At 58.6% G+C, this 115,343-nt stretch carries 92 protein-coding genes; 40 read left to right on the top strand and 52 right to left on the bottom strand.

Translation table 11 applies throughout. The annotated features are described in order from the left end of the window. The first annotated feature begins 228 nt into the window (after positions 1-228). The 4 genes from G5367_RS04105 (at position 229) to G5367_RS04120 (ending at position 4,917) form a co-directional block, all read left to right on the top strand. Positions 229-1,341, top strand: a complete 1,113-nt coding sequence (locus G5367_RS04105; RefSeq protein WP_421243900.1) for a sugar ABC transporter substrate-binding protein — start codon at positions 229-231, stop codon at positions 1,339-1,341. Continuing rightward, a complete protein-coding gene (locus G5367_RS04110; protein ID WP_421243901.1) occupies positions 1,338-3,476 on the top strand; it encodes a diguanylate cyclase domain-containing protein in 2,139 nt (712 codons plus the stop codon). The genes G5367_RS04105 and G5367_RS04110 overlap by 4 nt, the downstream gene beginning before the upstream one ends. Positions 3,477-3,614: 138 nt before the next feature. Next, entirely contained in the window at positions 3,615-4,274 is a 660-nt protein-coding gene (locus tag G5367_RS04115) for a YceH family protein (protein ID WP_421243902.1), read from the top strand. Positions 4,275-4,359: 85 nt separating this feature from the next. Then, positions 4,360-4,917 (top strand): HutD family protein, encoded by a 558-nt coding sequence (locus tag G5367_RS04120; protein WP_421243903.1) that lies wholly within the window; start codon positions 4,360-4,362, stop codon positions 4,915-4,917. Positions 4,918-5,031: 114 nt separating this feature from the next. Here the strand turns inward: G5367_RS04120 and azu are convergent, their stop codons facing one another. After that, positions 5,032-5,472 (bottom strand): azurin, encoded by a 441-nt coding sequence (gene azu, locus G5367_RS04125; RefSeq protein WP_005347250.1) that lies wholly within the window; start codon positions 5,470-5,472, stop codon positions 5,032-5,034. A gap of 329 nt (positions 5,473-5,801) precedes the next feature. Between azu and G5367_RS04130 the strand changes: the two genes are divergently transcribed. Beyond that, entirely contained in the window at positions 5,802-6,857 is a 1,056-nt protein-coding gene (locus tag G5367_RS04130) for an FAD:protein FMN transferase (RefSeq protein WP_421243904.1), read from the top strand. Positions 6,858-6,918: 61 nt separating this feature from the next. Here the strand turns inward: G5367_RS04130 and G5367_RS04135 are convergent, their stop codons facing one another. After that, entirely contained in the window at positions 6,919-7,344 is a 426-nt protein-coding gene (locus G5367_RS04135) for an Hsp20/alpha crystallin family protein (protein ID WP_103250619.1), read from the bottom strand. 295 nt (positions 7,345-7,639) lie between these two features. Here G5367_RS04135 and G5367_RS04140 point away from each other — a divergent pair, with 295 nt between their 5' ends. The 9 genes from G5367_RS04140 to G5367_RS04180 all read left to right on the top strand — a co-directional run bounded on the left by G5367_RS04140 (position 7,640) and on the right by G5367_RS04180 (position 21,896). Then, positions 7,640-9,286 (top strand): tetratricopeptide repeat protein, encoded by a 1,647-nt coding sequence (locus G5367_RS04140; protein ID WP_421243905.1) that lies wholly within the window; start codon positions 7,640-7,642, stop codon positions 9,284-9,286. A gap of 66 nt (positions 9,287-9,352) precedes the next feature. After that, positions 9,353-10,315 carry an ion channel gene (locus G5367_RS04145; protein WP_201937181.1) on the top strand — a complete coding sequence of 321 codons (963 nt, stop codon included), beginning with the start codon at positions 9,353-9,355 and terminating at the stop codon, positions 10,313-10,315. Between the two features lie 115 nt (positions 10,316-10,430). Further along, positions 10,431-11,237, top strand: a complete 807-nt coding sequence (gene xthA / locus G5367_RS04150) for an exodeoxyribonuclease III (protein WP_216978402.1) — start codon at positions 10,431-10,433, stop codon at positions 11,235-11,237. A 336-nt stretch (positions 11,238-11,573) separates the two neighbouring features. Further along, positions 11,574-12,773 carry an efflux RND transporter periplasmic adaptor subunit gene (locus tag G5367_RS04155; protein ID WP_005347258.1) on the top strand — a complete coding sequence of 400 codons (1,200 nt, stop codon included), beginning with the start codon at positions 11,574-11,576 and terminating at the stop codon, positions 12,771-12,773. 9 nt (positions 12,774-12,782) lie between these two features. After that, complete coding sequence (locus G5367_RS04160) at positions 12,783-15,893, top strand: efflux RND transporter permease subunit (RefSeq protein ID WP_421243906.1); 3,111 nt, start codon at positions 12,783-12,785, stop codon at positions 15,891-15,893. 207 nt (positions 15,894-16,100) lie between these two features. Next, positions 16,101-16,544: a hypothetical protein gene (locus G5367_RS04165; protein ID WP_421243927.1), complete on the top strand. Its 444-nt coding sequence runs from the start codon at positions 16,101-16,103 to the stop codon at positions 16,542-16,544. Positions 16,545-16,840: 296 nt separating this feature from the next. Beyond that, complete coding sequence (locus G5367_RS04170; RefSeq protein WP_180993678.1) at positions 16,841-18,373, top strand: efflux RND transporter periplasmic adaptor subunit; 1,533 nt, start codon at positions 16,841-16,843, stop codon at positions 18,371-18,373. Beyond that, complete coding sequence (locus tag G5367_RS04175) at positions 18,370-21,498, top strand: efflux RND transporter permease subunit (protein WP_421243907.1); 3,129 nt, start codon at positions 18,370-18,372, stop codon at positions 21,496-21,498. The genes G5367_RS04170 and G5367_RS04175 overlap by 4 nt, the downstream gene beginning before the upstream one ends. Before the next feature lie 44 nt (positions 21,499-21,542). Further along, positions 21,543-21,896 carry a copper-binding protein gene (locus G5367_RS04180; RefSeq protein WP_421243908.1) on the top strand — a complete coding sequence of 118 codons (354 nt, stop codon included), beginning with the start codon at positions 21,543-21,545 and terminating at the stop codon, positions 21,894-21,896. A 91-nt stretch (positions 21,897-21,987) separates the two neighbouring features. Here G5367_RS04180 and G5367_RS04185 read toward each other — a convergent pair whose 3' ends face one another. The 7 genes from G5367_RS04185 to G5367_RS04215 all read right to left on the bottom strand — a co-directional run bounded on the left by G5367_RS04185 (position 21,988) and on the right by G5367_RS04215 (position 30,101). Next, entirely contained in the window at positions 21,988-22,776 is a 789-nt protein-coding gene (locus G5367_RS04185) for a hypothetical protein (protein ID WP_421243909.1), read from the bottom strand. Positions 22,777-23,060: 284 nt separating this feature from the next. Further along, positions 23,061-23,978 carry an ABC transporter substrate-binding protein gene (locus G5367_RS04190; protein ID WP_421243928.1) on the bottom strand — a complete coding sequence of 306 codons (918 nt, stop codon included), beginning with the start codon at positions 23,976-23,978 and terminating at the stop codon, positions 23,061-23,063. An 83-nt stretch (positions 23,979-24,061) separates the two neighbouring features. Further along, complete coding sequence (locus tag G5367_RS04195; RefSeq protein WP_421243910.1) at positions 24,062-24,865, bottom strand: ABC transporter ATP-binding protein; 804 nt, start codon at positions 24,863-24,865, stop codon at positions 24,062-24,064. Then, positions 24,865-25,902, bottom strand: a complete 1,038-nt coding sequence (locus G5367_RS04200; protein ID WP_421243911.1) for a FecCD family ABC transporter permease — start codon at positions 25,900-25,902, stop codon at positions 24,865-24,867. Before G5367_RS04200 ends, G5367_RS04195 begins: the two co-directional genes overlap by 1 nt. 7 nt (positions 25,903-25,909) lie before the next feature. Continuing rightward, the gene (locus G5367_RS04205; RefSeq protein WP_019446608.1) at positions 25,910-26,926 is read right to left on the bottom strand and encodes a FecCD family ABC transporter permease; all 1,017 of its coding nucleotides are present in this window, start codon (positions 26,924-26,926) and stop codon (positions 25,910-25,912) included. 125 nt (positions 26,927-27,051) lie between these two features. Beyond that, on the bottom strand, positions 27,052-29,019 hold the full coding sequence (locus tag G5367_RS04210) for a TonB-dependent receptor domain-containing protein (protein ID WP_421293910.1): 1,968 nt from the start codon (positions 29,017-29,019) through the stop codon (positions 27,052-27,054). A gap of 278 nt (positions 29,020-29,297) precedes the next feature. Further along, positions 29,298-30,101, bottom strand: coding sequence for a siderophore-interacting protein (locus G5367_RS04215; RefSeq protein WP_069526731.1), 804 nt, complete (start codon positions 30,099-30,101; stop codon positions 29,298-29,300). A gap of 312 nt (positions 30,102-30,413) precedes the next feature. Between G5367_RS04215 and G5367_RS04220 the strand changes: the two genes are divergently transcribed. Beyond that, positions 30,414-31,931, top strand: a complete 1,518-nt coding sequence (locus tag G5367_RS04220) for an HD domain-containing phosphohydrolase (RefSeq protein WP_421243930.1) — start codon at positions 30,414-30,416, stop codon at positions 31,929-31,931. Between the two features lie 101 nt (positions 31,932-32,032). Here G5367_RS04220 and G5367_RS04225 read toward each other — a convergent pair whose 3' ends face one another. Continuing rightward, complete coding sequence (locus tag G5367_RS04225; RefSeq protein WP_337072861.1) at positions 32,033-33,295, bottom strand: TIGR03503 family protein; 1,263 nt, start codon at positions 33,293-33,295, stop codon at positions 32,033-32,035. Beyond that, complete coding sequence (gene dnaQ, locus G5367_RS04230; protein WP_005347274.1) at positions 33,292-34,026, bottom strand: DNA polymerase III subunit epsilon; 735 nt, start codon at positions 34,024-34,026, stop codon at positions 33,292-33,294. Before dnaQ ends, G5367_RS04225 begins: the two co-directional genes overlap by 4 nt. Positions 34,027-34,101: 75 nt before the next feature. On the opposite strand from dnaQ, the gene rnhA reads away from it, so the two are divergent. Next, complete coding sequence (gene rnhA, locus G5367_RS04235) at positions 34,102-34,566, top strand: ribonuclease HI (protein WP_288728516.1); 465 nt, start codon at positions 34,102-34,104, stop codon at positions 34,564-34,566. On the opposite strand, the gene G5367_RS04240 is transcribed toward rnhA, so the two are convergent. Next, complete coding sequence (locus G5367_RS04240) at positions 34,554-35,276, bottom strand: methyltransferase domain-containing protein (protein ID WP_337072813.1); 723 nt, start codon at positions 35,274-35,276, stop codon at positions 34,554-34,556. The genes rnhA and G5367_RS04240 overlap by 13 nt on opposite strands. A gap of 72 nt (positions 35,277-35,348) precedes the next feature. Between G5367_RS04240 and gloB the strand changes: the two genes are divergently transcribed. Together gloB and G5367_RS04250 are read left to right on the top strand one after the other, a co-directional pair. Beyond that, positions 35,349-36,113 carry a hydroxyacylglutathione hydrolase gene (gene gloB / locus G5367_RS04245; protein WP_421211855.1) on the top strand — a complete coding sequence of 255 codons (765 nt, stop codon included), beginning with the start codon at positions 35,349-35,351 and terminating at the stop codon, positions 36,111-36,113. Between the two features lie 70 nt (positions 36,114-36,183). After that, entirely contained in the window at positions 36,184-37,737 is a 1,554-nt protein-coding gene (locus tag G5367_RS04250) for a lytic transglycosylase (RefSeq protein ID WP_216978394.1), read from the top strand. 160 nt (positions 37,738-37,897) lie between these two features. Here G5367_RS04250 and astE read toward each other — a convergent pair whose 3' ends face one another. Further along, positions 37,898-38,923, bottom strand: a complete 1,026-nt coding sequence (gene astE / locus G5367_RS04255) for a succinylglutamate desuccinylase (RefSeq protein WP_421243912.1) — start codon at positions 38,921-38,923, stop codon at positions 37,898-37,900. Positions 38,924-39,218: 295 nt separating this feature from the next. Continuing rightward, positions 39,219-39,428 carry a DUF1127 domain-containing protein gene (locus G5367_RS04260; RefSeq protein ID WP_167573177.1) on the bottom strand — a complete coding sequence of 70 codons (210 nt, stop codon included), beginning with the start codon at positions 39,426-39,428 and terminating at the stop codon, positions 39,219-39,221. A 527-nt stretch (positions 39,429-39,955) separates the two neighbouring features. Here G5367_RS04260 and G5367_RS04265 point away from each other — a divergent pair. After that, on the top strand, positions 39,956-40,849 hold the full coding sequence (locus G5367_RS04265; protein ID WP_421243913.1) for a DNA replication terminus site-binding protein: 894 nt from the start codon (positions 39,956-39,958) through the stop codon (positions 40,847-40,849). A gap of 110 nt (positions 40,850-40,959) precedes the next feature. Here the strand turns inward: G5367_RS04265 and G5367_RS04270 are convergent, their stop codons facing one another. Further along, positions 40,960-44,796 carry an SNF2-related protein gene (locus tag G5367_RS04270; protein WP_421243914.1) on the bottom strand — a complete coding sequence of 1,279 codons (3,837 nt, stop codon included), beginning with the start codon at positions 44,794-44,796 and terminating at the stop codon, positions 40,960-40,962. Positions 44,797-45,413: 617 nt separating this feature from the next. Between G5367_RS04270 and G5367_RS04275 the strand changes: the two genes are divergently transcribed. The 3 genes from G5367_RS04275 to G5367_RS04285 all read left to right on the top strand — a co-directional run bounded on the left by G5367_RS04275 (position 45,414) and on the right by G5367_RS04285 (position 48,551). After that, positions 45,414-45,794: a hypothetical protein gene (locus G5367_RS04275; RefSeq protein ID WP_421243915.1), complete on the top strand. Its 381-nt coding sequence runs from the start codon at positions 45,414-45,416 to the stop codon at positions 45,792-45,794. A 50-nt stretch (positions 45,795-45,844) separates the two neighbouring features. Continuing rightward, on the top strand, positions 45,845-47,887 hold the full coding sequence (locus tag G5367_RS04280; RefSeq protein ID WP_421243916.1) for a protein-disulfide reductase DsbD family protein: 2,043 nt from the start codon (positions 45,845-45,847) through the stop codon (positions 47,885-47,887). Positions 47,888-48,029: 142 nt separating this feature from the next. Next, positions 48,030-48,551, top strand: coding sequence for a protein disulfide oxidoreductase (locus tag G5367_RS04285; RefSeq protein WP_421243917.1), 522 nt, complete (start codon positions 48,030-48,032; stop codon positions 48,549-48,551). Positions 48,552-48,662: 111 nt separating this feature from the next. Here G5367_RS04285 and G5367_RS04290 read toward each other — a convergent pair whose 3' ends face one another. The 23 genes from G5367_RS04290 to G5367_RS04400 all read right to left on the bottom strand — a co-directional run bounded on the left by G5367_RS04290 (position 48,663) and on the right by G5367_RS04400 (position 79,990). Then, positions 48,663-50,030, bottom strand: a complete 1,368-nt coding sequence (locus tag G5367_RS04290; protein WP_421243918.1) for a tetratricopeptide repeat protein — start codon at positions 50,028-50,030, stop codon at positions 48,663-48,665. A 118-nt stretch (positions 50,031-50,148) separates the two neighbouring features. After that, entirely contained in the window at positions 50,149-50,880 is a 732-nt protein-coding gene (locus tag G5367_RS04295) for a hypothetical protein (RefSeq protein WP_421243919.1), read from the bottom strand. Positions 50,881-50,947: 67 nt separating this feature from the next. Beyond that, complete coding sequence (locus G5367_RS04300; protein WP_421243920.1) at positions 50,948-51,676, bottom strand: hypothetical protein; 729 nt, start codon at positions 51,674-51,676, stop codon at positions 50,948-50,950. A gap of 1 nt (position 51,677) precedes the next feature. After that, positions 51,678-54,677, bottom strand: coding sequence for a toxin VasX (locus G5367_RS04305; protein ID WP_421243921.1), 3,000 nt, complete (start codon positions 54,675-54,677; stop codon positions 51,678-51,680). Then, positions 54,674-55,513: a DUF4123 domain-containing protein gene (locus G5367_RS04310; RefSeq protein WP_421243922.1), complete on the bottom strand. Its 840-nt coding sequence runs from the start codon at positions 55,511-55,513 to the stop codon at positions 54,674-54,676. The genes G5367_RS04305 and G5367_RS04310 overlap by 4 nt, the downstream gene beginning before the upstream one ends. Beyond that, positions 55,513-57,555, bottom strand: coding sequence for a type VI secretion system tip protein VgrG (locus tag G5367_RS04315; RefSeq protein WP_421293822.1), 2,043 nt, complete (start codon positions 57,553-57,555; stop codon positions 55,513-55,515). The genes G5367_RS04310 and G5367_RS04315 overlap by 1 nt, the downstream gene beginning before the upstream one ends. A 119-nt stretch (positions 57,556-57,674) precedes the next feature. Beyond that, complete coding sequence (locus tag G5367_RS04320; protein ID WP_005347295.1) at positions 57,675-57,962, bottom strand: type VI secretion system PAAR protein; 288 nt, start codon at positions 57,960-57,962, stop codon at positions 57,675-57,677. 308 nt (positions 57,963-58,270) lie between these two features. Continuing rightward, entirely contained in the window at positions 58,271-59,701 is a 1,431-nt protein-coding gene (locus G5367_RS04325) for a VasL domain-containing protein (protein WP_421244373.1), read from the bottom strand. Between the two features lie 44 nt (positions 59,702-59,745). Next, a complete protein-coding gene (gene tssM / locus G5367_RS04330; RefSeq protein WP_421244372.1) occupies positions 59,746-63,237 on the bottom strand; it encodes a type VI secretion system membrane subunit TssM in 3,492 nt (1,163 codons plus the stop codon). Between the two features lie 41 nt (positions 63,238-63,278). Then, complete coding sequence (gene tssA / locus G5367_RS04335) at positions 63,279-64,706, bottom strand: type VI secretion system protein TssA (protein WP_421244371.1); 1,428 nt, start codon at positions 64,704-64,706, stop codon at positions 63,279-63,281. Positions 64,707-64,714: 8 nt separating this feature from the next. Next, positions 64,715-65,320, bottom strand: a complete 606-nt coding sequence (vasI, locus tag G5367_RS04340) for a type VI secretion system-associated protein VasI (protein WP_421244370.1) — start codon at positions 65,318-65,320, stop codon at positions 64,715-64,717. After that, complete coding sequence (locus G5367_RS04345) at positions 65,320-66,858, bottom strand: sigma-54 interaction domain-containing protein (RefSeq protein ID WP_005347300.1); 1,539 nt, start codon at positions 66,856-66,858, stop codon at positions 65,320-65,322. Before G5367_RS04345 ends, vasI begins: the two co-directional genes overlap by 1 nt. Before the next feature lie 2 nt (positions 66,859-66,860). Further along, positions 66,861-69,503, bottom strand: a complete 2,643-nt coding sequence (tssH, locus tag G5367_RS04350; protein WP_421244369.1) for a type VI secretion system ATPase TssH — start codon at positions 69,501-69,503, stop codon at positions 66,861-66,863. 20 nt (positions 69,504-69,523) lie between these two features. Next, positions 69,524-70,303 carry a type IVB secretion system protein IcmH/DotU gene (gene icmH / locus G5367_RS04355; RefSeq protein ID WP_005347302.1) on the bottom strand — a complete coding sequence of 260 codons (780 nt, stop codon included), beginning with the start codon at positions 70,301-70,303 and terminating at the stop codon, positions 69,524-69,526. 23 nt (positions 70,304-70,326) lie between these two features. Beyond that, positions 70,327-71,661, bottom strand: a complete 1,335-nt coding sequence (gene tssK / locus G5367_RS04360; protein ID WP_421293823.1) for a type VI secretion system baseplate subunit TssK — start codon at positions 71,659-71,661, stop codon at positions 70,327-70,329. 2 nt (positions 71,662-71,663) lie between these two features. Beyond that, positions 71,664-72,179: a type VI secretion system lipoprotein TssJ gene (gene tssJ / locus G5367_RS04365; RefSeq protein WP_216978373.1), complete on the bottom strand. Its 516-nt coding sequence runs from the start codon at positions 72,177-72,179 to the stop codon at positions 71,664-71,666. Further along, a complete protein-coding gene (gene tagH / locus G5367_RS04370; protein WP_421293824.1) occupies positions 72,179-73,414 on the bottom strand; it encodes a type VI secretion system-associated FHA domain protein TagH in 1,236 nt (411 codons plus the stop codon). The genes tssJ and tagH overlap by 1 nt, the downstream gene beginning before the upstream one ends. A gap of 39 nt (positions 73,415-73,453) precedes the next feature. Next, entirely contained in the window at positions 73,454-74,452 is a 999-nt protein-coding gene (gene tssG, locus G5367_RS04375; protein ID WP_005347306.1) for a type VI secretion system baseplate subunit TssG, read from the bottom strand. Then, positions 74,416-76,182: a type VI secretion system baseplate subunit TssF gene (tssF, locus tag G5367_RS04380; protein ID WP_216978371.1), complete on the bottom strand. Its 1,767-nt coding sequence runs from the start codon at positions 76,180-76,182 to the stop codon at positions 74,416-74,418. The genes tssG and tssF overlap by 37 nt, the downstream gene beginning before the upstream one ends. A 3-nt stretch (positions 76,183-76,185) precedes the next feature. Beyond that, positions 76,186-76,617, bottom strand: coding sequence for a type VI secretion system baseplate subunit TssE (tssE, locus tag G5367_RS04385; protein WP_005347308.1), 432 nt, complete (start codon positions 76,615-76,617; stop codon positions 76,186-76,188). A gap of 6 nt (positions 76,618-76,623) precedes the next feature. Next, positions 76,624-78,105 carry a type VI secretion system contractile sheath large subunit gene (tssC, locus tag G5367_RS04390; protein WP_216978370.1) on the bottom strand — a complete coding sequence of 494 codons (1,482 nt, stop codon included), beginning with the start codon at positions 78,103-78,105 and terminating at the stop codon, positions 76,624-76,626. A 37-nt stretch (positions 78,106-78,142) separates the two neighbouring features. Continuing rightward, positions 78,143-78,646: a type VI secretion system contractile sheath small subunit gene (gene tssB / locus G5367_RS04395; RefSeq protein WP_005347310.1), complete on the bottom strand. Its 504-nt coding sequence runs from the start codon at positions 78,644-78,646 to the stop codon at positions 78,143-78,145. A 966-nt stretch (positions 78,647-79,612) separates the two neighbouring features. Then, positions 79,613-79,990 carry a hypothetical protein gene (locus G5367_RS04400; RefSeq protein WP_421293826.1) on the bottom strand — a complete coding sequence of 126 codons (378 nt, stop codon included), beginning with the start codon at positions 79,988-79,990 and terminating at the stop codon, positions 79,613-79,615. A 607-nt stretch (positions 79,991-80,597) separates the two neighbouring features. Here G5367_RS04400 and G5367_RS04405 point away from each other — a divergent pair. The 3 genes from G5367_RS04405 (at position 80,598) to G5367_RS04415 (ending at position 82,962) form a co-directional block, all read left to right on the top strand. Then, positions 80,598-81,113: an REP-associated tyrosine transposase gene (locus G5367_RS04405; protein ID WP_421293828.1), complete on the top strand. Its 516-nt coding sequence runs from the start codon at positions 80,598-80,600 to the stop codon at positions 81,111-81,113. Between the two features lie 231 nt (positions 81,114-81,344). Continuing rightward, positions 81,345-82,475 carry a DUF262 domain-containing protein gene (locus G5367_RS04410; RefSeq protein ID WP_421293830.1) on the top strand — a complete coding sequence of 377 codons (1,131 nt, stop codon included), beginning with the start codon at positions 81,345-81,347 and terminating at the stop codon, positions 82,473-82,475. Next, positions 82,456-82,962 (top strand): HEPN domain-containing protein, encoded by a 507-nt coding sequence (locus G5367_RS04415; RefSeq protein ID WP_421293831.1) that lies wholly within the window; start codon positions 82,456-82,458, stop codon positions 82,960-82,962. The genes G5367_RS04410 and G5367_RS04415 overlap by 20 nt, the downstream gene beginning before the upstream one ends. 122 nt (positions 82,963-83,084) lie before the next feature. Here G5367_RS04415 and thrC read toward each other — a convergent pair whose 3' ends face one another. From thrC to G5367_RS04435, 4 genes are all read right to left on the bottom strand, one after another. Next, entirely contained in the window at positions 83,085-84,359 is a 1,275-nt protein-coding gene (thrC, locus tag G5367_RS04420; protein ID WP_236316609.1) for a threonine synthase, read from the bottom strand. After that, the gene (gene thrB / locus G5367_RS04425; protein WP_421293834.1) at positions 84,356-85,366 is read right to left on the bottom strand and encodes a homoserine kinase; all 1,011 of its coding nucleotides are present in this window, start codon (positions 85,364-85,366) and stop codon (positions 84,356-84,358) included. The genes thrC and thrB overlap by 4 nt, the downstream gene beginning before the upstream one ends. A 2-nt stretch (positions 85,367-85,368) precedes the next feature. Further along, on the bottom strand, positions 85,369-87,828 hold the full coding sequence (gene thrA, locus G5367_RS04430; protein ID WP_139443918.1) for a bifunctional aspartate kinase/homoserine dehydrogenase I: 2,460 nt from the start codon (positions 87,826-87,828) through the stop codon (positions 85,369-85,371). A 250-nt stretch (positions 87,829-88,078) separates the two neighbouring features. After that, the gene (locus G5367_RS04435; protein ID WP_421293836.1) at positions 88,079-88,786 is read right to left on the bottom strand and encodes a tRNA/rRNA methyltransferase; all 708 of its coding nucleotides are present in this window, start codon (positions 88,784-88,786) and stop codon (positions 88,079-88,081) included. A gap of 206 nt (positions 88,787-88,992) precedes the next feature. Here G5367_RS04435 and aceK point away from each other — a divergent pair, with 206 nt between their 5' ends. Then, positions 88,993-90,720, top strand: coding sequence for a bifunctional isocitrate dehydrogenase kinase/phosphatase (gene aceK, locus G5367_RS04440; protein WP_421244362.1), 1,728 nt, complete (start codon positions 88,993-88,995; stop codon positions 90,718-90,720). Between the two features lie 78 nt (positions 90,721-90,798). Here the strand turns inward: aceK and tesB are convergent, their stop codons facing one another. The 4 genes from tesB to G5367_RS04460 all read right to left on the bottom strand — a co-directional run bounded on the left by tesB (position 90,799) and on the right by G5367_RS04460 (position 95,199). Further along, positions 90,799-91,665: an acyl-CoA thioesterase II gene (tesB, locus tag G5367_RS04445; protein WP_421244361.1), complete on the bottom strand. Its 867-nt coding sequence runs from the start codon at positions 91,663-91,665 to the stop codon at positions 90,799-90,801. A gap of 142 nt (positions 91,666-91,807) precedes the next feature. Then, the gene (gene uxuA / locus G5367_RS04450; protein ID WP_005347331.1) at positions 91,808-92,995 is read right to left on the bottom strand and encodes a mannonate dehydratase; all 1,188 of its coding nucleotides are present in this window, start codon (positions 92,993-92,995) and stop codon (positions 91,808-91,810) included. A 27-nt stretch (positions 92,996-93,022) separates the two neighbouring features. After that, positions 93,023-93,766 (bottom strand): FCD domain-containing protein, encoded by a 744-nt coding sequence (locus tag G5367_RS04455; RefSeq protein WP_005347333.1) that lies wholly within the window; start codon positions 93,764-93,766, stop codon positions 93,023-93,025. A 116-nt stretch (positions 93,767-93,882) separates the two neighbouring features. Continuing rightward, entirely contained in the window at positions 93,883-95,199 is a 1,317-nt protein-coding gene (locus G5367_RS04460) for an MFS transporter (protein ID WP_005347334.1), read from the bottom strand. Positions 95,200-95,515: 316 nt separating this feature from the next. Here G5367_RS04460 and G5367_RS04465 point away from each other — a divergent pair, with 316 nt between their 5' ends. The 4 genes from G5367_RS04465 to G5367_RS04480 are packed head-to-tail and all read left to right on the top strand — an operon-like array spanning position 95,516 to position 100,030. Next, positions 95,516-96,964 (top strand): fructuronate reductase, encoded by a 1,449-nt coding sequence (locus G5367_RS04465; protein ID WP_421293840.1) that lies wholly within the window; start codon positions 95,516-95,518, stop codon positions 96,962-96,964. A gap of 41 nt (positions 96,965-97,005) precedes the next feature. Beyond that, positions 97,006-98,430, top strand: coding sequence for a glucuronate isomerase (uxaC, locus tag G5367_RS04470; RefSeq protein ID WP_335812828.1), 1,425 nt, complete (start codon positions 97,006-97,008; stop codon positions 98,428-98,430). Then, a complete protein-coding gene (locus G5367_RS04475) occupies positions 98,427-99,389 on the top strand; it encodes a sugar kinase (protein ID WP_421250439.1) in 963 nt (320 codons plus the stop codon). The genes uxaC and G5367_RS04475 overlap by 4 nt, the downstream gene beginning before the upstream one ends. A 14-nt stretch (positions 99,390-99,403) precedes the next feature. Then, on the top strand, positions 99,404-100,030 hold the full coding sequence (locus tag G5367_RS04480) for a bifunctional 4-hydroxy-2-oxoglutarate aldolase/2-dehydro-3-deoxy-phosphogluconate aldolase (protein WP_421244357.1): 627 nt from the start codon (positions 99,404-99,406) through the stop codon (positions 100,028-100,030). 112 nt (positions 100,031-100,142) lie between these two features. On the opposite strand, the gene rluB is transcribed toward G5367_RS04480, so the two are convergent. The 5 genes from rluB to rnm form a co-directional block, all read right to left on the bottom strand. Continuing rightward, positions 100,143-101,066: a 23S rRNA pseudouridine(2605) synthase RluB gene (gene rluB, locus G5367_RS04485; protein WP_005347347.1), complete on the bottom strand. Its 924-nt coding sequence runs from the start codon at positions 101,064-101,066 to the stop codon at positions 100,143-100,145. A 134-nt stretch (positions 101,067-101,200) separates the two neighbouring features. Beyond that, positions 101,201-101,773, bottom strand: coding sequence for an SMC-Scp complex subunit ScpB (scpB, locus tag G5367_RS04490; RefSeq protein WP_042060246.1), 573 nt, complete (start codon positions 101,771-101,773; stop codon positions 101,201-101,203). After that, on the bottom strand, positions 101,757-102,626 hold the full coding sequence (locus G5367_RS04495) for a segregation and condensation protein A (protein WP_421293844.1): 870 nt from the start codon (positions 102,624-102,626) through the stop codon (positions 101,757-101,759). The genes scpB and G5367_RS04495 overlap by 17 nt, the downstream gene beginning before the upstream one ends. Next, positions 102,619-103,239, bottom strand: a complete 621-nt coding sequence (locus tag G5367_RS04500) for an L-threonylcarbamoyladenylate synthase (protein WP_421293846.1) — start codon at positions 103,237-103,239, stop codon at positions 102,619-102,621. Before G5367_RS04500 ends, G5367_RS04495 begins: the two co-directional genes overlap by 8 nt. 106 nt (positions 103,240-103,345) lie before the next feature. Beyond that, on the bottom strand, positions 103,346-104,227 hold the full coding sequence (gene rnm, locus G5367_RS04505) for an RNase RNM (protein WP_421293848.1): 882 nt from the start codon (positions 104,225-104,227) through the stop codon (positions 103,346-103,348). Positions 104,228-104,663: 436 nt separating this feature from the next. Here rnm and G5367_RS04510 point away from each other — a divergent pair, with 436 nt between their 5' ends. From G5367_RS04510 to G5367_RS04555, 10 genes are all read left to right on the top strand, one after another. Continuing rightward, a complete protein-coding gene (locus tag G5367_RS04510; RefSeq protein WP_421293850.1) occupies positions 104,664-106,295 on the top strand; it encodes an anthranilate synthase component 1 in 1,632 nt (543 codons plus the stop codon). After that, positions 106,292-106,909 (top strand): aminodeoxychorismate/anthranilate synthase component II, encoded by a 618-nt coding sequence (locus G5367_RS04515; protein ID WP_013723977.1) that lies wholly within the window; start codon positions 106,292-106,294, stop codon positions 106,907-106,909. The genes G5367_RS04510 and G5367_RS04515 overlap by 4 nt, the downstream gene beginning before the upstream one ends. Before the next feature lie 15 nt (positions 106,910-106,924). Further along, positions 106,925-107,953, top strand: coding sequence for an anthranilate phosphoribosyltransferase (gene trpD / locus G5367_RS04520; protein WP_421244354.1), 1,029 nt, complete (start codon positions 106,925-106,927; stop codon positions 107,951-107,953). Continuing rightward, on the top strand, positions 107,953-109,449 hold the full coding sequence (trpCF, locus tag G5367_RS04525) for a bifunctional indole-3-glycerol-phosphate synthase TrpC/phosphoribosylanthranilate isomerase TrpF (RefSeq protein ID WP_421244353.1): 1,497 nt from the start codon (positions 107,953-107,955) through the stop codon (positions 109,447-109,449). Before trpD ends, trpCF begins: the two co-directional genes overlap by 1 nt. A 47-nt stretch (positions 109,450-109,496) precedes the next feature. Next, entirely contained in the window at positions 109,497-110,705 is a 1,209-nt protein-coding gene (gene trpB / locus G5367_RS04530; protein ID WP_421235505.1) for a tryptophan synthase subunit beta, read from the top strand. Further along, entirely contained in the window at positions 110,702-111,508 is an 807-nt protein-coding gene (trpA, locus tag G5367_RS04535) for a tryptophan synthase subunit alpha (RefSeq protein WP_042032437.1), read from the top strand. The genes trpB and trpA overlap by 4 nt, the downstream gene beginning before the upstream one ends. 597 nt (positions 111,509-112,105) lie before the next feature. Continuing rightward, entirely contained in the window at positions 112,106-112,693 is a 588-nt protein-coding gene (locus G5367_RS04540) for a hypothetical protein (protein ID WP_236764185.1), read from the top strand. Positions 112,694-112,755: 62 nt separating this feature from the next. Next, positions 112,756-113,394: a hypothetical protein gene (locus G5367_RS04545; RefSeq protein WP_236361467.1), complete on the top strand. Its 639-nt coding sequence runs from the start codon at positions 112,756-112,758 to the stop codon at positions 113,392-113,394. Between the two features lie 90 nt (positions 113,395-113,484). Then, positions 113,485-113,775 (top strand): 4-fold beta flower protein, encoded by a 291-nt coding sequence (locus tag G5367_RS04550; RefSeq protein WP_421244352.1) that lies wholly within the window; start codon positions 113,485-113,487, stop codon positions 113,773-113,775. Between the two features lie 47 nt (positions 113,776-113,822). Further along, positions 113,823-114,353, top strand: coding sequence for a hypothetical protein (locus G5367_RS04555; protein WP_216951422.1), 531 nt, complete (start codon positions 113,823-113,825; stop codon positions 114,351-114,353). 348 nt (positions 114,354-114,701) lie between these two features. On the opposite strand, the gene G5367_RS04560 is transcribed toward G5367_RS04555, so the two are convergent. After that, the gene (locus G5367_RS04560) at positions 114,702-115,229 is read right to left on the bottom strand and encodes a metal-dependent hydrolase (RefSeq protein WP_421244351.1); all 528 of its coding nucleotides are present in this window, start codon (positions 115,227-115,229) and stop codon (positions 114,702-114,704) included. Between the last annotated feature and the right edge of the window lie 114 nt (positions 115,230-115,343).

Genomic DNA, 115,343 nt, shown 5'->3' on the forward strand with positions numbered 1-115,343 from the left:
TCCGGATAAGCAATTTATCCCTCAGCCCGGCCCAAGCGCCGGGCTTTTTATTGTTTTAGTCAATTAGTTGATCCGCCACACTACCGACAGTAGCGGTTGTTTGTTACATTTTTCATTTTGGATTCAAGGCACAGATGTGATGGTAACATGACCATAAATCGCGTTTTTTATCATCTTTTACTGCTTTGCATCTTATCTGGCCTCCAGCCACTGCGAGCCCAGGAGCCAGTGCTGGAATTGTGGCACTCCCAGCAGGCCGGATATGTGATCGACGACGTGATCACGCGATTCAATCAGGAAGGCAATCACAAGGTTCACGTCACCCAGATCGAACCCGGCAAGATCAAGGCAGACATCCTGCTGGCTGCGCAAGCCAGGGGGCTGCCCGACTTGATGCTGATCCCGTCCGACTTTATCGGCCTCTACCGACAGATGTCCCTCTCCCCCCTGCCAACCGGATGGTTCTCATCTGCACTGATGAGCAGTGCTCTGCAATATGTCACCCTGGATCAGCAACGCTGGGGCATGCCCATGATGCAGGGCAACCATCTGATGCTGTTTTACAATAAGGCGCTGGTCTCAACACCGGTGACCCAATGGCAGCAACTGGCAGCCATCACTCCGGCCCTCAAGGCCAAGGGGATCCAGCCCGTCAGCTGGCCCTACCACGACATGTACTACTTTGCAGCATTTCTGCTCACTTTTGGTGGCTCGCCAGTGACCGAAGGGCGCATCACACTCGACACGCCGGCCATGATTCAGGCACTGGAAGCGTACCGTACGGTCGCCAGAGAGAAGTGGGGCGATCCCGAGTGCGATTATGATACCGCTCTCGCCAATTTCAACGACGGCAAGAGTGCCTATCTTGTCAACGGGGACTGGGCCTTCAATGACCTGGTGAAAAACATGGGAGAACAGCTTGGGGTTGCCATGCTGCCTCACTGGGAAGATCGCCCGATGCACTCCATGAGCGGCGCCTACGTCCTGAGTGTATCTCGTTGGGCAATGGCAGATGAAGAACGTCAGACCGTCATCAAAGCCCTGATGGCCTTTATCCAGCGGGACGATATTCAGCAATTGATCTATCGACAGGGTTCGCTGTTACCAATCAACCAGCGGACTTTTTCCGCCATCAACCAATACCCCGCCCTGCACGAAAAGGTGCTGCTGGAACAGTTCACCCTCAGTACACCCATGCCTTCAGAGAGCGCCATGTCCATTGCCTGGCAGGCGATGGACAAGGGGTTCGAGCGTTTCAAGGAGGGAAGCAGTGCCGCTGAAGCAGCTCGCTATATGCAGCAACTGGCCGATCAGCAATACCAGCAGGTCAAGTCAAAATGAGCCACCGCACCTTTCGTCTCGGTCCTACGCTCATCGTCATACTGTTCACCGCAGCCCTGCTGCCAGCGCTGCTGGTAAGCAGCATATTGCTGGCTCGTCAACACCAGATCATTGCCCAGAGCGAACAATCCCAACTGGAGCGAGCCCTCACCAGCATGACCCGTGAGGCACGCTTTCGCAGCGAATTGATCGGAACCCAGCTTCAACAACTCAGCAACGATCGGGTGCTTAATCAGGCACTCGAGAATTTTCTCTTCTCCAGTCATGCCCGCCTGGCGCTGGCGGCCTTTATCAAGTCCAACAGTCTGCTGACCTCAGCCTACCTGATCGATGATCAGGGTCGGGTAGTAGAGTACATCAACGGCCGAGCCTCTTACCTTGAATCGAGTAACCTGATGCCACAGCTGATGGCATGGAGCGAGACTCGGGAAGCCAAACAGGGCAAGCATTTGCTGATGCCTGTGGATGATCCCTTGCTGATCGGCGATATGGAACAGGATCGCAGTGGCGGGTTGGCGCTGGTGGCCCCCATCTATCGCAATCATCAGCGGGCCGGGGTGATGCAGACCCCTGCGGGCTTTGTGATGGCCATCCTCCCCTGGAGGCAGATGGCCCAACTGCTGGAACCCTATCTGAAGGGGAGCGAGTATCTGGTGATTTCACAAGGAGATACCCGTCTCTACGAAGGCTCACACAACAACACCAAAGATATGAACGACCGGGTACCCAGCCAGATGGCACAGCTCTTGACCATCGGCTGGCCACAACTGGAAGAGACCATCACCCCAACCATCACCCTCTTCAGCTACAGCGATGACAGGGTGAGCGAGCTAAACAAATCTCAGCAGTTGTTGACCGTCAGCATCGCCGTCATGTTGCTGCTGGTGGCCATCGGCTGTATCTGGCTTACCCGCTGGCTCACCCGACCGCTGCGCTCGCTGGCAGCCCTGGTGCGCAGTTACGGCAAGGGCAACTACCAGCAACAGCAAGCACCGCTGCGCTTTGTGGAATACGATGAGGTGCGTCGGCTGCTGCAGGAGATGGCCTATACCATCTCTGCCCAGGTAAGAGCGCTCTATCAACAGAATGAACAGCTGCAGCAGGCCAACAGCGAGAAAGAGGCCTTCAATCAGCGGCTGCTCGGCTTCAACGATGAACTGGAGCAAGAGGTCGCCTCGCAAACGACCGCCCTGCGCTCGGCCCTGAGCCGGGAGGAGCGCAGCCGCCATATCCTGCAATCATGGTTGCAGTTCGGTCTGCACCAGCAGCTGGATATCGATATTGCCGAGCTGGCCAGCTCCGCCCTGTTGCAGCTCTCCCAGCTCTATCCCGGCCACCGCTGGGGGCTGGTGATCCGCCGCGATGGCGAGCCCCACTACTCCCTGACCCAGGGGGTCGATGCCCCCTTGCGTGATCCCCTGCAGGAGAAACTGACCCAACTGATGGATGAGGAGGTTAAACACTCCGAATGCCAGTGGGATAATGCCTCCTGGAAGATCATGACCCTACCCGGCAGCCAGAGTGGTGTGCTGTTTGGTTATCTCATGGTGAGCGCCGAGGGGCTGGAGTCCGAAGACAGGGCCATCTTGCGGTTGTTTGCCAAACAGCTGGCGGTAGGCATCGAGGGGCGCCTCTTCACCGACGAGCTGGCGCGGGTCGCTCGCACTGATAACCTCACCGGCCTCCCCAACCGACAGGCGTTCGAAGAGGCGTTTCATCACTATCAGACGGTGCTGGCGCGCCATCCGGAACGTCACCTCGCGCTCTTCATGCTCGACCTTAACGGCCTCAAACGCACCAACGACCAGTATGGGCACGAGGCGGGCGACGCCCTGCTGATCCAGATGGCACGACTACTGCGCACGCTGTGCCGACAGAATGAGAGCATATTCAGAATGGGAGGAGACGAATTCGTGCTACTGGCGGAGGCGGATCACCTTGCCTGCCAACAGCTGGCAGGCAGACTGGAGGCAAGCCAGCAGCACGCCATCGTGCAACATGGGGAGCACAGATTCCCGCTGCGTTTCGCCATCGGCTGGAGCAGTAGCGACCAGACCCCGTTGGCAGAGCTGAGCCGGGTGGCGGACGACGCCATGTATGCCGACAAAGCCCGCTTCTATCAGGGGCAACGCTAAAAGCGGTGACCTCCGGCGTTGGCGAGCCTTTCGCCAACCCCCTGATTAGCTCGCAAAAATGGTGCGCAACGCTAGACGCGGCGCAGACCATGACTAAGATAGGGGCTCTTGATATCGCGACTTGATAGGGAGTAGGAAATGGAGTTAGTACTTGGCCCGCTGGAGGCCCGTGTCATCGGGTGTCTGATTGAAAAAGAGATCTGCACCCCGGATCAATATCCCCTCTCCCTTAATGCACTGGTCAATGCTTGCAACCAGAAGAGTAACCGTGAGCCGGCACTGGATCTGGCCGAACTCGATATCCGCGCCGTGGTGGACGAGCTGATCCGCCGACGCCTGGTAGTCAACACGGCAGGTTTCAATGCCCGGGTACCCCGCTACCAGCACAGATTCTGCAACACCGAGTTTGGTGAACTGAAATTCGATGCGCAGGAACTCGGCATCATCTGCGAGTTGCTGCTGCGCGGCCCGCAAACCCCGGGGGAGCTGCGTTCGCGCACCAATCGCCTCTGCAGTTTTGATGACGTGACCGAGGTAGATGCCGTACTCAATCGCCTCATCGAACGTGGCCCTTACGTGGTCAAACTGCCACGTGAGCCGGGCAAGCGCGAATCCCGCTACGCCCACCTGTTCAGCGGTGAGGTGGATATCCAGGCGATGATGGATGCCACCCCTGCGGCTGCCTATGCCTCCCCGGCCGCCGACCGCCTGAGCGAGCTGGAGCAGGAAGTAAGCGAGCTCAAGAGCCGTCTCGCCGCCATAGAAGCACGACTGGCTGCACTGGATGGTCAGGGCTGATCGCCCTTACCATCGCCCATCTCTATCAGGGAGCCGGGGCTGATGTCCCCGGCTCCCTGCGTTTTTTTATCGTGAGGAAGTGCCCGTGATCACCCTGATTAAAGAGTCTGACCACCAGAAGATGCCCTGGAAGAACCAGCGGGGCACCACCAGCCAGATCCTCATCTCCCCCAAAGGGACGAGCCTCGCCAAACTCAACTTTGACTATCGACTGAGCTCGGCCCCCATCAAAAGCGCAGGTCCCTTCTCCCCCTTTCCCGGCTACCAGCGCATTTTGCTGCCGGTGAGCGGGGCAGGCTTTGTACTCAACGGCCACCCCTACGCTACCTTCGAGGCGGCGCACTTTAGCGGCGATGAGGAGATCCACTGCGAGTTGCTGAAAAAAGAGGTGACCGATCTCGGGCTTATCTACCATCCGGATCGCATCAGCGCCAACGTGCGGGTGCTGAACCTCCCCTTCCCGCTGACCCTTACCCTCGAGCCGGAGAAGACTTACCTCTGTCACCTGCTGAGCGGCCAGCTGACCGTGCAGGACAAAGAGGTGGCCATCAACGAGACGCTGGTGGTCACCGGTGAAGAGAGCATTCACTTCGAATGCCAGAAGAAGAGCGCCATCGCCTTCTTTACCCTGCAGGCCAAATAGCACGAAAGTCAGCAATGTATAGTCATGCCACACCACAACAAGCGACAGATATGAAAAAGCCGGGAAATCCCGGCTTTTTCTATTGAGGCAACCGGCTCAATGCCGGTCAGCACCTTAGTTAACCTTGAAGGCGCCCTTCATCATGGCGAAGTGGCCGGGGAAGGAGCAGAAGAAGGTGAGATCCTTGCCCGCCAGACCGTCGGTCTTGAAGGTGACGCTGCTGCTCTCGCCACCGCCGATCAGCTTGGTATGCGCCAGCACGCGGGGATCATCCTTGGGCAGATAGCCGTTCTCGGCCCCGGCGCTCATCCCCGCCGTCGCCACAGTCTGATAGTCTGCGGTGCTGGCCAGCACCCAGTTATGGCCCATGGCGGTCACAGGCAGCTTGCCGGTATGGTTCAGAGTGACCGTCACCTCCTTGCAGGTGGCCGGAACGCTCATCTCTTTGAGGTTGTACTGCATGGCATCATTGCCTTCGATGACCAGTGCGCACTCATCGGCCAGAACCGGGGCAGCCAGAGTACTCAGAAACAGCAGGGTAATCGCCTTTTTCATCATCTTCTCCTTTGATTGGCAATGGATGGCAACAGCGTGGCGTATATGCTTCGCAAAGATGCCGTCTAAATCGACCTTCATTTTACTCAATTGTTTTCAATCGGCGATGGGTTTTGGCCAAAGCTGCGGGCCAGGTCACCAGACGGTGCTGTACTCGCCACTATCTCCCATCACGGATGGACGATACGACCCGCTACAGCAACAGGTTCAAAACTGTTTAATTTTTTCTGCTCTTTTCCCCCCGATTGCCCCTATCAGGGCTCGCCCGGCGAGCGCCCCTTGGCTAAGCTAGCGCCCCGATATGAACCTTCTCCAGATGAGAGCGCCGGATGATTGCGATGACCCCCGTGGCGGCCCTGCGCGGCCTGCTGCTAACCCTGCTGCTGGCGCTGACCGGCTGCCAGCCCACCCCGCCAGCCCTGACCCGTATTCAGGGCAAGACCATGGGCACCTACTATGTGGTAACCCTGAGCGATAGCTACCCGGGTGGGGAGCCCTCCCTCAAAAGCGATGTAGAGAGTCTGCTGGCCCGGATGAACAAGGAGATCTCCACCTACGATCCCGACTCGCTCATCTCCCGTTTCAATCAGGGGCCCGCCAATATCCCGTTCGCCATCCCGCCCGCCATGGCCATCATAGTCCAACAGGGGATGGATGCCGGTAAACTGACCAACGGCAAGCTGGATGTGACCGTGGGGCCTCTGGTCAATCTATGGGGCTTTGGCCCGGACAAACGGCCGGTCAAGCGACCCGATGAGGCGGCCATCGCCGCCGCCCGCCACAAGGTGGGCATCGACAAGCTGACCCTGACCCCGCAAGGGGATCACTTCCTGCTCGAAAAAACGATCCCGGCTCTCTATCTCGACCTCTCCACTCTGGGCGAAGGGGCGGCATCGGATGAAATCGCTGCCCTGCTCGAGAGCAAGGGGGTACACAACTACCTGATCGAAGTGGCCGGTGCAGTGCGCAGCAAGGGCCACAACAGCAAGGGTTCACCGTGGAGAGTGGCCATCGTCGAACCTTCCGATCAGCCGGGAGCGTTTTCCGATATCGTCATCCCCAACGGTATGGCGCTCAGCACCGCAGGCAGCTATCGCAACTACTACGAGCTGGATGGCCAGCGTTACTCCCATATCATCGATCCTGCCACCGGCCAGCCGGTCACCCACAAGCTGGTCTCCGCCAGCGTGATCACCCCGACCGCGCTTGAGGCTGACGCCCTCGATACCGCGCTGATGGTGATGGGGCCCGAAGCGGGTATGGCATTTGCCAAACAGCACAAGCTGGCGGTCTATCTCATCATCAAGACCGAACAGGGGTTCAAGGCCAAGTACACGCCCCAATTCGCCCACTATCTGGCGAAGCAACCGACAGAAAAGCACTGATAAACAGAAGGCCCCGATAACGGGGCCTTCTCATTACGGTTGATGATGAACTTGTCACGGGCTATTCGATGGTCACCCGGTGAGGGGCTGGCGTTTCCACCTGCTTGGGCAGTTGCAACGTGAGGATACCGTTCTCGAACCTGGCGCTGACCTTGTCCAGCGCCACCTCGACCGGCAACTCCAGAGTGCGTGAAACACTGCCAAAATAGCGTTCACTGCGCAGTGTTCGCTCATCCTTGTTCTGGCTGTCAAACTGGCGGATCTCCGCTTTCAGCGTCACCTGTTTACCATGGATATCCACATGGATGTCCTCTTTGGCAACCCCCGGCAACTCGGCTTGCAGCACATAGTTGCCATCACTCTCCTTCAAATCCAGCCTGATCTGGCTCGGCAAGGGGTCCCCGTGCAAGGGGCGAATATAGAAGCCGGACGCCATATCGCGAAACAGGTCATCGAACAGACTGGTACGGCTTGGTAGCAAACTCATCTCTGATCCCTCCGTGATTCATGGACTAACAGAGGCAGGCCCTGATACCTGCCTGATGGGGCCTATATGTGACCGGGGCTTGTCGTTGCCCCCTCTATCAGTCTAAAAAGTGTGCCGCGTGCTGCCACCCCATCTGAGCTTTATTTGATATGGATCAACCACATCGCCCTGGCCACCAGGCGCAGAGCGTGACATGGAAACTGAAAGTTGCGTGACAAAAGCACATTGATTGCCACTTGACACGCTTTGGTGGCACACTTTCTCCCATCAACCCGTAGCGCCTCGACCCAGAACAATGCAGACACCGGAAAACGCGTCAGAAAAGAAGAGCCCTGCCAAGCCACAACGCATTCTGATGGTCAATGAGCAGCGCTCGTTTCAGGTGATGATGAAGGCGATGCTGATCAATCTGGGTATCAGCAACATCACCTACTCCAATACCGCCGAGGATGCACGGCGTCGCTGCCAGAAGGGCAGCTTCGACATCTATCTCATCGATTACGATCTGGGGGTCGGCGAAAATGGCCGCCAGTTGCTGGAGAGTCTGCGTGACCAGAGCCTGATCCCGCCCCAGAGCGTGGTGATAATGGTGAGCAGCGACAGCTCCCGCGCCATGGTGCTGAGTGCGCTGGAGGCCGAGCCCGACGAGTACCTGATGAAGCCCTTCTCCCAGGAGCAGTTCTCGTTTCGCCTCAGACGCGCCCTCGCCCGGCGTCATGCCCTGGCACCGGTATTCACCGCCCTGGCCGACAACAACTTCCAGGCTCTCATTACCGCCTGTGCCGAGCGAGCCGATGCGGTGCCCCGTTTTGCCAACTACTGCCGCTGCTTGCAGGCCGATACCCACCTCAAGTTGGGTGAAGCACAGGAGGCTCGCGCCTTGATGCGCCAGCTGCTGGCCGGCCAGGAGAACAGCTGGGCCCGCCTGACGCTGGGCAAGGCGTGCAACACTCTGGGGCTCCATGAAGAGGCGGTCAGCCATCTGCAGGCGACCCTCAAAAATACCCCGCTGATGGTGGAGGCTCACCTCTGGCTGGCGGAATCCCAACTCGCCCTCGGCAATGACGAGCAGGCGCAGCAAGAGCTCAGGCGGGCGGTGGACATCTCCCCCCAGTCGGTGCAACTCTCCCGCCGACTGGCGGAGGTGTGCCTGCTGCGCCACGACTATGCCCAGGCCAAGGATGTGTTGCTGTCGCTGATCGACCTGTCCCGCAACTCCATTCACCGCACCCCCCACTATCTGGGGGCCTATATCCAGACCCTGACCCTCTACGCCCTCAACAGCAACGACAGCTACCACATCGCCAACCTGCAAAAGCAGGTCAATTCGGCCCTGTCGCGCATCCGCGATTCGTTGATGATGTCGGAGTTCAACTACCCGGTGTTCGAGCAGATCTGTCAGGCTCGGGTACAGATCGCGCTGGGCGAGCTGCTCAAGGGCAAGAAGATGCTCTATCGCGCCAACCAGAACTGGCTCGACGAACCGGCCACCATGCCCCCCGCCCTGCTTGGCGAAACCATCCTCGCTCTCTATCAGCTCGGCGAGTTTGAGTACGCCGAGAGCCTGCAGAGCCTGCTGGCGGAGGACGAAGACCGGCTGCTCACCACCTGTATTCAGGCAACCCGGGATGACAAGACGGTACTGGAGCGGCGTCAGCGCTACCAGCAGCTCAACGATCTGGGGATCAAGGCCTATCAGAGCGGCGAGCTGGAACAGGCGCTCGGTCACTTTCGCGAGGCCCTGCGCCGCGCGCCCGCCAATACCGGTGCCGCCCTCAACAAGATCCAGGTGTTGCTGCAACTGATGCAGAAAAACCGCAAGAGCCCGGAGTTTGGTGCCGAATGCAAGGAGACCCTGGAGGTACTCGACGGCATCCCCCTCAACCCGGCCCAGCAGGAGCGTTTTCGCAAGCTGCGCCAGGAGTTCAACCAGTTCAGCTAAGACGCCGCCGTGCCCCCTTTTCCCCGCCTATGCTGAAACCAGTTCGGCAATGCGAGGGAAACGAAGATGGCGATGTGTCGTTATCTGGTGGCCGATGGCCGCCACTGCAGTGAAGAGGCTGGCGAGCACGATCTCTGCCACTGGCATGATCCCCACCATACCCATCAGGAAGCCCACACCGCCGAGGCGCTTGAACAGTACGTTCGCGCTGGCGGACTCTGCCACGGCCTGCAGCTGTCACGGGCCAATCTGGCGGGCCTCAATCTGGTCAACAAGGAGTCCGATCAGGGATTTTTGCTGGAGCAGTGCAACCTCTATCGCGCCAACCTGCGCGGTGGTCACCTCTACGGCCTGCGCATGAAGGGCGGCAGCCTGATGAAAGCCGATCTCAGTGATGCCAACCTCCAGTGCGCCACCCTCGATGACGTCAACCTGCTCGGCATCCGCTGGCACAACACCCGGCTCGACAACATGCAGACCGGCAAACGGGTGATGCAGGATCGCAAGGGGCGCCGCGAACGGGATCCCAAACAGGCGCGCATCTGGTTCAAGGAGGCGGAAGAGACCTACCGGGATCTGCGCAAAGCCTCCGAGGCGCAGGGGATCTTCACCATGTCCGGCAACTATATCCAGCAGGAGCTCACCATGCGCCGCCTGCAACTGCCGTTCTGGTCGACCCAGCGTTTTACCTCCTGGGTGGTCGATCTCTTCTGCGGCTATGGCGAGGCCCCGATGAGGGTGGTGCTCTTCTCTCTGCTGCTCATCTTTATCTGCAGCATTTTTTACTTCTTCTGCGGCCTCAACTTCGCGGGTAACTACCTTATCTATCGACCAGAGGCGCCCCTTGAAGAGAACGCCATCTTCCTGCTGGAGTGCCTCTACTACAGCGTGGTCACCTTCACCACCCTGGGTTATGGCGACTTCACTCCGGTCGGGCTTTCCAGGATCTTTGCCGCCTTTGAAGCCTTCACCGGCAGCTTCACACTGGCGCTGTTTGTGGTGGTATTCGTCAAAAAGATGACCCGCTGACACCTCTGCCCACACCGCGGTGCCTGCCACTGATGCAGGCCCGCGGCCAAACTTGCATCCACCGCCGATTCCTAGTCCAATAGCGACTTATAAAAATGACATGAGCATCCCGGACATGAAGATCATCTCTTTCAATATCAACGGCCTGCGCGCCCGTCTGCACCAGTTGCAAGCCATCATCGACAAGCACCAGCCCGATGTGATCGGCCTGCAGGAAATCAAGGTCCATGACGAGGCCTTCCCGCTGGCCGATGTGGAGGCCATGGGCTATCACGTAGCGTTTCACGGCCAGAAGGCTCACTACGGGGTCGCCATCATGAGCAAGCAGAAACCGGTCAAGGTGGAGAAAGGCTTCCCCACCGATGACGAAGAGGCCCAGCGCCGGATGATCATGGCCACCTTCGAGCGCGAAGACGGCTCCCTCATCAAGGTAATGAACGGCTACTTCCCGCAGGGTGAAAGCCAGGATCACGAGACCAAGTTCCCGGCCAAGCAGAAGTTCTACGAGGATCTGCAGCACTATCTCGAGACCAACCACACCCCGGACGACCAGCTGGTGCTGATCGGGGATATGAATATCTCCCCCACCGATCTCGACATCGGTATCGGCGAAGCGAACCGCAAGCGCTGGCTGCGGGATGGCAAGTGCTCCTTCCTGCCCATCGAGCGGGAGTGGATGGAGCGGCTGAAAGGGTTCGGTCTCACCGACACCTTCCGCGCCGCCAACCCCACCGAGTGCGAGCGATTCTCCTGGTTTGACTACCGCTCCAAGGGCTTTGACGAGAACCGTGGCCTGCGCATCGACCTCATCATGGCCTCCGATGCTCTCAAGGACAGCGTGACCGAGACCGGCATCGATTATGAGCTGCGCGGCATCGAGAAACCCTCAGATCACGCCCCCATCTGGGCCTGCTTTGCCTGACAGACCTGATAGTGGGGGCATTTGACGCCCCCACTGTGACCCAGCCCCCACTTCCCTCGCTTTTTCCTTCTTATAATTCCTTTGGGCCCCGCATCCAGCCATGACAACGCCGAAAGATACCTGCTGGCCTGTTATCGCCTGTCGCTGCCCCGTCTACAACCTGCCGTCATGTTCTGACAACTTTCACTGTCGAGCAGCTTGGGTTCAATATTCGTGCTCTATCATTAAAAACTATCAGTAATCCAATAAGTTAAATTTGTAACCATGCAGTTAACCATGTTCATGAAGAGAAAGGGTGGGCGCGGCAATCGTGCACCATCCCACAGGAGTATGATGATGAAGGTGCAATCCGTCAGGGAAGAGATGTTAAAACGCGGCTGGATCGCTCTGGCTCTAGCCAGTGCCCTGACCGCCTGTGGTGATAAACCAACTGCCGGAGCTCAGGCGCTGCCGCCGGTCCCCGTAGTGGTGGCAGAGGTCAAGCTGACCGATGTGCCGCTCACCACCGAGATGGTGGGTGAAACCGCCGGTTTTCGCGAGATCGATGTGCGATCACGAGTCAGTGGCATCCTGCTCAAGCGCACCTACATCGAAGGTCAGCCGGTTACCGCCGGCCAGGAGCTGTTTCTGATCGATCCCGAGCCCTACAAGGTGGCGCTGGAGCAGGCCAAAGGGACCCTGGCTCAGGAGCAGGCTCGCCTCAACAAGGCCCGCGCCGATCGGGATCGCATCATCCCGCTGTTCAAACGCCAAGTAGTGAGTCGCAAGGACTATGACGATACTATTGCCAACTACGAGGCTGCCATCGCCAGTCACCAGGCCGCCCAGGCCAAGGTGAAGGAGGCCGAGCTCAACCTCAGCTATACCAAGGTCACCGCCCCCATAAACGGCATGGCGAGCAAGAGCTCCCAGTCCGAGGGGAGCCTTATCTCCACCAGCGGCGACAACGGCCTGCTCACTACCATCACCCAGTTTGATCCGCTCTATGTCAACTTCTCCTACTCGGAGCAGGATCGCCTCAACTTCGAAAACTCGGTAAAGAAAGGGGTGATTGAGGCGAAGGATGCCACCACCTGGCGCACCCATATTCGTCTGGCCGATGGCTCTGTCTACCCTGAAGCGGGCAAGCTCAACTTCTCCGACAACCGGGTCGATCCCCAGACCGGCACCATCCGGGCCCGTGCCATCTTCGACAACAAGGATGGCGTGCTGCTGCCCGGCCAGTTTGTCCGCATGACCATCGATCTTGGCCTGCGCAAGAACGCCATCGTGGTACCGCCCCGCGCCATCATCCAGTCTCAGGCTGACCGCATGGTGATGGTGGTGGATGCAGAGAACAAGGTGATGCCCCGCCCGGTCAAGCTGGGCCCGGTGGTCGCCGAGGGGGTACTGATCGACAGTGGCCTCAATGCCGGTGATCGTTACATCGTCGAAGGGTTGATGAAGGCCCGCCCCGGTGCCGTGGTGAAACCTGTCTCTGCCGACGAGATGAAAGCCATCACCGCCAAGATGGTCAGCCACTCAGCGGCCAAGTAAGGAGCTCGTATGTTTTCCAGGTTTTTTATCGAGCGTCCCATCTTCGCCAGCGTGATTTCCATCATTATCGTGCTGGGTGGATTGGCGGCAATGCGATCGCTCCCCATCGAGCAGTACCCCCAGATCACCCCGCCGGTGGTCTCGGTGACAGCCTTCTATCCGGGCGCCACCCCCGAGGTGATCTCCCAGACTGTCGCCGCACCGCTGGAGCAGCAGATCAACGGCGTCGAGCGGATGATCTATATGCAGTCGGGATCGGCCTCCAACGGCCAGATGAACCTCAACGTCTACTTCGAGATCGGCACCGATCCGGATCAGGCCACTATCAACGTCAACAACCGGGTCTCGGCCGCCATGGCCCAGTTGCCGGAAGAGGTGAAAAAGCAGGGGGTCACAGTCAAGAAGAAATCGACCTCCATCCTGCAGGTGGTCACCCTCCAGTCGCCGAACGGCTCGTTTGATACCACCTATCTGTCGAACTATGCCCTGCTCAACATCATCGACGAGCTCAAGCGGATTCCCGGCATCGGTGATACCACCTTGTTTGGCGGTACCGACTATGCCATGCGTATCTGGCTGCGGCCGGATCGGCTGGCACAGCTCGAACTCACCCCGAGCGATGTGATTAGCGCCATCCGCGAGCAGAACACCCAGTTTGCGGCAGGCAAGATCGGCGCTCAGCCCACCTCGACCCCCATCGACTTCACCTACACGGTGCAGACCAAGGGTCGCCTTGAAGATGTGAAAGAGTTCCAGAACATCATCGTCCGCTCCATGCCCGATGGCTCCAAGATCCGGGTCCGCGATGTCGCCCGGGTCGAGCTGGGGGGCAAGGATTATGATCTGGTGGCCCGCGCCAACGGCAAACCGGCCATCGGTATCGCTACCTATCTGCAGCCCGGTGCCAACGCCGTAGCAGTCGCCGATGCGGTGCACACCACCATGGAGCGGCTCAAGGAGCGCTTTCCGCAGGATATCGAGTACCAGATCCCTTACGACACCACAGAGTTTGTGAAGATCTCCATCGAAGAGGTGGTACACACCCTGTTCGAGGCGATCGTGCTGGTGTTCGTGGTAGTCTACCTGTTCCTGCAGAACTTCCGCGCCACCCTGATCCCCTGTATCGCGGTGCCAGTGTCGCTCATCGGGACCTTCGCCGGCATGCTGGTGCTCGGTTTCTCCATCAACCTGCTGACCCTGTTCGGCATGGTGCTCGCCATCGGTATCGTGGTGGATGACGCCATCGTGGTGCTCGAGAACGTCGAGCGGATCATGAGCGAGAAGAAATGTTCGCCCAAAGAGGCTGCCATCCTCGCCATGCAGGAGGTCTCAGGTCCGGTGGTCGCCATCGTGCTGGTGCTCTGCGCCGTGTTTCTGCCGGTCGCCTTTATGGGTGGTATGACGGGTGTGATGTACAAGCAGTTCGCCATCACGGTTGCGGTCTCGGTCGCCATCTCGGGTCTGGTGGCACTGACCCTGTCGCCGGCCCTGTGCGCCGTGTTGCTGAAAGAGGGACACCACAAACCGGCCCGTTTCTTCGTCTGGTTCAACGAAAAATTTGACCAGCTGACTCGCGGCTATGTACGGGGTGTTGCCTTCCTGAACCGCCGGGTGGGGGTCGCCTTTGCCATCATCGCCGTGCTGATCCTCTCCATCTACGGTCTCTTCCTGAAAGTGCCGGGCGAGCTGGTACCAAACGAAGATCAGGGCTACCTCATCTCAGCTGTCATGCTGCCGGATGCCGCCGCCATGAGCCGGACTCAGGCGGTGGCGGATCAGTTCGACAAGATCGCCATGGCCAATCCCAATGTGAAGGATGTCATCACCTTCTCGGGCTTCGACATCCTCTCCAATGCCATCATCAGCAACAGTGGCCTCACCTTCATTACCCTGAAGGACTGGAGCGAGCGCAAGGGGTCTGGTCAGGACTCTTTCGAACTGGCCAAAACCTTGCAGGGGATGAGCCTGATGGGGCTGGCTGACGGCTTCGTTGCCTCCTTCAACCCGCCCCCCATCCAGGGGATGTCCACCACCGGCGGACTGGAAGGCTACCTGCAAAACCGTGGGTCCGGCAGTGCCCAGGAGTTTTCGGGCGAAGTACAGCGCTTCCTCGCCGTAGCCAAGGAGCGCCCCGAGTTTGCCAGTGTCACATCCACATTCCGTGCCAATGTGCCGCAGGTCTATCTCGACCTGGATCGCGAGAAAGCCAAGGCGCTGGGGCTGCCGATCAATGCTGTGTTCGACACCATGCAGGCCACCTTCGGTCAGGTCTATGTCAACGACTTCAACCAGTTTGGGCGAACCTACCGGGTACAGTTGCAGTCCGAAGCAGACTACCGCGCCAAGAAGAGCGATATCCGCAACGTCTACGTGCGTTCCAACACAGGCGAGATGATCCCGCTCAGCAGCCTGGTGACGGTCCGTGATGCCACTGGCCCCGAGCTGGTAGAGCGTTTCAACATCTTCCAGGCGGCCAAGATCATGGCGCAGCCGGCACCGGGCTACAGCTCGGGTCAGGCGATCGCAGCACTGGAAGAGGTGGCCAACAGCACCCTTGGCAACGATGCCAAGCTGGAGTGGACCGGTTCCGCTTATCAGGAGAAGGCCTCTGCCGGTAGCGCAGGCATGGCGTTCGGTTTCGGTATTGTGATGATCTTCCTCATTCTGGCCGCCCAGTATGAGCGCTGGAGCCTGCCGTTTGCGGTGATAACCGCCGTGCCGTTCGCCCTGTTCGGCGCTCTGCTGGCCACCTGGCTGGTGGGTCTGACCAACAACGTCTACTTCCAGATCGGGCTGGTGACGCTCGTCGGGCTGGCGGCCAAGAACGCCATCCTGATCGTGGAATTCGCGGTGATGAAGCACGAAGAGGGGATGAGCCTCATCGAGTCGGCACTGGAGGCAGCGCGTCTACGTTTCCGTCCCATAGTCATGACCTCGCTGGCCTTTATCCTCGGCTGTGTGCCACTGGTCACCTCCAGCGGGGCCGGGGCGGCGAGCCGTCATGCCCTTGGCTGGCCGGTCATCGGCGGCATGCTGGCCGCGACCTTTATCGCCATCTTCTTTATCCCGCTCTTCTTCCGCCTCATCATGCGAGGCTCGGAAAAAGGAGCTAAGCAGTAAGGCTGAGCCTGTTCGCTGATAACCCCTACCCCCGCATCTGCGGGGGTATTTTTTATCTCTTCCCCCCTCATGATGCCTGTGAGCGAACCTTGACCTTATCCCTGTGGCAAGGTTTACAGTCCAACCATCTGATCCAGAAGGATATCCAGTTTGTCACTCATCCAGCTTGCTGCAAGATTGCCCTGCGTTGCTCTGGCCCGGCTGTTGCTGGCGCTGCTGCTCGTGTGCAATCTGACCCTCTGCATCAGCTGGCATGGTTCTCCCCTCTCCTCCGAAACGAGCCCAAACAGGGCCCTGCCAATGATGATGTTCGATTCATCGATGGTGATGGCGGATGACGAGATCTCTCATGCGATGCCCGCCATGGATCACCTAGGCGATGGCATGACCTTCTCCTGCCATCAGGGAAAAGATGGGTCAGTCATGGGTGATGAGTGCCAGATGCAGACCGGCGTCAATGCCCTCTCCTTCGGTGCGATGGCTCTGCTGGGGGTACTGGTCGTCCTGCTGATCTTCCCCCTGCTGCTTGGCAGCAACTTCGCAACTGCACTGCTTGATAACTGGTTGCGGGATCCCTTCCTGCGCTCCCGTGGTTCCCATCCCCCCTCCTGGCCACGCCGACACCTGATGCTGTCGGTGCTACGCCACTAGAAAGATCTTCTCTTGCGGCAGCGGCAAGCCTCGGCTTGCCCGTCTCCTGCCGCCTTGCCTGACCCTGTGCCCCGGCCAAACCGGCCCGCTCACTGGGAGCCGTGCGCGCTGATACAGCTGCGCCCCGTTTGCCGCCAATCCCTTGGGTGATGCCTTGCACCTCACCCGACCGGCGGCCTGCAAAAGAGAAGACGTATTATGTCACCAGCCCACTTTTCACCGTCCAAGGTTGCTGCCTTTGCGGGCGCATTACCCTCCTGCACTTTCTGCATGCAGATCCGCGTAGGAGGCCAGTCATGAACAAGACCGTCCTGATGTCGGCCCTGCTACTTGCCCTTGGAGCCGGTGGCGGCTACTGGGCCGCCAAACAGACCACCGCTGGCACCCTAGCCAAGGAGAAGACGCCGCTCTACTGGGTCAACCCCATGGATCCGCGCGACAAGCGCGATGCCCCCGCCAAGGACAACATGGGGATGGACTTTATCCCCGTCTATGAGGAAAAACAGGGCGGCTCGCCGGGCACCGTCACCATCAGCCCCGAGATCCAGCAGAACCTGGGGGTGCGGCTCGCCCAGGTGGAGAAGCTGCCCATCCACCAGCAGATCGAGACGGTGGGTTACGTCGGCTATGACGAGGACAGGCTGGAGGCGGTCAACGCCCGCATGGCTGGCTGGATCCGCACCCTCGCCATCAAGAGCGAGGGGCAGCAGGTGAGCAAGGGAAGCCTGATTTACGAGCTCTACGCCCCGGATCTGGTCAACGCCCAGCACGAATACCTGCTAGCGCTCAACACCGCCAATCCGCTGCTGCTGCGCGCCGCCGAGGGGAAGCTCAAATCTCTGCAGGTGCCGGCAGATCAGATAGCGGCCCTCAAGCGCACCCGTCAGGTGCAGGAGACGGTGCGTATCTATGCCCCCAGCAGCGGTTATGTCTCCGAGCTGAAGGTGCGCGAAGGCCAGTATGTGGAGCCCGCCGCGGCCCTCTTTAACATCAGTACCCTCAAGCAGGTGTGGGTGAGTGCAGAGGTGTTCGAGCGCCAGGCCGCCCAGCTGAAGGTGGGGGATCCGGTCACCATGACCCTGGACTATGCCCCCGGCCGCAGTTGGCAAGGTAAGGTGGATTACCTCTACCCGACTCTGGATGCTGCCACCCGTACCTTCAAGGTGCGGCTGCGCTTCGCCAACCCGGACGAGTTTTTGAAACCCAATATGTTCGCCAAGGTGACGATTCAGGCGGGCAAGGGAGAGCCGCAACTGGTGGTGCCGAGCGAAGCGGTGATCCGCACCGGCACTCAGGACCGGCTGGTGCTGGCACTGGGGGATGGCAGCTTCAAGTCGGTGGCCGTCACTCTGGGCCCCCAGTTTGGCGACAAGGTCGCCATCAAGGAAGGGGTAGAGGCTGGGGATAACATCGTCAGCTCGGCCCAGTTCCTGCTCGACTCCGAGTCTGCCATCGATTCAGACTTCCAGCGTATGACGGCAGTGCGCCCTGCCCAGGTGTGGACCCAGGGTGAGGTTGAAAGCATCGATCTGGCCAACCGCACCCTGATGGTCTCCCACCAGCCCATCCCCGAGTGGCAGTGGCCCGCCATGGAGATGGAATTCACCGTCGCCAACGGGGTCGATATGAGCAAGCTGGCCGAGGGACAGACCCTCCATCTGCAAGTAATGCAGGAGGGGGATGAGTACCGCATCACCACCATCCATCAGGAGAAAGCACCCGCTACTGACGGCGACGCCAAACCTGCAACGGATGAGATGGAGCAAATGGAAGGCATGGACCATAGCCAGCATCAGATGGCGATGCCCGAGATGGAGAAGAAGTCATGATCCCCTCGATTATTCGCTGGTCAGTGGGCAACCGCTTTTTGGTGCTGCTATTAACCCTCATGCTCACCGCCTGGGGGCTCTGGTCGGTCAAACAGACCCCGGTGGACGCTCTGCCGGATCTTTCCGACGTGCAGGTGATCATCAAGACGGCCTATCCGGGCCAGGCGCCCCAGGTGGTGGAGGATCAGGTGACCTACCCGCTCACCACCGCCATGCTGGCGGTGCCGGGGGCCACCACGGTACGCGGCTACTCCTTCTTCGGCGACTCCTTCGTCTATGTGCTGTTTGACGACAACACCGACCTCTACTGGGCTCGCGCCCGGGTGCTGGAGTATTTGAGCCAGGTTGCGCCCAACCTGCCCGCCTCCGCCCGCCCCCAGCTCGGCCCCGATGCCACCGGGGTGGGCTGGGTCTACCAGTACGCGCTGGTGGACAGAACCGGCAAGCATGACCTCAGCCAGCTCACCTCCCTGCAGAACTGGTTCCTCAAGTACGAGTTGCAGACGGTGGAGGGGGTCTCCGAGGTCGCCACCGTGGGCGGCATGGTGCGCCAGTATCAGGTGCGGGTCGACCCGGACAAGCTGCGCGCCTACGGCATTCCGCTCTCCCTTATCGAGACCGCCATCAAGCAGGGTAATCAGGAGACAGGCGCCTCCGTCATCGAGATGGCGGAAGCGGAGTACATGGTGCGCTCCAACGGCTATCTGAAAAGCGTGGAGGATCTGAAGCAGATCCCGCTCGGTACCACTGTGCGCGGCGCCCCGCTGCTGCTGGGCGATGTAGCAGATGTGGTCACCGGGCCCCAGAGCCGGCGCGGCCTGGCCGAGCTCAACGGTGAAGGGGAAGTGGTAGGCGGCATCATCGTGATGCGCTATGGCGAGAATGCCCAGCACACCATCGACGGGGTCAAGGCGCGGCTGGCTCAGCTGAAAAGCAGCCTGCCAGAGGGGGTGGAGATCGTCACCGTCTACGATCGCTCCGACCTTATCCAGCGCGCCATCGACAACCTCTCCGGCAAGCTGGTAGAGGAGTTCGCCGTGGTGGTACTGGTCTGCCTCGCCTTCCTGTTCCACCTGCGCTCATCGCTGGTGGTGGTCATCTCCCTCCCTATTGCTATTTTGACCGCCTTTATCGTGATGCACCTGCAGGGGATCAACGCCAACATTATGTCGCTCGGCGGCATCGCCATCGCCATCGGCGCCATGGTGGACGGCGCCATCGTGATGATCGAGAACGTCCACAAGCACATGGAGCGGGAGGCGCTCACCGACAAGAACCGCTGGCGGATCATCACCGAGGCGAGCATAGAAGTGGGCCCCGCCATCTTCTTCTCCCTGCTCATCATCACCATCAGCTTCCTGCCGGTGTTTGCGCTGGAGGCGCAGGAGGGGCGGATGTTCCACCCCCTCGCCTATACCAAGACCTATGCCATGGCCGCCGCCGCCGGGCTCGCCATCACGCTGGTGCCGGTGATCATGGGTTACTTTATCCGTGGCAAGGTGCTGGCGGAGCAAGCCAATCCGCTCAACCGCTGGCTAAGCCAGGGCTATGTGCCACTGCTCAAGGCCGTACTGGCCCGCCCCAAGACCACCCTCGCCGCCGCCTTGGTGGTCACGATCGCGGGCTTCTGGCCGCTCAAGTACCTGGGCTCCGAGTTCATACCGCCGCTCGATGAGGGGGACATCATGTACATGCCCACCACAGCAGCCAATATCTCGGTGGGCAAGGCACGGGAGATTTTGCAGCAGACCGACAAGCTGATTCGTACCGTGCCCGAGGTGCAGAACGTGTTCGGCAAGGCGGGGCGCGCCGAATCGGCCACTGACCCCGCCGATCTGGTGATGATGGAGACCAGCATCCAGCTCAAGCCACGCGATCAGTGGCGCCCCGGCATGACCCCGGAGAAGCTCAAAGAAGAGCTCGACTCCCTCATCCGCTTCCCCGGCCTCACCAACGCCTGGGTTCCCCCCATCAAGACCCGCATCGACATGCTGGCCACCGGCATCAAGACCCCGGTCGGCATCAAGATTGCGGGGCCGGATCTCAAGGTGATCCAGCAGCTCGGCCAGCAGCTGGAACAAATCGTCGGCAAGGTGGAGGGCGCCTCATCGGTCTATGCCGAGCGGGTGGCCGGTGGCCGCTATGTCAAGGTGGACATCGACCGACTCAAGGCGGCCCGCTACGGCCTCAATATCGCCGACGTGCAGGCGGTGCTCGCCACCGCAGTGGGCGGCATGGAGGTGGGCCAGACCATCGAGGGGCGCGAGCGCTACCCCATCAACCTGCGCTACCCCCAGAGCTATCGCGACTCGGTAGCCAGCCTCGAGCTGCTGCCGCTGGTGACCCCGAGCGGCGCGCGCATCGCGCTGGCAGACGTGGCACGGGTCTACATCAGCGACGAAGCCCCCATGCTGCGCAGTGAAAACGCGCGCCTCAACGGCTGGGTCTACGTCGATATTCGCGGCCGCGACATTGGCTCGTTCGTCGATGAGGCCAAAGCCGAGGTGGGCAAGCAGCTGGTGCTGCCGGCGGGCTACGCCCTCACCTGGTCTGGCCAATACGAGTACATGGAGCGGGCCAAGGCGCGCCTCGCCTACGTGGTGCCATTAACCGTCGCCATTATCGTGCTGCTGCTCTATCTGGCTTTTCGCCGCGTTCAGGAGGTACTGCTCATTCTCACCACCTTGCCGCTGGCGGTGGTGGGCGGGATCTGGACCCTCTGGCTGCTCGACTTCAACCTCTCGGTGGCAGTCGGGGTGGGCTTTATCGCTCTGGCGGGGGTGGCGGTGGAGACCGGCGTCTTGATGCTGGTCTACCTCAACCATGCCTGGGATGACCTCGTGACCAGCGGCAAGCCGGACAAGGCGGGGCTGCACCGGGCGGTGATCCACGGCGCCGCCCTGCGCCTGCGCCCCAAGATGATGACGGTGGTGACCATTATCGCCGGCCTCTTGCCCATCATGTGGAGCCATGGCACCGGCTCCGAGGTGATGCAGCGCATCGCCGCCCCCATGATCGGCGGCATGGTGAGCGCGCTGGTGCTGACCCTACTGGTGCTGCCTGCGGCCTACTACCTGTGGCGCAGTCACAGCCTTGGCAAGGGCGCGAACCCGCAATCCGAATAACCCGATTTCACGATCCATATTGACTGAACGATAAGGAAACCATCATGAACTACAAAACGCTGACCCTGACCCTGCTGCTCGGCCTTGCCACCCACACCAACCTGCAAGCCGAAGAGATGATGCACCATGAAGGGCACGATATGAGTCAGACGGGTGAGATGAGCGAACAGGCCGCAATGGTGATGACCAAGGGGGTCATTACCCGCCTCGATGAGGGGAGCGGCAAAGTCGGCATCAAGCACGAGGCGATCGAGAACCTCAAGATGCCCCCCATGACCATGGTCTTTCGAGTGGCAGATCCGGCCCTGCTCCAGGATCTGAAGGTGGGGGATGCGGTGCGCTTTCACGCCGAGAACCCGGCCGGCAAGCTCACCGTGACCGCCATCCAGAAAGAGTAAGCGGAGTCATTTCAATAAAAGACGGCGGGATCATCCCGCCGTTTTCTTTTACTGCACCATCGGCTACTGCACCATCCGCCGAGCGGCGTCCTCAGTCGTACGGATAAGCCTGAGCGATATTCGCCTGAGCTATCCCTAGCAACTGAACAGACATGTCCTGCAACACATAGAGGTCGCGGCGACGGGTCCAGGGTTGATCAGATTGCTCGTCATACCAGACGGGCAGTTCGATACCCTCCGGGGCATGGCTCGCCACTTTGCGGGCACGGCAGGTGATGATACAGCGTTTGACGTGGTCGCGATGACCGATGACGGCCGCCGTGCCGAGGGCGGCTGCCTCTCCACCGGCATAATCCCTGACGATGGCCTCCACCACCCCGTCCGTGCTGAGGTAGACCAGCTTGCCCTCATCATCCCAGTAAGGCTCGATGGATATGACATCACGGGCCGGGATATCGGGATAGCGGGCCGAGTCGAGGAAGCGGGCGATCTCCCACTGCACGTACATGGGCACCGGCTTTTGCCGATAGAGGGCCGCGCAGCAGGCGGCCAGCGCCTCGTTCATGGGGCCGGGCTCGGCCAGTTCATCCGGGTTGCCCGAGGCGTTGGGGCGGTTGCCGAAGGCAAAGGCGATGACGCAGTGGGCCTGGTCGATGGCGACCCGGGACGGGGTCATGTTGAAGCAGGCCTCCTCGATGAAGGGGGCCAGCTGGCGGGCCGTCTGCTCGTCGTGCAGCTCGGCGCTCAGCCGGTCGGTCAGGGTGGTGCGAAAATCCGCCGCACTCCCCTGGCTGTCATTGCTGCTGTTGCAGCCGGTGAGGGTGGCGACCAGGGGGGTACTCAACAGCCCCAGGGTGACTCTACGTCGACTCTCGTTCATTTAGATTCCTCTTTGGTAGCAAGCACTTAACGGGAACAAGCAGCAATTAACCCTTGACCCAATAAACGCTCATACCATACGGAAAAATGGGGGCGACAAAAGCCATACCGCGAGGCTCGTACCCAGAACGTGCAGCAATTCACACATTAATCAATAAACGAAAGCACTCTTTTGCGAATGAGCCAATAAAAGAAATTAACATCCACATTAATGAACCACTGATAGATAGATACTCTATCTGTGGTTCATTCGCACAGATTTCATCCCTCAGATAACGCGCTCGTTCAGCTGCGGGTTGCCAGCAACCGCTCCACATCCTCGATCACCTTGAGGGCCGCCTGCGGGCCGCCGCTGGAGGTCCAGAGTGACCCGTCCACAGCGCCAAAGCGCTTGGCTTTGATCACCGGCAGCTGCTGGAACGCCGGGGTCTGCTCCGCCTGACGCATGGCATCCACCGCATCACCGGTGGCGCTCAGGGTACCGACCACCAGCCAGTCAGCATCCAGCAGGTTGAGGGACTCCAGACTCAGCGCCGGTGAGTGGGGTGCGCCAGTACCCTGCTGCTTGCTTGGGCGTACCAGCCCCATCGACTCCACTACGCTGCTGGCAAAGGTGCCCTGATACATAAAGCTCGGCCCCTTGGGGTTCCAGCGCACTATGCTGATGCTCTCCCCCTGATGCTTGGCCAGCTTGCTGCGGGCCTGAGTCAACCGCTCGGCATACTGCAGCAAGAAAGTATCCCCTTGCTGGTCGCGGTTGAGGGTGTGAGCGGTGCGGCGGAAGCTATCCTGCCAAGGCTCACCCCACTTGCTGGTCACCACGGTCGGCGCGATCTCCCCCAGCAAGGTCAGCAGCTCGGGACGGGTCTGGCCGGTCAGGATAAGGTCGGGCTCCAGCGCAATCAGCGACTCCAGATTGGGGCTGTCGAGATCGCCGATCACCTGGATACCCATGCCCGCCTTGTTCAGCAAATAGCGGGGCAAGGTGGGTTGACCACGGCCATTGACGGCGCCGATGGGGGTCAGCCCCAGGGTCAGGGTGCTGTCGAGTTCGAGCTCGCTCAGCACCACCACCCGCATTGGCTGAGCTGGCACCTGCACCTTCTGGCCAAACGCATCGGTCACTTCACGCATCTCCTGCGCCTGAACCTGCGGCGCGGCCAGCATCAGGATGGCTGCTGCCAGGGCGGCAAAACGCTTCATCATTTCACTCCTTCTCGTTGCACGGCCCGGATAATCGGCCGCGTGAATACACTCGGTGGGCCCACAGAGCAGGCCCATATGACTCAACTCGCCGAACGCAGGGCACGGCCATGTTCGTGGCGACGGGGCACGATAATGGGCGCCCCGTCGCCGGGGGCATGCAGAATGTCGACACTGGTCTGGTAGAGCCGGTCGATCAAGGACTTGGTCACCACCTCCCGGGCCGGGCCCATGGCGGCAACGGTCCCCTCGCCGATGGCGATCAGCTCGTCACAGTAGCGGGCCGCCATCGCCAGATCGTGGATCACCAGCAGCACGGTTTTGCCCTCGGCGGTGATGCGATGGATCGCCTCCATCACCTCGGTCTGGTGACCGATATCGAGGGCACTGGTGGGCTCGTCGAGCAGCACCATGTCGCTGTCCTGCGCCAGGATCATCGCCAGCCACGCCCGCTGTGCCTGCCCGCCGGAGAGGGACACGGCGCTCTGCTGCCAGATGCTTTCAAGCTGCATCCGCTCGCAGGCAATACGCACCATGCGGGCATCCTCCTCACCCCACTGATTGAACCAGCCCTGATGGGGGTGACGGCCATACTGCACCAGCTGCTCCACCAGAATGCCGGCAGGCAGTGTGGGCCGCTGGGGCAGATAGGCGAGCTCCCGCGCCAGCCCCTTCATGGGGTAGCTGGCGAGCGGCTTGCCCTTAAGCAGGATCTCGCCGCGTTGGGCTTTCATCTGGCCGGATAACAGCTTGAGCAGGGTCGATTTGCCGCAACCGTTGGGGCCGACGATCCCTACCAGCTTGCCCCTCGGCACGCTGAAAGAGATGTCCCGCAAAATGGGGGTCTGCTGATAGGCGAAATGGAGGCGATTTACGGTGAGCGTCATCAGTCAGCCCTCTGGCGATCGTTAACAAGAAGAAACAGCAGCAACAGGCCGCCGAGAATACGGGTCATGATGCCGGTCGCCACCTCGTGGGGGCTGGCCAGCACCCGGACCAGGGTATCGCTGGCAAGCAGCAGCAGGGCGCCGCTAAGCGCCGCCAGCCAGAGCGGCACCACCCGGTCTTTCACCAGCCAAGAGGCAAGAATGGGGGCAGCCATGGCGATAAAGACCACGGGGCCGCCGATGGCGGTGCCGAGCGCCGCCACCAGAATGGCCTGCGCCAGAATGCCCAGTTGCACCCGATCGCCGTTGACGCCAAGCCCTCTGGCCATCTCGGGGCCAAAGCGTAGCACCGCCAGCGAGCGGGAGAGATAGACGATCCACGGGCAGAGCAGCAGCAACAGGATGGCGATGGGGGTGATGGTGCTGTAACCCACGGCGATAAAGCTGCCCATGTTCCACAGATAGAGGGAGCTCAAGTGCAGCAGGGCCTGGGTGGACATCACAAACTGGCCGAGCGCCTCGAACAGCTCGGAGAGGCCGATACCTATCACCACGAACAGATAGCCCTGCTCACCCGGTTTGCGGCATAGGGCATAAAGCACCAGCGCCGCGAAGATGGCGCCGATAGGGGCCGCCCACCAGGGCCAGCTGCCTATCGCCAGGTAGAGGGAGAAGACGATGATGGCCAGAGAGGCCCCGTTGTTGACCCCCACCATATCGGGGGTAGCCAGCCGATTGCGCACCAGCGTCTGCACCAGACAGCCGGAGAGCCCCATGGCCGCCCCCGCCACCACCACCCCAAGGATGCGCGGCAGCCGGATCTTGAACAGGGTGAGCTGCTCAAGCCGCGTCCCCTCCCCCATCAGGGTGTTGACCACCCCGGCAAAACCGAGCTTGCCGCCGCCAACGCTCAGGGCCAGCAGAGCCAACGCCAGCAGCGCCATGGCCAGCAGCGCCAGCCAGCGCCAGCTCGGCAGATGGATCAGCAAAGAGCGGTTACCGGCCCGCAGGCAGAGCATATCGGTAGGTGTGCGCATCAGCCCCTCACTTGACGGTCAGCAGGGTACGAAAGCCCCCGCGATGGACGATGGCGATCAGCACTGGTGCGCCGATCAGGGCCAGAATGACGCCGTTGGGCAACTCGAACGGCTGGATCAGCCAGCGCGCCAGAATGTCGGCCAACAGCAGAAACAGCATGCCGAACAGGGCGGAGAAACAGACCTGCACCGACAGCTTCACCGGCTCCACCAGTCGGCCACAGTAGGCGGCCAGAAAGCCGACAAAGCCGATGGGACCGGCAATGGCGATGGCACTGGCGGTAAACAGGGTGGCGGCCAGCAGTACGCCAATTCGCACCCGGTTGGGGCGGATCCCCAGCGCCTGGGCCTGACTGTCCCCCATCTGCATCAGGGTCAGCTGGCGACAGAGCAGCAGGGTGATGACAAACGCCGCCAGCACGAAGGGCAGCACGGCGATGATGGCATCGAGATTGGCCGCCGACAGGGAGCCGAGGTTCCAGAAGCGGTACTGCTCCAGCACCATCTTGTTGGAGAGCAGCAGAAAGCTGGAGAGACCGCCGAAGGTGGCGGAGAGCGCCACCCCGACCAGAATGAGCTTGAGGGGGTTGGAGCGGCCAATCATCATGCCGAGCCCCAACACAATCACGTTGCCGAGCAGTGCGCCGAGTCCGGCCCAGAGCAAATAGCCATAGGCAGACTCCACACCAAACCAGGTGAGCCCCACCACCAGCGCAAAGACGGCCCCGGCGTTGACTCCCAGCAGACCTGGCTCTGCCAGCGGGTTGCGGGTCGCACTCTGCAACAAGGAGGCAGCCAGAGATAAAGAGGCGCCGACCACCATGGCACAGAGGGTGCGCGGCAGTCGCAAGGTATTGAGCACCATGGCGAGCTTCTCGTCGCCAGCCCAGCGGGCATCCCCCATCAGGTAGCCGAGCACCTCGCGAGCACCATAGACACCCGCACCGGTGGCGAGCGAAAGAGAAAGCAGTACAAACAGGAGGAACAATCCCAGCCAGAACAGCGAGGTCTGGTCTCTAAACACCCTTTAACTCCTTATGGTGGCAATGCGCATGTTGTTGAAATACATGTGGTTGAAATAAAAGCCGTCACCCGAGGTGATCCCCTGACAACAGCGGAAGCCCGCCAATGCGGGCTCCCGTTCAGCCATTACAGCTTGTAGGCCACACCGGCATAGACAGTGCGCCCGTCGAGGATCTGATCGGCCTCGGTGGCAACCCAGTCACGCTTGGTATTGGTCAGGTTGTTGAGTCCGAACTTCAGATCCAGTGCCCAGGTGGCGTTCCAGACTGCCCCGACATCCAGGGTGTGGAATCCTGCAGTCGTCTCATAGGTGGTGCCGCTCATGCGCGGAACCGGGAGGATCTGGCTGCCAGTGTAGTTCCAGCCCAGCTGGGTACTCAGGCTCTCGATGACCTGCCACTCCAGCTTGGCGTTGGCGGTATGCTCCGGCGTCCGATAGAGATCCTTGCCGCTGGTCTTGTCTTCCCCGTCGATCAGGGTGACGTTGCTGGAAAGGGTCAGGGTATCGGTGATATCAAACCAGCCGCTCAGCTCCACCCCCTTGATGCGGGCCTTGCTGACGTTCTGATAGGTCATCACCGCCGGACGCCAGGTGGAGGTCCATGCCTCGCTCTGGATCTTGTCCTTGATATCGTTGTGGAAGGCGGTAACCCCGGCGCCCCAGAACGAACCATCGTAGGCGGTGCCCAGCTCGTAGCTGACGGCGGTTTCCGGCTTCAGATCCGGGTTGCCCACCACGGCGCAGCGACCGCGACAGGCAGCTACGGCATAATCCGGGTTGGACTGGGCAATGGTCGGCGCCTTGAACGCCTTGCCAATGCCGCCCTTGACCACCCAGTTGTCCGTCAGGCTGTAGAGGGCGTAACCGCGGGGGCTGAACTCGGTGCCATAGGTCTCGTGGTGATCTACCCGGCCACTCAGGGTCAACGCCAGATCGCCAAAGCCAAACTCATCCTGCAGATAGAGCGCGCTCTGGTTGACGCTGACATCGCCCCCCTTGAGGTTGACGTTGTGCTTGAGTTCGGTGATGCGGTACTCGGCACCACTGGTCAGCAGGTGGCTGCCCAGATTACCGCTCAGCTGGCCATCGAAGGTGTGGTTGGTCTGGCTCACATCGCCGCTGGTCTTGCTCAGCGCCGTCATCAGTTCGGAGTCATCAAAGAGATCCACCTGCTCGAAGGCATAGCCGACCCGGCTGTCGAACTGATCCCAACGGCCGACGTGGATGGCATTGAGCCCCAGTCGCTCCATCTGCTGGATATTGCGCGGCGTCTGGCCGTAGTTGTTCCAGTGGGCCTCCCGATCGTCTTTGGCGTAGTTCATCCCTACATCCAGATCCTGACGATCATCGATCAACCATTTGACGTTGGAGAGGATCCCCAGCTTTTCACGCTGCTCGATGGCATCGGCCTTGGGGTTGATGCTCTGCTCGCTCTGCCAGGCATCCCTGTGGTTCCCTTCCACCACCAGGTTGGCCAGCAGCTTGTTGTCGATCAGCGCCCCGCCCACATAGGCACTCGCCTTGTTGATATCCCCTCCGTGACCGTCGGTGGGGTCACTGAAGGTATAGGTGGCCGCCGCTTCGGTCTTCTCCCCGGGTTGGCGCAAGATGACGTTGACCACCCCACCCAGCGCATCTGCGCCGTAGAGGGAGGAGATGGGGCCACGGATCACTTCGATACGCTCAATGGCCGCCATCGGGATGGCGGAGAGATCGAAATCATTGCCATAACCGGAGGTAAGAGCATCGCGGGAGCTGATACGCCGGCCATTGACCAGCAACAGGGTGTAATCCCCCTCCAGCCCGCGCAACTTGATCTCGCTGCGGCCGTAGCTGGTCGCAGGGCTGATATTGACCCCCGGCAACTGTTTCAGAGCGCCGGTCAGATCATTGACATTGAGCTTGTCGAGCTCGACCCGAGTCACCACAGAGACGCTGGCCGGGGCGGTCAGCTCGCTGTGCCGGGTTTTACTCGCCGTCACCACCATAGTTTCATGAGCGGCGACAGGCGCAGTCCCTTGGGCCAGAACTGGCAGGGCAAAAAGGGACAACACCAGTGGATGCACTGCAAATCGTCGGGATGATGTACGCATCATCAACACTCCACATAAAACAACCAAGGCCAACACCACCGACATCCCTGTCTGACCTCGCCAGACCCGGTGCAAAGTGATGGAGTTCATTGGCATGAACAGTCGTCCATGCCCCATCACCCCGAACATCAGTGCATTACGGCAGGCCCTGCGTTGTGCTATGCCACTCGCAGCCATCAATAACAAAAGCGCCGTACCGACTGACATCGGGACGGCGCAATACTAAATGCAAATCATTTTTATTTGCAAGAGTGAATCAGGTATTCTTTCGCATCCGCTTAATTATCCATCACATCGTGGCGAGTCTGGTGATAGGCCTCTTCACTCTTGCCCCGGCGCCAGTACGGCACGGCGTAGAGCGACTGGCGATCCACCTCGAGCACAGACCGAAAATGGCGGCGCAGCGGCAGCACCAGCGCCTCTTCCCCACCCAGCCAGAAGAAGCCACCATCGCGCACCAGCGGCAGAGCAATCACATGCTCCAGCAGGCCGCTGGACTCGGGCTCGCCGACAAACCAGTGACAGCGCACCCCGACCGGCAGCGTCAACGGCTGAGCATCGGCCTGATCCGGCACCAGAATCGCAATTTCCCCTCTGGCATCGGCAGGCATCACCTCGCACATCGCCATGATGGCGGGCAAGGCGGTGAGATCCCCTACCAGACAGTAGTGATCGGCCGGTTGCAGCATAGGGTTGGGACCACCCGGCCCGGAGAGGATCACCTTCTCTCCCGGCTTGGCATGGGTAGCAAAGGCGCTGGCGGGCCCGCCGTCACCGTGCAGCACGAAGTCGATATCAATTTCCTGCTCATCACGGCGAAACGCGCGGATGGTGTAGGTGCGGATCACCGGCTTGTCAGCCGGGTCACTCCAGCGCGGGCCGCTCGGGGTCATTGCAGGCAGCACCGGCTCTACCTGATGGGGCTGGGCCAGCATCACCTTGATATGGGCCCCACCGCAGGTGAAGGGATAGTCAGCCAGTTCGCTGCCACCAAAGGTGATACGACGCAAATGGGGGGTGATCTGGGTAATGGCTTTGACAGTCAGCAGACGGGGACGATTGGGAGGCAGAGATGGGGACACAATGAGGCTCCTCGTTGAGTGTGTTGCCTATGCTACACACAAATGGGAATCACTATCAAATGCGATTATTTCTCGTCTATCCGGCTCAAACATCACTAATCACTACCATCAGCCCCCGAACAGAGAAACGGGCTTATGCACGCTAGTCCCATGATTGGACGAAGAAAGCAGCCGGACAACAACACTGTCACGCAGGGTTCCATTTGCCTATTTCGACCATAGTTTTTCGAGATCAAATTTTATTTCTCAATAAGTTTCCTATCCTTAGTGAAGCAGTTAATGTAAGCACAGGATGCCAAACAGGATTGTATGATGGATGACCAGATCCTGATTATTGATGATGACGAGCTCTCCCTCCCCGACGCGCAGCAAGCAGGCTGGAGGGTGATGATTGTTGACGATGAACCGGAAGTGCATCGCATCACCAAGATCACTTTAAACAAATTCGAGTTTGACAATCGTCCCATCGAGTTTCTGCATGCCTATTCGGCTGCAGAGGCAAAAAAATTGCTGGCCACCACCCCGGATGTTGCACTGCTGCTGCTGGACGTGGTGATGGAGGTCGATCACGCCGGTCTTGATGTTGTCAAATATGTCCGTGAAGAGCTGCAAAACAAGATGGTACGCATCGTGCTGCGTACCGGCCAACCCGGCCAAGCGCCGGAAGATGACGTGGTGACCAACTACGACATTAACGACTACAAGGATAAAACCGAGCTCACCTCCCAGAAGCTGCGCACCCTGCTGCGGGCCAGCCTGCGCTCCTATCGGGATATCCGCACCCTGGAAAGCAACCGGCAAGGGCTGGAAAAAGTCATCGAAGCCTCCAAGGGGATCTTTGAGAAACGGGCGCTGCGTCAGTTTGTCGAAGGCGCCCAAGAGCAGCTGAGCGCCCTGCTCCATCTGGGAGAGACCCAGATTTACGATGTAAAACAATATGCCTACGAAGTGAAGGATCAACTGCTGGAGCCCCTGCTGCCAGGTCATCCCCCGGTGCGGTTGACAGAGGCACCCGAGATACTGCGTCAGGCCATGACCCGGGGCTGCAATATCTACAACACCAACCAGATGGTGCTCTACTGCCAAAACCCGCGCCACCACCTGTTGTTTCATATCGAGACCACTCGCCAGCTCAGTCAGATCGATACCAGCCTGCTGACCCTGTTTACCGAAAACATCATAGTGGCACTGGAAAATATCCGGCTCAACGAGGTGATCGCCGACAACCAGCGGGAGATCATCTATCGCATCGGCGAACTGGTCGAAACCCGCTCCAAGGAGTCAGGGTTACACGTCAAACGGGTCGCGCTCTACACCGAGCTTTTCTGCCATCTGCTGGGGATGAGCGAAGAGCAGAGCGAGCTGGTTAAACGGGCCTCACCACTGCACGACATTGGCAAGGTGGGGATTCCCGATGCCATTTTGCACAAACCGGGCAAGCTGACCCCGGAAGAGTGGGAGATCATGAAAACTCATGCCCAACTCGGTCAGGATATGCTCTCCGGCAGCGATCTGGCGTTGTTCCAGATTGGCGCCACCATAGCAGGCAATCACCATGAGAAGTGGAATGGCAGCGGTTATCCCCGCGGTTTGAAGGGGGCTGATATCCCACTGGAAGGACGGATCGTGGCACTGGCCGATGTGTTCGATGCCTTGGGTTCGGATCGCTGCTACAAGAAAGCGTGGCCGCTGGACAAGGTGCTTGGGCTGATTGAGGAGGAGAAGGGACAACATTTTGATCCCCAACTGGTCGAGTTGATGATGGCCAATCTGGACAGGTTCCTCGAAATCCGTGAGCAGAACAAGGATGTCTATATCGGCGATCACTGAGGGCGTCAGGCCCCTTATCCCAAGGGTTCGAGCTAAAAAAACCGCCCTGCATATCAAGGGCGGTTTCTTTTATTTGGTGTATTGTTTTTCCCGAGTCCGGGCTACTGCTCTGGCAAGTTGAGATCCAGCTTGGCTGTCGGTTGGCCATTTTGTTGATTTTCAGCCTGAGCGGCTGCCAGCGCACGTTTAAAGGCACGCCGTTTTTGCATCACCACAAAACCGGCGCCCCCCAGCAACACCAGTAGAACCCCGCCCCCAACCAGTAGCCAAAGCAGCCATCCCATTCCCTCTTCAGGCAAAGCCTCGACTGACTCGGCGCTGGAAATCGGAGCAGCTGCCGACGCCACCTCTGCGGGAGGCGGTGGAGGCGGGAAGATATTGAAGGTCTTTACCGGTAATTCGATTTTCAGCTCGCGCCCCAGGCGAGTGGTGCCATAGAGGGTCGCTTTCACCTCATGTTGCCCCACCTCTTTGATGACAGAGAGATCAATATCAAGCTTGGGGGCGCTGGCGGTCTCGCTGAACTCGTAGAGGCCGCCCACATTGCTGGTCACACTCCCCTTGATCACCACGGAGGCGGGATCCAGCTCATCACGGTCGATTAGCAGTGAGAGCTTGGCACCCAGCTCTTCCGAAGGCGGCGCCAGGTTATAGCTGAACGGATAGGGATAAAGCAGCACATCCTGATAGCGGGCACGGACAAACACCTGATTACCGGTGCTGAACATGGCGCGGTATTTGCCAGCGGGAATATCTTGCAGCGTCGCCTCTGCAGTCATGATACCGTCACCCGGCACCTCATCGAGCCCTTTTCCATCATCGTGGTAACGGCCAAGCTCCTGATCCAGCACCACCTGTTGCTGAGCAGCATCACTGAATGATTGCAGCTTGACCGTCATCCCCAGGTCAGAGAGGTAGTATTTATCTTGCGGTGGCTGGCCATTGATCAGCAACCATGACTTGAGCTTGACCACCTCTCCCTGATAGAGCTGCATCGGCAAGGCGGCGATATCGAGCCGGATATCGGAGAGGATACGAACCCGATTGTCGGGATCTACCTCCCCAATCGCCTGCCAGGGGCCCGGCATCGGATTGCGCAGGGTAATAAGATCATGTTCCGGCAGGGCCAGCCAACCCACATCGGCGGGTTTGGCCTTTCCCACGTAAAGCTTGCTGCCATCGGGACGCACCAGGATCACCGAAGGAGTGCCCGCTTTGCGTTTGATAATGAAGGTGATCTCCTTCACACCGTAATCGATGCGAAAGCGGTTATCGAGCATGGGAATGTCAGAAGGTGCGAACACCTCGGTCGCCATAGCCCCAAGCGACATCAACAACAACAGGGAAGCCCACCACTTGCTCATTGCCGCCACAGACAGCTCCCTCCCTTCTTCTGTACCAGGTCGAGTCGAGCCTCGTGCTGGGCCTGAACCTCGGCACTGGCACGGATCACCTTGAGCGCAGGCCGGTTGCTCTCCAGCCGGCGAATGCTGGTGTCCTGATTGCTCTCGTTTTCACTGCTTTCTGTAGCCAGATTGAGTTTGGTCTGGCCACCGGTCATCAACAGATAGACGTCAGCCAGGATCTCCGCATCAAGCAAGGCCCCGTGCAGAGTACGGTGAGAGTTGTCGATACCGTAGCGATCACACAGCACATCCAAGTTGTTGCGCTTTCCGGGGAAGAGATCCCGGGCCATCGCCAGGGTATCTGTGATAGTACAGATATCCGCCGTCTTGAAGTTGAGTCCGAGCTTGCTGAACTCGTAGTCCATAAAGCTCACGTCAAACGGTGCGTTATGGGCGATCAGTTCGGCGCCCCGGATAAACTCGAGGAACTCGTCGGCAATCTGGCTAAACGACGGCTTGTCCCGCAGAAACTCGTCGGTGATACCATGCACCTGTACCGCTTCCGGGTCGACCGGACGATCAGGTTTTATATAAACGTGATAGTGGTTACCGGTCAGCTTGCGGTTGATCACCTCCACACAGCCGATTTCGATGATGCGATGGCCAAGGTAAACGGGGCCACCACCGGTATTCATACCTGTGGTTTCGGTATCCAGAATGATCTGGCGATTCAGTTGGGGTGTGTTCATGATCCAATCTATGTCAAACTTCGGCTTTACTCGCTAGTTTACCCCAAGCCTCTGGCTAAAACAGATTGATTGCTCATGTTAAAACAGATTGATTTATTCACGGATGGCTCCTGCCTTGGCAACCCGGGCCCGGGTGGCTATGGCGCAGTCATGGTTTATGGCAAACACCGCAAGGAAATTTCAGCCGGCTTCAAACTGACCACCAATAACCGGATGGAGCTGATGGCCGCCATCATGGGGCTTCGAACCCTCAACGAACCGTGCAAGGTGCGCCTCACCACTGATAGCCAATATGTGCGCCAGGGGATCACCCAGTGGATCATCGGCTGGAAAAAGAAGGGGTGGATGACCGCCAATCGTCAACCGGTCAAAAATGTCGACCTCTGGAAAGCGCTGGATGCGGAAGTGGGTCGTCATCAGATCGAGTGGCTATGGGTCAAAGGGCATTCCGGCCACCCGGAGAACGAACGGTGCGACGAGCTGGCCAGAGATGCCGCATGCGGCAAGGATCTGGCCGAAGATACCGGCTACCAGCCCTGACGGGCCATGCCCGGTGTGGCGAGAGATTTGGGCAGTTGCCAGCGACGCCGCACCGGGATCAGTGGAAAGCGCCGTTTGCGGGCAGCAATAACGTATACCGATGCAAACGCTCTGCAATAGTCCCGCCCGATACTCTCCCGCCACCAGCTGTGCCAGCTCTGTTTACCCATAAACGAGTAACCGAAACGCTCGTCGAACATCACTTCACACCCTAGTAAATGGAGCCAGTCGATGACTCGCCCGGGGGTAAACATCCGCGCCGACCAGGGCAACTTGCGCCGTAAAAAAGGGATACAGTGGCCAATCCCCACCAAACTCACCGGATTGTAACCACTGATAATCAGCCAGCCATCATCGGTCAGTACCCTTTCGGCTTCACGCAATACCTGATGGGGATCGGCTGAAAAATCGAGGCAGTGAGCCAGCAGACAGGCATCGACGCTACCGGTTCGCACCGGCAGCTCGAGGGGATCGCCATAAATGTCCAGCAGTCGCCCCTCGGGCGAGACGCCCACCTGATGACGAATGGATGAACATTTGCAGGAGAGCTCCGCGCTCAGAGCTCCTACCTTGAGCAAGTGATATCCGAACAAGTTGGGGCACCAGCTGTCGAGCCGCTCCTGAATTTCGGCCGCCACCCAGTCACCCATAGGCAGCGCTGACCAGCTGGTCGGGATCTCGATTTGTTGTTCGGTACGTGCCACCTGCATAATAGGGTTCAACTCGCGGTTTCGAACGCCATCCTGTTATATAAGATACCCTCCCTAAAGAGAAGCAGACTCATGTATCCAGTGATCACAGTTCCAGCCTTTAATGACAACTACATCTGGTTGATCCGCCACGAAAATCACTGTCTGGTGGTCGATCCGGGTGATGCCGCCCCCGTGCTGGAGCGGCTCGAGGCATTGGGTCTGGTGCTCGACGCCATCCTGCTCACCCATCACCATCACGACCATGTCGGGGGCGTCACCGGCCTGCTCAGCCACTTTCCCCATGCCCGGCTATATGGCCCCAAACTTGACCCCATGCCGGATCATCACGGTCAGTGGCTGGAAGATGGCGATCAGATTAACTGGCACGGCCTCGCCCTCGAGGTGATCCATGTGCCCGGCCACACCCGTGGCCATATCGCTTACCATGGCAACGGCATGCTTTTTTGTGGTGACACCCTCTTCTCGGCCGGTTGTGGCCGTCTGTTCGAAGGGACACCGGAACAGATGTACCACTCGTTACAGCGCCTTGCCGCCCTGCCCGACGAGACCCTGATCTACTGCGCCCATGAGTACACACTCTCCAACCTGCGCTTTGCCTATGCAGTTGAACCGGACAATCCGGCGATCCGTGATCAGATCGGACTGATCAGCAAACTGCGGCAACAAGGGCTGCCAAGCCTGCCCACCCGGCTGGAGGATGAGCGCAAGTTTAATGTTTTTCTGCGCTGCGAGCTCGATTCGGTAAAATTTTCTGCTGAAAAGAAGGGGCTAAAATGCGTGGAAAATCCGGTAGATACCTTTACGATCTTGCGTCAATGGAAGGATGTTTTTTGAACAAACCTTGATCAGGAGGGGATTGCCCCTTATGATGCCGGCTGTTTTTCTTAAAAATGACCGGAACGAGATGAAGGTACGAACGGCCTTATTGGCAGCGCTGTTGCTCAGCGGCTGCCAAAACCTGAGCCATCAGGATGACCGGGCGCTAACGGCAATCGAGCCGATCAAGTCCCCCCAGGTCAAGAAAAAAGCGCATAAAAAACACTCTTCCCATTTCCTGTTTGGCGATGAACAGCTGGATGAAATGGAAGAGACAGACAATCTGTGGGTGCGTATCAGCGATGATATGCAACTGGAAACTCCGGACAACCCGCGCATCCGCCAGCAACGTGAGTGGCTGTTGCGCAATGATAAGCATCTGGCGACCATTGCCAGCCGGGCTGAACCCTACCTCTATCTGATGGTAGAGGAGATTGAACGGCGTGAGCTGCCAATGGAGCTTATTACTGTCCCGATGATCGAGAGCATGTTTGATCCCCATGCCCGATCCCGCAGCAATGCCGTCGGTCTGTGGCAGTTTGTGCCAGCGACAGGCAGAAACTTCGGTCTGCGCCACGACAACTGGTATGACGGACGGCGTGATGTGCTGGCCTCCACCAATGCGGCGCTCGACTATCTGGAATACCTGAACCGCTTCTTTGACGGCGACTGGCTGCAAACGCTGGCCGCCTACAATGCCGGTGAAGGACGGGTGCGCAACGCCATCCAGCGTAACCAGCGCGCAGGCAAACCGACCGACTACTGGTCACTCGATCTGCCGCGCGAAACCCGGATGTATGTGCCCAAGATCCTCGCCATGGCTGACATGATCAGCAATGCGGACAAGTACAATATCCAGTTGCCGGTGCTCGCCAACGAGCCGAAGCTGCGAGTGGTGGAGACCGGCAGCCAGATCGATCTGAACGTGGCCGCCCAACTGGCAGGTCTGCGCACGTCACAGCTCAAGGAGGTCAATCCGGCCCTGAGCCGTGGCGTGATGTCGCCCCGTGGCCCTTACCGCCTGCTGGTACCGGTAGAATATGCCGATACCCTGGAGCTGGCACTGGCCGATCTGCCCAAGAGCGAGCGTATTCGTACCCGCTCCTATCAGGTCACCAGTGGCGATACTCTGTCACGCATCGCCCAGAATCATGGCGTCAGCGTGAGTGAGCTGAAGCTGGCTAACAATCTGCGCAGCAACAACCTGCGTCGCGGTCAGCAACTGGTGATCCCGACCCACGGTCAGGTCAGCAGCAAGGCCAGTTCCGCCAGCAAACCGCAGCAGCTGGCAAGCCGTGGCAGCAGCCAGAAGGCCAAGGTCAGTTACAAGGTGCGCTCGGGTGACAACCTGTGGAGTATCAGCCAGGCACACGGCGTCTCCCACGAAGAGCTCGCCAAGTGGAATGGTCTGAATGCCAAGTCGGCGCTCAAGCCAGGCATGAAGCTGGTGGTCTATCCCAAGCAAGGGAAGAAGAGCGACAAATCGATGGTGTATCAGGTTCGCCGTGGCGACTCCATCTCCTCCATCGCGGCTCGCTTCCAGGTGGCCATCAACGATGTGATGCGCTGGAACCAGCTGGATAAAGGGGATTACCTTAAGCCCGGCCAGGAGCTGACCCTGTTTGTGAAGAACAACAGCTAAGCCTCACCGCTTGAACCCGATAAAAAACGGGGCCAGTCAGATGACTGGCCCCGTTTTTTATTACTGCGGCTAACCGCTGCTGTGTCTGAGCCACCGACTAAAACAATGACTTGGCGCCGCCTGCGGATGCATCATCACTCTGCAGGCAAAACTATCACCGCTATTCCCAGAGCCTTGTCGGCACAACCAGCAACACAGTGCGCTGGCCGATCGCCACATTGGCATTGGGGAAAACCACCGCCTCACGCGGCTTTTCCACCATGTAGCGCAGCTCACCATCCTCGGCCAGTGCGAACCCTTGGGGGAATTCGGTGAAGTTGTCCACATCGCTGGCGAACAGGAAGCGAAAGTCCGCTGATTTTTTGGTGATCACCCGATCGATAGCAAACAGGGTGAAATCATCCGCCCGCCACGGCTCCAGCACCACCTCATCCTGAGTGACCAGCTCCTGCAGCGCTTGGCGGGTTTCGATAAAGCGGGTCATGTCGTTCTCACCAAATGGCCGGACCTTGCCCAGCTCCACCGTAAAGGCGTGGGCCCCATGCTGGCGTGAGCTGTAGTAGCTGAAAGTAGTGGTCGGGCTGGCGGAAAGCAGAATGGTACGCACCCCACAGGCGCCGAGGAACTGCACCTGCTCGCGGCAGTGGGGCCGCTCGTGGGGAAAGGGGTAGACGGCGAACTTCTCGTGGCGCGAACCGCGAATGGCGGTGTGCAGATCGTAGTGGTAACGGGGACGAGCCGGATCGGCAAAGAAGCGGCTCACATACTGCTCGAGGCGCATGGCGCGGATCCGCTCCCGATTGCAGAGCCCCTCCCCCTTGCTGTGGGCGCCAGAGAAGAGCCGGTTCATGTTCTCCTCCACCTCCCGCAGCCCCAGATTCATCGCCGCCGGATTGCCAAACAGGAACAGCACCCGATGGCGGGCGCTCAGCTCGCCAGAGAGCAGACGGCTCAGCAGCTGGTTGCAGATCTCGATGGGGGCGGTCTCGTTGCCGTGAATACCGCAGGAGAGGACGATATCCTTGCGCCCCCCCGGCTGGCCGCCCGCGCCACTGGCAGGCTCCAGACAGATGACACCGGTATCCCAGACGCTGACTTGCGTGCCATCCGGCAGCGCAAAATCAAAGGGATCGAGCAGCCACTCGTGGCTGCGGGTCATGGCCAAAAAATCGTGCTGGGGAATCATCCGTCTCACCCTCTTGCGCTGGAACACTATGGCCGGATTATACGCAAGGCATCGCGGCTTAAAATCGCTTTTTAAACAAATTCAAACATTAACAACACAATTGTGATAACAATCGAGCGACGACAGCGAGGTGCTATAGCAATGTGAAATAAAGAGAAGAGGAAAGAGGATCAACGCACAACAGGGGGAAAACGAGGGGAGATAAAACAGACTATTACCCGCCTGATGGCTGGGCGCCACAGGGGCAAAGCAGAAAACGGATCAGCAGAAAAACGAGGCATCCATGCCCGGCTGATCAACCACGCCAGAACGGCTTGTTGGTCTCTTGATAACGGTCAGCTTCGTTCAGGCCGATGTCTTTGAGCAGGTACTCGGGCAGCTCGGAGAGCTGGCGACGGCTGCGGCTGCGCTCCAGCCAGGTCAGAACGGTCATTTTAACGCGAGCAACCAGATTCAATTGGCTGGAATGCTGGTAACCGGTTTCGGTATAAGTCATGTTGGCCATGATGCGGCTCCTCTGAATATTTGTTTACGCACTGGGCTTCAATTTGATGCGCAAAGCTTAGTCAGGGAGTCAGACCGACTCAATTGACGAATTTTGATACGTTACATTAGTAAATCTAATGTCTAAAAACGGCAGGATTTAATTTTAACGCTTTGATTTTAAACAACTAATTATTTTAACGGTTGGCCAGCAGAGTCGCACAGCATATTGTGCTGCATGGCACCCATCTATATATGCATTTTGCTGCTTTACATATGCAGGGACGAGCAAGGTGTGAACAGCTGGCAACAGCGGAGTTACACGAAATTGTTAATTTAATGATCTTGTGGCGATCTTTGTTTAACATACTGAAACATAAATAAAACCATCACCGTATCCCCATTCAGAGGCGCACATTACACCCTCCCCAAAGTGCCTCTTGGCACTCCAGCCGCATACTGGTATGTTTATTTATACAGTAGTTTTGCTACCCGCAGCAGATGTCATACCTGATGTCGTCAACAGCGGGTCAGACCACAGGATCATCGATGGATACCTTTACCCCTACCGCCGCCCTGCGTCAACAGATGGCCGCCATTGAAACCTCTCTCAACCAGCTGGCCGATCTGCTTGGCCAGCTCGAGCTGCAGGAGGCCCATGTCTATCCCCTCCCCCCGGTGGCGCAGGGGGAAGAGCACGACCCGATCGAGCAAATTGAGGTGGGCTATCTCAACGGTGAAGCCGCACTGGCGGCCACCCTCGCCGCTTATCGGGACCACAGCGCCCGCCCCGGCTGCTCCACCAAGGCGACTCACCGGCTGCCCGGCTGGTTGCGCTTTCCTGCCGCCGCCGCCCCGCAGCTCCAGCCGCTGGTTGAGGAGATCAACCAGCGCAAGCTTGATTTCAAGGGGCTGGTGCAACAGGCGGGGGGACGGGATGAGAAGTTCGAGCTGGTACATACCGCCCTGCCCGGGGTGATCACCCTGCAGGTCTACCGCAAGCTGACCCTGTTGGCGGGGGAGCTCCACTCCCTCGGTTTTACCTGGGCCGACAAGCAGACCATCAATCGCCTCACCCGCGAACAGGTGCTGGAGATGCTGGAGCGCAGTCGTCGCTATATACCGGCCCTCTCCAACAACGAGGAGTGGAGCAAGATGGTGGATCAGGAGGTGTACGACATTCGCCGCCTGCCCGCCGATGCCGAGCTGCGGATCCGCCGCCCGGTCAAGACCCACCCGATGATCAACCTGCTCTGGCAGGATCGCACCCCGCGCAAGCAGCAGATCAAGGCGAGTCTGCCGCTGCTGCTCTGCTCGGACAGCCCGCCCGCAGTCACCCATCTGGGCAACTATCCCCCCAAGAGCCGGCAGGCGCGGCGGGATCGCAAGATTGGCGGCGAGCCCATCATCGAGCGGCTGCACCTCTACCTCTATCAGGGCTAACGCGACGAGCCCGCTAAAACCGGCACGCAGAAACAACAGAGGGGAGCACATCGGCAAGATGTGCTCCCCTCTTCCATATGGCATAGCCATGTCGCCGGTGATATAGCGGATCAGCTCATCAGCAGGGCCCGCAAGCTCTCCACATCCAGCCCGCGCACCTCGGACTGGCCACTCAGCAGACCATCGGCCAGCGCCCGCTTCTCGTCGTGCAGGGCGACAATCTTCTCCTCCACCGTCTGCTCGCACACCAGCCGATAGACGGTCACTGGCTGGGTCTGACCCATCCGGTGGGCCCGATCGCTCGCCTGATCTTCCACCGCCGGGTTCCACCAGGGATCGAGGTGCAGCACGGTATCGGCCTGGGTGAGGTTAAGACCGGTGCCCCCCGCCTTGAGGCTGATGAGAAAGAGCGGTACCGCCTCGTGGCGAAAACGCAGGATGGAGTCCTGCCGCGCCTTGGCCGAACAGCCGCCATCCAGATAGCAGTAGTCCCAGGACTTCTGCTCGATGCGGGCACGCAGCAGGCTCAGCAGATCGACAAACTGGCTGAACACCAGCACCCGATGACCGCCATCGATCGCCTCCTCCAGCAGCGCCATCGCCTCATCCAGCTTGCTGCTGGTCTGCGACCACTCTGGCATCACCAGCTCCGGCGAACAGCAGAGCCGGCGCAGTCGGGTTAACCCGCTCAACACGTGCATCAGGGCACGGCCATCGGCACTTTGCACCTGCTGCACCACCTCGCGCCGGGTCGCCTCGTAGAGCTGACGCTCCTCGGGGGAGAGGCTGATGTGGTGAATGATCTCGGTCTTGTCCGGCAGCTCGGTCAACACCTCCTGCTTGAGGCGGCGCAGGATAAAGGGGCTGATCACCGCCCGCAGCAAGGCCATGTGCTGGGGATCCTTGACCGCCTTGCCAAAGCGGCGCTTGAACTCGCCGAGACTGCCGAGCAGCCCCGGGTTGATAAAGGTGAAAAGACTCCACAACTCGCCCAGATGGTTCTCGATGGGGGTGCCGGAGAGCGCGAGGCGGAAATCGCCGTCGAGCTGGAACAGCAGCTTGGCGCGCTGGGTACCGGCGTTTTTGATCTGCTGCGCCTCATCGAGCACCATGGAAGACCAGCGGCGTGCCTTGAGCGCCTCCGCCAGACTGCCGAGCATGCCGTAGTTGATGAGGATCACCTGCCCCGCTTTGGCATCGCGAATAATGCGCTCGCGCTCGGCGGGATTGTCAAAGATCACCACCTCCAGCTCGGGGGCGAAACGGGCGACCTCCTCCTGCCAGTTGGTGACTACCGACTTGGGCACCACCACCAGCGCCGGCCCCAGATGCTGGCGCATCCGCAGGACGATCAAGGCCTGCAGCGTCTTGCCAAGACCCATATCATCGGCCAGGCAGGCGCCAAAGCCGTGATGGGCCAGGGTCGCCATCCAGCGCACCCCCTCCTTCTGGTAATCCCGCAGCGCGGTGAGCAGCTCGGGCGGGCAGGAGACCTCCTGCTGCCACTCCTGCTGCAGGGATTGCCACGCCGCGTCCCCCTCGGTGGTAATGACCGAGAGCAGACGGGTGAGCGGGTAAGCCAACTTGTGGTTGATGCGCTGCTCTTCGTCGAGCATGGCCCCCAGCATGGAGAGCCGCTCCACCAGCTTGTCGCTCAGCATCAGGCTGGTTTTTTCGTCGAGCTGGACGGTGCGCTGGCCCGGGGTCAACTGGCGCAGGATCAGGCGCAAGTCGAGGATCTGGTGTTCATCAAGGGCGAGCGCCCCCTCTACCTGAAACCAGTCCTGACGCCGCTCGATGCGCAGGCTCAGGGCCGCCTCATCGAGACTCTTGAGGCGCGCGCTGTCCTGATGCCAGTGAATGACCACACCGGCATCCACCAGCTCGGGCAGGGCATTGACCAGCGCCAGCGCCTGCTCTCCTTCGAGGCGCCACTCGCTGCCGGGCAGATCGATGGGAAGCTGGTTGCGCAGCAGTTGGGCCTGCCCCTTCTCGGCGGCAAGATCGCGCTGCCAGTAGTGGTTGCCCTTGATCCCCTGACGGATGATGGTCTCCCCCTTGCCCAGAGGCTGGGGAGGCAGCTCGTCAAAACGGGTCACCAGCTTGACCGCCAGCTGACCATCCTGCCAATCGAGCTGCACCGAAGGAATGCCCGGCCAGGGGGCCAGTTCGGCATTGCCGTGCAATCCCTCAACCTGGCTGTGCCAGGGCAGATCGGCGATCCCGTCCAGGGTGCGCTGCAACTCGCTCATCCCCTCGGCGGGCAGCAGCGGGATGGATTCGAGCGCCGGCAAGCGGTCGAGCAGCGGCTGCGGGGTGAGGATGAGCTGCCACAGATCCTGCGCCAGCGGCATGATGTGAGCGCCGCGCGCGGCTGCAGCGGGGATCAGCAAAGCGCTCATCCCCTCTTCGGTCGCCACAATTTGCAGCAGCGGCGCCGTGATGGCGAGTTGCAGCTTCTGCCCCTTGGCGTTGAACAGGCGCGGATGGTCGGCGAGCGGCGCCCAGACATCCCGGGGCAAGCGCCCCATCACCCGCGGCAGGGTGCGAACCACCGCCCAGTCGTGCTCATCAAGCAGCGCTGCATACTGGGTGGAGAGCAGGGTGGGATCGACCCGGCGGCCCGCCGTCCACTCCCCCTTGGTGCTGAGCTTCTGGATCTTGCACTCCAGCTCGGGGCCATCGGCATGAAGCAGCCAGACCAGCCGCTCCTGCGGCTTGCGAACGCCACTGGCGCGGCCCAGCCCCTGCAGCCAGTTGAGCCAGCTGGCGGAGGCGGCCCCCTTCTCCTCGCCGCCTTCCTCTTCTGGCTCTTCGTCTTCGGCCTCGCTGTTGCGCAGCTGGCAGAGTGGCGCCCCTTTGGCCCCCTCTCCCAGCAGCAGGCGCAGCAGATCCTGACAAAACGCCATCAGCCGATGATGGGGTTCGGCGTCAAGCAGGTGGGAGAGATCCCACTTGTGCAGCATGGCCACCTGCGCGCTCTGGGCGCCGTGACGGGCCAGCGCGCAGAGATCGAGCCAGAGATAGCCCCAGTGCAGCTCCTCCACCGGCAGTTGCAGGGTATCGAACAGCCCGACCGCCTGCCCATGCCGCTCACCGGCCCACTGGCTGAGCAGATCGGCCAGCAGCGGAAATTGTCCGCCAAGGCTGCGCTGCCACTTCTTGCGCTGCTCGCTGGCAATGACGGGGTCTGCCTGCTGCAACCAGCCGAGCCAGAGCAAAGCACTGAAGGCACGCGGCCACTGCCCCTCATGACCCTCGGCCTGCCACTGGCCCAGAGCCGTGAGCAACCGCTCACCCAGAGGGCCACACTCCCCCTGCGAGGCAACCGCCTGCAGGGCAGGCCACAACAGGCTGGAATCGGTGCTTTCGCCATCCCCACAGAGCCAGCGCCACTCCGCCTCAAACGCCTTACCTTGCGCCTGCACCTCGGGGGCACAGCGCACTAGCGCATTGGCCAGCGGCCAGCGCTCTTCATAAGGGGCATCGAGCAGCAGCTGCAGCGAGAAGTGCTCCAGCAACAGTTGCTGCCAGGCGGGGCTGGAACCCGCCAGCAGCAGATGGGCATCTGCGGTATCGAGCAGTGTGAGCAGATCACCGGGAGAGAAGAAAGCCGGGATCTCGCCCGCCTTGCCCCTGCAAAGCTCGCGCACCAGCCCGTGAACCAGATCCTGGCCGGTCACCGAGGAGACCCGGCTCCAGTCAGGGGCAGCACAAAGCCCAGCCCGCACCCCCAGGATCAGCGCAAGCGTCCCCTCTGCAGTCAGGCTCCACTGCTGCTCCCCGCGCAATCTGACAAGGCCGGCGTCATGGAGCCGGGTCAGGTGGCTGGCGAGCTCATGGCCCGCCCCCAGCGTATCTTGTAACAGACGGGTACTGGCGACACGCTGCAGTTGCAAGGCACTGAGCAGCAGATAACTATCCGAGGAGAGGGTGGAGGCAGACATCAAGACTCACGGGCAGATGCAAAAGCGGAATTTTAACGGGAAAGCGTCAGCCACTCGACCCTTTACCGTGAAATAACTCAAAAAAAAAACGGCCATCCGTGATGACCGTCGAAAGTAACGAAGGAAATAGCCGGATCATCCGGTTACCTCCCACAGCGGGAAAATCGGGAGCGCTAGCCCCTAATTCGTGAGGCCAATGCTAGAGGTTGACGTATTAAAAAGCTTTGAAGCGGATCACAATTGAAAAGGATTTCTGAAAACGCTTTCAATATTTGGCGACCAAAAGAGATTATTTTGCGCCAAATGAACCATCTTCAGCCTGGCCTTTCTCTCGTCTCGGCATGGATCCCCATATCCCAATGTCCATTCAGTACTCGACGGGTTCTCTTTACACTGACTGCCTGCATGCGCGGCACATCACTGACTGTTGGTAGCTGAGCGATTGCCCTTGTCCGGAGCATTGGCAGACTGATCTGGCCAGCACGCTCGGTTCTCGGCCAGTTACGAGGGCTGCGTGGCAACTCACCGGTTGCAAGAAACGGGGTTCCATCCGACCGGCTTGCCCGGACTGTGATTGATCGATAGGATGTGCCCCATTCCAAGAAGGCAGGAGCAACATGATTTTGCGACAACGCGTGGCGACAAGACTCCTGCTGCTGGTCTGCATTCTGCTGCTCAATTGTGCACTCCAGCCGCTGACCAGGCTGGCTCAGCTGGAGATAGCCGCTGGCTGCCATATGCTGACCGCCCCATCCTCCGCCATCGATGTCGATGAGGATGGCCGCGCCGCAACGCCGCAACCCGGCAGTTGCCAGCTCAACGGCAAGTGGCTCAGTGCCGCCAGCCTGCAATGCGCCGAACAGATCTTCTTTGCCATCGCATTCCTGATCGGCCTGCTGGCACCACTGCCCCGTTGCTCGCCCCCCCTCCCCCCACCCAGAAATATCTCTCCGCCAGAACGGCGGCTTCATCTCACCCTTTGTGTCTGGCGAGAATGAGTCAGTCGCGGCTTAAACAACCCTGACTTTCATTTTCAAGAGACAACACCATGTCAAACATCTTCAAGACTGCCCTCTTGCTGGGCAGCCTGCTGTGGCAATCCATCGGATTGGCCAGCGATACCGGCTGGCTCACCAGCCCCCGCAACGATCACGCACAAATCCGGCTGCAAGCAGATAGCCGGGATCCGGCACAGCCCCGGGTGCTGCTCAGTCTGGCACTCGAGTCCGGCTGGAAAACCTATTGGCAAAACCCGGGTGAAGGGGGGATTGCCCCTGAAATTCTTTGGGATGACCCCCAACTCACTCAACAATGGCACTGGCCAGTGCCAGAGCGATTCGCGGTCAGCGGCATGTCGACCCAGGGGTATCAGCAGGCCGTCACCTTTCCCATCAGCCTTGGGCATGGCAACCGCAAAGAGTTGAACGGCACATTACGCCTTTCAACCTGCAGCAACGTCTGCATCCTGACCGACTACCCTTTTGCCCTTGCTCTGGATGGTACGGCACCGGACGGGTTCGATCTTACCTATGCACAGGCGATGAGCAAGCTGCCACAAGCCATGCCCAAGAGCGTCAACCTCCAGGCTGGCTACCAGCAAAACCGGCTACAGCTGAGCGCTAAGCAGCAAGAGGGGTGGCGGGCTCCGCAGATTTTCCTCCAGCAGCTGGAGGGGGTCGAGTTTGGCGAGCCCAGCCTGGAGGTGCAGGGCAATACCCTGATTGCCCGCATTCCGGTCAGCGATGGCTGGCAAGGGGATGCACCGGATATCCGTCATCAGCAATTGGGCGTGGTACTGGTCAATGGTGATGAAGCCTGGCAGCGCCAGGTCACCATAGGTGATCCCCTGCCACTACCCGCTGGTGGCCACTCGCTGCGCTGGATCCTGGGGGCTGCACTGCTTGGTGGGCTTATTCTCAACCTGATGCCCTGTGTGTTGCCGGTGCTGGCCCTCAAGCTGGGATCAGTACTGCAACTGGAGACCCGTGAGCGTCGCCCGGTTCGCTTGCAGTTCCTGGCGGCAAGCGCAGGTATCCTGGTCTCCTTTTGGACGCTGGCACTGATGAGCACCCTGCTGCGCGCCACCCAGGGGGCCGTCGGCTGGGGTATCCAGTTCCAGAGCGTCTGGTTTATCGGCTTCATGGTCGTGGTGACCTTGCTGTTCTGTGCCAACCTGCTGGGGCTGTTCGAGATCAGGTTATCCAGCAATGTCAACACCCGCCTGGCAACCGCAGGTGGCAACGGCATGGCCGGTCACTTTCTGCAGGGCTGCTTTGCCACTCTGCTGGCAACACCCTGCTCCGCCCCTTTCCTTGGCACCGCAGTCGCCTTTGCGCTCGGGGCACCATCCGGTCAACTCTGGCTTGTCTTTACCGCACTGGGGATTGGCATGAGCCTGCCATGGCTGCTCATCGCCGCCCTGCCCCGTCTCGCGCTTTGGCTGCCAAAACCGGGACGCTGGATGGGGCGCCTGCGCATCCTGCTCGGCCTGATGATGCTGTGCTCCAGCCTCTGGCTGCTCAGCCTGCTTGGCAACCATATCGGCCATAACAGGGTAGTGATCCTGATGGTGCTGATATTGGTGGCCCTGCTGCTGGCGGTCGTATGGCGCCACGGTATTCGCGGTGTAACCCTGGGGCTGGCGCTGGGCTGCTTGCTGGTCGCCGCCCTGCTGCTCGGCAGCGCCTTCACCATGGAGGGCAAACCACCACAGGATAACGTCAACTGGCAGCCTCTCTCGGAGCTGGCCATCCAGGACGCCCTGGCACAACACAAGCGGGTCTTCGTCGATGTGACCGCCGACTGGTGCATCACCTGCAAAGCCAACAAATTCAACGTGCTGCTGCGCGATGATGTGCAACGAGCCCTGAGTGCCCCCGATGTGGTGGCCTTGCGCGGGGACTGGAGCCGCCCCTCCGACAGCATCGCCAGCTTCTTGCGCCAACGCGGCAGTGTGGCCATTCCTTTCAACCAAATCTATGGCCCCGGGCTACCAGGTGGCGAGATCCTCTCTCCGCTGCTGGATCGTGCAACTCTGCTGGCCACTCTGGAGCAAGCTGCGCACGCCCCTGTTCAAGGAGAAACAAGATGAGATATATCCTGCTCATACAGACCCTGCCGGGAGAGCGGGGCATACCCGCAGCGCAAGGGGGAAATTATCGGCAATCGGCTGATCTCCCTCATATAGCGCTCGGGGGCAACGTCAAAAACGCACTGGTCATCAAGGGGCAGTCATGACAGCAACATCATCCCGGATCCTCCGTCTGCGCCGCTGGAGCAAGGAAGCACTCTGGCTGCTGTTGGCGGTGATTATCTCGACAGCGCTGGACCTCTGGCGCAGTCCGGCGCTGCCAGAGGGAAGCCCGCTGCCTCAACTGCTGTTGCAAGATGGCACTCTGGCCGACCTGCAGACAATGAGTCGGGACAGACCACTGCTGATCTATTACTGGGCCAGCTGGTGCGCAGTCTGCCGTGTTACCACACCGACAGTGGAGCAGCTATGGCGAGACGGCGAAAACGTGCTGACAGTGGCGCTGCGCTCCGGCGACCCAGCCAGGTTGCAGCAGGGGATAGCCAGGAAGGGGCTGACCTTCCCGACCCACAATGATGAGCATGGCGACCTTGCCGCCCGCTGGCAGGTGAGCGTCACCCCCAGCTTCCTCATCATCAAGCAGGGTAAAGTGGTGAGCACCACCACTGGCTGGAGCTCTGGCCCGGGACTGAAACTGCGGTTGGCCTGGGCCAGCCTCGGCTAACTCGGCCCGCCTGGGAACACCATTGCGGCCCCTCTTCCCGCTGAAGAGGGGCCGCAATGGTATCGTTCTGACCTCGATTCAGAAAAAGGCCGGAGCCCGCAGCTACGCTGTTTAGCTTTTCCCCACCGGTGATGGCATCTTGCCAAACCAGTGCTCCGACAGTTTCTGCGCCTGTTTGACCTCCGGCTTGGTCATCGCTGCTTCCAGCTCGTCGCGAGCCTGCACCGCCTCCGGCATCCCTTCTGTTGCTGCCAATGACAGCCAGGCATAGGCATGTACCCGGTTACGCGGAGCCCCCAGTCCCTCTTCACGCATGGTTCCCATCCGGTATTGCGCCATACGATCACCCTGTTGGGCCGCCTGCCGATACTGCTTGAGTGCCAACGCGTAATCTTCTTTACCCCCTTGCCCCAAACGCAGCATTTCACCGTAGGCATAGAGTGCAGCCCTATTCCCTTTCCGGGCGGCCTTGGCATAGCTGGCTCTGGCCTGCTCCAGTTCACCTTGCTCCTGCTGCAGTGCTGCCAGATCGAACCATGCCCTGGTCACACCACCGTCAGCAGCACGCATTAACCAGTGGATCTGCTGCTCCCGGTCTACCTGCTGCAAACTCAATTGATATTCGGCCTCATGGGAACCGTGTGCAGCGGCCAGCTCCAGCCAGTAACGGCCCAAAGCAGGGTCTGCTGATACCAACTCCCCGGCCAGATAAGCCTGGCCAAGCCAGAGCTCGGCTTCAGCAGAACCGGCATTGGCAGCCCGTTGATAGGCAGCGAACCCATGGATAGGGGCGGCCTGTCTGGCTTGCTTTAGCAAAGCGTCCGGTTGCTGCTGGGCTGCTGCCTTGTCGTTCCAGCGCTGCGCAAGATCCGGCCGTTTGGCGACCCCTTTACCTTGCGCATAGCGCTCGCCCAGCAGGTACTGGGCATCACGGTTGCCAAGCTCTGCGGACCGTTCAAGCCACTTGACGGCATCCGTATCGGCCCCCGGTTGGGTGCTGTACCAGCGGGCCAGTACCAGCTGAGCGTCAGCATGATCCCGCTTGGCGGCCTGCTCGAACCAGTCGAGGCATTCACTCACCAGTTTGCCTTGATGCTGCTCCTGGCACATCACGCCCAGTCGATAACTGGCATGGGTGTTGCCAAGCCGCGCAGAGCGTTGCCACCACTGGGTAGCGAGCGCCGGATTTTTGGGCTCACCGAGCCCGGCCTGATACCAGTCACCCACTTGCCACGCAGCGTTGGCGCGGATCTGCTGATCGGCAGCCAAGGGGCCCGACTGCTCAGCCGCTTGCTGCATCCAGTGCATGGCATTGGGGTAATCGGGTTGGGTTGCCAGCCGTCTGGCCAGCTCATATTGGGCGCGGCCATCCCCCTGCTTTGCAGCTTGGGATAGCTCGGCGTCAGTGCGTGGCGCCGTGGCAGAGCAGGCGGTTAAGATGCTGGCGGTCAGTGCCAGCCATAGGGCTCGATGGGTCATGAGAAATTCTTCGCAGAGTGAAAAAGGGGCGAATAAAACAGGGCCGGTTACAGGTAGTGCAATTATTGGTCAATCAAGGGGCAGAAAAGCTGAATTACAGCTTCTTTGTCCCCATGTCTCAATAACCAAACTCCTTACGGCTCGCAGCTTCAATCACTTTATAGTGCGGCAACGCTCGCGTGATATCACCAAGTACACGTTGATATTCCTCCGGCTTGCTAAATACGAGTGCGTATTCCCCTCCGCTATACGGGATCTCCATGATTTCCATACCACACAGCTTGCCAAAAACTGATATTTCACCTGAGCCCTTAAAAATACCCCCATAATGGCGGATCCTTGGCTTCATATTGGTGATTTTAAAGGCGAGAAATGCACCCGCACCCGCACCCGCTCCGGCCAGTGCCAGCGGCCCCACCAAGCCAACAGCGATGATGCTGCCCACAATCAACAAGCCACCAATCCCGCGTGCAATGGTGTAAGCCACTTCCGGGATTTTGTCCTGCTGGGTGTAGTAGATCCCCTTGGCAGTCATTCGGTAGTGATAGAGCTGGTTGGGGTCAGTTAAGTACCGCGAAAAAATAACACCCCACACACCCAGTATTAAAAGCACCCAAATTAACGGCCAAGGATTCTGACTATCGCTATTAATAAAAACCATTAATGCAATTAGCCAACACACACCACCCATTAACAGTGACGATGACCATGCTGCTCGCGGGGCATGGTCAATATGCCACTCATATAAAACCGGCTCCTTTTGCAATTCAAGGTATTGCTCGCTGTAGTAGTGGTTGGCGCTATCAGCCTCTGGACTCTCTACGCTCTGCCGTTCTGTGGCGTCACACATCTTATTTCAACTCTTTATTTGGCCTCTGAGCAGGTTGAGGCAGCATCAACATAGCCTCTCAACCTGTTCACCCTCTGAATTCACGATACGTAAAGACTTCTCTTTCATTATGATTCGGGGTGAACTGCCTGGCTATTTTGTAAACATGATCAAAATCATCAGCATTGCAGTTAATCACTATGTGATTAACTAACTTAAAGGGTGAGCTTTCAATAATGAACGCATTATCCTTTCTATATGACTTCAATGTTCCTTCTGCGGTATAAAGTGCACCTAAATACTTTATTTCCGGCTTCATATTAGTGATTTTAAAAGCCAGAAATGCACCTGCACCTGCACCGGCAAGCGCCAGCGGGCCAACCAAGCCTACTGCGATGATGCTACCCACAATCAGCAAGCCACCAATCCCGCGCATAATGGTGTAAGCCACTTCCGGGATCTTGTCCTGCTGGGTGTAGTAGATCCCCTTGGCAGTCATTCGGTAGTGATAGAGCTGGTTGGGGTCAGTTAAGTAGCGCGAAAAAATAACACCCCAGCCCCCCAGAATTAAAAGCACCCAAATTAACGGCCAAGGGTTCTTACTATCACTATTAATAAACACCATTAATGCAATTAGCCAACACACACCTCCCATTAATAGTGACGATGACCATGCAGCTCGCGGGGCATGGTCAATCTGCCACTCATATAAAACCGGCTCCTTTTGCAATTCAAGATATTGCTCGCTGTAGTAGTGGTTGGCGCCATCAGCCTCTGCACTCTCTGCGTTCTGCTTGTGCTCTGTGGTGTCACTCATCTTATTTCAACTCTATCAAGGTGCCCTGGGCGGGCAGTTTATCATCGATTTCGGCGGTCAAGACCACCCCTTTGGCCAGGGTACCGCGGGCCATAAAGCGCAAGGGCTGGCCGCTTAAACTCTCCGCTGCCAGGTAACCTATCTGCAACTGCAGTTCATCTCCCTGATTGGCGGCGACCGCCAGTGTCACTTGTCCCGCCCCTTGGCTAGTCACCTTGATGGCCGCCTCTTGTGCAGGGCCCAGCACAGGAGTTAGCGCGGAGGCGGGATAGCTCTGCTTGGCAAGCTGATAGCCAAGCCGCTTTATCGACAACTGCAAGGTGATGGTGCGCAGGTGCGGCGGCAGCGCAACGGTCAGCTTCCCCTCCTTGAGCTCCACCGTCGGCTGACAGGCAACCCTTTCATACTGGAGCAGCTCTTCAGCCGCTGGCCACCCGGCCGGTTTAGTGCCCCAGGTGGATTGCAACAGCCAGCGCTCGACAGGCAGACGGCTGTAGCGAGCCAATATCACGGTGGCGACCAGATAGAGCAGACTGCCGATACCGATGGCGGCGACCATCCAGGGAGCCCAGATTGCACCGAGTGATGCACCACGGCCCAACAGCATAAGGGATCGCCCCATGGCAAACCCCTGCACCCCAACGCCCCCCAGCTTTAACCCGTAACCAACCTTTTCCATATCGGCATTGGTATCATCCAGTAGCTTGATACCGGTCTCCCACGCCTCCAGTCCCGCCGCCAGCAGCCCCAACCCGGTCATCCAGCCGGTGGTGAGCGCAAAGCGGCGTGCCAGGGCCGGATTTTCCATTGCCAATTCTGAAACTGTTTTTCCAAGCAGCTCTTTTGGCACCACCACCTGCCCCTGCTTGATGGCCACCATGGCGCTGCCAGTCCAGGCGGCGGTATAGGCCAGGTTACGGCTCAGCTCCAGCTGTGCGGCTGGGTTGCCCTGCAGCTTGCGGGCGTTCTCGTCATACCCTTGCAGCGCCACCGTCAGGTTGGCGATATTGAGTAGGGCCGCCAACCCGCCAAAGTTGCCCCACTCTTGCCACACCTTGGCGGCCGCTTGTGCCCCTCTGGCACCTTGCCGCTGCAAGTTGAGGTAGCTGGCCATCTTGCGCTCAAACTCCTGCTGCAAACCGCCTTCCAGCAACAGCAGACGGGGCCATTTCAGTTGCTGCCACTGCGCACCCGCCGCCTTCATCCGGCCAAGGTGGCCCTCTGTTATTTTGCCGTTTGTTGCCGCCAACTTGCCAAGCAGGTTGCCCTGCACCTGAGCCACAAAGGCTTTGCTCTCGGCCGCAAATGCGGAGTTGATGCGCACCTGCTGGCCGGTGTGAATGGATTCGAGTACCACCAGACTCAGAGTGCGGCCAAGTTTTTCACCGCTGAGCAGATGGGGATGCAGCAACTCGCTGAGCTGTTGCCATGGCTTGATGGCCGCCCCGGCGATGGCCGCTTTGAGGGCGCTCATGGTCGCCTTGGCCGCCTCATGGAACCCGCCAAACAGCTTGCTATTGCTCAGAAGATGGTTACTGGCTATCGCTTCCATCGCCGCCAGCGCATTGGCGACACCGGTGATATTGCCCACCCCAATCCAACCGGGATTGTTCTCGAGCTCTTTTTTAACTTCGATATCAAAGCCGTAGTGTGCCAGCGCGGGCAGCGCCCCCTTTTTCAATGCCTTGGTCAGCGCGGCCCCCCGTTGGGTATCGGGGGCAAAAAACAGGCTAAAGAGCCACTGGCTACTGCTGGCCAGCAAGAGGGTCTGGGTATCCTCCGTCTGGCTATCAAGCCCCAACAGCAAAGGGGTGGTCGGTAACGCCTGCAGTAACTGCAGGGCATCGTCATAGGTCGCCAGCCAGCGCGGACGCAGAGCATCCACGCCCCGCGCATATTGCTGGATAATCCCTTCCAGCCCAGACCAGTTCACTTCGTCATCAAAACGCACTCCAGGCCAGCTGGCCCACTTGTCGGGGTTGAGGCCCAGCAGCTTGAGTTCAGCATGCTGCGCCATCAGGCGCTGCTCGGCCCCCAGATCGATGTAGTGATTACCACTCCCCTTACGCTCTTTGTAGTCATGGTTGGCAACCAGATATGACTGCAACTGCTTCTTGAGCTTGAAGGTCGCCAGACGGTCGCCTCTGGCTGAGACCGGCAAACTGCTCTCATCAAGCTGTGGCAGAGCCAGCATCTCGGTGATACCGGCCATGTTCCAGCGGTGGCGGGTGTTGTCGTCATGAAAGGTATGTTCATAGCGGAGGATGATGTCGCTTAGGCGCTCGGTCACATCGTGCATATCCGAGATAAGGTCATCGAGTGCCACCACCAGAGCACTTTTCAAATCTGGTATGCCAGCCTTGCTAGCCTCCGGTGAGCCTGCGGGTTTGTCGTGCCACAGCTTGCCGGGTTTAATACCTGCGGGAGCCTTGAGAGGGGCACAGCTGTTAATGAATCCCTTGTTGGACAAGCCCATGTCGGCTACGTGAGTAGAGAGCAGGTCGAGCAATCCCGCATGCTCGCCCCCCATCTTGCTGGCCAACGAGAGCAGATTAAACGAGCGCATCCCTTTGCTGCGCAGGCCGCTCTCTTTGCGATACGCCTTTTTCAGCCGCTCGGTCCAGCGCTGGTGCGAGAACGCCATCGCCACCTTGTGGTTGGCCGGATAAAGCAGATGGCCCTTGCTTCCCTTGCTCTCGTGAATAAATTGGCTGCCTTTAACCTCATACTCGTCGAGAATTTTTGCTTTTTCATCAAAGACATAGAGCCAGCCATCGCGCAGTTGGCGCAAAGTGTAAGGCGTTGCCTTTAGATCCAGGGCGCCCTTGAACCCTTTCGACGGTAAGGGATGAGGTTGTTTGGCTGGCACGTCAAAGAGCTCATCTAGGGCATAACGCACCGGCACCAGAGCAATCTCTTTGTTTTTAAAAGGGCAAGTGCCAACCGGACTTTTGCAATCCTTGTTGCCGGCAGCGCCAGCTGCTTGATTCGGGGTGCTCATGAGGTTCTTTCCTGTGCAATGACGTGTTGCTCTGCCCAGCTGGCAGCTTGTTCAACACGTTGTGACGGGGTCTGTGCCGAGGGGGTAGTCAATAACTTGGTCACGACCGGATAGGCATCGCCCTGCCACCACGACTCGCCCAAAAATCCCAACACATTGAAAAACAGCAGCAAGTCGCGTTCGGTCTGAAATCCAAGTTGATAAGCCTGCTCGGCCCAGCGGGCAATCCAGTTCTGCGGATCACTCTGCTGCGCCAATCGGGCAGGAAACCAGTGCGCCATGTGGTGATAAGTTGCATCCAACTGGTGTTGCCAGCTCACGTCACTCAAACGTGCCCACTGTGCATCGGTCAGTCTGCATGTATCGCCAATCGGCTCGGCAAGTGCCTCTTTGACCTGCCAATGGAGCCAACCTGTGCGGGTTGGCAGCCAGACCTGTGTGATCCCTCGCCAATACCAGGGATCCGCATCCACCAATAGACATGCCATGGTTTCCGGCGCTGCCAGTTTGAGCAAAATGCGGCTGCCATAGGGGCTTTCGACCTCGATAAGCTGGCGCAACTGGTCAGCCAACGGCAAAAGGGACATAGGGGACGCAAGCAACCATCCGGTATTGGCGAGCAGCGTCTGAAACCGGCTGAGCAAGGGCTCGCTGGCCTCAACCAGACAGGGAGAGACTTCCCGCAAACAATCCCATGGAGCGTAGAGATAAAGTGGCTGGTAAACGGGGCTATCGGTTACCTCAAACAACTGCCGTTCAAGCTCGGGGATCTGCCCGCCATCGAGCAGCAGATAGAGGTGCTCTCCTTTGGCCAAATCAAACTCGGGCAAAACCATTACTGGTTCTCCCCCTTGGCCAGCTGTTCACAAATCTCACAGACCGGCTCTGCCGATTTGAGCGTTGCAATCTGGCGCACCGGATCCATAGGCACGGGGGGGGCAACAACCTCAACCGCACCGGGCTGGATCGGCATCTGCCCAGCCCAACCGGAGCCAGAGCCCGGGCTACCGCCGGAGTTCATCTTGATGGAACCACCGCTTAGCGTGACGCCACCGGCGTCGAGCTTCACAAAGCTGCCGCCCACCTTGAGGGTCAACTCGGCGCCGGCCTCCATGACGATCTTCATGCCAGCCTTGTGATGCACCTCCTGACCAGCATCAACCAGCAGGGATTGACCCAGCTTCTGGTTCATGGAGGTATCCACCGTCAGCGAATAGTCGGCTTTTATCTGGTCACGCTTCTCACCCTCCACTGTCAGGTGGTCGTTGGCCTTGATACGGGTCACCCGCTCGTTGTCGATGTCGCGATGCTCGTCATGCTTGATATGCCAAGCGACATCGTTTTCGATAAGCACGTTCAGGTCTTTCTGACCGTGAATGTAAATCTCTTCCTGCCCCGCCTGGTCTTCAAAACGCAGCTCGTTGAAACCCTCGCCCTGGTGGGTCTCGGTGCGCAGCACGGTACGAGTCTTGTTGGCGGGCAACTCATACGGTGGCCGATTGGTGGCGTGGTAGGTGCGACCGGTTACGATGGGCTGGTCGGGGTCTCCTTCCAGAAACGAGACAATCACCTCGTGGCCGATACGCGGGATGGCCATCATGCCATATTGACCACCGGCCCAGCCTTGGCTCACTCGCACCCAGCAGGAGCTCTGGTCGTTGGAGCTGCCGTAGCGGTCCCACGGGAATTGCAGTTTGACCCGGCCATGTTCGTCGCAGTAAATCTCTTCCCCTTCAGGGCCCACCACCATGGCGATTTGCGGGCCATCCACCATCGGCTTATGGGGTGCCTCGGGGCTGCCGATACGGGCGCGCCAGGTGGTGCTCGCCTTCACTACGCCAAATTCGTTGTGGTAGACGGTCGGGCCACTGCCGCCCTCTTCCTCCAGCGCCTGCGGTTGCTCACCGGTGTGGCAAATATGGACGATTTGCCAGTCGGTGTTGAGGCTGCCGTTAGGATGCTCGGTGAGTGAAAAGTGCTGACCCGGCAAAAGCGCCGCGCTATTGGATTTGCCGCTACCCGCCACCGCGTCGTTGCGCAGGGCATCGAGCCGGTGCTGGGCAAAGGCCTTGCCGCTGCCGTCCTGCTTGTAGCGGCCCGGGTAGTCAAAATGCTGATAGGTATCGCGCTGATGCTCGAGATCGCTACCCTGCTTTTTGTGGGAGAGGCCATAAGCCGGGGTCTTGAAGCTGTAATCTTTCAGCTCCACATCAGAGGGGCGCACCGCCTCGCGGTAGTGGAACTGGCGCACGTAAGGACCTTGTTCCAGCGAACGGTTGCCAAGGTTGAAAAAGAGCTCGGGGCCAGCGGTCAGGGCGGCCGCGTCATCGGCAAAGACGATACGGTGTTTGCCCGCTTCAAATTCGTGGAAGTAGAAGAGCCCCTCTTCAGCAGCGAGGCGGTTAACGAAATCGAGGTCGGTCTCGCGATACTGCACGCAGTATTCCCGCTGGGCATGCTCGTTTTTCAGGGCAAAGGCGTAATCGGTGATGCCGTGCTCTTGCAGCAGGATACTGAGGATTTCGTCAGGCTTCTGCGCCTGGAAGATACGGGAGTTCTGGCGAAGCGACAGACGCCACAGCGCCGGCTGCACCATGAGCTGATAGCGGGTACGGCGAAAGCCGCTGTCACCTTGGGCAAACTCGCTCACTACCCCGCAGACCCGGCGCAGCAGCTCGCCGTTGTACCACACCATCAGCTCGCTCGGCTGGTCCAGCACGGCGCCAAAGTCGACATCAGGCTGGCTGCTGGCCAACTCCAGCTGCAGATTGAACGGCCGGTTCAGCCCCTCATCCAGCTGGAAACTGGCCACCACGAAGGTGCTCTCGGGCAGCGCCCCCACCTTGGCGGTAAATTGTAATCCTGTGCTATTGGCCATCTTGTGCCTTCTCCATAGCTACCGCACGCCCGCGGCGCGCTACTTGGTGGTTCGATGATGAGATAAAGCCATCATTGACGGCCTTACCTCATAACCGATCAAAACAGTGACAGCACTCTCTAACCGGCCTGTCCGCTACCGGAACCAATCACTACGCCACCACAATCCACCGCGGTGCCGGTTATAGCGATAGGTTTGCCATTGACCAGCACAGACCCTACGCCTCCGGCGATGCTGCGCGGGTGAGGTGGATTGTTGGGCTTGTCGTGGGGTGCCAGCGGGTCGCCCTGACGGGCCACTGGCTTGCCATCGAGGAACACGTCAGGACTGGCAGCTATCACCGGGGTCGGTGGAAAGCCATCGTGGTCGGTGCCAATGTCACCGAGCAGTGCGATAGCGGGACACATAGTCATTCTCCATATGAGCGGGGAGACGCAACGGCATCCTCCCTCTGCCCCTGTGACAGCCGGTGAAACGCTCCGGGCACAGGGACTTTTGATAAACAACGAATAAACAGAACAGGCCACAGCACAGGCTATGCCATTCAGCATCGGCAAAATTAACCAAATAAAATCAGTTAGTTACCATTTCCCGATAAACAACAGGGTGAGCTGTTAGCAAGGGATTGCGCAAACTGGGCAATTTCCCTACCAAATATTGCACCTATAGTTAAACACTCTATATCGTGCGCAAAATATTGCGTAACACAGAGCAATCAACTATCAGGTAACCCATGCTGTAGTTGGTAAAGCCGAATATTGAGGGCTTGCAAGTCACTCTCTATTCCTTTCAGCTCGGCGGCTGTAATAGGCTCCTGCGACGCTTTTCGTGCCTCCAGTTCGCTCAGGCGCACACTGAACGGGATCCCCTGCATCAGGTTCTTTTGCACCTCGTAGAGCTGGGATTTGAGGTAGGAAATCGTGACTGTCTTGCGCTGACGCTCCAGCTCCAGCAGTTGAGCGATCAGGGCATCGACCCCGGCGCGGGCCTCGAGATAGGTTGGCACCCGGTTGAGGTCACCCTGCTGGCCAGCCAGCGCGGTCTGCCACTGTTTGTCGAGGGCCTTGACCGCCAGCGAGTCGGGATAGAGCATCTGCAGCGAATTGCGCAGCCCATCGCCATAACGGTACCAGTAGAGGGGAGAGGCCCGCTCCAGTCGGTCCAACTGGGCCTGATAACGTGACACCAACTCGTTCTCCATCCCCTGCAGGGTCTGCTCCCCCAGTACGATACGTGCCTGGCGAATATCGTCATAACTGAGGGCCTGTGGCAGCGCTGCGGCGGGTTGTTGCAGCCGTTGCGCCGCGATAGCCTTCTCCTGCTGCTGATGTTGCCAGCCAAACCACCCCATCATGGGCAAAGCGCAGCTGAGCAGGCCACAACCAAACCAGAACCAGGCGGGCCGCTGTTTTCGATGCGGCTCGATCTTGAGCACAGTCGGCTTGACCTGTCCCTTCTCGCGCCCCACCAGAATGCTGCCCTGAGGCAGGTGCGGGGTCGATGCCGAAGCCGCGCTGCCGTGGCTCGGCTCAATATCCGGCTTGAAAAAGACCATCGGCGGGATCTGCAGCTCCTCCTTGAGTCCCGGCTCATCGGAGACGATGACGATCTCTGTCTCGTCAAACAGATGGGTGTACCCCTCGATGAAGTGCACCAGATTCTCGACCCGGGGAATGCGACTGAGGCCGACGTTGTGCAACTTCTCGCTGATGAGTTGCAGTGCACGCTCGCAGCGGTAGAGCAGCCGCTTGTCCTCGTGGCTGATCTGGTACTGGCGGATCACGTCGCTGATGCGGGCGATAAACCAGTCAAGCATCTCGATACGGGCCCGCTCCTGGTGTAACGGCGGCCAGACACTCTCCCACTGGGTGACGATCAGATTGGCGAGAAACTCGCACCCTTCGGTAAAGCCACTCAATCCCTGCAGCCGGGATCGTGCCAGGGTGAAGTAGATGGCGGTCTGCAGATCCACCCCGTGCTTTTCAAAGATCTGACTGGCGAGCTGATGGATCCGGACCCAATCCACCTCGGGGCGGGAGGCGTGACTGAGCTTGTTGATCTCGGCGCGCAGCGCCTCGTATTCCGGCAACATTCTGGGGTCTCGCCCCACCTTCAATGCCTGCTGGCCTTGTTGATTCTGTGACATATCGGCTTCCAAGATGAGAGGGGCTCGCATGCCCCCCTGCATGATCAATAGAGGGATTCAGGCAATCTGAACTGGCTGAACAGGCCGCCGGTAAAGGGGTTCTGGGCACTGTCGGTATAGACCCGATAGGTCATGGCGCCGTGATCCACTGGAAAACGGACATCAAAGGTGGCGTCGTTGACCCGGGTCAGCTCCCCCTTGTCCATCAGGCGGAACATGGCCCAGGGTCCGACAAAGCCTTCGCTGCGCGGCGACCGTTCACGAGCAGCCGGTACCAGGGTGATCTTGCTCTCGGCCCCGTCGCGCATGGTGTTTGGCCACACCAGCGGGATCTTGTTGCGACGACCGTGGGCATACTCCAGCAACTGGCCATCCAGATTGAGCACGCTGCGCCGCTTGTTGGCGGTGAGCTCGATGGGCTCGAGGGCAAATTGCACCTCCAGATTGCCCTGCTGACTGAAGAAGGTCTGGCGGATGCGCGCCGCGCGATCCAGCTGCTTGACCAGCTCGGCCTGAATGGGTGAGCTCAGTTCACCCTCCATCAGCCCGCCTTCAACCATCGGCTTGAGGTTGACCTGATAGAAGCTGTCCAGCGTGCCGCCGGGGGCAAAGAAACGTTCCATCTCTGAGAGCGGCACATCCTTGGCTGAGCCCGGGTTAAACGGATAACGATCTGCCAGTTGGCTGTTGAACGGTGCCAACACCTTCTCCTGCCACTCCTGATTGAGGGATGACATCGCCAGATCGACCACCAGTTGCGAGCTTTGATCCGCCAGCTGCCCCACCCAGCGATTGAGTGGGTCTGGCAGGCCACGGGCATACTGCTGCAGAGCAAAGACCGGGTCGGCATACTTGTTGGCCAGACGCAACTGCACCGCCTTGAGGGCTGACTGTCCCGGCTCGGTGGCATTGACGATGAGCTCCATATAATGCTGCAGCTCAATCAGCTTCTGGTTCACTTCCGAAATCAGCGGCCCCTGCTCGCCACGGCTGGTCAAGACACCGTTGGTGGCCATAAAGGGTCGACCGATACGCGCCGTGAGTGCCTGTGCCGGATCCCCTTCCACATCGGACAGTTTGCGAATACGGGTGTTATCATCCAGTGCGGCCAGCACCCGCAGGAACGGCTGGTCATTACCGGTAATGGTGGAGAGCACATCCAGCGCCTGCTCGGGGCTGGAGAGAGGCTGGATGTCAAGGTTAGTCAGCAACGTCTGCCATTGGTTGACGTAATCGGTGACGTAACGATCGTTGACCTGACGGGTGATATCCTTGCGATCGGCCTCGCTCAACTGGCTCAGCTTGCGCTGGCCCAGTACCCAGGCATCCATGGCGGTCAGGTCTAGCAGCGCCTTGTCCTGCTTGAGGAAGAAATCGCTGAAACCGGGCCAGGTCAGCAGACGCGGCACCTGACCGGCACTCTCGTTGCGCAGGGCAAAGACGGTATCAAAGGCGGGGCCCACCTCGTCACGCACGTTGAGAGCAGGCGGCAGCACATCGCCCGCCTTCACCACCAGATTCTGATAGACCCGCTGATACATGGGCAGCTTGCCGAGCTCCCGCTGGGCGCCATACACCGGCTCCTTGAACGGCAAAAATGCCGTGATGGCGGCCTGATCACGGGCGGCGCGAGCGCCATGCCAGTCGGTATGATCGAGGGCATAGTCAAGATGCCCCATCAGCTGCTCCTGCACTGCCCCCTGCCCCGGGAACGCTTTTTGCCAGCGGTTGGCCATGTACTGCTCCACCAGCTCCTTGTTGCGACCAGAGGCATCATCCAGCATCCGCATCACCCGCAGAATGGCGAGCTTCTCCTCGCTACCAGCCGGCGCCTGGTCGAGATCGTCCAGCAGCCCCTGCATCTGGGCCGGCAGAAAGCTCAGACTCAGCAGTTGCAGATAGGATCCCTCCACATAGGGGCCAATTTCGTCCCCCTGATAGAGGCCGAGATCCGCCACCAGCGGCATGCGTTCCCGGTAGTTGCCAAAAGAGAGGGTCGCCTCGCGAATAAGGTTGAGACGCGGCAACTGGCTCACCCCGAAGGCGTGGGCATCGGCCACCTCATTCGTCTCCATAAAGGCCTGCGCCTTGGTCAGTACATTGCGACCCGCCTCCTCGTTGACCCGGTAAAAGTAGTGCCAGCCACCGATCAGGGCGGCAGAGAAGAGCGACAAACAGCCGAGGCCAATGGTCATCCGGCGGCGGCGATAGAGGGTATGCAGCCGGTTTTCTCCGGCCAGATGGGCCTCCGGGAAGATGATCGAGGAGAAGAGCTTGCGCACGAAATAGGTGTTGGACTCCCCGCGCAGGGCGGAGTGGATCGGCTCGGGCAAGCTGTAACGCCGGGAAGCGGCCTGGGCAAAGGCATCGAACGGGACACCTTGCTGATAAACGGAGCTGATATAGACGCCGCGCACCAGCAGTGGCTTGCTCTCTTCAATGGTCAGGGTTTCATCGAGCAGGCTGGTCACATAATCCTTGAGACCCGCCAATTGACGGACAAACGAGAAGAGGGCGTTGCGCTGGGCGGCATCGAGCCGGGCCAGCATCATCTCGGGCAGATTGCGGTTGAGGTTGTCGACCCACTGATCCCAGAACAGCGCCAGATCCTGCTGCCAGGATTTGCCCTGACTGCTGCCGGGGTTGAAGGTCACCCCCAGCACGGCGTCACGGGCCTCTTTATCCAGCTGTTCATAGACCACATCAAAGCCGCGCAGCATATCGAGCTTGGTGAAGGTGACATAGAGCGGCAGCCGGGTATTCATGGTGGCCGACACCTCTTGCAACCGGGCACGCATCAGCTGGGCATAGGCCTTGCGCTCGGCCACGCTGGCCGCAGACAACCACGCCAAATCAACAGTCAATACCAGACCATTGAGGGGCTGGCGACGACGATGCTCGTTGAGCCAGTTCAGCAGATGCAGCCAGAGCCGCTCATGTTTGCGAGACTCCGGCTCCTGCTCGGTCTGGGACAACAGCACACCGGCCGGATCCAGCATCACCGCTTGCTCCCCCAGCCAGCAATCGACCAGCTGGCCTTGCGCCACGTCCCGCAGTTCGGTATCGAGCCTGGGATTGAGTTTGTTGGCCGGGTTGGCACGGTGGATCAGGCTGCTCTTGCCGCTGCCGGGCAGCCCCAACACCAGATACCATGGCATGGCGTAGAGCGCCCCCTTGCCAAGGTGTTCATTCAGAGCTTGCAACCAGCGATCGAGGAACAGCGCCTGTTTGTCGATGAGCCCTTTGACCGGATCCTGCTCCAGCAGCACCTCATGCCGGCGCTCGGCCTTGAGCTGTTTCATCTTGCGCCATACCCGCCAGGAGAGTACCCCCAGCAGCAACCAGAGCCAGAGCAGGGTGAATACCACCCGCCCCCACAAGGCCTCGAATGGCCTGGCATCACGGATCTCGATGCGAGGCCCCAGCCACCACACCAGGATCAGGGCGACAACCCCCAGCACAGCACCGAGCAGGGGCCAGGAGGGTTTCAGTTTCGGCAGCTGTTGCCTCGACAAGGTAAAAATGGTTTTGAACATAAAATGTGATCCAACTCCGACTCAATGACTCATTTCGGCACTTAGTTCGGCAAATGAGCGGCATAGGGGGCCAGGCGGCTGACCAGCCCAGGCTCCCACTGCGACAACCCGAGGCGATTCGCCTCTTGCCACAAGTGTTGATATTGCTGGCGCGCAAGCGCCTCCATGCCTTCCTGCTCCAACAACTCCGCCTGCACTAGCAAGGCATGGAAGCGGGCTCTTGGCTCTTTCATCTGTGCCATCCGCTCATCAAGCAGGGCGAGCGCGGCGGCAATCCCCTGCTCCCCATGACGCAAGGCAACCTCCTCGGCCAGCTCGGCCTGTCCGCTGCCGCCTCCACCACTCTTGGCAGGCTGCAACCAGCGACTGCACTCGGAGGAGAGAAACGGAGAACCATCGCTGAAGGTGAGATCCCGCAGCGCGGGAAGACGCAGCAAAAACGCATCCAGCTCCGCCATGATGGCCTGCGCCACCGCGCCATATCCCAGCTTCTGGGCCACCTCGGCCGAGAGCCTGTGCCCCTCGAACCAGTAAGGGGCCAGCGTCAGGCTCTGCTCGATGCGCTGCCAGAGCGCCAGATCTGGCGTGCCCATGGCGGCGCGATACTCATCCACCATGTCCACCGACATGGAGGCCAGCTGGGTTTTGTTCCCCTGCGCCGTTATCGGCGGGGTGGTGATGCCGGCCCAGATGGCGTGACGACGCAGCCGATAACCGATCGCAGCCTCCGGCTGGCGCTCAATCAGCAGCTCCGCCACCTTGAGCTGGGTCTGTCGCCATGCCCGATCGTTGGAGCTGTCAATCTCGATGCCGGAGCCCTTGCTGCTGCCACTGAGCACCATAGCGCTCGCCATGCTGCTCGCGCTGGCGGTGGCTGCAACAGCGCTGCTTGCAGGTTGAGTTCCGGCATCAGCATCAGCCTGGACATCCTGTTGTCGCTGCGCCCGCTTCAACCCCATCATCAGGGGATCCAGCAGCTCGCTCTTGTCGGGGCACTGGGCCAGCCAGACGGCCTCCAGCTGTTCAGCCTGCGCCAGCAACTGAGCCAGCTCGGCCGCCGAAGCGCTCTCGCTCACCCTCGGCAGGGCACCCTCGAAGCGCTTGATGATCTGCACCATCAATCGCTGCTTCTGAGCCGCATTCCCGGGCCAGGCCAACAGCCAGTAAGCCTTGATCCAGGCTTCCAGCAAACTCAATGCCGCTCCCATCGGGGTCGCTTTGGCCGGATGTTGCAGGCAGCGCAACAGCTGGGCCAACACCCGCATATCCTTGGTGCGACTCTCCAGCAACCCCAGACAGGCTTCGGCCACCGCATTGAGATCGACCTGGCTGTGGGCAAGGGAGCCCAACTTGACCAGCTCGGTCTCCACATAGTCCCAGCGCGGTTCATCGGCCAGCACAGCCCCTTTGATCTGTGCATCCGGCAAGCTGGTGAGCAGACGGCTACACCAGGGGTGTTGATAGCTCATTTGCCCCCCTACCAGCGACACTGTTGGCGCACCGGTATCAGCGCCTCTTTCAGGCCGCCGAGATCGACCCGCAGCAAGGCACCGTTGGCCGCCTGAACCTGCAATTCACGATGACCAATCCAGCGTTTGAGCTCCTCTATCGCGGGCAGACCGCGGCCATATTCGAGCAGCCATCCCTGATCCCGGATAAACCAGCTCTGACTGCTGCGAGTGGCTTGTCCATCCAGCGCGACCTCGACACTCTCCCCGCGCCACGGCGCATCCAGTCGCAAGCGGATATGGGTGATGTTGTTTACGCAGCCGATCGCCAGGGTGGCACCGCGCAGGGCCGGACGGGTCAGTACCGCCGTGCCGCTCTCCTCATCCTGTCGCAACAGGAAGGGGGAGCTATCGGGCACTCGTGCCAACTCCTGCTCCGCTATCGCCAGCCAGGACGGAGACTTGGTGCTCTCCTTGTTGCCTGATGGCATCGCCTCATTGCCAAGGGCGTCATAACAGGCGAGCCGGATCAGCGGAGATGGCTCGCGGCGACACGCTTGCCAACCCGCCATATCGAGGGGGGGGACTGCGTTGCCGGTCGCCAGCAGCAGGGGCAACAAACCCATGATGATCATCAGTTCACCTCCAGTTTCTGGCACTTGTGATCCAGGGTGCGCTTGGGAATATTGAGGCTCTCGGCCACCAGCATGCGATTGCCCTGAAAGTAGCGCAGGCGCGCTTCAATCACCGATGCCTCGTACTGCTGCATGGCCCGGCGCAGATCGCGGATATGGTTGTAATCATCCAGCGCATCGGGCAGCTCGGCACAGACCCGATCCCGCAGTTCCGGTGGCAAGGCGCCAAGCCCTACCTCTTCACCGTGACGGGTGTGGGCACAGGCCACCTCCAGCAGGTTGCGCAACTCGCGCACGTTGCCGGGGAAGTCGTAACTTTGCAGTTGCTTGAGGAACTTGCGCTGCAAGCCAGCCAGTCCCTTGTCATCCTGCGCGGCAAACTGGGCCATGAAGTGCTGGCACAGCAGCGGCACATCTTCGATATGTTCTCGCAACGGGGCGATCAGCAGCAGGCACTGGCAGAGACGATGGTAGAGGTCGGCACGGAACCGCCCCTCCTCCACATGGCGGGTCAGCGGCTGATGAGTGGCCGCGATGAGGCGAAAATCGGAGTGATACTCCTGCTCTGCCCCAAGGGGCCGGTAGCTGCGGGTTTCCAGCACCCGCAGCAGCTTGGCCTGCATGGCGGCGGGCATGTCGCCCACTTCATCGAGAAACAGGGTGCCACCATTGGCCTGCGCCACCAGCCCGGTCTTGTTGGAGAGGGCACCGGAGAAGGCTCCCTTCTGATAACCGAACAGCTCGCTCTCGATGAGATTCTCCGGAATGGCGGCGCAGTTAATGGCGACGAAGGGCTTGTTGGCGCGATCGGAGCACTTATGCACCAGCCGGGCGACCACCTCCTTGCCACTGCCGGTCTCCCCCTGAATGAGCACGGTCAGCTTGTGCTGGCCCGCCTGGGCGATCTGCTCGCGCAGGCCGCGGATCACCGCCGACTGGCCAACCAACTGCTCGCCCAGCAACTTCTCATGCTGGCGCTGGCGCTCCCCCTCCCCCTTTATCTGACGCAGGGAGTCGCGCAGCACGCTCTGATCCCGGCGGCTACGTCCCAGATCACGGATCAGGGTGAGCTGGTTGCAAAAGACCTGGGCCAGACTGGCCAGCTCGGGGCGGGCCGCCCACTCCTGCAGCACATCGCCGCTGTCCATCATCGCCAGCACGGCAAACGGCTTGCCGTTGCCATCATTGAGTGGAAAAGCGTGCAGGCCGCACGGCTGGCCAAGGTTGGCCAGCAGTTCACGAAAACCGGCATGCTCGATGCGAGCGCCACCATGGAGGGAGTCCCAGGTGCGGGATTGCGCCTTGTGCAGCACATAGGCAAGGGGATGAGAGAAATCATCCACCGCCAGCGCCAGCGCCACCTCCTGCCCCTTGACCCACCCTTTGCACTCCAGCTGACGGCCGCTCACATCCAGCATGCCAAGCAGCAAGCCTTTGGGCTGGAAGCTGGCATTGAGGGTCGAGCTCCACCAGTGGCAGAGATGTTGTTCATCCCGTTGCGAGGTGAGCGCTAGGGCGAATGCGAGGGCTTGCTCCATGGTCAGCCCTCCACCTCGGCCACAAACTGGTGATCGGCCACCGAGAAGCGCACCCGGTTGATGGGCTCACCGGCCGAGAGGCGCTGCAACAGTTGCAGGGAGACCGGCGGCAACAGGGCGCCATCGATGACGGATTCGAGCATCCGCGCGCCGTTCTCGCTACGGTTGGCCCGCAGCAGGATCTCCTCGGCCACCTCGCTCTCCAGCACCACCTCCGCACCGAAACGCTCCTTGAGCAGCTTGACCAGCCGGTTGAGTTTGCCACCGACGATCTGCACTAGCGTGTCGTGACCGAGCGGCAGGTAGGGGATCACCTCCATCCGCGCCAGCAGGGCCGGTTTGAAGAAGGCGGCGAGCTCCGGATAGAGGGCATCCAGCAGCACATCGGGCTGCTCGGCATGCTCGACGATGGTCTGGAAACCGAGGTTGGAGGTGAGGAAGAAGACCACGTTCTTGCAGTCGATGATCCGCCCTTCCCCATCCGCCAGCTCGCCCTTGTCGAACGCCTGATAGAAGAGGTTGAGCACGTCCGGATGGGCCTTCTCCACCTCGTCCAGCAGTACCACGGAATAAGGCTTCTGACGGATTGCCTCAGTCAGCACGCCCCCCTCGCCAAAACCGACATAGCCGGGCGGCGAGCCGATCAGGCGCGAGACAGTGTGCTTCTCCTGATATTCGGACATGTTGATGGTGGTGAGATACTGGCGACCGCCAAACATCAGCTCGGCAATCTGCAGCACGGTTTCGGTCTTGCCGACCCCGCTTGGCCCCACCAGCAGGAAGGCCCCCAGCGGACGGCCCGGACGACGCAAGTCGGCGCGGGCGGTCAGCAGGTGCTTGTGCAGGTGAGCCACCGCCACATCCTGCCCCTTGATAAGCTCGCCAAGGTACTCCGGCAGACGGGTCACCACATCCAGCTCCCCTTGGGAGATGCGATTAAGCGGCACCCCGGTCCACTCGGCTATCACCGCGGCGACCTGAGTCTTGTCGACGTGGGCAGAGACCAGCACCTCACCCTGTTGCAGCTCGGACAATTCTCGTTCGAGCCCGGCAAGCTGCCCGGCGGCCGCTTGCGGATCGAGCGGCGCATCGGCGAGATCCAGCGCCTCTCTGGCCAGCATCTCATCCTGCTGATCCGCCAGCAGGGCGGCACGCAGTTCGACAATCCGATGCACCAGCCCCTGCTGTTGCTGCCATCGGGCTTCCTGCTCACGCAGGTTGTCACGACAGGTCTGCTGGGCCGCTTGCAGTTCGGCGAGGCGCTCATCGTTGTCACCCAGACCAATCAGGCTCTGGCGCTCCAGCTGACGGATCTCCAGCTCGCGCTGGCGCAGTTCGTTTTGCAGGTGACTGACGGCGCGTGGCGGCGTGGTGAGGTTGATGGCCACCCGGGCACAGGCGGTATCGAGTACGTCGATCGCCTTGTCCGGCAGCTGACGGCCGGAGATGTAACGGGCGGAGAGCTGGGCGGCAGCTTGCAGCGCCTCCTCGTCAATCAGCACCCCATGGGCCTTCTCGTAGATGCTGCGCAGGCCGCGCAGGATCACGGTGGCTTCATCTGCATTGGGTTCACCCACTTTCACCAGCTGGAAGCGGCGCGACAGGGCGGCATCTTTTTCAACGTATTTCTTGTACTCGCCCCAGGTGGTGGCAGCGATGGTGCGCAGCTCGCCCCGTGCCAGCGCGGGCTTGATGAGGTTGGAGACATCCATGCCGCCCGCCTGGTTGCCGGCACCAATCAGGGTGTGAGCCTCATCGATAAAGAGGATGACAGGTCGCACGGCATCCTTGACCTCCTGCATCACCCCCTTGAAACGCTTCTCGAACTCCCCCTTGACCGAAGCGCCCGCCTGCATGGCACCAAGATCCAGCGTCATCAACTCGACCCCGCGCAGCTTTTCGGGTACCTGACCCGCCACGATACGCAGCGCCAGCCCCTCGATCAGGGCGCTTTTACCGACGCCGGCCTCCCCCACCACGATGGGGTTGTTTTTGCGGCGACGGGAGAGAATGTCGATCATCAGATCGATCTCGTGATCCCGGCAGAGTACGGGGTCAAGCGCCCCCTGACGGGCCTGTTCTGTCACATTGACGGTAAAGCGGGCCAGCAAGCTGGCGTCCGCGGGCAATGCAGCCTGAGTGGCAGTACCATTCGCCGCAACGGTAATCTGGGTTTCTGCGGAATCTTTGACCCAGTCGTCGAACTGCTGGCGCAGCAGTTCGCGATTGACGTTGGCAAGCAGACAGGTCACCGAGCCCGGCAGGTAACGGTGGGGGGTCATCAGCAGCACCAGCAGCATGACGCCACTGCGCAGCTGGCCGTGTTGCAGCTCGGCGGAGGCGAGCAACCAACTGTCTTGCAGCCACTCCACCAATAGCGGCGAGAAGGAGGGATAACCCTGACCATAACCGTTATCGGCCGCCGAGGGTTGCAGCAGGCTCTTTAACTCTTCAACCTCGACCTCGGCCCGTTTGAGGATCTGGCGCACATCGCAGAGGGGGGTCTCCAGCATCTTCAGCAGCAGGTGCTCGATGCGGATCTCGGCCCCTTGATGATTGACGCAGAGGGCTGCGGCCTCCTCCAGCATGTGACGGCAGATGGGGTTGAGTCTTTCCACCAGTACCGGTAGCTCTATACGAATCACGGCGTGCTCTCCTTAGTATTTTATTTTAATAATTCGCCCAGTTGACGCAGTACGTCCTGGGTCTGGTTATCGAGTTGGTGGTGATAGAGGCCAAAGATGATGGCCAGGATCAGCGCGCCGCCCATAAACAGTGTGCGCAGGGAGACTTGCTTGCGCAGCTGGTAGCGAGATGCCTGCTGACCGAGATCAAGATGAAACACGCTGGGGGCCTCGCCGCCACTTTCAGGTGACAGCTGCTTGTGCAGTTGCTTGACGATCCGTTCAAACTCGTCACGGCCCTGGCTCATCACCTTGTAGCGCCCCTCGAAACCGAGGCACAGACAGAGATAGATGAACTCCAGAATGTCGCGATAGCGCACCGGATCCTCCTGCAGGCGCGCCAGCAGTACGAACACCTTCTCGCCCCCCCAGGTCTCGTTGTGAAAGCGGGCCAGCAGGGAGTGTTGGGACCATTCACTCTGGCTACCCCAGTCACGTCCCATCACCGCCTCATCGATAAAAGTGCAGAGGATGTAGCGAAACGAGAGGACAACGCCGTTCTCGTAGCCCTGCGCCATCAGCTCCTGTTCGATGGACTGGATCTCGGTCACCACCCGCTGGTAGAGCTCGGGCACCCGGTCGTAGCGCGACAGCAGGCGTACCCGCTGCACCAGCCCCAGCAAGGGGGTCACCGCATCGATCATCGGGTTGATGCTCTGGCCGCGCAGGCGAAACCAGTAGTCCGAGTCCATGTCCAGCTGCTCGGCATGATCGAACAGCAGGTCGCTCAGTTGCTCGTTCTTGATAATGTCCGTGGTCATCTCTGCTTGTTTCCTTGATGCGATCACTGGCTACGGATGGCCCAGAGCTGCATGTCGAGCTCGGGGAAATCGCCGGCAATGTGGAAGGCGAGGGTGTTGCTGACCGCCAGCATCTGCCAGGCCGGGCTCTGCCGGTCGAGCTGGAAGTAGCTGTAACCCGCGTGATAGGGGAGCTGGCGCGGCGCCACCGGCAGCGGCAGCAGTGGAATACCGGGCAACTGCAGGCTGATGAGCTCGCGGATCTTGTCGCTGGAGGCCACCTTGGTCTGCTGCAGCAACTGCTTGCGCAGTTGCTCCTGGGGCATGCGGGCACGCACCGCCAGCACGAAGTCGGCGCTGGCAATCAGCTCACTCTCGTTGACCATGGCTACCATGACGCCGTACTGGTGCTTGCGCAGCTGGATGGAGACGGCGCGCGGAGACAGCACGGTACTGAGCGCCTGACGCAGGGCCAGCATCACCGGCTCGAAGCTCACCTGCTGATCGTCGTGACGATAGGCCGGGAACTCGGGCGGCAGGCGGGACTCGTCGGTAAAGGTCATCAACTCGCCACAGAGCTGCACCAGCGCCTCGTGCAGCCGCTCGGGGTGCAGGGTGCCAAGACGCGCCAGATGGGAGAGCTGGGGCTGAGCCCGGTTGAGCAGCTGCAGCATCATGAACTCGGCCACATCGGCCACCCCCTGCTGACCCGGTGCGGCAATGCGCTGGGAGAGGCTGCGAGCCCGCTCGGCCACGAGACCAGCCGATTCGCCGAGGAAGCGCTTGAGGGTCGGGATGGCGGAGACGCTGATGCTGCAGGGCATGAAGTTGGGATCCAGCACCAGACCGCCGTCCGGACGTTTGTCCAGAATGCGGGCGATGGCGAGCGAGGCGTAGGCGCTGCGATCTTCCCGCTCCAGCATCAGCCGCAGGCTGACCCGCCCCACCTCGAGGGAGACCACATCCCCCCCTTCGCTGTGCAGGTCGCGCACATCATGACGATGGGCCTGTAACCGGGTAGCCACCTGACCGCCCTGCCCCACCTCATTGACGCCGCTCACCGAGAGCGGCAGGGCCAGATAGACCTTCTGGTTGGCCACCGAGGCGTCGGTGACTTCCAGCGGGGTCGGCAGCACGTCGTCGTTGGGTATGTTGAAGACGGTACCGTCCGGCAGGATACCCGTGGCCCCCACCAGCGCAATGCGGCCAAAGCCGAGGTAATCCTCGTTGATAACAAGCGACTGCAGCCCGTAGAAATAGTCGGACAGCGCGCTCAAACGCGCGTGCAGCGCATAATCCGAATGTCTCTGTTGTTGCTGGAAGTGCTGGGGCTTGATAAAGAGCCCTTCACGCCAGATAACCCGATTTCGACTCGACATAATTATTCTTCTTCTTTTTGTAGTTCCACTTCATCCAGGCGCAGGTGCACCAGGATGTGATAAGCCGCGCCCTTGCTCTTGACCTTGATGACCTTGCGCCACTCGGCACTGTCCGGATCGGCGTACCGTGCAATCACGCCGATGTAACGGGTCTTCTCGTCGAGCTTGACGGGGGGCAGGTATTTGAACTGGCCCGGCAGCAGGGTGTACTCCTGATGGTCGAGGTAGTTCTTGCCAAGGGCCTTCTCTACATCTGCCGTCACCTGGTCGTAGTCGGTGGCGAGCAGCCTGGAATCTTCCGCCAGCAGCACCACCTGAAACTCGATCGGCGCCGCCTCCCCACTCTCGTTGGGGTTGACGTCAGGCTCCGCCAGCAGGCTCAGCCCCAGGGTGGAGGGCTGGTCATCGTTGCTCCCCACCTGGACATCCGGGTTCATGACCACATCGGCCATCTTGCCCATGGTGGTACAACCGGCCAGGGCCAGCAGACAGGCCCCAAACCACAGTGCACGTATCATCAAATCAGTCCCTGTTGCTGACGCACGGCCTGGTCATAGGCCTGGGCGTAGACCTGATGGAACAGCTTGTCGAACCCCTGCTGACGGGCAGAGGTGAGCTCGCGGTAGTAGTGCTGGTACATGTTCCAGGCCCACCCCTCATCAGCCATCCCCGGCGCGCCGCTGCGGCGGTATTGCTCGAAACGGCCGAGCAAGGCTTCCGGTGAGAAGGCCTGCAGGATGCTGTCGAGCGCCGCACTGATGGCCTGCTGGTTTGCCACGTGGTGGATGCGCACGTTGTGCAGGCTCTCGGCCACCGCGGCCGGCGCGCTCAGGTGCACCGGGCTCTTCTGCTCGGCAAACAGCACCGCCAGGGTCTCGTCATAATCGAGGCCAAGGCGCAGAGGGTTGTCCTCGATGGGGCGCAGGTGCTTGTCTGCCAGCGCCGCCTGATCGCTTTGCAGTTGCAGCAACCCCTCCACCATGGCCCGCACTGTCTTGCCCATCTCTTCGAGCATGTCGTGAGCCTGTCGGGTGTCTTGCAACTGCAACGGCTGACCCAGCCCGCGCATCAGCGGCGTCAGGGCGACGTGATCAACGCCCTCCAGTGGCTGGAAGTCGGGGTGGTTCTCGATGGCAGGCATATCCAGAAATTCTTGGTTCATGGTGTTCTCGACGGCAGAAAATGGAGCGAGGGATACGGTGTCCATATCCGGTTGAAAATGCGGTTGAGCCTGCGGCTGGGTATCCATCAGCGGGCCAGGAGCCGCACGCTCCTGCTGCAATGCCAGCAGGGGGTCGACTGCCAGGGCCCGAGGATCATCCAGGGTCTGGGTGTGGTGGTGATCGCAGGCCAGCCACTCGTCAAGCTGCTCGGTTGGACGGTTGCCCAGCACCTGCTGCAGGCTCTGCTCGGGGGAAATGGCACCGAGATAGGCGCGCAGCCGGAACGGGCCGACCACCAGCTCGTCCCCCTGCTCCAGATGCACCTTGCGAGCCCGCCCGATGGGCGAGGTAGCACCATTGATGTAGGTCTGGCCGCTGAGATCGCACAGGCAGAAACGACCGTCATTGAGCTCGACCCGGGCATGGGCCGGCATCACCGCCCCCAACCTGTCTCGCAGTTGCCAGTCATCCTGTTCGGAGGAGCCCAGGGTGCCTCCCATCTCGTCGAAGCGATATTGCACCTGCTGGCTGCCGTCGAGCTGCTCGCTGTTAAGCACCACCAGAGATAGTTGCTGGTTAAAGTCGTCCACATTCACTCCTGCACGTATTCCTACACTGAATTTCTGTGCTTATTCCTGTACACAGATCGTCACGAACGGGTCACTCGGCGGTTGGCCGAGAAAGGTACTCCACCCCAGACGGGCACTCTGCTCTTCACCAAGTCGCAGCCCCTTGGCCTGCTCCTGGCCGAAGCCAAGCCGCAGATCCCAGGCCAGCTGATCGCGCAAGATGAAGGAGACAAAGGTCACCAGGGCGTGGAAATGCTCCCCGTTCGGGAGAAATCCGAGAAACTGGCCAAAACTCAGATCATTGATTTTCAATAAAAACTTGCCGGCACAATCATTGACCTTGTCACCGATGACGAAGTCCTGCCCCAAGGTAACGCCAGCGCCGCCCAGACGGTTTTGCTGCTCCTCATGGATAGGCACCTTGCGCCACTGCCAGGCGCTCACCTCTACATCCGCCAGATCGAAGCAGTGGGCCACCAGACCGGCGACCACCTCGGGCGAGCGGCTGGGGCTGGCCAGCATGCCCGCATAGGAGAGCATCTTGGCGCGGTTGACCGGCAGGCTCTGGCAGACGGCGTCGTTGCCAAGCCCCACCAGCGCAAACATCAGGCGGGAGAACCCATCCTCACCGTCGTCCTGAAAACGGACGTGGTAGCGATACTTGCGCCAGATCCGGTGCAGCAGGGTCAGCAGACGGTGGTGGAAGAAATCCAGAAACAGGCCGAGCTTCTGCTCCCCCTGGGCGTACTCCCACGCCAATGAGTCGAGGTAGTACCCCGGCATCGGCGACTGGCTGCCGTGCAGACCCAGAAAGGCCACTTCCAGCTCGTGGCGCCCCTTCTCGTCGCGGCCAATCTGCAGCACGTCACTGGTGGGAAAGCCCAGCGATGCGGTCGCCTTGAAACGAATATTCTCGTCACTTGGCAGGTGGTCGAGACCACGCTCCTGATCGGCGCCATCGAGCCGGTTGAGCAGCTCAACCAGCTGGAAGAAATTAAAACGGGGCGCCTCGTTGGCGGCGCTCACATCAGGGAGTGCTGACCGATCTGGACTGGCCACTGATAGCGCTCCTTGTTATCGAGATTGACCACCTCAAGCAGGTGGAAGGCGTTGACGCTGGCATAGAGCGAGAAGAAATGGGCCAGCACGGTACTGAACAGATAGAGCTCCCCTTCGCTGCCAAAGGCGGACTGACGGATGGAGAGCACCGACTTGAGCCCCCGCACCGGCATGCCGCGCACCAGCCTGTCCACCGGCTTGGTCTCGATCTCCTCGATGCCCGCCAGCCGCTTGCGCGACGCCTGCTCCGCCTGCTTGTCGTGCAAAGCGGGAAAGTCGTAGGTACGCAGCACCTGTACTAGGGCATCGCGGCGCAGCAGAGAGACATAGTTGAGCGACAGGTTGGAAATCAGGGTCCAGTGCAGGCTGCCATCCAGTGCCGGGCGCAGCGGCCGGGTCGGCCGGATCAGGTTGCGGAAGGTGGCAAACGAGGGCGAGCTGCCGGTCGGCACGCAGATGCTGCCGACCTTGAGGCGGGCGGCGCGGGAGCGGTTGGTACAGGTAAGCGTCACCGAGATGGATTCATCGAGATCGACCGTGGTGGTTTCATCGCCCCGCACAAACGAGAGGCTGTGCTCGAAACCATCACCACTCACCGACTCCCTGACGCGCACCCGGTAATAGAGCGCCAGCCGCTGCTTGGCCCGCTCTATCTGGTGCTGAAAACTTTCGAACGGCTGATAGATGCGCGGCGTGCCGCGAGAGCGCCCCAGATTGCCCTCGACCCAGCCTTCAACCTGATCCACCGAGAAAATTTCGAAACTGTCCGCATAGCGATAGCTCGCCTTGAGCGGATATTCCGCCTGACGGCCGTTGAGATTGACCGGCTCGCTGTCGTGCTGGAACAGGTTGATGGCCGGCACACAGTTGAGCATGAAAGAGTCGGGACGGATCTTGAGTTCCGCCGGCAAGGGCCGGTCGAAACAGAAATGAATTTTGAATTCACTCACCGGCAGCGGCTGTTTGGGCCACTCGCCACCGGAGAGTTCGAAGAAGAGGAAGCTCTCCGGAAAGCAGAAATACTCCTGCAGGATCCGGTAGCCGGAATAGACGTTGTTCGGATAAGGCAACAGCGCATCGTCGCGCTCGAAGCCGACCGATTTAAGGGCCCTGGCCTCCTGACGAAAGCGCTTGCCGTCGATCTCCAGCTCGATATGGGAGAGCTGGTTGGCGAGCCAGAAGTAGAGCTCATACGCGGTGTAGCTGTCGCCACCCAGGAAGAAGCGCAGCTTGTCCAGCTGCAACTCGCTGAGCAGCAAGGGGGCATGCAGGGCAATATCGAGCGAGATGGTCGAAAGATCGTTGCCACTTTGCGCCGTCACCTCGCGCATCTCGGCCGGATAGACCCAGGCATCGTGACAGGTTTGAAAATGACAGGTCACATCGTCAATAGGCAGACTGTCGAGTTGGCAGCCCTGCTTCACCAGCGCGGGCTGGGCGATGGCCCCCGGAATAACCGAAAACTGCATGATGGTCATGCTGGGGACGGGACGCAGGTAGTTTGGCCAGAGCATATTGAGCAGACCGTGGGTCAGCTCGGGAAACTCGTCTTCAATTTTTGCGCGCAGGTTGCCCGTGAGAAACGCAAAGCCTTCCAGCAGGCGTTCCACATCCGGGTCGGTATTCTGCTCCGACAAAAAACGGGTGAGTTCGGGATAGCTATCGGCAAATTCGCGCCCTTGCAGGCGCAAAAAAGCCAACTCATCCCTGAAGTAATGTTCCAGCGACATTGATCAGACCATGCGGTAGTGACGGTGACTGTCCATATGGACGTTGAACGAGGTAACTTGCTCGATATGCTCCAGCCGCACGTGGGCCGTCACCTGAAACGACATCTCGAGTGGACTCGCCTGATAGTCGGGTGAACGGACATCCACATGCACAATCCGCGGTTCATAACGACGGATGCATTGCCGGATCGCTTCGCGGATCCGCCCCTTGATATCCGCACTGCCCTGAGTGGCGTCATTGAGATCGATGACGCCAAGCTCGGGAGCACTGCGGCAATTGCCGGGACGGGTGTTGAGGATCTGTTCGAGCTGCCGCTTGACAGAATCAACCAACTCCTCAACCTCCGAACGGGGAGAAGGGCTCAGCCCCTCCCCCCGTATGCGATCGAACAGGCTGGCCGCATTTCCTCTATCCCAGGAAGAGAGATACGGCATCGGGCCTTATTCCTTGTCCAGTCGACCTACCAGAGAGAGCTCGAAGCTCGCCCCCATGTACTTGAAGTGCGGGCGCACTGACATGGCAACCTGATACCAGCCCGGCTCCCCTTCCACATCCAGCACCTTGATCTGGGCGGCGCGCAGCGGACGACGGCTGCGGACCTCTGCCGGCGGATTTTCCTGATCGGCCACAAACTGCCGGATCCAGCTGTTCAACTCCCGTTCCAGATCCTGACGCTCCTTCCAGGAGCCGATCTGCTCGCGCTGCAGCACTTTGATGTAGTGCGCCAGGCGGTTAATGATGAACATATAGGGCAGCTGGGTGCCCAGCTTGTAGTTGGTTTCGGCCTCGCGTCCTTCCTTGGTGTTCGGGAACACCTTGGGCTTTTGCACCGAGTTGGCAGAGAAGAAGGCGGCGTTGTCGCTGTCCTTGCGCATGGTCAGGGTTATGAAACCCTCTTCCGACAGCTCGTATTCACGACGGTCAGTGATCAGCACCTCGGTCGGGATCTTCGCCTGCAGCTGACCCATGGCTTCATAGACGTGTACCGGCAGATCGTGGATCGCACCACCGCTCTGCGGGCCTATGATGTTCGGGCACCAGCGGTACTTGGCGAAACTGTCAGTCAGGGAGGTGCCCATCAGATAGGCGGTGTTGCCCCACAGATAGTGATTGTGATCCGAGCTGATATCTTCCTGATAGTTGAAGCCCTTGATGGGGTTTTCAGTCGGATCATACGGCAGACGGGCCAGGAAGCGCGGTGCGGTCAGTCCCAGATAACGGGCATCTTCCGACTCACGCAAGGCGCGCCACTTGGTGTAGGCCGGCCCTTCGAATACCGATTTCAGATCCTTGATGGAGGGCAGATCGGTAAAGCTGTCTACACCAAAAAAGGTCGGTGCAACGGAAGAGATGAAGGGGGCATGAGCCATGGCGCCGACCGCACTGACATACTGCATCAGCTTGATATCGGGTCCGCTGTGGGTGAAGGCGTAATCACCGATCACGGCGCCCACCGGCTGACCACCAAACTGTCCATAACCGCTGGAGTAGACATGCTTGTAGAGACCGGACTGGGTGATTTCGGGGGAAAACTCGAAATCTTCCAGCAGCTCTTCCTTGGTGGCGTGCAGCACCTGGACCTTGATGTTCTCGCGAAAATCTGTGCGATCCACCAGCAACTTCAGAGAGCGCCAGGAGGACTCCATCTCCTGCAGCGGCTTGGCATGGAGGATGACGTCCATCTGCTTGCCGAGCTTCTTGTCGAGCTCGACAATCATGCTGTCCACCAGTGCCTTGTTGACCGGACTGCTGGCAGTACCGCTATCCAGAATGTTGGCGATCAGGGCTGCGACCCCCTGCTTGGCGACGCTGTAACCCTCATCAACCGGTGTGATGCGCGCTTGTGCCATGATTTCGTCCAGCAAAGAGGACGAGGAGGCGGCATTCGCCCCCGCTTGAACCTGTTCTTCGACCAAAGACATGTTTGTTCCTTCTCGTTCAGTCAATACAACCCGCCGATCACTCGGCTGGCTTGATCAAATCCAGCTCTTTGAGCAACTGCTCACGAGCCTCATCACTGGACAGCAGATCCTGCAAACGATTGCGGAAGGCAGGGATATTGCCGAGCGGCCCCTTCAGGGCAACCAGCGCCTCACGCAGTTCCAGCAGCTTGCGCAGTTCGGGCACTTGCTGGGCCACATTGTCAGGAGTGAAGTCTTCCAGGGACTGGATTTTGATCGAAACCGGCAGCTCGTCCTGGCTGTTCTCTTCCAGACGATTTGGAACGGTGAAGTTCAGTTCCAATGCCGATTCTTTCATGACAGATGAGAAATTATTCTTGTCGATGGAGACAGTCTGACGCTCCTCGATGGGGGTATCTTCGGTGCGTCCTTTCATGTTGCCGACCACCATCATGGTCAGGGGAAGTTCTACTTCTCCCTGTTGACCACCAGTCGACGGTACATACTTGATATTTATACGTTCTTTGGGCGCGACTGTGGCGCCATCAATTCCTTTTCCCATGCTCTAGTACCCGATTTTGAGGTTTTATCAAGAGGGGCTGAGCTTATATTCAATATAGCCAGCCTCAACTGTAATAAATTACAGTTGAAGCAATGGCCATATTAAACAGGGAAAATTCCGAGTAATAACTTTAATATTTTGCGACATATCAATAAGCCGTCACGGCGCGCCCCGAACGGCACCCTCTCTCTTGTCCTCATATTTATTTCTTTTGATACCGTCAACGCCACCTCGTTGCTTTGCATCATAAAAATAAAAAAAAACACAACAAAATCATAAACATACGTTCATTTCATAAAGGTTTTCAGCGCCAGAAGCTTTAGTGACATCTTGTTCGGCACATTATCGTTCTCGGCACATCCATATACGACAAATTCTGACATATATGAATCAAGGGAATGTGATACGTGCTGGATGGCATGATCTTGAACAAAATTGTAACCGGAAATGACAACCTGACAATCGGAATAATCTGACATAAAACAGGAGGCCAAAAATGGCAGAAACAGATAAGTAAAAATTACGCCATTAAAAAACAGTGATGCGTTTATATCCCTGATTAAATTTATTTGAGAGCAAGCCATAACACCGTCAATGGGAGCACTCCCTGCTAACACTGGAGTCAATCTGGAGCGGGATGGGCAGTGGAAATCAGCCCCCAAGCACCTGCGTCTGTTTTGACGCTGCGCCCGGTGAGCAGAGGCAGAGGGATGTCGCCATCATTCACCAAGCGCATGGTATGGCTCCGGGAATAAATATGAGCCTTGATCAGAGAGCAGAACCGTTCGCTCGAGCCACCGGAGCAGGGATCCCTCGCTGGGGAGATGGGGCGTAATAAGAGGCACAACCAGATCCCGCTCTTTGCTACATAGAGAAGTGCACCTTACTCCACAAGAGGCGTCGTTCAGTGCGCCAAAAGCACGGGGGCCTGATGGCCCCCGCAAACACACCGGATGAGAAAATGCCTTACTTGGCGGCGCTATCCTTCACGCACTTCTGGATAAAGCTGTTCCTGGCCGCGCCAGCCAGCTTCTTGTCGGCTGCCGCCTTCTCGCACTTGGCCGCCGGATCCATCGCCGCCCCCGTCTTCACACACTTCTGGATAAAGCTGTTCTTGGCCGCACCGGCCAGCTTCTTGTCGGCCGCCGCCTTCTCGCACTCGCCGGTTGCGGCGCCAGCGGCATCTTTCACGCACTTGCCGACAAAGCTGGTCTTGGCGGCGCCGTTAAGCTTTTTGGCTGCGGCCTGCGCCTCGCACTGCAACTGGGCTGTGTCGTTGGCAAAGACCGGGTTGGCAAGCAGCACGCTGCCACAGAGCAGGCCAAACAGGATGGTACGCTTCATGGGAGATCTCCTCTCTATCTGGTGATGTGTTTGCATGGTCATATTTGCATGACGATGTGTTGCAAATGGCTGTGATTGCAACAGCTGATTGTTGCCGCATATCCCCCGCCTCGCCAGCTGGGAGCGGAGCACAGGGCAACCATCGCCCGCACTATAGCGCCGATTGGCAGAGAGGAATTGACCCCAGCCAGCCCCTCCTCAGCGGCAAGCCTGCCCCCTACTTTCCCGCCACGCCCGCCAACCCCAATAAAATCAAGGGCCGTGGGAATCCTGTTCCCCGCCATAGCGATTTCTTGAGCCAGCGCAAAAAACCAATCATTACTGACAGTTACGTCACTTTTTGACTGGTGAGACCAGATTCAATTGGCCTATCATAGCCATCCGGTGCCTATTCATCTGTGATGGGCTGCAGACCTCGCTGGTTAATGGAGCATATTGGAAGCTGTAATCCACTGGCGGTAGCGTGGGATTGGCACTGTGATTGATGCAATTCGTAGATTGGCGCTGAGCGTAGCGAAGCCCAACACGTATGCCTTCGATTAGTTGGTTCCCATTTCGTGTAACCGAACAGACCGGATATTTCACCCCGACACCGGAAAGGAGAACCATGCGCTATCGCCGAGCAACAACCAGTGGGGCATGTTGGTTCTTCACCGTCAACTTGGCTGACCGAAAGCAGGATCTGCTGGTACGTCATATCGACCTGCTGCGCGAAGTGCTCCGCCACGTCAAACAGCAACACCCCTTCGAGATTATTGCCATGGTGGTGATGCCGGATCATCTCCATGCCATATGGCAACTACCGCCGGGTGACAGTGACTATCCCATGCGCTGGTCTCTGATCAAGGCAGGCTTTTCACGGGACATTGCCAAAACAGAGCGGATACGGGAGAGCCGACTCAGAAAACGGGAACGCGGTATCTGGCAACGCCGTTATTGGGAACATCTGATCCGGGATGACAAGGATCTGCAAGCCCATGTCGATTACATCCATTTCAATCCGGTCAAACATGGTTATTGTGCCAAGCCTGTCGACTGGCCTTACTCCTCTATTCATCGCCATATCGCCGCAGGCTGGATAGAACCAGATTGGGCCATTGATAGTGACTCGGGTCGGGAATAATCGGCTTGGGTATGTTGTAGGTTGGCGCTGAGCACAGCGAAGCCCAACAAACGGGATATATGACTTCCCAAATAAGATGAATTTTGACCATATAAAATCAAAAAACGAATTTAGCTTTCTCGGTAAACGTTGGGCTTCACTTCGTTCAGCACCAACCTACAAGGGTTAGCCAAAATACATGACATCTGTTTATCTTACACTTAACATTAATTAAAAAACCTTGGGGCATTTATGCAAAATCAACTAGATGATATTGAAAATATTCTGGATGAAATAGATGACAGCTATTCTAATGATGACATTTATAACATTACCTCATGGGGAGCAGATTTATCTTTTAGAGAATTAATAACTATGTATGATGAGGATGAACTAATAAAGCCGGAGCTTCAAAGACATTATGTTTGGGATAAAGTAGAGGCTAGTAGATTCATTGAATCTCTATTATTGGGACTCCCTGTCCCGAGTATATTTTTAGCTAACACATCAGATGACAAAAAGTTAATCATTGACGGTTATCAACGGATAATGACAGTCTATGACTTTTTTAAAGGGATTTGGACTAAAGATAATCGAGTATTTAGACTATCTAACAGCAACAAAATAAATGAGCGCTGGAGAGGTAAATCATTTAGCGAACTATCATCCTCTGAGCAAAGAAAAATAAGAAGCACAACTATACACGCAATAGTTTTTGAACAAGTAAAACCAAAGAACAATGACACTAGCCTATATCAAATATTTGAGAGAATAAATACTGGAGGCAGAGCATTAGGGGCTCAAGAAATCAGAAACTGTGTCTACCAAGGTCCTTTAAACACTCTTCTTATTGACATCAACAACAACCAAGACTGGCGCTATTATATTGGTAATGAAATTGATCCAAGAATGAAAGACATGGAACTGATTCTTCGATTTTTAGCTATGGATACAGATAAGGTTAAACAAGCGCCTAAAGGTAATATTTCCTTAAAGAAATTATTAAATGAGCATATGGGGGAGCAAAAAAACAATTCTCCACATGCCATACAAAAACAAAAGGAAGCATTTACCTCCTCTATTTCCTTCATTAGACAGTATTTTGGGGAAAATGCTTTTTACAATATAATATCAAGCGAACCAGACAAAATAAGAAAACGCTTTTACCCCACTATTTTTGATTCTCTGATGATTGCCACATCCATCGCCATTCGCGAGTTAGGAGATAATATTCCGACTCAAAACCTTGAAAGTAAAAGGATTGAGGTTTTAAAAAGAGATGACTTTAGAAAATATATTAGTGAAGGAACAATGCAGACAGATAGCATCCACGGCAGGGTATCATTGTTACTAGAGGGATTATATGGAGTTCAATATTTCTAATCCTTCGGTATATGAAAGAGTTGAATCATGCTTTGATGAATTTCATAAAATCCGATGCATAATCGATGGGATGGGTAGCATGAGTCACCCAGTGCCATATTTAACCAGATATGCAATTATTCGTGCTTGTGGAGCTATCGAGTATGGATTCAAAACTATAATTTCAGACGCAAATACCCATGGGCAGCCCGAACAAATCAAAAACTTTATTAATAAAAAATTTAGACATAGCTCGATGAATCCTAGCTTACAAAACATAATAAGCAGCCTTAAAGGGTTTGATGAACAATGGGCATCTAAATTTAAGCAAATATTAGATGAACATGAACATAACCAAAAAATAAAGAGTTCATTAAAATCTCTAACAGATGCTAGAAATGCATTTGCACATGGGGGGGCTCCATCCACCTCTTTCTCTAGCATAGAAAGCTATTTTGTGGATTGTGTTAAAGTGTTGGAAAGTATTGAGCGGGCTATAGCTGAATAAATTATTAAGGCTCATTAATGTTCTAATGCTTCTATTTCACTATTCCTAACCGAATAATGTAAACTCAAAATCCCCCGTTACCGGGGGATTTTTATTTCTATCTGTTATCTCAACTCGGCGGCTTAACCCACCAAAAACGCCCTTAACCGGGCAAACTCCGCTGGCAAATTAACGGAGAGCAGCGGCAGCTCGGCATGCTTGGCCAGCGGGCCGGGCAGCGGTACATCGAGATTGAGGATCTCGTCCACCGACTCCTTGAACTTGGCAGGATGGGCGGTGCAGAGGAACACCCCTACTTCGTCTCCGGCCAGCTGTTCCCCCAGCAGATCCCAGGCAATGGCGCCATGGGGTTCGCAGAGGTAATCCAGCTGATGCAGCCGTTTAAGGGCAGCGCGAGTCTGGGCGTCGTCACGCATGCCTGACCCTAAGGTCTCCAGTGCCCAGCCTTTGCGACGGCAGAGTTCTTCCACCCGTGGCCAGTTGTTGGGGCGGCTGACATCCATGGCGTTCGACAGGGTTGCCACTGTCTGGTGCGGCTCCCACTGACCGGTTTTCAGGTAGCGCGGCACGGTATCGTTGGCGTTGGTGGCGGCGATAAAGCGCTTCACCGGCAGCCCCAGCGCCTTGGCGATAAGGCCTGCAGTGAGGTTGCCAAAGTTGCCGGACGGCACGCTGATCACCGCCTTGGCACGATCGGCTTTCGGCAGCTGGGCTACCGCCTCGAAGTAGTAGCAAACCTGCGCCAGCAGACGGCTGATATTGATGGAGTTGGCGGAGTTGAGGCCAATGGCCTTTTTCAGCGCTTCGTCGTCAAAGGCCTGTTTTACCAGCGCCTGACAGGCATCGAAGTCGCCGTCGATGGCGATGGTGCGGATATTGCCGCCGAGGGTGCAGAAGAGCTTCTCCTGCAAGGGGCTTATCTTGCCCTTGGGGTAAAGGATCACCACCTCGATCCCCTCCAGCCCGTAGAAGGCGTGGGCCACGGCGGCGCCGGTGTCGCCGGAGGTGGCGGTGAGGATAGTAATCTTGTCGTTGGTTCTAAAGGCCGCGAGGCACTGGGCCATAAAGCGGCCACCGAAATCCTTGAATGCCAGGGTCGGGCCGTGGAACAGCTCAAGGGCATAGGTTCCGTCTTTGAGTTTCACCAGCGGCGCCGGGAAGGTGAAGGCGGCGTTGATAAGCTCGCTCACTTTCGCTGCAGGCACTTCGTCCCCCAGCAGGTGGCTCAGGATGCGGGCAGAGCGTTCGGCCAGCGGCAGATCCAGCAGGGCATCCACATCGGCGAGCGGTTCGAGTTGTTCGGGGAAGAAGAGCCCCTGTTCGCGACCCAAGCCCTGACGCACCGCCTGCGCGAAGCTCACCTGTTCGCTGTTGTCCTTGATGTTGTAGAGATTCATAGCTCGCTTCCTGTTACCCGTGCCCCGGCCATGTCCAGTTTGCAGACCCGGGCAAATCCATCTTCGTTCTGCACGAAATGTGCTTCCATCCAATCCTTCATCCGCTCGGCCTGCGCCAGCTCCTTCATCACCACAAACACGGTGGGGCCGGAGCCGGAGATGCCGGTAGCCAGCGCCCCGTTCTGGGCCGCCTGCGCCCGCACCTCGGCAAAGCCTTCGATCAGCGCCGCGCGGTAGGGTTCGGCAATCACGTCTTTCAAGACGCTCGCCGCCAAGCCCTCCTGCCCGGTGTAGCTGGCGTGGACAAAGGCAGCCAGCCGACGACCGTAGGTGAGGCAATCCTGACGGCGATATTGGGCCGGCAGAATGGCGCGGGCGGCAGCGGTCGAAACCACGGTACCCGGGTAGCAGACCACCCAGTACCACTGATCAAACACCGGAATACCCTGGCTGATGACGCCGTGCTCTTCCAGCACCAGCTGCATGCCGCCGAGATAACAGGGGGCCACGTTGTCGTAGTGAACGGAGCCGGAGATCTTGCCTTCCATCTCCCCCATCAGCAACAGCATGTCGTGCTCATTGAGCGGCGCGCCGTGAAAGGCGTTGAGCCCTTCAAGGGCCGCCACCACGCTGCATGCGCTGGAACCCAGACCCGAGCCCACCGGCAAGTTCTTTTCCAGCACCATTTCGAGGGGCTTGAGTTTCAGGCCGCGCTTCTCCAGCGCCTCGCCAAAGGCGACCCAGCAGTCATGGAGGATATTCTTTTTCGGATCGTCCGGCAGCTTGTGGGCGTAGCGGCCCACGGATGAGAGGGCGAACGGCACGTCAGCCGCTTTTACCTGCACCCGATCGCCGAGCAGAGAGCCATCCACGGGGGCGAGCGCCGCCCCCAGTACATCGAATCCCACGCTCAGGTTGGCGCTGGAGGCGGGGGCATAGGCGACCACACTTCTGTCATTACCCATGGCGCCTTCCGTCATATAAGAGGGGTACATGTCTGAACTCATGCTTACAACTCCTGCTTCCAGTTCTGGGTGCGCAGCACGTCGGCAAAGACGCCCGCCGCAGTCACTTCGGTACCGGCGCCATAGCCGCGCAGCACCAGCGGGATCGGCTGGTAGTAGGTGGAGAAGAAGGCGAGCGCGTTCTCCCCGTCTTTGACCTTGAACAGCGGCTCGTCGCCACCGACCGCCTTGATGGCGACCTTGCACTTGCCCCCCTCGATGGAACCCACATAGCGCAGCACCTTGCCTTCACGCTGGGCGGCGGCGAACTGGTCGCGGAACCAGCCGTCGGCCTCCGGCAGGCGGGCCATAAAGGCTTCCACATCGCCACTCACATCGAAGCCGGGCGGCAGCGCCTGCTCGACTTCGACATCGGAGAGCTCCAGCGCCATGCCGGCTTCGCGAGCCAGAATGAGCAGCTTGCGCGCCACATCCATGCCGTTGAGATCGTCGCGGGGATCCGGCTCGGTAAAGCCGTTGCTGCGGGCGATTTGGGTTGCCTCGGAGAAGGCCATCCCCTCGTCCAGCTTGCCGAAGATAAAGGAGAGGGAACCGGACAGAATGCCGTCGAAGGCACGCAGCTTGTCTCCGGCCTTGATGAGGTTCTGCAGGTTCTCGATAACCGGCAGACCGGCGCCCACGTTGGTTTCATACAGGAACTTGCGGCGAGTCTGGCGGGCGGTGCGGCGCAGCGCCTTGTAGTAATCGAGCGAGCCGGTGTTGGCCTTCTTGTTCGGAGTGACCACATGGAAGCCAGCAGCGAGGAAGTCGGCGTACTGGACGGCCACCGCCTCGGAGGAGGTGCAGTCGACGATCACCGGGTTGATGATATGGCTATCTTCCACCAGCTTTTTCACTCCTTCCAGCGAGAAGCTGTCGCGGGCTTCCACCAGCTGTTCACGCCAGTTGGCGAGGTTCAGGCCATCCTTATTGACCGCCATCTGACGGCTGTTGGCGATGCCGACTACTCGCAGGCCAGTGCCCTGCTCGGCCAGAACCGGTTGCTGGCGGGCAATTTGATCCACCAGCGCGGCACCGACGCCGCCGACCCCAACCACAAACAGATCGATAAACTGCTGGCTGCCAAAGAAGTTCTGGTGGCACGCCTTGATGGCTTCCGCCACCTTGCGATCCCGCACCACCGCCGAGATGGAGCGCTCGCTGGAGCCCTGTGCAATGGCGACGATGTTGATGGAAGCTTGCGCCAGCGAGGTGAAGAAGCGGGCTGCCATCCCCTTGCTGGTGCGCATGCCGTCACCGATGAGGGAGATGATCGCCAGATCGCTGATGATATCCAGCGGCTCCAGCAGCTGGTTTTTGAATTCCAGCTCGAACTCGCGCTCCAGCACCTTGCGAGTCTTATCCTGGTCGTAGCTGTGGATACAGAAGCTGACGCTGTACTCGGAAGATGACTGGGTGATCAGCACGATACTGACCCCGGCGCGGGAGACGGCGGAGAAGATGCGACCGGCCATGCCGACCATCCCCTTCATGCCGGGACCGGAGACGTTGAACATGCACATGCCGGAGAGATCCGAGATGGCCTTCACTTTCAGGTCATCGTCGCCGCTCTCCGGGCCAATCAGGGTGCCCGGCCCTTGCGGGTTGAAGCTGTTCTTGATGAGGCAGGGAATGTGGAACTGGGCCACCGGCGCGATGGTTTTAGGGTGCAGCACCTTGGCGCCGAAGTAGGAGAGCTCCATCGCCTCCTTGTAGGAGAGGGTTTTCAGCAGGTAGGCATCCGGCACCAGACGGGGGTCACAGCTGTAGCAGCCCTCGACGTCAGTCCAGATCTCGCAGCACTCGGCATCGACGCAGGCAGCCAGTACGGCGGCGGAGTAGTCGGAGCCGTTGCGGCCCAGCAGCACGGTCTCGCCCTTGTCGCTGCCACCGGTAAAGCCCGGCATCAGGTAGAGGCAATCGCTACGCAGCCCCTTGGCGGCAAAGCGCAGGCGGGAGGCTTCGATATCGACATGGGCTTCCAGATAACCGCCATCGGTCACCAGCAGCTCTTCCGGCACGATCAGCTCCAGATCCAGGCCGCGCACCCGCAGCAGTTCGTGCATAAAGGCGATGGAGAGGTTCTCGCCACGACTCAGAATGCGCGCCTGCACGTTGTCCGGACAGAGGCCCAGCAGACGGATGCCCTGCATCAGACGCTCCACCTGATCCAGCTCGGCGGTGAGACGGGCCAGCAGCGCCTTGTCATCGAGCGCCGGATAGGCCGCCTTCAACCCGGCCAGCAGGCGGGAGAAGATGCCGTTGACTTCAAACAGGGTGGAACTGGCATCCATGCCGCGGCTGGTTTGCTCGACCAGCGCCACCAGATGATTGGTCACCTTGGCAGGTGCAGACAGCACCAGGGCTACCTGAGATTGGCCGTGGGTGTTGACCGCGATATCGGCCACCCGTAAAAAACGCTCTGCATCGGCCAGTGAAGACCCGCCAAATTTCAACACTCTCATCGCTTTCTCTCCCTGTAAATCCATGAAATTCAATCTAAAAACCAACCCAACAAAAAGGCCCGTACTGGGTGGGTACGGGCCTTTTCTGATTTCTGTGCTTGTTCGTCAGCGCATCAACCGGCCCCAGTGCCACCTGTGGTGGTACCGGTAATAATGGTGGTGGTGATGACGTTGGTGAATAACTGCATGACGAACACTCGTTGACGAAGCTGGCTTTTAGCAATACCGCGGCTGGCCTTGGGCTGTCAACTTAAACCTCTTTGCCAAGTTTGCGCGCCAGGTCTTTGCAGAGCAGGTGGAGCATGTTCAAATCCCGCTGCGGCAGCATGGGCACCCGGTCCATCACCCATTGATGCAGTTTTTCATCCCGCGAAACTCCGAGTTCACCCAGCAATTCTGCTGTTTTGCTTTTCAGCACACGAACCTGCCCGGTGTTATCAAAATTTTCTGCTAACGCAGTGGCGCCGTCGGCGTTCAGCTCATCCATCAGCTGACTCATCTCGTAGGCGTAGAGCATGATCGCCTGCCCCAGATTAAGGGAGGGGTAGCTCACCTTGAGGGGCAGATAGCTGATGAGGTCGACCTCGGCCAGCTGCTCGTTGGAAAGTCCCGACTCCTCGCAGCCAAAGACGATGGCCACCTTGTTGAGGGAAGGCTTGGCGCGGATCTGCTCGCGGATCTCCCCCGGCGTGAGGTAGTGCTGGTAGCGACCGCGCTCACGGGCAGTGGTGGCGATCACCAGATCCATGTCGGCCAGCGCCTCGGGCAGGGTATCGAACGCCTCGGCCTGAGTCAGGATCTCCTGCGCGCCGTGAGCTACCCAGCTCGCCTCCTCCTCTTCGTGTACCCGGCTCGCCACCAGTCGCATGGCATCGAATCCCATGGTTTTCATGGCGCGGGCAGCCGCCCCCACGTTCGCAGGTCGGGCAGGTGCCACCAGGACAAAATAGAGCTTCATCGGGTTTCCTCACAGGCCGGACGGCCTCTCAAACAGACAGCAAACAGTCGCTAAACCATCAGCAAAACAGGGGCGCAATCTACCGTTTATCCCCGAAAATTGCCACTTGAACAGACGTTTGAATGTTGCGATAGTGGCCTGACGTGTGAACAAATTACACCCAATCCTTCGCGCTATCGGCCCGACAGATCACAAGGAAGAGAGAGATGCAGCAGCCATTGGAACAGGCCGTCGCCGAGACTATCCTGCAACGCTTCGAGTCGTTTTACAGCCGGTTTCTCGAGATAACCCAGGGCAGCAAGAGCCGCTTCGAGAACAGTGACTGGCTGGGGGTGCAGCTCGCCGGGCGCGAGCGTATTCGCCTCTATGACCACCATGTAGGGGCCACCGCCAGCTCCATCCGCCAGATGATGGGGGAGCACCACGCCACCCAGGAGCTGCTCAAGCGGGTCAAAAGTGCCTTCAGCGATCTGCTGCCCCGTTGTGACAACTTCGAGGTGGCGGAGTCCTTCTTCAACTCCGTCTATCGCCGGATCTTCCGCCATCGCAATATCCGCGACGAAAACCTCTATATCCACCCCTTTGTCAGCCGTGGCGAAAAACCGGACTTAAGCGCCCTGCTGCGGATCTATCGCACCGATCTGGCCCACTTGCCGCAGACGTTGAGCCAGCTTTTGGGGGATTACAGCTTCACCCTCCCCTACGAGGACAAGCAGCGGGATATTGTCGACATCCACCGCCATCTTGCGGAGAACGGCCCGCAAATACTCCATGACGAGCCCTTTGCCATCGAGCTGCTCAAAGAGGTGTTCTACCGCAACAAGGGGGCCTATCTGGTGGGACTGATCCGGGCCCGGGAGCAGGTGTTCCCCTTTATCCTGCCCCTGCTCAGCACAGGCCACAGCATCTATGTGGACACCGTCATCTTCGAGCCGGATCTCGCCTCCATCGTGTTTGGCTTTGCCCGCGCCTACTTTATGGTCTATGCCCGCGAACCGGCGCTGTTTGTCACCTTCCTGCGCCAGATCATGCCCCACAAGCCCGATTACGAGATCTACAACGCCATCGGCTGTCAGAAACACGGCAAGACCGAGCTCTATCGCCACTACCGCCACCACCTGGCCCAGAGTCGGGATCAGTTCATCATCGCGCCGGGCATCAAGGGGATGGTGATGAGCGTGTTTACCCTCCCCTCCTACGATGTGGTGTTCAAGGTGATAAAAGACGAGTTCACTCCCCCGAAGGATGTGAGCCACGAGCAGGTGAAGGCAAAATACCGGCTGGTTAAACAGCACGATCGGGTGGGTCGGATGGCCGATACCCAGGAGTTCACCAACTTCGAGTTTCCGCTGGATCGCATCTCGCCGGAGCTCCTTGCCGAGCTCAAGACGGTGGCACCCTCGGCCCTCACCATCAGCGACGACAAGCTGGTGATCAAGCACCTCTATACCGAGCGCAAGATGATCCCGCTCAACCTGTATCTGGACAAGGCGGACGAGCAGCAGACCCGCCTCGCGCTGGAGGAGTACGGCAACGCCATCAAGCAGCTGGCGGCGGCCAACATTTTCCCGGGGGACATGCTGTTCAAGAACTTCGGCGTCACCCGTCACGGCCGGGTGGTCTTCTACGACTACGACGAGATCTGCTACATGACGGAGTGCAACTTCCGCCAGATCCCGCCGCCCCGCTACCCCGAGGATGAGTGGAGCGCCGAGCCCTGGTACTCGGTGGCCCCCAACGACATCTTCCCAGAGGAGTTCGCCACCTTCCTGCTGCAAAAGCCGCAGGTGCGGGAGATCATGCTGCAGCTGCACAAGGAGATGTTCGACGCCAACTACTGGAAGATGCTGCAGAGCAACATCAAGGTGGGGGTGTTCGAGGATGTCTATCCCTACCGGCGCAAGAAGCGCTTCAAGTACCAGCGCGGCGGCTGAGTCCGCCGAGCCCGCGCACATCGCAGCAACGAAAACGGGGTGGCCCAAGCCACCCCGTTTTGCTATCCGCTTTGCGCCTTAACTGCCGCGACGGCGGATCACCCCCTCCTGCATGGTGCTCGCCACCAGCACCCCGTCGCGGGTAAAGAACTGACCGCGCACCAGACCGCGACCGTTGCTGGCGCTCGGGCTGTCTACCACGTAGAGCAGCCAGTCGTCGAAGCGGAAATCCCGGTGGAACCACATGGAGTGATCGATGGTGGCCACCTGCATATCCGGCTCCCAGTACGACACCCCGTGGGGCTGCAGCGAGGTGAGCAGGAAGTTGAAGTCGGAGGCGTAGGCCAGCAGGTATTTGTGCACCCGCAGATCGTCCGGCATCTGGCCGTTGGCCTTGAACCAGACGTGGCGTACCGGATCCTGCACCGTCGGGCGAATAGGGTCGACCAGGGTCACCGGACGCATCTCAATGGGCTGCTCGCAGAGGATCTTGTCCCGCAGGGAGGCCGGGATCAGGTTCTCGTAGGGGCGCACCAGCTCCAGCTCGCTCTTGAGCTCTTCCGGCGGGGTGATGCCGGTGGGCATCTGCGCCTGATGCTCGAAGCCATCGGCCGGCACCTGAAACGAGGCGTTGAGATAGAAGATGGGCTTGCCGCCCTGAATCGCCTTGACCCGACGGGTGGAGACGGTCTGGCCGTCGCGGATATTCTCCACGTCATAGACGATGGGACGGGTCACATCCCCCGGACGCAGGAAGTAGGAGTGAAAACTGTGAACCTGACGGCCGGTCTCGACCGTCTGCTTGGCGGCTGACAAGGCCTGCCCCATTACCTGTCCGCCAAACACGGCCCGAAGACCGAGATCCTGGCTCTGGCCCCGAAACAGGCCCTCCTCGATTTTTTCCAGCGCCAGCAACGCCAGCAGCTCATCAAGTACCTTGCTCATTGTTCACTCCTCTATCAGAGCCGCACAGGCTAACAAGAGCTGATCCGGGGCGCAATCTTTTGGCTGGCAATCAAGGATTTCCGGATAGAAGAAAGGAGGCTCGATAGCCTCCTGTCTTCTATTCAACCAGACACGATAATGGTCAGTTATTTGAGAAAAATGCCTTGGTTATACCCATTTCCAATCCCCTCACTTCAGCCAGCCCTTTAAGACGACCAATACATGAGTATCCGGGATTTGTTTTCTTATTCAGATCATCAATCATCTGATGACCATGATCAGGTCGCATGGGGATAAGTCTATTATCACCATCTTTCAGTCGCCGTTGCTCTTCACGTACAATTTCCAACACTACATTATACATGTCGACATCACCATCAAGGTGAGCCGCTTCATGGAATGTCTTCGGATTATCTTCCCGCTTGGTTGAACGCAAATGGGTGAAGTAAATACGATTCCCGTAACGTTTTATCATATCAACCAGGTCATTATCCCCACGCACACCATAAGAGCCGGTACACATGGTAATACCATTGGCCTGACTGGGAATCCGGTTAACCAACCACGCGATATCATCAATGGTAGAGACAATTCGCGGTAACCCCAGGATCGGGCGGGGAGGATCATCCGGATGGACAGCCAAACGGACGCCAGACTCTTCACAAACAGGGATTATTTCATCGAGAAAATAGGCCAGGTGCTCTCGCAAACGCTCTTTGTCGATATCCTTGTATTTATCCAGCTGAGCCTGGAATGCTTCCAGAGTATAACCCTCTTCAGCACCAGGTAAGCCGGCAATGATATTCCGGGTCAGTGTCTCTATTTGCTCCGGGCTCATTTCATTAAAGTAGCTGAATGCCTGTTGCTGCTCTTCCGGTGAGTATTCGTGCAAGGCACCCGGGCGCTTGAGGATGTAGAGCTCAAAGGCGGCAAACGCAATATGGTCAAAACGCAGGGCTCGGGAACCGTCCGGCATCTCGTATTCCAGATCGGTTCGGGTCCAGTCCAGTACGGGCATGAAGTTATAGCAAATCGTGTCGATGCCACATGCAGCCAGATTACGGATCGACTCTTTATAGTTCTCTATCCATTGCTGATACTGGCCAGAATGTGTCTTGATCTCTTCATGTACAGGTACACTTTCAACTACCGACCAGGTTAAACCTTTTTCTTCAATTAATGCTTTGCGAGCGAGTATCTCGTCTTTATTCCAGATCTGACCATTTGGTATATGATGCAGGGCAGTCACAATACCAGTTGCCCCCGCCTGTTTGATATCATTCAAGGTTACCGGGTCATTAGGCCCATACCAGCGCCATGTTTGTTCCATTACTACCTCTTGGTTTAAATTCGTTCGCTAACTTGAAAATCTGACTGGATAAGAGCCAAACAAAAATCCGTCAAACTCGGGAGCATCAACATCTGACAACTCCATCAATCGCTGTTTGACATTCTCTAAATGGGTCCACATCGCCAGTTTGGCTGCCGCAGGATCTTTTTTTTGCATTGCAGACAAGATTGCAACATGGTCATTCAACCACTCTTTGCGATATTCAGTAGTGGCAATCCGGTCATGCAAATGCTGCCACATCGGGTTATTTTCTCGACTAACCCAAGACTGGCGCCACAATGCCACCAGCATGTTGTTATGAGTCGCTTCGGCTATTGCCAGGTGAAAATTCATATCACCCTCTTCACCCTCACCACTCTCGACATCACGACGCTCAGCCTCCAGGGCTGCGCGCATTTTTTGTATATCTGACGGAGTCACCTGAATGGCGGCAAACTCTGCGATATTGCTCTCCAGCAATTGCCGGGCTTGCAGCAGTTCAAAAGGTCCCATCACGGTATCATTCGGGCTGAAATTTGGCTCGGAAGGGATCGCAATGACATAAATACCGGACCCCTTCTTCACTTCTACAAAACCTTCAATCTCGAGCATGATGAGAGCCTCTCTCACCACAGAGCGCCCCACTCCCACCTGTTCAGCAATGTCGCGCTCAGGAGGAAGACGGGAGCCCAAGGCGTACTTGCCTGAAGCCAACTCTTCCTTGATAAACTCACCAACTTCACGATATTGACGCTTTACTTCAACACTCATGGCTTGCTCTCAAATTGGTAGCGTAGTTTTCCAAAATGGTAAGCAACCAACAACAATTGGTCAACCAAAGTAATCATGATATCCAGTATCAACACCTTGGTGACCCTCTGACATGCTTATGAGAGCGTTGTTGCAGCCTTCTCCATGTGAAGATGAGTCAACCTCTGGGCTGCCGGCTCTTTTAGCAATACCCACAGCACAACGGCACCCACCAAGTCAAAGACACTGAGGCTAATGAAGAAAGGCCCATAGCCAATAATTGCCACCAAGGCCCCCATCACCAGAGTGAACGATAGCTGGCCAATCCAGGCTGCCGAACCCGCAAGGCCAACGACTGTCGCCACTTCATTCTTTTTGAAAAGGTCTGCCGACATGGTAATAACCACGGTTGACAACGTCTGGTGAGCAAATCCACCGATACTCATCAAGGCAATCGCCACGTAGGGATCCTTAATAATACTGACAAAGCCAATTGCCAACATAAGTATCGCCCCAATGGTGAAAGTAGCTCGCCGCGCATTCAGTGTTGTCATATTAAGTTTTTCCATGAAAAACTTTGCAATAAATCCACCCGCAATACATCCGAAATCAGCAGCAAGAAATGGTAACCAGGCAAACATGGCAATTTCTTTAAGAGGAAGATGCATTACCGAAGTCAAGTATAGAGGCATCCAAAAACTGAGCGTTCCCCAAGCTGGATCTGCTAGAAACCTTGCTATTGCCAAGCCCCAAAAATTACGCTGTTTGATAATTTCTTTTATTTCAGGCTTACCCTCATTGGCTGTGAGATGTTTCTCTTGCCCCTCTTCTATATATGTCAGCTCGTTCTGGGAAATCCATTTATGTTTTCTGGGGGAGCGATATACAAGAAACCAGGTGATCGCAAAGAGGATCCCCACACCTCCGGTGATTATGAATGCCATTTCAGTGCCTAACCCACTGCTTTCAAAGGTTAGCATTGCCCAGACTACCAACGGAGGAGCAAGCATGGCTCCGACTGAGGTACCAGCGTTAAACAATCCACCGGCAATGCCACGCTCCTTGGCTGGAAACCATTCGGCACTAGCCTTCATCCCTGCTGGAATAGCCGCAGCCTCCGTCAACCCCATGCCGCCACGCAATACCGCCAAACTAATCCAGCCGCCAGCAAATGCATGCGCCATATTAAATAGAGACCAAGCGACTGCAAAAATAAAAAAGCCTACTTTCAAACCAATCATATCGATTATATAACCAGCAATCGGCTGTGCAATTGTGTAACATATCTGAAATGCACTTACGATCCATGAATATTCTTTTTCTGTAAAATTCAGCTCACTCATTACTTGAGGTGCGGCAACACTCAATGAGCTGCGGGATAAATAGTTAACTATTGTGCCAAGACAAACCAAGGCGATGATATACCACCTCAAGTTTTTAACTTTGATGCTCATAATGAATCCTTCAACCACCAATTTAAATGAGTCAGGCCACATCAAGGCATATTGACTACTGCGATGTGCGGCCATCATCTTGAGGTAACAGCCATAGATCAACCAACTTAACTCATTTGGTTGATCTCGATCTCAAAAAAAGATCTATTTGGTCAACCAAAATAGACTTATGGCTGACCTGGAGATAGCATGCAGAGGCTGATATCCCAGTTACCCATACAAGTCATGTCACGACACGCAACGGTTGGCTGACGCCTGTGGCGCCAACCAGCGACTCTGGTGATGTGCAAAAATTTATAAATCGAGGCAAGAAAAGATGAAGAACAAGCTGAGTGAATTGATGTTGAGCCCCTATCCGCGAGCAGCACTGCGAAACCGGATAGTTCATATCGGCTTCGGCGCGTTTCATCGAGCCCACCAAGCCTTGATTACCCATGAGACGCTCGCAGCTGGCGGAGGTGACTGGGGGATCTGTGAGGTCAACCTGTTCGGTGGTGAGGAGCTGATCCGATCGCTCAGAGCACAAGACCACCTCTACACCGTGCTGGAGAAGGGTGCCGAGAGCGTACAGCCCAAAGTGATTGGTTCTGTGGTGGAGTCACTGCACCCCACCTTTGACGGCATGTCCGCCATTCTCGAGAAGATGGCAGAACCGCAAGTCGCCATTGTATCGATGACGATCACTGAAAAAGGCTATTGCGCAGACCCTGCCACCGGGCAGTTCAACCCGCAGAATCCGTTGATCCAGCACGACTTGCAGCACCCTGATGCCCCCACTTCCGCCATCGGCTGCATCGTTGCCGCCCTGCGCCTGCGCAAAGATCGTGGCCTCCCTCCCTTTACAGTCATGTCTTGCGACAACGTGCAGGAAAATGGTCACGTTGCACGTCAGTCCATTCTGGGATTTGCCGAACTGCTCGATGGAGAGCTGGCATCCTGGATCCGTGAGCAGGTCACCTTCCCTTGCACCATGGTCGACCGCATCGTACCTGCAGCTACCCAGGAGACGCTGGCAGAGATTGAGCAAGCCATCGGTGTTTATGACCCCTGTGGCATCGCCTGCGAGCCATTCCGGCAATGGGTAATTGAAGATAATTTCGTCAACGGCCGCCCCGACTGGGCTCTGGCTGGTGCCGAATTTGTCAGCAATGTCGTGCCCTTTGAAGAGATGAAATTGCGCATGCTGAACGGCAGCCACTCATTTCTCGCCTATCTCGGCTACCTCGGCGGTTATGCCCATATCGCAGACACCATGACGAACCCGGCCTATCGCCAGGCTGCACTTGCCCTGATGCTCAATGAACAGGCGCCAACCCTGAACATGCCTGTTGGAACTGATCTCGAGGACTATGCCCAACAACTGATCGCCCGTTTCACCAACCCCTCGCTCAAACACCAGACCTGGCAAATCGCCATGGATGGCAGTCAAAAGCTGCCACAACGCATGGTCGACTCCGTCCTCTTCCATCTGAAGAACGGCAGTGATTACCGACATCTGGCATTGGGCATCGCCGGATGGATGCGTTATGTCAGCGGTGAGGGAGAAAACGGTGAGGTGATCGATGTCAGGGATCCCCTGCTACCTCGCTTCCAGGCGATCTATGCAGAGCACGGCCTCAGTTGCAACGTGGTCAAACCGTTGCTGGCCATTGAGGCCATCTTTGGCCCGGAACTGCCGCAACAGGGTGCTTTTGTCGATGCGGTCACTCGGACCTATCAAGGACTGCTTGACCACGGTGCCCGTCACTGCGTCGCTGCGCTCTAATCACCATATCTGGCAATGACAGGGCCAAGGGAGAAATGAATATGAAGTCTTTCCTGTGTAAGGATTTTCTGTTGAACAGCGATGCGGCACGTCATCTCTACCATGACTATGCCGCTGATATGCCTATCTATGACTACCACTGCCATCTCAATCCACAAGAGATAGCGGAAGATCGCCGATTCGATGATCTGGGCCAGATCTGGCTGGAGGGGGACCATTACAAATGGCGAGCCATGCGCAGCGCCGGTATCCCGGAGGCTCTGATCACCGGAAAAAACAGCAGCAGTCGTGACAAGTTCAATGCGTGGGCACAGACAGTCCCGCAAACGCTGGGTAACCCTCTCTATCACTGGACCCATCTCGAACTGCGCCGCCCCTTCGGTCTGGAGGGTATCACCCTGGCGCCAAACACCGCCGACAAGGTATGGGATCACTGCAACGAACTGCTCGCCACCCCGGCATTTTCTGCCCGCGGGTTGATGCAGCAGATGAATGTCCGCATGGTCGGTACCACAGATGATCCGGTTGATTCACTTATCTATCATCGCCAGATTGCCGAGGAGCCCGGTTTTGCTATCGAGGTGCTCCCCAGCTGGCGCCCCGACAAGGTATTCAAGATCGAGCAAGCCGGTTTTGCTGACTACATTGGGGCATTGGGTGCCGCCGCCGATGTCGACATTACTACCTTTGCCGACTTGCTGACCGCGCTGGAACGGCGCCTTGAACACTTCGCCCGACATGGTTGCCGGGCAGCGGATCACGGTATCGAAATAGTGCGTTATGCACCAGTTCCCTCCGATGCGACCCTGACTCAACTGCTCCAGCGCCGACTGGCCGGAGAGGTGCTGGACGAATCGCAGATTGCAGCCTTCTCCACTGCCGTTCAGGTATGGCTCGGCCGTCAATACGCCAAGCGAGGCTGGGTGATGCAGTTGCATCTGGGCGCTCAACGCAATAACAACAGCCGCATGTTCACTCTGCTTGGCGCAGACTGTGGCTTTGATTCTATCGGAGACAAGCCGTTTGCCTGGGAGCTTGCTCATCTGCTGGATGAGATGGATCAAACCGATGAGCTGCCCAAGACCATCCTCTATTGCCTTAACCCTCGTGATAACGAGGTGCTGGCAACCATGGCGGGCAACTTCCAGGGGGGAGGCATTGCAGGCAAGATCCAGTTCGGCTCAGGCTGGTGGTTCAACGATCAGAAAGATGGCATGCAGCGCCAGCTGGAGCAGCTCTCTCAACTCGGTCTGCTCAGCCAGTTTGTCGGCATGTTGACCGACTCCCGCAGCTTCCTCTCCTACACTCGCCACGAATATTTCCGCCGCATTTTGTGCGACATGGTGGGGCGCTGGATTGAGCAGGGCGAAATCCCCAATGACCTGCAGCTGTCCGGGAAAATGATCCAGGATATCTGCTATCACAATGCAGCCCGCTACTTTCAACTGCCAGGAGCCCGGGGATGAAACGGATTGCCCTGCTCGGGGAGTGCATGATTGAGCTCAATGGCACGCCTTTTGGCGACATGCAGCAATCATTCGGGGGCGATACCCTCAATACCGCCATCTATCTCGCGCGTGCCTCCCAACCCACCGATATTCAGGTGAGTTATCTGACCGCCATGGGCCAGGATCCTCTCAGCCAGCAAATCATCGCGCGCTGGCAACAGGCCGGGATCGACACCAGCGCGGTGCTCATCGACCAACAGCGCCATCCCGGCCTCTATCTTATCCAGCTTGATGAGCACGGCGAGCGCACCTTCCTCTACTGGCGCAACGATTCGGCTGCCCGTTACCTGATGCAGCATCCGCAGTTGCCACGGCTCAAGCAGGCCGTCAGCGACGTGGATGCGCTCTATCTCAGCGGTATTTCGCTGGCGATCCTGCCCGCGGCAGATCGGCAGGCGCTGCTGCTGTGGCTGGCTGAACTGCACCGGGCGGACGTGGCGATCATCTTTGACAGCAACTATCGCCCCGCCCTGTGGCAGAGTCCGGCCGACGCCCGGGCCTGTTACCAGCAACTGCTGGCCATCACTACGCTGGCTCTGGTCACCGACGACGATGAGCAGGCCCTGTGGGGGGACGAGGATGTGACCCGGACCCTGCAGCGCCTCACGGCGGCCGGGGTGCAGCAGGCGGTGGTCAAACAGGGGGCGGCTGGCTGCTGTTACCAGGCCCTGCAAACCGGGGAACCTGCCATCACTATCCCTACCCAAGCGGTCAGCAAGGTGGTGGATACCACCTCGGCCGGTGACTCCTTCAATGCCGGTTTTCTGGCTGGATACCTGCAAGGACGGGCGATCGACGAGTGCGCCCGCATGGGCCACCGACTGGCGGGGATCGTCATTCAGCACAAGGGGGCAATTATTCCGGAAAGTGCCACCCGCAGTGTCACCGACAGCTTCATCAAACCGGCATCACACTAAACGAGGTCAACCGAATGTCATCCATTACTGAACAACTGCAAGCCCTGAAAGTGATCCCGGTGATCGCCATCGAGCAGGCTGAAGATATCATTCCACTGGGGGCGGCACTGGCCAATAACGGCCTGCCGGTTGCCGAGATCACCTTCCGCTCCGCTGCCGCGGTCGAGGCGATCCGGCTGCTGCGCCAGAGCCAACCTGAGATGCTGATTGGCGCGGGCACTGTGCTCAACCGCGATCAGGTGATCGCAGCCAAAGAGGCGGGTGCCACCTTTATCGTCTCCCCCGGTTTTAACCCCAATACGGTCAAGGCCTGTCAGGAGCTCGACATCCCGATCATCCCGGGGGTCAATAACCCCAGCACCATTGAAGCGGCGCTGGAGATGGGGCTGACGACCCTGAAGTTCTTCCCGGCCGAAGCATCGGGTGGTAGCGCGATGATCAAGGCGCTGCTGGCACCTTATACCCAGATCACGCTGATGCCCACGGGCGGGATCTCGACTCACAATATCAATGAATACTTGGCGATCCCGCGGGTTATCGCGTGTGGTGGCACCTGGATGGTCGACAAGAAACTGATCGCAGAGAAACAGTGGGAAGAAATTGGCCGACTCACTCGTGAAGCGGTGGCACAGGTCCAATAATATTGCCGCCAGGCAACGCGCTGACAAAAAAGGCCCGCACCAAATGGTGCGGGCCTTTCTATTGGCCGACTGCGCGCCTTTGACGGCACGCAGTTCGCAACGGGTGGTCGGCTTACTTGCTGCCGGTACCTGAGTTACGGGTAGAAGCTTGCGGCTTGCGACGGGCGGTGGTGGCGCGAGCGCGCGGCTCTTTGCCCTGCATCTCTTTGTGACGCTGTACGGCGCGACGGATCTGGGCGGCCTGCTTGTGACGGCTGGTTTTGCCATCCTGCTGCAGATCGACCTTGGATTCGGTCTCCGGCGGCAGGTTGACCAGACCGCGCAGATAGTTCACTTCCGGCAGTTTCAGCTCTTGCCAGCCGCCGCGCGGAATGCCGCGGTCCAGCTTGACGTCGCCGTAGCGGATCCGCATCAGGCGGCTCACCTGCACTTCCTGGGATTCCCACAGGCGGCGCACTTCACGGTTGCGACCTTCGGTCAGGGTGACGTTGAACCACTGGTTCAGACCCTCACCGCCAGCAGGTTTGATCTTGTTGAACTTGGCTGTGCCATCTTCCAGCTGCACGCCCTTGCGCAGACGCTGCAGCATGGCTTCGGTGATTTCGCCAAAGACACGAACCGCATATTCCCGCTCCACTTCGTGGCTCGGGTGCATCAGTCGGTTGGCCAGCTCACCGTCGGTGGTGAACAGCAACAGACCTGAGGTGTTGACGTCGAGGCGGCCGACCGCGATCCAGCGGGCACCTTCCATCTTGGGCAGACGATCAAACACGGTGGGACGACCTTCCGGATCGTGACGGGTACACATCTCCCCTTCCGGCTTGTGGTAAGCCAATACGCGGCAGATCACTTCCTCTGCGGCGCGGGTCTTGACCTGGTGACCATCCACCCGGATCACGGCGTTCACTTCGACGCGATCCCCCAGTGTGGCGACCTTGCCATCCACACTGACCCGACCTGCGGTGATCAGGGCCTCCATCTCACGACGGGAGCCGTGACCCGCGCGGGCCAACACTTTTTGCAGTTTTTCACTCATCGGGGTTACCTGATTGTTGATCGCTGCCCACTGGTAAAAGGGGCAACGGGGTTAACTGTAACAAACGCAGTTTGGAGCACTCGTCACAGTTGAAAAATGTATATCTCGGTGACATTGGCACACTTGGGCGCCATTCACCGGGCATCGCTCTCCCCGTCCACCGCAGAGGGCAACAGGGGTTGCAGTTCCGGATCCAGCTCGGGGAGCTGCTCCAGACTCTGCAGATTAAAGTAATCCAGAAACTCTCTGGTGGTGGCGAGCAGCTCGGGGCGACCCGCCACCTCTTTGTGACCGATGCTGCGCACCCAGCCACGCTCTTTCAGGGTATTCACTATCTGGCTCGACACCGCCACCCCGCGGATCGCTTCGATCTCGGCCCGGGTGATGGGTTGGCGATAGGCGATCAGGGTCAGTGTCTCCATCACGGCGCGGGAATAACGCGGCGCCCGTTCGCTCCAGAGCCGCGAGAGCTCTTCGGCATACTCCTGACGCGCCTGAAAGCGCCAGCCGGAGGCGACCTCTTTGAGTTCGACGCCCCGTTCGCTGTAATCTTGCCTGATCTCGGCCAACAGCAGCTGAACATAACGACTGGTCACCGGATAATCGGCCAGCACGCTGCTTTTCAGCTCGCTGACATTGAGCGGACGACCGGCCACAAACAGCGCCGCTTCGATCAGAGTCTTGAGTCGTTCAGTGGGCAGCGCCACGGTTGCCCTCCTCGCTCTGCTCGGCCAATGCGAAATGAATTGGTCCCAGCGGTTCTGCCTGCAGGATCCAGATCAGTTGCTCCTTGCACAGCTCCAGCAGGGCCAGAAACGTCACAAGTACACCCATGCGCCCCTCTTCGGCGCGCAGCACCTGCTCAAGGCGCAGGGTCTGCCCCAGCGTGAGCATGGCGAGGATCTCCGCCATGCGCACCCGGGTCGGGATCTGTTCGCGGCGGATCTGGTGATGTTCGAAATGAGTCGCGCGTTTTACCACACTTTGCATGTAAAGGGCGAGCTCAACCAGCGAAACATCGGGCGCCAGCGGCTTGAGATCGCCAAAATCGGGGGGCAAGGCAGCGGCGATATAAATCTCCCGCTCCACCCGTGGCAGCTCATTGACCCTCTCTGCACCTACCTTGTAGCGCTCGTACTCCTGCAGGCGGCGGATCAGGGTCACCCGCGGGTCTTCCCCCTCCTCTTCATCCTCCAGCTCCGGCGCCTTGGGCAACAGCAGGCGGGATTTTATCTCCGCCAGCCAGGCTGCCATCAGCAGATATTCAGCCGCCAGCTCAAGGTTGAGCCCCTGCATCAGCTCCACGTACTCCATGTACTGGGCGGTGATCTGAAGGATCGGCAGGTTGAGGATATCGAGCTGCTGGCGCCGGATCAGATAGAGCAGCAGATCGAGCGGCCCCTCGAAGGTATCGAGGAACACCTCCAGCGCATCGGGCGGGATGAACAGGTCCTGGGGCAGCTCGTGATAGGGCTGCCCAAGGACTTTCGCGATGGGTAGTGCGGTGCCAGCCCCCGTCTCGGCGGAAGGGACTGTCACCGGTTCAGCGACATCACTCAAACGGGGTCGGGTCTCCGGCACCGCGACGACGCAATACCGGCTCGTCGTCAGAGAAATCGACCACAGTCGTGGGCTGCTCGCCCAGATAACCCCCGTTGACCACCAGATCGATCTGCTTGCCCAGCTTGTCGAAGATCTCTTCCGGATCGAACTCGGCCATCTCGGAGTCCGGCAGGATCAATGTGGTGGAGAGCAGCGGCTCGCCGAGTGCTTCCAAGAGCGCCTGAGCAATCTTGTTGTCCGGTACCCGGATGCCGATGCTCTTCTTCTTCTCGTTCATCAGACGGCGCGGCACCTCTTTGGTCGCCTTGAAGATGAAGGTGTAGGCGCCCGGGGTATTGTTCTTGATCAGGCGAAACGCGCCGTTATCGACCTTGGCGTAGGTGGCGATCTCGGAAAGATCGCGGCACACCAGGGTGAAGTCGTGGTTGGCGTCGAGACGACGGATGCGGCAGATGCGCTCCAGCGCCCCCTTGTCACCCATCTGGCAGCCCAGCGCATAGCCGGAGTCGGTGGGATAGACGATAACGCCGCCGTTCTGGATGATCTGCACCGCCTGGCTGATCAGACGCGCCTGCGGGTTTTCCGGATGTACGTAAAAATGCTGACTCATAGCTTGTTCTCGCAATGGGGGCAGCAATACCTGCCCGCTCGTATGGTCACGGGTCAAAGACCCATGACACTACCTTAACCTGTTTGTGGCTGCTTCGCTGACGCCGTTAGCGGCTCGCCAGCAGCTCTGCATGTTGCTCAGTGGTGAGCCCAAAGTGACCGGGATAGGCCAACCAGACGGGCATCCCCTCTTTGGGCAACCAGAGGTGGCGGCCCAGCTCGGTCCAGTTGGAGGGGAAGTGAAAATCCGATCCCACCGAGATATAGAGGTCGTGATCCTTGGCCCACTGGCCCAGATTGGCCCGCTCCTGCTGGCTCTGCTGAGGCAATGAGACCTCCATGGCATCGCCACCGGCCGCCTTGAAAGCCACCAGCAGCCGCTTGATCCACTTGGCGGTGAGATCGTAACGGCTGGGGTGGGCCAGCACCGCCAGCCCGCCAGCGGCGTGAATGGCAGCGATGGCTTCGCTCATCTCGGGCCACTCGGCCGGGGCATAGCCTTTATTGCCACGGCTCAGGTACTTTTTGAATACCTTCTGCATGTTGTCGGCCACCCCGCGCGCCACCAGCACCCGGGCAAAGTGGGCGCGGGTCACGGCAGCGTCACCGGCTAGCTGTTTGGCCTCTTCATAGGTGCCGGGGATGAGGCACTTCTCCAGACGACGCCCGATTTCCATCGCACGCGCTTCGCGACGTGCCAGCTGACCGGCCAGAAAGTCGGTCAGCTGCGTATTTTTTTCATCCACCCCCAGCGCCACGATATGAATTTCGTGATGCTCCCAGCCGGTGGAGATCTCGACCCCGCTCACCAGTCGCAGCGGCAGTTGCTCGGCTTCGATAGTGCGACGCACCTCATCAAGCCCGGCGAGGGTGTCGTGGTCAGTAACTGCTAACACTTCGACCTGTTTTTCGGCGGCGCGGCGCACCAGTTCGGCTGGGCTCAGCACCCCGTCGGAGGCAGTGGTATGGCAGTGAAGATCGAATCTCATCAGGTTATTCCGCTCTCGTGGTCAGGTCACCATTCATGGCAAATCGGTGAAAGAAGACTAAAAAGCGACTTGACTTGGCCGCGGCTTTATCGTTTTCTGTAGGCACTTCATTGCAAACATCTTTTTACAGGACTTTATCATGCAAACGACTTCCATCCTGACCATCTGGTGGTGGCACACTCCCTGACATGCGGGCGTGTGGTCGTTGCTGTACCTGTAATCTGACAGCAAATTAAGAACCCAAAGAAAAAGCCCGCTGACCCCAGCGGGCTTTTTTATTATCCGGCAAATGGACCTGTGATGAAACCGAGAATTCAGACAAGCAAGCTGACCTGGCGATGGCGCCCCTGAACCAGCCACCCCGGACCAATTAAATTTTCAAGGAATTCAACGTCATGAACATCGGTAAAAAGCATCACACGCAAGGGAACGCACTATGACAGCCACACATCGCCTTCCTCTGGGTGAATTCGATACCCTCAAACTCAACGCCCCCTATGTGGCCGATCCGCTGGCACTCTATACCCGCCTCTGTCAGGGTCGCCCCAACAACCTGCTGCTGGAATCGGTGGAGATCGACTCCAAGGCGGGCAAGCAGAGCCTGCTGCTGGTAGACGCCTGCCTGCGCATCGAGTGCCGTGGTCGCACCATGCGGGTTCGCAGCCTCAATGACAACGGTGCCCAGTTGCAAAGCCTGCTGGCCGAGCGGCTGCTTGCGGTGGTGGCCCGCTCGCTGATAGATGGCGAATTGCAACTCGACTTCCCTGCCTCCGATCGGGAGCTAGACGAAGATTCCCGCCTCAAGGGGAGCAGCGTGCTGGACGTGCTGCGCACCCTGCAACGGGAGCTCGATTGTCAGCTCGGCAAAGAAGCGCTCTTTATGGCGGGCAGCTTCGCCTACGACCTGATCGCCTCTTTTGAAGATCTGCCCGAAGTGCCGGAAGGGAGCAACGACTGCCCCGACTACTGCTTCTATGTGGCCGAAACCCTGATCACCATCGACCATATCGAACGCACCACTCAACTGCTGGCCTGCATCTTTGGCGGTGATTGCGACGAAAGCCAGGTGGAAGACAGATACACCCGCCTGACCGAACGGCTCACCGACTTCAAACAGATTTGCCAGCAACCCCTCTGCGCCGAGCTGACCACCCAGCCCCTGACCGGTGGCATGAGCGTGGACAAGAGCGACAAACAGTTCTGCGCCGAGGTAGAGAAGCTCAAGGGCTTTATCCGCCGTGGCGACATCTTTCAGGTGGTGCCGTCCCGCTGCTTCTCCCTGCCCTGCCCAAGCCCGCTGGCCGCCTATCGCCGCCTCAAACAGACCAATCCCAGCCCCTACATGTTCTACGTGCAGGATGAGGGCTTCACCCTGTTTGGCGCCTCACCGGAGAGCGCGGTGAAATTCTGCGCCGCCAGCCGCGATGTGGAGATGTACCCCATCGCCGGTACCCGCCGCCGTGGTTTCAACCCGGATGGCAGCATCAACCGGGATCTCGATGGCCGTATCGAGCTGGAGTTGCGTCAGGACGAGAAAGAGGTGGCCGAGCACCTGATGCTGGTGGATCTGGGCCGCAACGACATCGCCCGCATCTCGGAGCCCGGCACCCGCTACGTCAAGGAGCTGCTGAAAGTGGATCGCTACAGCCACGTGATGCATCTGGTCTCCAAGGTGGTGGGCACCTTGCGCTCTGACCTTGACGCCCTGCACGCCTATCAGGCCTGCATGAATATGGGCACCCTCACCGGCGCCCCCAAAATCCGCGCCAGCGAGCTTATTCGCATGGTGGAAGGCAAGCGCCGCGGCAGCTACGGCGGCGCGGTCGGCTACATTAACGGCGCCGGCGAGATGGATACCTGCATCGTCATCCGCTCCGCCTTTGTGAAAGATGGCGTGGCCCACGTACAGGCCGGTGCCGGGGTGGTCTATGACTCCAAACCCCAAGCCGAAGCGGACGAAACCCGCGCCAAGGCGGCCGCCGTGCTGGCCGCCATCGCAGCCAGCCATGGCACCTCCCTGCAAGCCCTGAGCGCCCAGCAGGAGCAACATAAGGACGTGAGCCAATGAGTACCGGATCAACAGCCACTAACATTTTCCTGCTCGATAACTTCGATTCGTTTACCTACAACCTCGTCGACCAGTTCCGCTCCCTCGGCTATCCGGTGCGGATCTACCGCAACAGCCTGCCGGCCAGCCGCATCATGAGCGAAATCGCCGCCTGCGAAGGGGACGCCGTGCTGGTGCTCTCGCCGGGCCCGGGCGCCCCCCACGAGGCGGGTTGCCTCATCGACCTCATCAAGCTGGCTCGTGGTCAGGTGCCCATCCTCGGCATCTGTCTCGGCCATCAGGCCCTGTGCGAAGCCTACGGCGGCACCGTCGGTGCGGCAGGCGAAATTGTCCACGGCAAGCGGTCCCTGATTGAGCACAACGGCCACGGCGCCTTTGCCGGTCTGCCGAGCCCGCTACCGGTGGCCCGCTACCACTCGCTGGTCGCCACCTATGTACCGGAAGAGCTGACGGTGATTGCCCACTATCAGGGCATGCCCATGGCCATTGAGCAGCAGGATGAGCGGGTGCTGGGTTTCCAGTTCCATCCCGAATCCATCATGACCTCGGAAGGGGCCCGTTTGCTGACTCAGGCGCTCGCCCATATCACCCGCCCAGAAAGCAGCGTGCGTTAAGGTAAGGAGACCAACATGCATCAACATCTCAACACCCTCTATCAGGGTCAGTCTCTGAGCCGTGAAAGTACCCGCGACGCCTTCGGCCAGGTGGTACGTGGCGAAGTGGATCCCATAGTGCTCGCAAGCCTGCTGACCGCCCTCAAGATCAAGGGGGAAACCCCGGAGGAGATCGCCGGTGCCGCCGAGGCGCTGCTGGCAGAAGCGCGCGACTTCCCGCGTCCGGACTATGAATTTTGCGACATCGTCGGCACCGGTGGCGATGGTCTCAACACCATCAACGTCTCCACCACCTCGGCGCTGGTCGCCGCCGCCTGCGGCCTGAAAGTGGCCAAGCATGGCAACCGCTCGGTCTCGAGCAAGTCGGGTTCGAGCGATCTGCTGGACAAAATGGGCATCAAGCTCGACATGAGCCCGGCGCAGGCGCGCCGCTGTCTGGACGAGCTCGGCATCTGCTTTTTGTTCGCCCCCCAGTACCACGCCGGGGTGCGCCATGCCATGCCGGTGCGCCAAGCCCTCAAGACCCGCACCCTGTTCAACGTGCTGGGGCCGCTTATCAACCCCGCTCGCCCCACCTATCAGCTGATGGGGGTCTATGCCCCCGAGCTGGTGCGCCCCATCGCAGAAACCCTGCTGGCACTGGGGCTGAAAACCGGTATGGTGGTTCACGGCGCCGGGCTCGACGAGATTGCCATTCACGGCCCGACCCAGGTGGCCCAGATCCGTGACGGCGAGATCCGCGAGTTTCTGCTCACCCCGGCTGACTTTGGCCTCGAGACCTATCCGGTGAGCGCCATTCAGGGCGGGGAACCGGAAGAGAACCGTGCCATCACCGCCGCCATTCTGGAGGGGCAAGGCACCCCGGCCCACAACGCCGCCATCGCTGCCAACGTAGCACCGCTGCTGCTGATGGCGGGCAAGGCGAAAGATCTCAAGAGCGCGGCGGCCGAGGTGCTGGCAGTGCTGGCGAGCGGCAAGGCAGCGGATCTGGCCGCTCAGCTGGCTACTCTGAGCCATCAGGAAGCGGGTCATCAGGAGGCATGATGTCAGCCACCACGTCGCACAGCAGTCATTCAGAACGCCCACAGGGCAAGAGCCAGTTTCGCAAGGATAACGAGATGTCAGACCTTATTGTCCCCCATGCTTTTCTGAACATGGCCTCCATCAGCCAGACCATTCTCGGCAAAATCGTGGCGGCCAAGCAGGAGTGGGTCGCCGCCCGCAAACTGACCCAGCCGCTGGAGAGCTTCCAGAGCGCGCTGACCCCAAGCGATCGGGATTTCGTCGGGGCGCTCAAGGCGGGCTCCACCCGCTTTATTCTGGAGTGCAAGAAGGCTTCCCCCTCCAAAGGCTTGATCCGCGACGATTTCAGCCCGGAGGCGATCGCCGACATCTATGGCAAATACGCCACCGCCATCTCGGTGCTGACCGACGAGAAGTTCTTTCAGGGGGATTTCGCCTTTTTGCCGCGGGTGCGCGGTCGCGTATCGCAACCGGTGCTCTGCAAGGATTTCATGATTGACCCCTATCAGGTCTATCTGGCCCGCCACTATCAGGCGGACGCCATCCTGCTGATGCTCTCGGTGCTCACCGACGAGGGCTATCGCGCCCTGTTCGCGGTGGCCAAGGAGCTGGGCCTGGGCGTGCTCACCGAGGTGAGCAACGAAGAGGAGCTAACCCGCGCCATCGCGCTGGGTGCGCCGGTCATTGGCATCAACAACCGGGATCTGCGCGACCTGAGCGTCGATCTGAACCGCACCAAACAGCTGGCCAAAGATATCCCGAGCGATCGGGTGGTGATCAGCGAGTCCGGCATCAACCACCGCGCTCAGGTAGCGGATCTGCGCCACCACGCCAAAGGCTTTCTGGTGGGCTCATCCCTGATGGCCGAGCCGGATCTGGAAGCCGCAGTGCGCAAACTGGTACTGGGCCAGAACAAGGTGTGCGGCCTGACCCGCGCCGAAGACGCCGCCGCTGCCCATCAGGCGGGCGCGGTATTTGGCGGTCTTATCTTTGTGGCCAAAAGCCCGCGCTATGTAGACATCCCCGCCGCCCGCGCCGTGATGGCGGGCGGACCGCTCTCCTACGTCGGGGTATTTCGCAACGCCCAGCCCGCCACCATCGCCAAGACGGTGGATGCGCTGGGACTCGCCGCCGTGCAACTGCACGGGGATGAAGATGCCGCCTATATCGAGGAACTGCGTCCGCAGCTGCCCGCTGGCTGCCAGATCTGGAAAGCAATTGGCATCACAAGCGGCGAGCCGCTGCCCGCCCTCGACTACCCGGCCGATCGCCTGCTGCTGGATACAAAAGTCGGCAGCCAGAGCGGTGGCACCGGTCAGGCGTTCGACTGGGCCCTGCTGGCCACGCTCGATAAAGCCAAGCTGATGCTGGCGGGCGGCCTTAATCCCGACAACGCCCTGCAAGCGGCACAAGTGGGCTGCCTCGGCCTTGATTTCAACTCCGGGGTGGAGAGTGCCCCGGGCCAGAAGGATGCGCACAAGATTGCAGCCGCCTTCGGCGCACTGCGCAACCTGTAACGCAACCCTTTTTGATATTTCGATTTAGCTAATACAAGGAAGAAGCCATGACCCTGCTCAACCCGTTTTTCGGTGAATTTGGCGGTATGTATGTACCCCAAATCCTTATCCCCGCCCTGCTCCAGCTGGAGAAAGCCTTTGTCGATGCCAAGGATGATCCGGCCTTTATCGCCGAGTTTCAGACCCTGCTGACCGAGTATGCCGGTCGCCCGACCCCGCTCACCCTGACCCGCAATCTGACCAAGGGCACCAAGACCCGCCTCTACCTCAAGCGTGAAGACCTGCTGCACGGCGGTGCCCACAAGACCAACCAGGTGCTGGGTCAGGCGCTGCTGGCCAAGCGGATGGGCAAGAACGAGATCATCGCCGAGACCGGCGCCGGTCAGCATGGCGTGGCGACTGCGCTGGCTTGCGCCCTGCTCGGCCTCAAGTGCCGGGTCTATATGGGTGCCAAGGATTGCGAGCGCCAGAAGCCCAACGTCTTTCGCATGAAGCTGATGGGCGCCACCGTCATTCCGGTGCACTCAGGCTCGTCCACCCTGAAAGATGCCTGTAACGAGGCGCTGCGCGACTGGGCTGCCAACTACGAGTCGGCCCACTACCTGCTCGGCACCGCCGCCGGTCCGCACCCCTTCCCCACGATCGTGCGGGAGTTCCAGAAGATGATCGGCGAAGAGGCCAAGGCCCAGTGCTTCGAGAAGGAAGAGCGCTTGCCCGATGCGGTGATCGCCTGTGTCGGCGGCGGGTCGAATGCCATCGGCATGTTTGCCGACTTTATCGATGAACCGTCGGTGCGCCTCATCGGCGTCGAGCCGGGTGGTCACGGTATCGAAAGTGGCGAGCACGGTGCGCCGCTCGGTCACGGCAGCAAGGGGGTCTTCTTTGGCATGCACTCCTACCTGATGCAGGACAATCAGGGGCAGATTCAGGAGTCCTACTCTGTCTCGGCAGGGCTCGACTTCCCCTCCGTCGGCCCGCAGCACGCCCATCTGGCCGCCATCGGCCGCGCCGAGTACCCCTCGGTGACCGACAAGGAGGCGCTGGACGCCTTCCAGGAGCTGGCTAAATCCGAAGGCATCATACCTGCGCTGGAGTCCTCCCACGCGCTGGCCCACGCCCTCAAGATGGCCCGCAGTGAACCGGAAAAAGAGCAGGTGCTCATCGTCAACCTCTCCGGCCGTGGCGACAAAGATATCTTCACCGTGGCTGACATCTTGGAAACAGAAAGCATCGAGAAAGAAGGAACCTGCAAATGAACCGTTACGCACAACTCTTCTCCCGTCTGGACGCGGCCAATCAGGGCGCCTTTGTGCCGTTCGTGATGCTGGGTGATCCCACTCCTGAACTCTCGCTGGCCATTGTCGATGCGCTGGTTGCAGGGGGCGCCGATGCCCTCGAGCTCGGCATTCCCTTCTCCGATCCGGTAGCGGATGGCCCCACCATTCAGGGCGCCGCCCTGCGCGCCTTTGCCAGCCACACCACCCCGGACGACTGTTTCGAGCTGCTTGGCCGCATCCGCGCCAAGTACCCGCAGCTGCCCATTGGCCTCTTGGTCTACGCCAACCTGGTCTATGTGCGCAAAATCGACGGTTTCTACGAGAAGTGCCAGCAGGCGGGCGTTGACTCGGTGCTGGTGGCCGACGTGCCGGTGCAGATGTGCGCCCCCTACAAGGCGGCCGCCGACAAGTTTGGCATCGACAGCATCTTTATCGCCCCGCCCAATGGCGACGCCGAAACCCTGAAACAGGTGGCGGAGCTGGGCAATGGTTACACCTATCTGGTGAGCCGCGCTGGTGTCACCGGTGCCGAGACCAAGGCCGGCATGCCGGTGGAGGGCCTGATCAATACCCTGCGCGAGTTCAACGCTCCCCCCGCCCTGCTCGGCTTTGGCATCAGCGAACCGGCTCAGGTGCGTGAAGCCATCGCCGCGGGCGCCGCCGGTGCCATCTCCGGCTCCGCCGTGGTGAAGATCATCGAAACCCACCACCAGAACCCGGAACATATGCTCACTCGTCTGAAAGAGTTTGTGGAAGGGATGAAGGCTGCGACCAACCGCTAAGGTCGGATAATGGGGTCAGCTGCCTGTAGCCCTGAATTGCCAATCACATATCCGTTATCAAGGGAGCCTGACCGGCTCCCTTTTCTTTTTACCCCCTCTCCCTCTGGGAGAGGGCTGGGGTAAGGGAAGTCTACGGCAACCCAATTTGCTCACATTGAACACTGCTAATGACTAATTTATTGATCCAACACAGATTCCCGCCAAAACCCGCTTCTCAACGTACCACTCTCCCCCTTAAGATACCCGAATGACAATCAACCTCTCGGAAGAACGCCATGAAAGCGATTGTTGATAACTCGCAGGTGAAAAGCAGCAGACTGGGGACTGGAACTCAGGGGCGGTAGCCTTGCCGATGCTTGCCATCACCAACTACTTCACTGTTTCTTTACACAGGAGTAATGGAAGCGTTAAACAAGAAGGTCAAGCGAATATACTCAAGTATCAGAGGCAGACTAGTAATACTTTGATTTAATGTAATTTAATGTTTTTCATGGCCACTATCAGAACAGAGCGGAGTTACATGGAAAGCTCTGCTATCGGGTTAGTGCCGCCTTCTATCTAATCACTATTAGCCGGTATAATGGAGTGCACAATTTAATGATTTGGTGGGAAAAAACAGTCGAGTACAGCTTTGTTATTCGGGCCTCAACTGACAAAAAGATCAACTTTGCTGCACCGCTATCTGGCATACAGGAAATCGGCGGTGATGGAATTTTTGGAATCGATGCCAAGTTAATACTTGTTGAATTTAAGCGATCCCAAAAAGAACTTAAAACAGAAAAGGATAAATTCGTTTGCTACGAACAAGCAAAAAATGAAATGGTAGGTCGTGACAACCATCATTTTTTAGTTTATGGTTCTGAAAGTGCTACCAATCTGAATTTGCACGCTCGACATTATTTTTCATTGAAGGAAGTAAAACCAGCCCTGTCTATTTTAGAGCTTGGGGTCGGTGACGAAGTTTTTAAATCATACCTTGGTGATCTAATTGAATTAAAGAAAAAGGACGGTCGTTCAGAGGGGTCGGTTGGGCCAGAGTCGGTAGCGTCCGTTGTTGGCGTATCTCCATATTCTGTAAGCTCAATATCTCTAACGGAATATGTTAGATTGGCTTTACCAGAACTTTATCAGGCTCTTTCTCCTACACAAACAATAACTATAAGCAAAGGACAGAGTCTTGGCTAACAACGCATTGCAGCGGACAAGTCGTTGAATTCGGCATTAGGCTCAAATCCACCCTTGATAAGATGAAAAACAAAATACTCTTAACAATTGAATCAGCTCTTCTAATTTCTGCGTTAGTAATAGGGGCTTTCTGGATAAGCAACCCAGATGGAAACTACGAGCCATTTCTTGCGGTAATAGGGGTCAACTTAGCCTTATTGGAACTATTTAGACGCCTGACGGACCGTAACAATAAAGTATCAACCCCCGAAAAAATATATGTACGACGATACTTGGATCAGCCACATCACCTACACTTCATCAAGGGACTTCCTTCTTTGCGCCATGCCGCGCATGAAAGTGCTCAAGAACTTTGGGATAGCGGCATAACAGCTAATATGAGACAGGGCAGTTATGACTATATCGATTTTCTTGAAGATATCTGGGTAAAGCTGGCAGAGTTTTATCCTCCTCTTCACTTTGGTGGATTAGAGCCGAGAGAGTACATAACTAAATATATACAAGACCGTTTCAGTCATCATCGTGCAAACCTAGAGCCAGACGGTCCTGGCACTGGAGGGACAATAGTTGGCGTAATGGCTGGCGGCCATGTGATTCATGATTTAGAAGAAATGATAGATGACACAGTTTGCACTTTGTCTTTGAATTCGGAATCATTTGACTATCAAGACTGGAAAAACAAATGGCGAGGAAAAGCCTAACAAGTGGTTCAAACCGTTCGCTGCACTCACTGGGATGGGCCAAAGCCCGCCCCTTAACCAAACATTATGTGAGTAAAAAGGAGAATTAGAATGGCTAGATGGCTTTTCAATTCAAGAGGTCAGGGAGTGGCTTTTGTTGTCGGCGACAACGTTTTCACAAAGAGTAGTAAGTTTTTGGGTAAACTAGAAGGTGACGAGATTTGGAACAGTTCTTATGTTGCTTCAATCATCAACGATGAGAGAATTGCTGTAAAAACAATGAAGCCACTGGGTTTAAAAGGCCTGCCTGGTTTGCCGGGTCTTCCAGGCCTACCCGGATTGCCTGGGCTCAAGGGAGCAAGGCTATTTCCTGTAGGATATAAAGACCTAGATATCACATAACAAGCAAAGGCAGCGAATGCACAGCTGCTTCGAGCATTAGAGGTTTTATGCGTAAAAAATTAGTGGCGTTTGAGAAACTGAGGTCGCAACGCATACTCCCAGTATCAAAAAATGGAAAACTGTGTTTGCCAGACTCATTGCCAACTGGGGTCAATGGTCTTTATTGGATTTATACAAGCTACAATATTGAAGATATAAAGACCTGCATTCCTTCCACGCAGGAAAAGGCACTCAACATTCCAAAGTTAGCTAGTCTGCATGAAGGGCTATCTAATATTTGCAAAATTACTCATGACGATTTTACCCTTATTTATAATGGTGTTGGGGGTGTAGGCAAGAAAGGAAAAGGAGGCTTGAGAGAGCGAGTCTTACAAGAATTCAATGGTGGCAAAGGAACGGGCTCTCTTGCCATCCTAAAAACATCGCTAAATGACCTCAGCAAATGGCGTATCTCTTACGTCATTATGTGCAATTCCAAGCAAGCACCGGAGGTCGATGCTTGCTATATAGAACATGCCACTGATTTTGAGCGAATTTGGCGCTTAGAGCATGGCTGGCCTCTACTCTGTCGCCATTAAAAACCTCTCACAACTGGTTCAAATCGCTTGCGGTGCTCGCTGGGACGGGCTAAAAAGTGCCCCTTAACCAAACGTTAGGCAGACAGAAATCTGGAACTATGGAAATAAATTTCGATATTACACGCCCTTTTTAAAAGGACCTTAGATAGCGCTGATTTAAGGTCAGTTGCTGAACCATTACTGATACTTCGTCCTTATTTTTATTCTGACTCTTTGTCAGAACACAAAGCTGGGACACCCACCTCTCTGAGCAAGCCGTTACATAGCCAGAACACAAAAGATGGGTGCCCAATTTTTTTCTTTTTTGCTCAACCACGATATATCCAACAACCCTTTCCAATCCCACAACTACCACCTCCAGCCCCGCCACCCCATCAATACCAGCATCAATACAACCCCCGGCAGCCAGACCCAGTAGAGCTCGGAGAGGATCACTGCCTCACCTCGGGCGGTGAGATAGGCCTCCAGCTTGAAGGGGGCGACCCGGATCACCTGCCAGGGGGCAAAGAAACGCTCGTCACGCCAAGGCCAGAGCCAACCAACCCCCTTGCCGCCGGTGGTGAGCGAATCGAGCAGGCTATGGGAGAGTAGCGAGACCAGCAGAAACGACCAGACGGTGGCGGCGCTGGCCCGAAATTGGCGATGAAACAGCATGGCCAATGTGGGCAGGGCAAAGGCGAACAACAGGGAGTGGGTAAAGCCGCGGTGGCCAAAGACATGGCCGTAGGCGACCCCCAGTTTAAAGGCGAGCACATCGGCATCGGGCAACATGGCGATGGCAACCCCGGCCAGCAGCAGGCGCGGCGGGATAATCCGGCTGCCAAGCCCGAGTCCAAGGCAGAGAGGGACGGCGGCGTGAGTGACTATGGTGGGCATAGAATAAAGCTCCAACTGAAAACGTGAGCCTACCCTACCCCCGCTCGGTGAAGTGAAGGTGAAGTGCACTTTCTTTTGTTGTTGGATATCCCCCTCGAATCCTTCTCCATCAAC

The organism is Aeromonas sp. 604282, assembly GCF_049170575.1.
Lineage (GTDB): Bacteria > Pseudomonadota > Gammaproteobacteria > Enterobacterales > Aeromonadaceae > Aeromonas > Aeromonas veronii_A.

Bases quoted from the DNA above. Each gene is read 5' to 3' on its own strand.
- G5367_RS04110 (WP_421243901.1), top strand. From the start codon at position 1,338: ATGAGCCACCGCACCTTTCGTCTCGGTCCTACGCTCATCGTCATACTG.
- G5367_RS04115 (WP_421243902.1), top strand. From the start codon at position 3,615: ATGGAGTTAGTACTTGGCCCGCTGGAGGCCCGTGTCATCGGGTGTCTG.
- azu (WP_005347250.1), bottom strand. From the start codon at position 5,472: ATGAAAAAGGCGATTACCCTGCTGTTTCTGAGTACTCTGGCTGCCCCG.
- G5367_RS04130 (WP_421243904.1), top strand. From the start codon at position 5,802: ATGATTGCGATGACCCCCGTGGCGGCCCTGCGCGGCCTGCTGCTAACC.
- G5367_RS04135 (WP_103250619.1), bottom strand. From the start codon at position 7,344: ATGAGTTTGCTACCAAGCCGTACCAGTCTGTTCGATGACCTGTTTCGC.
- G5367_RS04140 (WP_421243905.1), top strand. From the start codon at position 7,640: ATGCAGACACCGGAAAACGCGTCAGAAAAGAAGAGCCCTGCCAAGCCA.
- G5367_RS04145 (WP_201937181.1), top strand. From the start codon at position 9,353: ATGGCGATGTGTCGTTATCTGGTGGCCGATGGCCGCCACTGCAGTGAA.
- xthA (WP_216978402.1), top strand. From the start codon at position 10,431: ATGAAGATCATCTCTTTCAATATCAACGGCCTGCGCGCCCGTCTGCAC.
- G5367_RS04155 (WP_005347258.1), top strand. From the start codon at position 11,574: ATGAAGGTGCAATCCGTCAGGGAAGAGATGTTAAAACGCGGCTGGATC.
- G5367_RS04160 (WP_421243906.1), top strand. From the start codon at position 12,783: ATGTTTTCCAGGTTTTTTATCGAGCGTCCCATCTTCGCCAGCGTGATT.
- G5367_RS04170 (WP_180993678.1), top strand. From the start codon at position 16,841: ATGAACAAGACCGTCCTGATGTCGGCCCTGCTACTTGCCCTTGGAGCC.
- G5367_RS04175 (WP_421243907.1), top strand. From the start codon at position 18,370: ATGATCCCCTCGATTATTCGCTGGTCAGTGGGCAACCGCTTTTTGGTG.
- G5367_RS04180 (WP_421243908.1), top strand. From the start codon at position 21,543: ATGAACTACAAAACGCTGACCCTGACCCTGCTGCTCGGCCTTGCCACC.
- G5367_RS04185 (WP_421243909.1), bottom strand. From the start codon at position 22,776: ATGAACGAGAGTCGACGTAGAGTCACCCTGGGGCTGTTGAGTACCCCC.
- G5367_RS04190 (WP_421243928.1), bottom strand. From the start codon at position 23,978: ATGAAGCGTTTTGCCGCCCTGGCAGCAGCCATCCTGATGCTGGCCGCG.
- G5367_RS04195 (WP_421243910.1), bottom strand. From the start codon at position 24,865: ATGACGCTCACCGTAAATCGCCTCCATTTCGCCTATCAGCAGACCCCC.
- G5367_RS04200 (WP_421243911.1), bottom strand. From the start codon at position 25,902: ATGCGCACACCTACCGATATGCTCTGCCTGCGGGCCGGTAACCGCTCT.
- G5367_RS04210 (WP_421293910.1), bottom strand. From the start codon at position 29,019: ATGCGTACATCATCCCGACGATTTGCAGTGCATCCACTGGTGTTGTCC.
- G5367_RS04220 (WP_421243930.1), top strand. From the start codon at position 30,414: ATGGATGACCAGATCCTGATTATTGATGATGACGAGCTCTCCCTCCCC.
- G5367_RS04225 (WP_337072861.1), bottom strand. From the start codon at position 33,295: ATGAGCAAGTGGTGGGCTTCCCTGTTGTTGTTGATGTCGCTTGGGGCT.
- dnaQ (WP_005347274.1), bottom strand. From the start codon at position 34,026: ATGAACACACCCCAACTGAATCGCCAGATCATTCTGGATACCGAAACC.
- rnhA (WP_288728516.1), top strand. From the start codon at position 34,102: ATGTTAAAACAGATTGATTTATTCACGGATGGCTCCTGCCTTGGCAAC.
- G5367_RS04240 (WP_337072813.1), bottom strand. From the start codon at position 35,276: ATGCAGGTGGCACGTACCGAACAACAAATCGAGATCCCGACCAGCTGG.
- gloB (WP_421211855.1), top strand. From the start codon at position 35,349: ATGTATCCAGTGATCACAGTTCCAGCCTTTAATGACAACTACATCTGG.
- G5367_RS04250 (WP_216978394.1), top strand. From the start codon at position 36,184: ATGAAGGTACGAACGGCCTTATTGGCAGCGCTGTTGCTCAGCGGCTGC.
- astE (WP_421243912.1), bottom strand. From the start codon at position 38,923: ATGATTCCCCAGCACGATTTTTTGGCCATGACCCGCAGCCACGAGTGG.
- G5367_RS04260 (WP_167573177.1), bottom strand. From the start codon at position 39,428: ATGGCCAACATGACTTATACCGAAACCGGTTACCAGCATTCCAGCCAA.
- G5367_RS04265 (WP_421243913.1), top strand. From the start codon at position 39,956: ATGGATACCTTTACCCCTACCGCCGCCCTGCGTCAACAGATGGCCGCC.
- G5367_RS04270 (WP_421243914.1), bottom strand. From the start codon at position 44,796: ATGTCTGCCTCCACCCTCTCCTCGGATAGTTATCTGCTGCTCAGTGCC.
- G5367_RS04275 (WP_421243915.1), top strand. From the start codon at position 45,414: ATGATTTTGCGACAACGCGTGGCGACAAGACTCCTGCTGCTGGTCTGC.
- G5367_RS04280 (WP_421243916.1), top strand. From the start codon at position 45,845: ATGTCAAACATCTTCAAGACTGCCCTCTTGCTGGGCAGCCTGCTGTGG.
- G5367_RS04285 (WP_421243917.1), top strand. From the start codon at position 48,030: ATGACAGCAACATCATCCCGGATCCTCCGTCTGCGCCGCTGGAGCAAG.
- G5367_RS04290 (WP_421243918.1), bottom strand. From the start codon at position 50,030: ATGACCCATCGAGCCCTATGGCTGGCACTGACCGCCAGCATCTTAACC.
- G5367_RS04295 (WP_421243919.1), bottom strand. From the start codon at position 50,880: ATGTGTGACGCCACAGAACGGCAGAGCGTAGAGAGTCCAGAGGCTGAT.
- G5367_RS04300 (WP_421243920.1), bottom strand. From the start codon at position 51,676: ATGAGTGACACCACAGAGCACAAGCAGAACGCAGAGAGTGCAGAGGCT.
- G5367_RS04305 (WP_421243921.1), bottom strand. From the start codon at position 54,677: ATGAGCACCCCGAATCAAGCAGCTGGCGCTGCCGGCAACAAGGATTGC.
- G5367_RS04310 (WP_421243922.1), bottom strand. From the start codon at position 55,513: ATGGTTTTGCCCGAGTTTGATTTGGCCAAAGGAGAGCACCTCTATCTG.
- G5367_RS04315 (WP_421293822.1), bottom strand. From the start codon at position 57,555: ATGGCCAATAGCACAGGATTACAATTTACCGCCAAGGTGGGGGCGCTG.
- G5367_RS04320 (WP_005347295.1), bottom strand. From the start codon at position 57,962: ATGTGTCCCGCTATCGCACTGCTCGGTGACATTGGCACCGACCACGAT.
- G5367_RS04325 (WP_421244373.1), bottom strand. From the start codon at position 59,701: ATGTCACAGAATCAACAAGGCCAGCAGGCATTGAAGGTGGGGCGAGAC.
- tssM (WP_421244372.1), bottom strand. From the start codon at position 63,237: ATGTTCAAAACCATTTTTACCTTGTCGAGGCAACAGCTGCCGAAACTG.
- tssA (WP_421244371.1), bottom strand. From the start codon at position 64,706: ATGAGCTATCAACACCCCTGGTGTAGCCGTCTGCTCACCAGCTTGCCG.
- vasI (WP_421244370.1), bottom strand. From the start codon at position 65,320: ATGATCATCATGGGTTTGTTGCCCCTGCTGCTGGCGACCGGCAACGCA.
- G5367_RS04345 (WP_005347300.1), bottom strand. From the start codon at position 66,858: ATGGAGCAAGCCCTCGCATTCGCCCTAGCGCTCACCTCGCAACGGGAT.
- icmH (WP_005347302.1), bottom strand. From the start codon at position 70,303: ATGACCACGGACATTATCAAGAACGAGCAACTGAGCGACCTGCTGTTC.
- tssK (WP_421293823.1), bottom strand. From the start codon at position 71,661: ATGTCGAGTCGAAATCGGGTTATCTGGCGTGAAGGGCTCTTTATCAAG.
- tssJ (WP_216978373.1), bottom strand. From the start codon at position 72,179: ATGATACGTGCACTGTGGTTTGGGGCCTGTCTGCTGGCCCTGGCCGGT.
- tssF (WP_216978371.1), bottom strand. From the start codon at position 76,182: ATGTCGCTGGAACATTACTTCAGGGATGAGTTGGCTTTTTTGCGCCTG.
- tssE (WP_005347308.1), bottom strand. From the start codon at position 76,617: ATGCCGTATCTCTCTTCCTGGGATAGAGGAAATGCGGCCAGCCTGTTC.
- tssC (WP_216978370.1), bottom strand. From the start codon at position 78,105: ATGTCTTTGGTCGAAGAACAGGTTCAAGCGGGGGCGAATGCCGCCTCC.
- tssB (WP_005347310.1), bottom strand. From the start codon at position 78,646: ATGGGAAAAGGAATTGATGGCGCCACAGTCGCGCCCAAAGAACGTATA.
- G5367_RS04400 (WP_421293826.1), bottom strand. From the start codon at position 79,990: ATGAAGCGTACCATCCTGTTTGGCCTGCTCTGTGGCAGCGTGCTGCTT.
- G5367_RS04405 (WP_421293828.1), top strand. From the start codon at position 80,598: ATGCGCTATCGCCGAGCAACAACCAGTGGGGCATGTTGGTTCTTCACC.
- G5367_RS04410 (WP_421293830.1), top strand. From the start codon at position 81,345: ATGCAAAATCAACTAGATGATATTGAAAATATTCTGGATGAAATAGAT.
- G5367_RS04415 (WP_421293831.1), top strand. From the start codon at position 82,456: ATGGAGTTCAATATTTCTAATCCTTCGGTATATGAAAGAGTTGAATCA.
- thrC (WP_236316609.1), bottom strand. From the start codon at position 84,359: ATGAATCTCTACAACATCAAGGACAACAGCGAACAGGTGAGCTTCGCG.
- thrB (WP_421293834.1), bottom strand. From the start codon at position 85,366: ATGAGTTCAGACATGTACCCCTCTTATATGACGGAAGGCGCCATGGGT.
- thrA (WP_139443918.1), bottom strand. From the start codon at position 87,828: ATGAGAGTGTTGAAATTTGGCGGGTCTTCACTGGCCGATGCAGAGCGT.
- G5367_RS04435 (WP_421293836.1), bottom strand. From the start codon at position 88,786: ATGAAGCTCTATTTTGTCCTGGTGGCACCTGCCCGACCTGCGAACGTG.
- aceK (WP_421244362.1), top strand. From the start codon at position 88,993: ATGCAGCAGCCATTGGAACAGGCCGTCGCCGAGACTATCCTGCAACGC.
- tesB (WP_421244361.1), bottom strand. From the start codon at position 91,665: ATGAGCAAGGTACTTGATGAGCTGCTGGCGTTGCTGGCGCTGGAAAAA.
- uxuA (WP_005347331.1), bottom strand. From the start codon at position 92,995: ATGGAACAAACATGGCGCTGGTATGGGCCTAATGACCCGGTAACCTTG.
- G5367_RS04455 (WP_005347333.1), bottom strand. From the start codon at position 93,766: ATGAGTGTTGAAGTAAAGCGTCAATATCGTGAAGTTGGTGAGTTTATC.
- G5367_RS04460 (WP_005347334.1), bottom strand. From the start codon at position 95,199: ATGAGCATCAAAGTTAAAAACTTGAGGTGGTATATCATCGCCTTGGTT.
- G5367_RS04465 (WP_421293840.1), top strand. From the start codon at position 95,516: ATGAAGAACAAGCTGAGTGAATTGATGTTGAGCCCCTATCCGCGAGCA.
- uxaC (WP_335812828.1), top strand. From the start codon at position 97,006: ATGAAGTCTTTCCTGTGTAAGGATTTTCTGTTGAACAGCGATGCGGCA.
- G5367_RS04475 (WP_421250439.1), top strand. From the start codon at position 98,427: ATGAAACGGATTGCCCTGCTCGGGGAGTGCATGATTGAGCTCAATGGC.
- G5367_RS04480 (WP_421244357.1), top strand. From the start codon at position 99,404: ATGTCATCCATTACTGAACAACTGCAAGCCCTGAAAGTGATCCCGGTG.
- rluB (WP_005347347.1), bottom strand. From the start codon at position 101,066: ATGAGTGAAAAACTGCAAAAAGTGTTGGCCCGCGCGGGTCACGGCTCC.
- G5367_RS04500 (WP_421293846.1), bottom strand. From the start codon at position 103,239: ATGAGTCAGCATTTTTACGTACATCCGGAAAACCCGCAGGCGCGTCTG.
- rnm (WP_421293848.1), bottom strand. From the start codon at position 104,227: ATGAGATTCGATCTTCACTGCCATACCACTGCCTCCGACGGGGTGCTG.
- G5367_RS04510 (WP_421293850.1), top strand. From the start codon at position 104,664: ATGACAGCCACACATCGCCTTCCTCTGGGTGAATTCGATACCCTCAAA.
- G5367_RS04515 (WP_013723977.1), top strand. From the start codon at position 106,292: ATGAGTACCGGATCAACAGCCACTAACATTTTCCTGCTCGATAACTTC.
- trpD (WP_421244354.1), top strand. From the start codon at position 106,925: ATGCATCAACATCTCAACACCCTCTATCAGGGTCAGTCTCTGAGCCGT.
- trpCF (WP_421244353.1), top strand. From the start codon at position 107,953: ATGTCAGCCACCACGTCGCACAGCAGTCATTCAGAACGCCCACAGGGC.
- trpB (WP_421235505.1), top strand. From the start codon at position 109,497: ATGACCCTGCTCAACCCGTTTTTCGGTGAATTTGGCGGTATGTATGTA.
- trpA (WP_042032437.1), top strand. From the start codon at position 110,702: ATGAACCGTTACGCACAACTCTTCTCCCGTCTGGACGCGGCCAATCAG.
- G5367_RS04540 (WP_236764185.1), top strand. From the start codon at position 112,106: ATGATTTGGTGGGAAAAAACAGTCGAGTACAGCTTTGTTATTCGGGCC.
- G5367_RS04545 (WP_236361467.1), top strand. From the start codon at position 112,756: ATGAAAAACAAAATACTCTTAACAATTGAATCAGCTCTTCTAATTTCT.
- G5367_RS04550 (WP_421244352.1), top strand. From the start codon at position 113,485: ATGGCTAGATGGCTTTTCAATTCAAGAGGTCAGGGAGTGGCTTTTGTT.
- G5367_RS04555 (WP_216951422.1), top strand. From the start codon at position 113,823: ATGCGTAAAAAATTAGTGGCGTTTGAGAAACTGAGGTCGCAACGCATA.
- G5367_RS04560 (WP_421244351.1), bottom strand. From the start codon at position 115,229: ATGCCCACCATAGTCACTCACGCCGCCGTCCCTCTCTGCCTTGGACTC.